General features: G+C 40.6%; 68 protein-coding genes and 1 pseudogene (1 of these 69 only partly in view). 22 read left to right on the top strand and 47 right to left on the bottom strand.

Annotation, left to right across the window (positions count from 1 at the left end; translation table 11 throughout):
- Positions 1-317: 317 nt before the first annotated feature.
- From rd to H6G08_RS09880, 7 genes are all read right to left on the bottom strand, one after another.
- Positions 318-1,031, bottom strand: coding sequence for a rubredoxin (gene rd, locus H6G08_RS09910; protein ID WP_190541110.1), 714 nt, complete (start codon positions 1,029-1,031; stop codon positions 318-320).
- A 473-nt stretch (positions 1,032-1,504) separates the two neighbouring features.
- Positions 1,505-4,681, bottom strand: coding sequence for an efflux RND transporter permease subunit (locus H6G08_RS09905; protein ID WP_190541107.1), 3,177 nt, complete (start codon positions 4,679-4,681; stop codon positions 1,505-1,507).
- 201 nt (positions 4,682-4,882) lie between these two features.
- Positions 4,883-6,196, bottom strand: a complete 1,314-nt coding sequence (locus H6G08_RS09900; RefSeq protein ID WP_190541103.1) for an efflux RND transporter periplasmic adaptor subunit — start codon at positions 6,194-6,196, stop codon at positions 4,883-4,885.
- 637 nt (positions 6,197-6,833) lie between these two features.
- Entirely contained in the window at positions 6,834-7,070 is a 237-nt protein-coding gene (locus tag H6G08_RS09895; protein WP_190541101.1) for a hypothetical protein, read from the bottom strand.
- Between the two features lie 275 nt (positions 7,071-7,345).
- Positions 7,346-8,062, bottom strand: a complete 717-nt coding sequence (locus tag H6G08_RS09890; protein WP_190541096.1) for a pirin family protein — start codon at positions 8,060-8,062, stop codon at positions 7,346-7,348.
- A 439-nt stretch (positions 8,063-8,501) separates the two neighbouring features.
- Entirely contained in the window at positions 8,502-9,071 is a 570-nt protein-coding gene (gene dps / locus H6G08_RS09885; RefSeq protein WP_190541094.1) for a DNA starvation/stationary phase protection protein Dps, read from the bottom strand.
- A 127-nt stretch (positions 9,072-9,198) separates the two neighbouring features.
- Complete coding sequence (locus H6G08_RS09880; RefSeq protein WP_190541091.1) at positions 9,199-10,251, bottom strand: aldo/keto reductase; 1,053 nt, start codon at positions 10,249-10,251, stop codon at positions 9,199-9,201.
- Positions 10,252-10,264: 13 nt separating this feature from the next.
- Here H6G08_RS09880 and H6G08_RS38100 point away from each other — a divergent pair, with 13 nt between their 5' ends.
- Positions 10,265-10,387 (top strand): hypothetical protein, encoded by a 123-nt coding sequence (locus H6G08_RS38100; RefSeq protein ID WP_277877807.1) that lies wholly within the window; start codon positions 10,265-10,267, stop codon positions 10,385-10,387.
- 93 nt (positions 10,388-10,480) lie between these two features.
- Positions 10,481-10,888 carry a DUF3011 domain-containing protein gene (locus H6G08_RS09875; RefSeq protein WP_190541088.1) on the top strand — a complete coding sequence of 136 codons (408 nt, stop codon included), beginning with the start codon at positions 10,481-10,483 and terminating at the stop codon, positions 10,886-10,888.
- 331 nt (positions 10,889-11,219) lie between these two features.
- Here H6G08_RS09875 and H6G08_RS09870 read toward each other — a convergent pair whose 3' ends face one another.
- From H6G08_RS09870 to H6G08_RS09850, 5 genes are all read right to left on the bottom strand, one after another.
- Positions 11,220-12,803 carry a TrbI/VirB10 family protein gene (locus tag H6G08_RS09870; RefSeq protein WP_190541085.1) on the bottom strand — a complete coding sequence of 528 codons (1,584 nt, stop codon included), beginning with the start codon at positions 12,801-12,803 and terminating at the stop codon, positions 11,220-11,222.
- A 167-nt stretch (positions 12,804-12,970) separates the two neighbouring features.
- On the bottom strand, positions 12,971-15,181 hold the full coding sequence (locus tag H6G08_RS09865) for a tetratricopeptide repeat protein (RefSeq protein WP_190541082.1): 2,211 nt from the start codon (positions 15,179-15,181) through the stop codon (positions 12,971-12,973).
- Positions 15,182-15,690: 509 nt separating this feature from the next.
- Positions 15,691-15,861: a photosystem II assembly protein Psb34 gene (gene psb34 / locus H6G08_RS09860; RefSeq protein ID WP_190541079.1), complete on the bottom strand. Its 171-nt coding sequence runs from the start codon at positions 15,859-15,861 to the stop codon at positions 15,691-15,693.
- Positions 15,862-16,284: 423 nt separating this feature from the next.
- Positions 16,285-18,264, bottom strand: coding sequence for a glycine oxidase ThiO (thiO, locus tag H6G08_RS38095; protein WP_190541076.1), 1,980 nt, complete (start codon positions 18,262-18,264; stop codon positions 16,285-16,287).
- Between the two features lie 118 nt (positions 18,265-18,382).
- Positions 18,383-18,730 carry a hypothetical protein gene (locus H6G08_RS09850; RefSeq protein ID WP_190541073.1) on the bottom strand — a complete coding sequence of 116 codons (348 nt, stop codon included), beginning with the start codon at positions 18,728-18,730 and terminating at the stop codon, positions 18,383-18,385.
- A gap of 545 nt (positions 18,731-19,275) precedes the next feature.
- Here H6G08_RS09850 and cimA point away from each other — a divergent pair.
- Complete coding sequence (gene cimA / locus H6G08_RS09845; RefSeq protein ID WP_190541070.1) at positions 19,276-20,952, top strand: citramalate synthase; 1,677 nt, start codon at positions 19,276-19,278, stop codon at positions 20,950-20,952.
- A gap of 166 nt (positions 20,953-21,118) precedes the next feature.
- On the opposite strand, the gene H6G08_RS09840 is transcribed toward cimA, so the two are convergent.
- Positions 21,119-21,352, bottom strand: a complete 234-nt coding sequence (locus tag H6G08_RS09840; protein WP_096645671.1) for a hypothetical protein — start codon at positions 21,350-21,352, stop codon at positions 21,119-21,121.
- 160 nt (positions 21,353-21,512) lie between these two features.
- Here H6G08_RS09840 and H6G08_RS09835 point away from each other — a divergent pair, with 160 nt between their 5' ends.
- Positions 21,513-23,612: an NAD(P)/FAD-dependent oxidoreductase gene (locus H6G08_RS09835; RefSeq protein ID WP_190541067.1), complete on the top strand. Its 2,100-nt coding sequence runs from the start codon at positions 21,513-21,515 to the stop codon at positions 23,610-23,612.
- 212 nt (positions 23,613-23,824) lie between these two features.
- On the opposite strand, the gene H6G08_RS09830 is transcribed toward H6G08_RS09835, so the two are convergent.
- The 4 genes from H6G08_RS09830 to H6G08_RS09815 all read right to left on the bottom strand — a co-directional run bounded on the left by H6G08_RS09830 (position 23,825) and on the right by H6G08_RS09815 (position 29,428).
- The gene (locus tag H6G08_RS09830; protein ID WP_190541064.1) at positions 23,825-25,363 is read right to left on the bottom strand and encodes a hypothetical protein; all 1,539 of its coding nucleotides are present in this window, start codon (positions 25,361-25,363) and stop codon (positions 23,825-23,827) included.
- A 531-nt stretch (positions 25,364-25,894) separates the two neighbouring features.
- On the bottom strand, positions 25,895-27,388 hold the full coding sequence (locus H6G08_RS09825) for a TolB family protein (protein WP_190541060.1): 1,494 nt from the start codon (positions 27,386-27,388) through the stop codon (positions 25,895-25,897).
- 74 nt (positions 27,389-27,462) lie between these two features.
- Positions 27,463-28,233, bottom strand: coding sequence for a TIGR03943 family putative permease subunit (locus tag H6G08_RS09820; protein WP_190541057.1), 771 nt, complete (start codon positions 28,231-28,233; stop codon positions 27,463-27,465).
- A 139-nt stretch (positions 28,234-28,372) separates the two neighbouring features.
- On the bottom strand, positions 28,373-29,428 hold the full coding sequence (locus H6G08_RS09815) for a permease (RefSeq protein WP_190541054.1): 1,056 nt from the start codon (positions 29,426-29,428) through the stop codon (positions 28,373-28,375).
- A gap of 506 nt (positions 29,429-29,934) precedes the next feature.
- Here H6G08_RS09815 and H6G08_RS09810 point away from each other — a divergent pair.
- Positions 29,935-31,296: a sensor histidine kinase gene (locus H6G08_RS09810; RefSeq protein ID WP_190541052.1), complete on the top strand. Its 1,362-nt coding sequence runs from the start codon at positions 29,935-29,937 to the stop codon at positions 31,294-31,296.
- Between the two features lie 66 nt (positions 31,297-31,362).
- On the opposite strand, the gene H6G08_RS38510 is transcribed toward H6G08_RS09810, so the two are convergent.
- The 3 genes from H6G08_RS38510 to H6G08_RS09795 form a co-directional block, all read right to left on the bottom strand.
- Positions 31,363-32,853: a DUF2808 domain-containing protein gene (locus tag H6G08_RS38510; RefSeq protein WP_313941701.1), complete on the bottom strand. Its 1,491-nt coding sequence runs from the start codon at positions 32,851-32,853 to the stop codon at positions 31,363-31,365.
- 218 nt (positions 32,854-33,071) lie between these two features.
- On the bottom strand, positions 33,072-34,571 hold the full coding sequence (locus H6G08_RS09800) for a polysaccharide deacetylase family protein (protein ID WP_190541124.1): 1,500 nt from the start codon (positions 34,569-34,571) through the stop codon (positions 33,072-33,074).
- Positions 34,572-34,891: 320 nt separating this feature from the next.
- Complete coding sequence (locus H6G08_RS09795; RefSeq protein ID WP_190541049.1) at positions 34,892-35,776, bottom strand: SDR family NAD(P)-dependent oxidoreductase; 885 nt, start codon at positions 35,774-35,776, stop codon at positions 34,892-34,894.
- A 557-nt stretch (positions 35,777-36,333) separates the two neighbouring features.
- On the opposite strand from H6G08_RS09795, the gene H6G08_RS09790 reads away from it, so the two are divergent.
- Positions 36,334-36,909 carry a hypothetical protein gene (locus H6G08_RS09790; RefSeq protein ID WP_190541046.1) on the top strand — a complete coding sequence of 192 codons (576 nt, stop codon included), beginning with the start codon at positions 36,334-36,336 and terminating at the stop codon, positions 36,907-36,909.
- 14 nt (positions 36,910-36,923) lie between these two features.
- On the opposite strand, the gene H6G08_RS09785 is transcribed toward H6G08_RS09790, so the two are convergent.
- The 4 genes and pseudogenes from H6G08_RS09785 to H6G08_RS09770 form a co-directional block, all read right to left on the bottom strand.
- Positions 36,924-37,208 (bottom strand): type II toxin-antitoxin system RelE/ParE family toxin, encoded by a 285-nt coding sequence (locus tag H6G08_RS09785; protein WP_190541043.1) that lies wholly within the window; start codon positions 37,206-37,208, stop codon positions 36,924-36,926.
- Positions 37,205-37,429 carry a hypothetical protein gene (locus H6G08_RS09780; RefSeq protein WP_190541040.1) on the bottom strand — a complete coding sequence of 75 codons (225 nt, stop codon included), beginning with the start codon at positions 37,427-37,429 and terminating at the stop codon, positions 37,205-37,207. The genes H6G08_RS09785 and H6G08_RS09780 overlap by 4 nt, the downstream gene beginning before the upstream one ends.
- Positions 37,430-38,136: 707 nt before the next feature.
- Positions 38,137-39,810: an alpha/beta hydrolase gene (locus H6G08_RS09775; protein WP_190541037.1), complete on the bottom strand. Its 1,674-nt coding sequence runs from the start codon at positions 39,808-39,810 to the stop codon at positions 38,137-38,139.
- Between the two features lie 152 nt (positions 39,811-39,962).
- A pseudogene (locus H6G08_RS09770) lies at positions 39,963-41,234 on the bottom strand (RNA-guided endonuclease InsQ/TnpB family protein).
- 1,140 nt (positions 41,235-42,374) lie between these two features.
- Between H6G08_RS09770 and H6G08_RS09765 the strand changes: the two are divergent.
- On the top strand, positions 42,375-46,685 hold the full coding sequence (locus H6G08_RS09765; protein WP_190541034.1) for a PAS domain-containing protein: 4,311 nt from the start codon (positions 42,375-42,377) through the stop codon (positions 46,683-46,685).
- Between the two features lie 440 nt (positions 46,686-47,125).
- Here H6G08_RS09765 and H6G08_RS09760 read toward each other — a convergent pair whose 3' ends face one another.
- The 3 genes from H6G08_RS09760 to H6G08_RS09750 all read right to left on the bottom strand — a co-directional run bounded on the left by H6G08_RS09760 (position 47,126) and on the right by H6G08_RS09750 (position 49,563).
- Entirely contained in the window at positions 47,126-47,734 is a 609-nt protein-coding gene (locus H6G08_RS09760; RefSeq protein ID WP_190541032.1) for a hypothetical protein, read from the bottom strand.
- A gap of 42 nt (positions 47,735-47,776) precedes the next feature.
- The gene (locus tag H6G08_RS09755; RefSeq protein ID WP_190541029.1) at positions 47,777-48,829 is read right to left on the bottom strand and encodes a glucokinase; all 1,053 of its coding nucleotides are present in this window, start codon (positions 48,827-48,829) and stop codon (positions 47,777-47,779) included.
- Positions 48,830-48,915: 86 nt separating this feature from the next.
- Positions 48,916-49,563, bottom strand: coding sequence for a histidine phosphatase family protein (locus H6G08_RS09750; protein WP_190541026.1), 648 nt, complete (start codon positions 49,561-49,563; stop codon positions 48,916-48,918).
- Positions 49,564-50,067: 504 nt separating this feature from the next.
- Here H6G08_RS09750 and aqpZ point away from each other — a divergent pair.
- Positions 50,068-50,826 (top strand): aquaporin Z, encoded by a 759-nt coding sequence (aqpZ, locus tag H6G08_RS09745; RefSeq protein ID WP_190541121.1) that lies wholly within the window; start codon positions 50,068-50,070, stop codon positions 50,824-50,826.
- Positions 50,827-51,056: 230 nt separating this feature from the next.
- Here aqpZ and H6G08_RS09740 read toward each other — a convergent pair whose 3' ends face one another.
- The 11 genes from H6G08_RS09740 to H6G08_RS09690 all read right to left on the bottom strand — a co-directional run bounded on the left by H6G08_RS09740 (position 51,057) and on the right by H6G08_RS09690 (position 61,122).
- Positions 51,057-51,488, bottom strand: coding sequence for a DUF2262 domain-containing protein (locus H6G08_RS09740; protein ID WP_190541023.1), 432 nt, complete (start codon positions 51,486-51,488; stop codon positions 51,057-51,059).
- Positions 51,489-51,594: 106 nt separating this feature from the next.
- Positions 51,595-52,158: a Uma2 family endonuclease gene (locus H6G08_RS09735; protein ID WP_190541020.1), complete on the bottom strand. Its 564-nt coding sequence runs from the start codon at positions 52,156-52,158 to the stop codon at positions 51,595-51,597.
- A 31-nt stretch (positions 52,159-52,189) separates the two neighbouring features.
- Positions 52,190-52,939 carry an ABC transporter ATP-binding protein gene (locus tag H6G08_RS09730; RefSeq protein ID WP_190541017.1) on the bottom strand — a complete coding sequence of 250 codons (750 nt, stop codon included), beginning with the start codon at positions 52,937-52,939 and terminating at the stop codon, positions 52,190-52,192.
- A 15-nt stretch (positions 52,940-52,954) separates the two neighbouring features.
- Positions 52,955-53,728, bottom strand: a complete 774-nt coding sequence (locus tag H6G08_RS09725; protein ID WP_190541014.1) for an ABC transporter ATP-binding protein — start codon at positions 53,726-53,728, stop codon at positions 52,955-52,957.
- Positions 53,729-53,903: 175 nt separating this feature from the next.
- A complete protein-coding gene (locus H6G08_RS09720) occupies positions 53,904-54,833 on the bottom strand; it encodes a branched-chain amino acid ABC transporter permease (RefSeq protein WP_190541012.1) in 930 nt (309 codons plus the stop codon).
- Positions 54,834-55,142: 309 nt separating this feature from the next.
- Complete coding sequence (locus H6G08_RS09715; protein ID WP_190541009.1) at positions 55,143-55,745, bottom strand: Uma2 family endonuclease; 603 nt, start codon at positions 55,743-55,745, stop codon at positions 55,143-55,145.
- Between the two features lie 7 nt (positions 55,746-55,752).
- Positions 55,753-56,703, bottom strand: coding sequence for a branched-chain amino acid ABC transporter permease (locus H6G08_RS09710; protein WP_190541006.1), 951 nt, complete (start codon positions 56,701-56,703; stop codon positions 55,753-55,755).
- A gap of 124 nt (positions 56,704-56,827) precedes the next feature.
- On the bottom strand, positions 56,828-58,072 hold the full coding sequence (locus H6G08_RS09705; protein ID WP_190541001.1) for an ABC transporter substrate-binding protein: 1,245 nt from the start codon (positions 58,070-58,072) through the stop codon (positions 56,828-56,830).
- Positions 58,073-58,218: 146 nt separating this feature from the next.
- Positions 58,219-59,202: a glycosyltransferase family 2 protein gene (locus tag H6G08_RS09700; RefSeq protein ID WP_190540998.1), complete on the bottom strand. Its 984-nt coding sequence runs from the start codon at positions 59,200-59,202 to the stop codon at positions 58,219-58,221.
- A 7-nt stretch (positions 59,203-59,209) separates the two neighbouring features.
- A complete protein-coding gene (locus H6G08_RS09695) occupies positions 59,210-59,872 on the bottom strand; it encodes a TVP38/TMEM64 family protein (protein WP_190540995.1) in 663 nt (220 codons plus the stop codon).
- Positions 59,873-59,949: 77 nt separating this feature from the next.
- Complete coding sequence (locus H6G08_RS09690; protein ID WP_190540992.1) at positions 59,950-61,122, bottom strand: slr1591 family oxidoreductase; 1,173 nt, start codon at positions 61,120-61,122, stop codon at positions 59,950-59,952.
- A 206-nt stretch (positions 61,123-61,328) separates the two neighbouring features.
- Between H6G08_RS09690 and H6G08_RS38090 the strand changes: the two genes are divergently transcribed.
- From H6G08_RS38090 to H6G08_RS09675, 3 genes are all read left to right on the top strand, one after another.
- Complete coding sequence (locus H6G08_RS38090) at positions 61,329-62,090, top strand: pentapeptide repeat-containing protein (protein ID WP_190540988.1); 762 nt, start codon at positions 61,329-61,331, stop codon at positions 62,088-62,090.
- 168 nt (positions 62,091-62,258) lie between these two features.
- Positions 62,259-63,728 carry a pentapeptide repeat-containing protein gene (locus tag H6G08_RS09680; protein WP_190540985.1) on the top strand — a complete coding sequence of 490 codons (1,470 nt, stop codon included), beginning with the start codon at positions 62,259-62,261 and terminating at the stop codon, positions 63,726-63,728.
- 710 nt (positions 63,729-64,438) lie between these two features.
- Complete coding sequence (locus tag H6G08_RS09675; protein ID WP_190540983.1) at positions 64,439-65,803, top strand: pentapeptide repeat-containing protein; 1,365 nt, start codon at positions 64,439-64,441, stop codon at positions 65,801-65,803.
- A 367-nt stretch (positions 65,804-66,170) separates the two neighbouring features.
- On the opposite strand, the gene H6G08_RS37405 is transcribed toward H6G08_RS09675, so the two are convergent.
- Complete coding sequence (locus tag H6G08_RS37405; RefSeq protein ID WP_190540981.1) at positions 66,171-67,058, bottom strand: WGxxGxxG-CTERM domain-containing protein; 888 nt, start codon at positions 67,056-67,058, stop codon at positions 66,171-66,173.
- 829 nt (positions 67,059-67,887) lie between these two features.
- Here H6G08_RS37405 and H6G08_RS09665 point away from each other — a divergent pair.
- From H6G08_RS09665 to H6G08_RS09655, 3 genes are all read left to right on the top strand, one after another.
- Positions 67,888-68,469, top strand: coding sequence for a hypothetical protein (locus tag H6G08_RS09665; protein WP_190540978.1), 582 nt, complete (start codon positions 67,888-67,890; stop codon positions 68,467-68,469).
- Between the two features lie 524 nt (positions 68,470-68,993).
- On the top strand, positions 68,994-70,001 hold the full coding sequence (locus H6G08_RS09660; RefSeq protein ID WP_190540975.1) for a zinc-dependent alcohol dehydrogenase family protein: 1,008 nt from the start codon (positions 68,994-68,996) through the stop codon (positions 69,999-70,001).
- Between the two features lie 105 nt (positions 70,002-70,106).
- Positions 70,107-72,263 (top strand): pentapeptide repeat-containing protein, encoded by a 2,157-nt coding sequence (locus H6G08_RS09655; protein WP_190540972.1) that lies wholly within the window; start codon positions 70,107-70,109, stop codon positions 72,261-72,263.
- A gap of 236 nt (positions 72,264-72,499) precedes the next feature.
- On the opposite strand, the gene ilvN is transcribed toward H6G08_RS09655, so the two are convergent.
- Positions 72,500-73,021, bottom strand: a complete 522-nt coding sequence (gene ilvN / locus H6G08_RS09650; RefSeq protein ID WP_096645640.1) for an acetolactate synthase small subunit — start codon at positions 73,019-73,021, stop codon at positions 72,500-72,502.
- A 276-nt stretch (positions 73,022-73,297) separates the two neighbouring features.
- Here ilvN and H6G08_RS09645 point away from each other — a divergent pair, with 276 nt between their 5' ends.
- On the top strand, positions 73,298-73,684 hold the full coding sequence (locus tag H6G08_RS09645) for a BON domain-containing protein (protein ID WP_190540967.1): 387 nt from the start codon (positions 73,298-73,300) through the stop codon (positions 73,682-73,684).
- 146 nt (positions 73,685-73,830) lie between these two features.
- Here the strand turns inward: H6G08_RS09645 and H6G08_RS09640 are convergent, their stop codons facing one another.
- Complete coding sequence (locus H6G08_RS09640) at positions 73,831-74,784, bottom strand: alpha/beta fold hydrolase (protein WP_190540964.1); 954 nt, start codon at positions 74,782-74,784, stop codon at positions 73,831-73,833.
- 629 nt (positions 74,785-75,413) lie between these two features.
- On the opposite strand from H6G08_RS09640, the gene infC reads away from it, so the two are divergent.
- Positions 75,414-75,947, top strand: a complete 534-nt coding sequence (gene infC / locus H6G08_RS09635) for a translation initiation factor IF-3 (protein WP_096645637.1) — start codon at positions 75,414-75,416, stop codon at positions 75,945-75,947.
- Positions 75,948-76,270: 323 nt separating this feature from the next.
- Positions 76,271-79,282 (top strand): MFS transporter, encoded by a 3,012-nt coding sequence (locus tag H6G08_RS09630; RefSeq protein WP_190540961.1) that lies wholly within the window; start codon positions 76,271-76,273, stop codon positions 79,280-79,282.
- Between the two features lie 264 nt (positions 79,283-79,546).
- Here H6G08_RS09630 and H6G08_RS09625 read toward each other — a convergent pair whose 3' ends face one another.
- Complete coding sequence (locus H6G08_RS09625; protein WP_390625594.1) at positions 79,547-80,548, bottom strand: TIGR00271 membrane domain-containing protein; 1,002 nt, start codon at positions 80,546-80,548, stop codon at positions 79,547-79,549.
- A gap of 126 nt (positions 80,549-80,674) precedes the next feature.
- Here H6G08_RS09625 and H6G08_RS09620 point away from each other — a divergent pair, with 126 nt between their 5' ends.
- Positions 80,675-82,234: a cation:proton antiporter gene (locus tag H6G08_RS09620; RefSeq protein ID WP_190540955.1), complete on the top strand. Its 1,560-nt coding sequence runs from the start codon at positions 80,675-80,677 to the stop codon at positions 82,232-82,234.
- A gap of 153 nt (positions 82,235-82,387) precedes the next feature.
- On the opposite strand, the gene dxr is transcribed toward H6G08_RS09620, so the two are convergent.
- Both dxr and H6G08_RS09610 read right to left on the bottom strand, forming a co-directional pair.
- Positions 82,388-83,584 carry a 1-deoxy-D-xylulose-5-phosphate reductoisomerase gene (dxr, locus tag H6G08_RS09615; protein ID WP_190540951.1) on the bottom strand — a complete coding sequence of 399 codons (1,197 nt, stop codon included), beginning with the start codon at positions 83,582-83,584 and terminating at the stop codon, positions 82,388-82,390.
- Between the two features lie 169 nt (positions 83,585-83,753).
- Positions 83,754-85,244 carry a glycosyltransferase family protein gene (locus tag H6G08_RS09610; RefSeq protein ID WP_190540946.1) on the bottom strand — a complete coding sequence of 497 codons (1,491 nt, stop codon included), beginning with the start codon at positions 85,242-85,244 and terminating at the stop codon, positions 83,754-83,756.
- Positions 85,245-85,590: 346 nt separating this feature from the next.
- On the opposite strand from H6G08_RS09610, the gene H6G08_RS09605 reads away from it, so the two are divergent.
- The 3 genes from H6G08_RS09605 (at position 85,591) to H6G08_RS09595 (ending at position 89,835) form a co-directional block, all read left to right on the top strand.
- Complete coding sequence (locus H6G08_RS09605) at positions 85,591-87,144, top strand: hypothetical protein (RefSeq protein ID WP_190540943.1); 1,554 nt, start codon at positions 85,591-85,593, stop codon at positions 87,142-87,144.
- A gap of 104 nt (positions 87,145-87,248) precedes the next feature.
- Positions 87,249-88,514, top strand: a complete 1,266-nt coding sequence (locus H6G08_RS09600; RefSeq protein WP_190540940.1) for a putative hexosyltransferase — start codon at positions 87,249-87,251, stop codon at positions 88,512-88,514.
- A 55-nt stretch (positions 88,515-88,569) separates the two neighbouring features.
- Positions 88,570-89,835, top strand: a complete 1,266-nt coding sequence (locus H6G08_RS09595) for a putative hexosyltransferase (protein ID WP_190540939.1) — start codon at positions 88,570-88,572, stop codon at positions 89,833-89,835.
- A gap of 2 nt (positions 89,836-89,837) precedes the next feature.
- On the opposite strand, the gene H6G08_RS09590 is transcribed toward H6G08_RS09595, so the two are convergent.
- A complete protein-coding gene (locus tag H6G08_RS09590) occupies positions 89,838-91,379 on the bottom strand; it encodes an ArnT family glycosyltransferase (protein ID WP_190540936.1) in 1,542 nt (513 codons plus the stop codon).
- A gap of 2 nt (positions 91,380-91,381) precedes the next feature.
- Positions 91,382-93,817, bottom strand: coding sequence for a glycosyltransferase family protein (locus tag H6G08_RS09585; RefSeq protein WP_190540933.1), 2,436 nt, complete (start codon positions 93,815-93,817; stop codon positions 91,382-91,384).
- Between the two features lie 1,466 nt (positions 93,818-95,283).
- Between H6G08_RS09585 and H6G08_RS09580 the strand changes: the two genes are divergently transcribed.
- On the top strand, positions 95,284-96,192 hold the full coding sequence (locus H6G08_RS09580; RefSeq protein WP_190540930.1) for a polysaccharide deacetylase family protein: 909 nt from the start codon (positions 95,284-95,286) through the stop codon (positions 96,190-96,192).
- Between the two features lie 364 nt (positions 96,193-96,556).
- On the opposite strand, the gene H6G08_RS09575 is transcribed toward H6G08_RS09580, so the two are convergent.
- Positions 96,557-100,979, bottom strand: the 3' portion of a protein-coding gene (locus H6G08_RS09575; protein ID WP_190540927.1) for a glutamate synthase-related protein. Its footprint extends 332 nt past the window's final position; only the last 4,423 of its 4,755 coding nucleotides appear in the window; the start codon falls outside the window, past its right edge; it ends in the stop codon at positions 96,557-96,559.

Below are 100,979 nucleotides of genomic sequence, written 5' to 3'. Positions count from 1 at the left end.
CCCCATTGTTCAACTGCCCAAGTTTGGAGGTCTGTGAAATTTTCTAATTTCATACTCTGACTCTAATACACCCCATTTCCACTTTAAAAGATGTTGGTAATGACAAGCCCTTATAGGGTGAGGGCGTTTTTGCACATTTGGGATGCTCCCCAATTTTCTGCCAAATTGAAAATTAAGACAGCCAGATTTAACCAGGATTTTTAAGTTTGCATCTGTTGCTGAGTTTGGGAGAATTGGTAATAAATAATAAGGGCACAACAAATAAAGTTGTGCCCTTACAAAGTGTCACATTCAATGGCTAACTGCTATGTTAAATTTTATGCAGCAACTTTTTCTTCTAGCGGTTTAAAGGTTTTCTTGGTAGCGCCACAAATAGGACAACGCCAGTCATCAGGAATGTCTTCAAATGCTGTACCAGGAGCAATACCAGAATCAGGATCGCCAGTTACAGGATCGTAAATCATGCTGCATTGTCTGCAAATCCATTTACGAGTTTTTGGATCTTCTCCAGCTACTCTAGTAGCAGCTTGTCCGCCATTTAAAACTTCTAAAGCTTCAGCGTAGCGATCGGCGTGATAATTTTCGATGAATTTTAACAATCCAAAGCGATGTGCTGCTTCGCGGAATGTATTAGCATGTTCGCTAGATTCTTGCGCTTGTTTAGTAAATTCTGCTGCGGCTGGATTGTCGCGATCGCGTTCGGCTGCGGCGGCAAACTCTGGATACATGGTAGTGTATTCATAAGTTTCACCTTCAATTGCTAATGATAAGCAACGAGAAACAATTGCCCGCTTTTGTTCGTCTGTTAAAGCATCTGGATCAGTGACTACAAGTTCTGGATGCAACAAAACAAAATGTGCGAAAGCATGAGCAGTTTCTTGTTCTGCTGTTTCTTTGAATAGTTTTGCTAAGTCTTTAAACCCAAGCTTATTTGCTACGTCTGCAAAAAACAGATACTTTCTGTTCGCCATCGATTCACCACCGAAAGCAGCTTCTAAGTTTTGAAGAGTAGTAAAGTTTGACAAATCCATAATTTCGGGATGTTGGGAAAATGATATTTACTGAGTGAAAACAGCAGCCAAAAGAAATGAATGCGCATGTTTCTATAAAACTAGAAACGTTTTATACAACATTTTCTAGCCCATATTTGCTCACCCATTATATTAGCGGTCTCTTGGACATTATAGGACTGAAAGATTTTTCAGCTTCCAAATTATATCTTTGATTTATGAGATTGGGCATTGGGTATTGGGCATGGGGCATTGGGCATTGGGCATTGGGTATGAGTAATTAGTTATTTTTATCCTATAGGACTAGTGAAATATTAATCGCTAGTTGCCTATTGAGTAAATTTTCCTAGTTAAAATGTTAGGTACTAATTATTCTTCATTTTCAAATCGGGCAATTCCGCGATTGACAGGAATATTTTATTTCATAGCCAGGACTAAAGCCCTGGCTACGATAACACAGCTAATTTACCTACAGTAATCTAGCAAGGTTAAATTTAGTGGTGGGTTGAGTGGTGAACTTTGCCATCATGGGTAGGTTCTGGTAGTTGTGGTTGCTGAGGATGGCGACGAAAGCGATCGCGAATTTTGCCAATTACAATATATAAGATGGGTACGACAAACAAGCTCAATAAAGTTGAAACGATCGTTCCACCAGCCACTGCTGTACCTAAAGACCTTCTACTAGCTGCACCGGCTCCTTCGGGATTGACTAAGGGCCAAATACCCAAAATAAAAGATAGAGATGTCATCAAAATCGGTCGTAACCGTTCTTGAGATGCTTGGATAGCGGCTTTTGCTAGTGGTATACCTTCCTCTCGCAGTTGGTTAGCAAACTCTACAATCAAAATGGCGTTTTTACTCGCCAAACCAATCAACATGACTAACCCAACTTGACAAAAGACATCGTTGGGTAAACCCCGCATTGATTGGGCTAACAATGCACCCAAAATAGCCAAGGGTACTGAAAGCATAATAATCAAGGGGTCAACGTAATTCTCATACTGAGCAGCCAGTACCAAAAACACAAACACCAATCCCAAGATAAAAATTAGGGGTGCTAAACCACCAGATTGTTGTTCTTCGGCGGTGATTCCCGACCATTCATAGCCCATTGTCGCCGGGAGAACTTGCTTGGCTACTTGCTCCATTGCTTGGGTTGCTTGTCCCGAACTGTAACCAGGTGCAGCGCCACCATTAATTTCAATGGAACGAAACAAGTTAAAGTGATTGATCGTTTGTGCGCCAATGGTTGATCTAACTTTGACTAAATTACTGAGAGCAATCATTTGATTATTCTCAGAACGAACGTATAACTTACCAATATCTTCAGGATTCGAGCGAAATTGCGCTTCTGCTTGGACATATACGCGATAAGTCCGTTGCAGTAAGTTAAAGTCGTTGACATAGCGCGAGCCTAAATAACTTTGCAAGGTATTAAAGATATCATCTACGTTAACTTGCAGAGCTTTGGCTTTGTTACGGTCTACTTCAATGAGCATTTGCGGCGTATTGGCGTTAAATGTGCTGAATACGGCTTGTAGTCCTGGTGTTTGATTACCGCGCTCGAGTAATTGACCCATGACTTGCAAAAGATTGTTTAAACCACTGTTACCGGCTCTATCTTGGAGCTGAAATTGAAAACCGCCAAAACTACCTAAACCCTGAATGGATGGGGGATTTACAGGAAAAATTCTGGCTTCGGGAATAGCGGAGACGATTCCGGCTAATTTACCAATGATGGCTTGTGCTGATTGTCCTGGTTCGTGGCGTTCTTGCCAAGGTTTGAGGGTGGTGAAAATTGCGCCGCTATTAGCTGAGTTTCCACTGAAACCAAAACCACCGATCGCAAAAGTACCTGTAACTTCTGGTATTTTCAAAATTTCTGTTTCTACCTGAGCCATGACTTTGCTGGTGTAGTTCAGGGAAACCCCTTCTGGCCCTTGAATAATGGTGATGAAATAGCCTTGATCGTCGTCGGGGATAAAGGCTGTGGGTACGCGGGTGTACAGCCAAGCTGTCACACCTAAAGACAAGACAAATAACAGAACCACGATCGCTTTTAGCCGATTCAGACGATGGAGCGATCGCTCATAACCTCGGCGCGTCCAATCAATAAAGCGGTTAATCCAGCCAAAAACCCGCCCCAACCACCCGCGCGGTCTTTGTCCGCGACGTAGCAGCAAGGCGGAAAGAGAAGGCGTGAGCGTCAGCGCCAAAAAGGTAGAAATCACCATCGAAAAGGCGATGGTGAGGGCGAATTGTTTATATATTTGTCCTGTAGAGCCAGGGAAAAAGGCGACAGGGATAAATACAGCCATCAATACCAGCGATGTGGCAATTACAGCGCCAAATAACTCGCGCATCGACTCAGATGCAGCCTGACGCGGCGGTAAACCTTCATCCTCAATTAAGCGCGAGATATTCTCTACCACAATAATGGCATCATCCACCACCAACCCTGTTGCTAGAGTCAACCCAAACATCGTTAAGGTATTGATGGAGAAGCCAAAAACCTTGATAAAGGCGAATGTACCCACCAAGGTTAGAGGTATGACAATGACCGGAATTAAGGTAGTCCGCCAATCTTGCAAGAAGAGGAAAATTACCAAGACGACAAGAGCGATCGCTTCTATCAGAGTCTTCACTACTTCCGCTAAAGAGGCTTCGACAAACAATGTCGTATCAAAGGCGATTTGATATTTCATCCCTGGCGGGAAGCTTTGCGCCAAGCGTACCATTTCGGCTTTTACCGCCTGTGCAACTTCCAGCGCATTACTTCCGGGAGTCCCAAATATCCCCACACCTACACCTTCATTCCCGCGAAATCGCAGAAAGGAGTTATAGTTTTCTGCCCCCAGTTCCGCCCTACCTACATCTTTGAGCTTGACCAGCGTACCATCTGTACCAGTCTTGATGGTTATATCAGCAAATTCGCTTGCTTCCGTTAATCTGCCGACAGCTTGCAAGTCTATTTGATACATTTGGTCGGGTAAAGTTGGCTGTTGCCCAATTTGCCCCGCACCCACCTGTAAATTTTGTTCGTTGAGTGCGTCAATTACATCTTGGGCGGTGAGGTTGCGACTAGCTAGACGGTTCGGATCGAGCCACAACCGCATTGCATAGCGACGTTCGCCAAAAATTTGCGCCTCACCGACACCTTTAATTCTTTTGAGGGCATCTACGATGTAAAGGTCAGTGTAATTACTTAAAAAAACGTTGTCGTATTCTTTGTTATCGGAGTAAAACCCGATCGCCAAGAGAATATTATTTGATTGTTTACTCACCGTGACGCCAGTTTGCTGCACCGCTTCTGGTAACAGAGGTTCAGCCAAAGAAACCCGATTTTGCACATCAACTGCGGCAATATCTTTGTTGCGTGCTGGGTCAAATGTGACTGTAATTGTACTAGTGCCATTGTTGCTACTGCTTGAGGTCATATACTTCAAGCCCTCAACACCGTTGATTTGGCGTTCTAATACCGTCGTGACGGTATTTTCGACAACTTCAGCACTAGCGCCAACATAATTCGCCGTGACAGTAATTTGCGTCGGGCTAATTTCTGGGTACTGGGCGGTGGGCAGCGTGGGGATGCTGATGGCTCCTACCAAGAGGATGATAATGGCACAGACGCTGGTAAATACTGGTCGCCTGATAAAAAAGTCAACAAACATGTAAATGGTTGCTTAAGTTATGGGTATGGGCATGGGGCATGGGGCATGGGGCATGGGTGCAGGGGGCAGAGGAAGCAGAGGGAGAAGCAATAACAAATTACACATGACATTGGCTATTGGGTATCTATCCCCTTTCTTTGCTTTTCATACTTTTCCTAATCTCCTCAATGCCCAATGCCCAATGCCCAATGCCCAATGCCCTTATTCCGGAGTAACTGGCACGCCATCTCGCAGATTTAACAACCCGGAGACGATGATTTTTTCTTCTGGCTGCAATCCTTCGATAACTTGGTAATTATTACCTTGGATATTGCCTAATTTCACCCGTTTTTGTCGCGCGACTAATTGCGGTGTACCTTGTGGAGAATTTTCTGTTTGGGCTACATAGGCAAATGTTTCCCCGGCTACCCGCGATACGGCTGTTGTCGGAATTAATACTCCCGGTTTACGATTCCAAATCACTCTAGCTCGCACTAATTGGTCTGCCCGGAGTTTACCTTGAGGGTTACTTAATAATGTTTTGATTTGGATTGATTGAGTATTGTTACCAACACTAGGAGAAATAAAGAATACTCTACTTGTGCCTAAAAGTTGCCCTTGAGCATCCATCACTTCTACTGGTAAGCCTTTACGCAGTCGGCTTCCCTGTTCTAGAGGTACAGAGATGTTCACTTCTAAAGGTTGGTTTTGCGTGATGGTAGCTAGTTGTGTAGAAGTATTAACGAAATCACCTACTTTTACGGGAATGTCGCCAACTGTACCAGCAAAAGGTGCGGCAATTTTGTAGTATTGAAGCTCAACTACTTGTTGCTTGGTATTGGCTTGGGCTTGCTGTAAGGCTTTTTCGGCTTGGGAGATGGTTGCTTGCTGTGCTTGAATGCGGGAATCTATAGCAGCGAGTTGAGATTTAGCGATCGCTAATCGGTTAGCATACTGATCTTTAGTTTGCCGCGAGACTGCACCTTGAGTGGCTAGACTCGTATAGCGATCGTAATCTTGCTGGTTCAATTGCACATCTGCAACATTAGATAAGCGATCGGCTTGTAGAGATTTCAGCGTTGCTAAAGCATTTTGTAGTTGTGCTTTAGCTGCTTCAGCGCCAGCATTTAACCCGCTAACAGTAGCTTGTTGCTGTCTGGGATCTACTTGAATAATTGGCGTTCCTTCAGAAACATTGTCTCCCGATCGCACAAATATTTGCGTTACTTGTCCTTCAATTCTCGGTTGTAGCCTTACCGAACGCCGAGATTCTAGGTTAGCGATAAAATCAGAACTTTCCTCAATTGTGCCTGCTTCTACTGGTGCTAACTTAACTCTTACCCCAATGGGAGCACTAGCGGGTACAGATGCTTGCTGTTGAGGAGCTACTAAACGCCAAACCAAAGCCGTACCACCACCTAGCAATAATAGTGCAGCTAACAATAGCCGAAGCCACCGCCGTTGTTGTGGGGGTGGCTCAAACGATGATTCTGGAAGATGTTCTTCAAAATCAGTTTGATGTTCAGGGGATGTCATGGTATTCAGGCAACCTATGAGAAATTTAACTACAAATGAGTTAGAACAATGAAATTCAATCTCAATTAATCTACTGATTTAGCATGAGTTTTTTGGAAAAGTTATATAGTACCCCACCTTAAATATACTGCTTTTATAACTTACGGTAATCTACCGAAAGGTGAGCGCTCAAATCCAGTTTATATATTATGGTAATGCTGCTGAGTGGAAAAATTTAGCTAACAGGCGATCGCTTTTGGGTTATTGGTAGTAAAAAATGTAATTTTTACTGCCGTTAATCTACTGGAATCATTTTATTTTTTACATTTATTACTTTAATTCTCAAATTAAAAAATCCCTGAATATTCAGAGATTTAAGCAGAAATAAGCGAATCAATTTATTTGCACTATTTGCTGTGTGTGTATATCTAATAACATTTATTGATATGCGAGACAACACACCCGCCCACGCGACTGGCTCTCCTACGTATTAATTCAAAAATCAAATATGAATTATGTATAAAATAGGATACAGAACTGCTAAAAATCAAAAAATTCCTTTATATACTGTGGTATACGCCTATTTAGTGTATTTTTGCAGACTGTAATTACAATAATCGGCTACGTTTAATTAATATAGTTTTTTGGACAGAGACAATTACTCCAGCGCTCTGGAAATGGAAGTTAAACGATTGTGCTGTCTTAACCAAGCTGCACACACTTCTTTTGTCAGCTTAATTTCTTCCTCCGTTAACAGTTCATCTGGCTTTTTCTCAGCTAAAATCTGCGCGACTTTAGCCGCTTGGTGATAGTCTACTCCCGATTTAACGAGTTCTGTATGCCAGAATAATTGCTCGTTTTGTAAAAATTTATGTTTATTTTGAGAATAATTCATTTTTATGGTATTTAGAGTTTAGCATCCATCTCTAATGTCTAAAACTTATCCACTAATTACTTCTTACCCCAGACAGAGAAAATAATTAAATTTAGCTTTCTCTAATTTTCTTTAATAAAAGTCTCATATCTTCAAGCAAGTTAATTTTGATGCAAATACTACAAACAATATTTTTGACAAATTTACTAAAAAATAGCTCTGTGAGCTATCACAGAGCTATTTTCAGTAATTAGATTTTATTTGGCTAAAAAGCGTTCAATATGCCAAAATTTAGATTATCCCAAATCAAACAGCAAAATTTCGCCACTAGCATTACTGCTAATTTCTAGTGTTTCTTCACCACTGACTTGTACGCCATCACCTGCTTTGAGTTCTTTACCGTTAACCGTAGCGACACCTTGGGCTACATGTAACCAAGCATAGCGATCGCGTTGGACTTCAAAAGTTACAACATCACCTTTTTCCAGAACTGATGCGTATAAATCCAAATCTTGGTAAACTTTCACCGCACCATCACGCGCATCTTTAGCCGCAATTAAGCGGAGTTGTCCCCGCTTTTCTTCAGCAGGAAAGTTTTTTTGCTCATATCTGGGTTTTAATCCTAGTTCATTGGGTAGCATCCAGATTTGCAGAAAATGCACCGACTCAGTTTGCGAATGATTATATTCACTGTGGGTAATACCAGTACCAGCACTCATGATCTGTGCGTCACCGGGACGAATTACCGAACCCGTACCCAGGCTATCTTTATGTTCTAGCGCTCCAGATAAGACATAAGTGAGGATTTCCATATCACGATGTCCGTGAGTACCAAACCCAGCACCAGGAATCACGGTATCATCGTTGATTACCCGCAGGGAGCGAAAACCCATGTAGTTAGGATCGTAAAAATTACCGAAAGAGAAAGTGTGGTAACTATCGAGCCAACTAATTTTAGTATGACCGCGAGATCTGCCATCATGAACTACAAGAGTTTTGGTATTTTGAGACATAAATCTACCTCGTTTTTAGTTGATTTCCTGAATCGACAAATCTAGTATCTTCAATGCTAAATAGTGATTGTCTCTGGCTTTGACTGCAAGAGAGGTGGAATTAAATATCCAATTTATTTGGCTTCATCATCACAAATTTTGCACAAATAAAATTGCCAATACCCTTGCTTTGGCAAATTGTTCAATCTAGATTTAGGTAATTTGAAACCTGTTGGTGAACTATATAAATAGTAAGGTATATAAATCCAAAATGAAAAGTACGCACTTAAAAGTGGCGTACTTACCAAAAAGTTACTACTCGTCCTTAGAGACTTCCAAGTAGAAAAATATTTCCGAATGATTGTTGACTGTTGACTGTTGACTGTTGACTGTTGACTGTTGACTGTTGACTGTTGACTGTTGACTGTTAACTGTTAACCGTCAACAGTCAAGGACATAATTACTTCACGCTTGCGGGCTGTTTATTGGTTTTAGCACCAGCAGCGCCATTTTGTCCGGTGATTTCTGCTACTTGCAGATGGGCTTCTAAGAACCAGAGACGTTTATCAATGGTGCGGGATACTTCAGTATACAGGTCAGCAGTGTCAGCGTCACCTAAATCATCGGTTTTGGCGATCGCTTGGCGCAGATGTTTCGCATAAGGTGCAAAGCGATCTGCTAAAGCTGTCACGTGGTCTTTGCCATCTAAAATATCAAAGGGATATTCTGGGAGAATCGAATTACTAGCAGCAGCGCGCGCTGTCCCCAAGGCGTAACCACCTAAAGCGGTGATGCGTTCTGCAAACATATCGATATATTCTTCCAGTTCGCCAGCAATTTCATCAAACAACTCGTGCAGCTGATAAAAGTCAGTCCCTTTTACGTTCCAATGGGCTTGTTTGGCTTGAGTTTTTAAATCTAAGGTAGCTGCTAAAGTTTGGTTGAGAAGTACCACAAGTTGCGATCGCACTTCAGCAGGAATATCAATGCGGGTGGGATAAAGACGGGATGCAAGTTTATTGTCGCTCATTTGTCGTATCTGCTTGGCTTTTCAGAACAAGTCTACAAATATTGCTTTAGTCTGGGGAACTTCCTCTAGATAGAGTGAATTCCGGCATCCATCAGTTATTATCTTCCTAATGAGCAATTTAGCTCACTCATACTCTATGGTTATCTAAGATACTAAATGTGCCGCCAAATAAGCGATCACGAATGACATCATTTTGCAAGAAGTCGTGAGGAAATCCGAGTTCAATTTGACTGACTTGATTGAGGCGTTGCAGATGTTCTGGTGATAAGGTGACATCTAAAGCCTCTAAGTTATCTTGAAACTGACTTAGCTTGCGCGCGCCAATAATCGGGATGATAACGCCACTTTGGGCGCGTAACCAAGCGATGGCAACTTGAGAAGGGGTACGCCCGATTTCTGTGGCTACTTGAGTGACTAATTCTGCGATCGCTAAACTGCGTTCGGAAATATTCCCAGTTGCAGGATTGGCTAATCGTCCTGCTTCTTCTCCTGGCTGAGGTGGCTTGTTATACTTACCTGTAAGCACACCACCGCCTAAAGGTGACCAAGGAGTCACAGCTAAATCTAAAGCTTTCGCCATTGGTAATAAATCCCGTTCTGGCGTGCGCTGAATTAAACTATATTCAACTTGCAAAGCGACAAATGGCGTCCAACCTTGATATTGGGCGATAGTATTAGCTTGAGAAATAATCCAAGCTGGTGCATCAGAAATACCTACATAGAGTACCTTTCCTTGACGCACGACATCATCAAGCGATCGCATCACTTCTTCTACTGGTGTAGTAAAGTCCCAAGCGTGCAACCAAAATAAATCAATATAGTCAGTATTCAGTCGTTTTAAACTGCCTTCTAAAGATTGAATGAGATTTTTTCGATGGTTACCACTACCATTGGGATCATTTCTATTATCGTTCATCCGCAAAGGAAAGGAATATTTAGTCGCGACAACAAAACGTTCCCGATCCTTAGCAATTAATTCACCAACAATTTTCTCGCTGGTACCATCTGTATAACCGTTTGCAGTGTCGATGAAATTACCGCCAGCTTCCACAAAGTTATCAAAAATTTGCCGACTTTCATCTTTAGAAGCACCCCAACCCCAATCTTCACCAAAGGTCATTGTTCCTAAGCAGAGTTCCGAGACTCTTAACCCACTTTTACCTAAAAGTTTGTATCTCATTACAACTTTCTCAATGACTGAATTTGAGTTTAGCAGCGATATGTTGCATTTTGCTGAATATTTATCACAAAATCTGGCTTTTACGGGATTAATTTCTGTTGTAGGAAATGCAAGTCCATCGCTAGTCAACATCTAGCAAAAGTCTGACCTTTAGATAGATTTTTCATGCAAAAATTTCCGTTAAAATAATATTTACCTATAAATAATTTGCAAACAGTAAACGTTTAATATGGTTACCCGGTGTCCACTAATAGCTGTTAGCTTCATAGCTGCTGGTATTACTATTGGTACAATTTTGGGCGTTCCTACTCCAGCTTCAGCGCAGCAAGTAATTACTTGTGAAAGCTATAATAATCGGGGTAATAGTTGTGCCATACCGACAAGAGGTAGAGTTAGGCTGATTAGGCAGTTATCTGATGCGAGTTGTCGAGATAATTGGGGCTATAACAGAAATCGTATTTGGGTGAGAAATGGCTGTCGCGCTCAATTTGTTGTAGGCGATCGCAGAATGAACCGATTTAATAGATCCAACCGATACGATAGATACGACAGATACGACAGATACGATCGAGATGACAGATTCAACAGAAATGACAGATACGATCGAAATGATAGATACGATAGATACGATAGATAGAGACTGATTGGCGCATCAAAAAATGTGTGCTAGGCAAATAATAAATATGACCGAATTTTAGATTTTAGATTTTAAATTTTGGATTGAAGATTCAAAATTTAAAGAATCGCGCACGGGTTCTGAGCAAGCGAATTAATTCGTGGAATAAATCCACCCATCCAAAATCCACAATTTTTAATTAAAGCCCCTGCATTTATAAGCCACTGCGGTGGACGGGTTTCCCGGATTAAAGCAAGTGGCGTGCATGGAGTTAATCTAAAATCCAAAATCCAAAATCCAAAATTGATTGACGAAGGTGTCCTAATTAAGGGATGCCTTTTTTAAGAAAAAATCACAATTGTATAGATTGATTAACATAAATTTCCACTGCTGTACCGGCTGGGAGAAACCAAACGTTAGTGCGTTGAGACATTTGAGCAATTGCTTGTTGATTGCGTTGGGCAATTTGCGGTACAACAGTGTTCATGCCCCCTTCAAAAATTCCCGCCAAAATGTTACGATCGGGATTAGTACTATTAACAATAGTCGTAGAACCAGTAGTAGTCACAACTTGCGCATCAGTCCGATTCATTAACTCTGCTGCTTTACCAAGTCCACCTAAAACAAACAGTCCAATATCCATACCAGCAATAGAAGATCCTCTATTAGGAAATTGGTTAGCGATTAGGGGTTTACCTTGAGGCGCGCGGATGGTTAATGCATTTTGCTGTACAGTTCTTTCTGTAAGTTTTCCTTGAACTGGTACAATTAGTTTTAAAACTTCTAATTTGACTAAACCTTGCTCGGATAAAGAACTCATTTGCGTTAAGATTTCCGTATTTGCTGGAATAGCGATCGCGCCATCTATCGCTTTTAATGGTTCTTGTAACCGCACTACAAAGATATTTGCGTTGTCTTTCTCAGCAGAATCAGAAGTTTCGCCAAATACAGCTGTCGCTAACACAGCTTTAGCATTACTCCCTACAGCTAAAGTTTGGGGATTTTGGCTGATTCCTTGACTAATTCTCGGTGCTTGCTGCTTGGGTGTTGCTTCCGGTTCGGGGTTTGTTGCTTGTTGTTCCTCGCGATCGCTGTTAGGTTGTGGTTGATCTGTTGTATTGTCATAATTGCGATCGCTATTACCCACCTCTCCATAGCTACCTAACTTTGCTAAATTTTGCCAAATTTGCCAAGGATTAGGCGGTGATGATGGAATCACAGGGACTAATGGTTGAGGTTGTGGGTTAGGAATAATTGGTGGCGATGGTGGTAAAGTTGAAGCAGTTGAAGCTACGGGTACAGAGGGAGATTTCACAATCCGTTCCACTGTGACTGTGCGAGGTACGTAAACTGTTGATGTTGGTATGGGTGTTTGTCTGACAGAATTATCCCCTCGTGGAGTCTGGGGAACCCGTGACTCAGCAGACGCTATCTGTTTTCCATTTCTGAGTTGCTGTTGTGCTAATTTCACCGCTTCAGCTTGTTCAGTCAAGGCTAATTTTGTTTTCAGCGTCTCGACTTTTTCCTCTAACTCTGCTTCTTTTGATTGTTGTGTATTTGGCGATGGAGTTTGTTGAACTGCAATTTGCTTATTTCTGGGTTGTTGCTCGTTACTGCTCATAATCTGCGTTAAAAACCCACCAGTAAATACAACTAAAATAAAAGTAGCCGTACCTACCAAACCTAACTTAGCAAAGGGATTTGTTGATAATGGCTGTTCTGTTTTCTCTGCTATTGGTTCAGGTGGCGATGGCTCTTTATTAGCTGATTCTTCTACAACTTCCCCATCATCAGATAAAGGTTCTTCCGCAAACCCGACTAATTTTGCTATTCGTAATTCCCAATCTTCCGCATCTACTGCTAACGGATAGTTATCTGCTTGACTATCAAGCGAATTTTGTGGAGAAGCACCAGAAGAAATTGAATTTTGAGACATAGATTGCAGCAGCAGGATTATTTATAATTACTTGCTTTATTGAGAAGTTTTTATATGTATTAAATTTTTAAATAATGACATAAAAATAATGATTTATTTTTAATATATGGGTAAGACATGGTTAAGATAAGATAATTTTTACCTCACAAAGCCACAAAATTTGGTTTTTACAACTTCGGTAAAATTTCCGGTAACATTTGCGCCGGCACTTTCGATAAAGCTAAATTTTGTCCTTGGATTCCTAACTCGCTATGGAAAGCGCGGACTGTTTTTACCACATAAGAAAACGTGGTTTGATAAGCCTCTGGTTGTTTGCTCAATCCATTTAAAGCTTGCAAATGATTATTTAATGCAGCTTCTAAATGTTGAGTACGCTGTGTTTTATCACCATTAAAATATTGATCTGTAGCAATTTGATAATGAGCTAAACCTAAATTATTATGAGTAGCTAACACATCAAAACTTAAAGCAGCCGGATTCAGTGAATGTGCTAAAGCTAAAGCTTCATCATAAGCAGCAATGCACAATCGTAGATAATTATATTTGTCTTCTTTCGGCGTTTGTGAAAGATTAGCTAAATGCCAATAAGCCGTACCTAAATTATTTTGGGTTGCAGCACAGCCGCTAGGAACAGTTGCCGCTGTACGATATTTGAGCGCATCACAGTAAACATCTATCGCCATCCGCAGATTGTGCGCTGGTTGCTCGTATTGTGCCAGATTCCAATAGGCAGTACCGATGTTATTTTGAATCATGCCATACTTGAGCGGTTCATCTTGAGGGTTGTAGTGAGCCAGTGCAAGGTTATAAGATGCGATCGCTTTTTTTAAATTCACCACAGGTTGATTGTATTGTCCCAAATGCCAATAAGCCGTACCCAAATTATTCTGACAAGCCGCATACTTTAACGGTTCCATCGCCACTGTACGATAGCGCAACGCTTCGTTATAAGCTATTACTGCTTGTTGCCAACAATCTGGTGGATGAGCAAATCTCGCTAAATCTCCATAAGCTGTACCTAAATTATTTTGTACCCGCGCATAAGTTTCTGGGTGAGTTTGTGGTGAGATTAGCTTTAACGCTAACTTATAAAATTCAATTCCCTGTTCTATATAAGTTTGTCCCTCTTCTGGTGCCGATGGAGTACGATATAACATCCAATAAAGCGTACCCAAATCATTTAAGATATCTGGTAACTGAGGTGAAGTATCATCAAAAGTAATTGACTCTTGGTAAGCAATAATAGCTACCATCAAATTTTCCGCAGTTACCTGTCCTTGTTCGATCCGCAGACGATAAAAATTGCCTAATTTATGATAGGCAGCACCTAGCGCTTCTCCCGGAGCATTTTCTGCGTGTAATCGCTCAATCTCCGCGAGCATTTGCTGTGCTTGGGAAATCTCCTCATCATCCGCAAGAATCTTTGTATTAATTGTTGTTAATACTAATTCAGATAATTGTTTACTAATATGAGATAAAGATGGCAGCGATTCCAAATAATTTTCGCTATTATTTGCCGAATGTAATTCCGGATTTACCTCAACTTTCAGGAGTTCTGTTGGTAAAGCAACTTCTTCTTGTAACTCTTGGTGATTGACTGGTTCATCAGCAGGAAAATCAAAATTTTCTGCCAAATCGAGTTCGCTATCCTTTGCAGCTTCTAGTTCTGCTGGGATAGGTACTTCTTCTAAAATCGATGGTTGAAAATCATCAAAATCTAAATTTCTCGAACTTGCAAACCGTTCTGAATAGTCTGGATGTTGTACTGTAGGTGTGGGATCTCCAGCAAAATAAAACACACCAGTACGGCTATGCCAAAACTGTGGCGCTGACTGCTGAATCGCCGACAACCAAGGACGCGGTACCCATAAAAGTATACTCGCTTCTAAAAAGCCGCTGGTTTTTTCGCTAGATAAATATTCCTCAATGACGCGCAGATGGTGTAAAAACATCCGTTGAATAGCTACTGACTGTCTAGTGAGTAGTTCTACACCCACAATTTGAAATGCAGGTACGGGTAAAGGTCTACCAGGTGTATCTTTTGATGCTCCAATAGTTGGCGGTGGATAATTCGCCAGCCATTGATTGATTTGAGCTATCAGATTAGGATCGCTGAGATTTAAACGTAAAGTGGCGAGGCGTGGATAGGCAGCTGTACTACTTTCTAGGCTATCATCAGGCTGATATAAAACTTGCCCCACAGGATAAGCCAAGGTAGAATGCAACCGCGCTGCTATTTGATTTCTTAAGTGTAAATCATCACAAACTGCGATAAATATTTGTCTTCTTAAATTCAGACTCAAAGCAAGTTTTAATCGGTGATATACTTGCCGATTCCAAGCAAAATTATCTGTGTGTGCAGTATCGTTCACGCTCATAGCGGCTAAAAAGCCAATACACAGTTTACATTTTCTTTAAGGGTACATCTAAGTACTCAACCACTAGCTAGAAAATGGGCATGGGGCATAGGGCATGGGAAAGACAGATTTTCTTGTTTAGTTATGGGATTTTCCCATGACGGGCTAGCTTGAGAATAGGGACTAGGGGTGAGGGATGAGGGCTTTTTGGATTTATTTGGGGGTTTTTCCGGTGATTGAGCTAGAAAAACAGGTGTTCCAGAAACAGGACATGATATTTTTCGCTTTTTGCTTTACCTACTTCAAGTTTATATTTTTTTTATATTTTTTACATAAAGTGAGCTGAGGATTCGCTACGTACTAATTAAATCCGCTATAAGTTGAGTATTTTCCGTAAGCATAAAGCTAGATTGCTGTTTCTTTTGAATATTCTTGGCAGTAAATTGCAAAAAATTAGGTTCCTCATGGGTGAAGAACCTCAAATCAGAGAAAAGATTAAATTTTATTAAAATTCTTTGCGTTCAACTAAGTCACGAAACAGAGAAGGCGACAAAAATTAGACCACCAACCAAGACTGTAGCGACTACTCCTAGAACAACGTAGGTTCGCTTTTGCCCTGCATTTGGAGGTTCTGCTGCATAAATCTTGGGTTCGCGAGCAAAATTATTGAGAAGACCGCCTTCTTCATTTGTATACGGCATGAACTAATTCCTTGTTGTTATCTTTTGTTTAATTGTTGCATAAACTTTATAGTGACTATTCACAAAAAGTAAACAATTGTTACTTTCGGTATAGTCAATAGTCAATAGTCAATAGTCAATGGTCAATGGTCAATAGTCAATGGTCAATAGTCAATAGACTTCTTACAAAAGTCTTGATTCTTTCCTTCTTCTTTACAACGGCAGTTGCTTCAAGTCGGGAAACCTGCCCAACGCACTGCCTCGTCTTTGCGCCTACCCTGCGGGAAGCCGCTTCGCGTCTATGCGTGAGACAAAAAAATATTTATGCAAGAGGTCTAATGGTCAATGGTCAATGGTCAATGGTCAACACTTCGACAGGCTCAGTGCGCCGCAGTCAACAGTCAACAGTCAACAGTCAACAGTCAACTGACAACTGACAACTGACTAACTACTAATTGTCCCTGTGAGTGGGGAACTAGCACTAGCGTAGTCTTTAATTGGCATTCTCCCTGCGAGGTAGGCGAGACGACCGGCAACGGCGGCTAGATTCATGGCGCGTGCCATTGCAGCTGGATTTTTTGCCAAAGCGATCGCACTATTAATTAATAAAGCATCTGCACCTAGTTCCATTGCTTGAGCTGCTTCTGATGGCGCACCAATCCCCGCATCGACTACGACGGGAATTTGGGAATTTTCAATGATAATTTGGATATTCGCTGTAGTCTTCAAGCCTTGTCCTGAGCCGATGGGCGATGCTAAGGGCATCACTGTGGCGCAGCCGGCTTCTTCTAAGCGCTTGGCTAACATCGGGTCAGCGTTGATATAGGGCAATACAGCAAAGCCTTCTTTAACTAATTGTTCTGCGGCTTGCAATGTGCCTATGGGATCTGGTAATAAATATTTAGGATCGGGGATAACTTCTAATTTGACGAAATTATTATCTTCCTGTCCCAAAAGTTTCGCCATTTCTCGCCCTAACCGCGCTACCCGAATCGCGTCTTCTGCGGTTTGACAGCCTGCTGTATTGGGTAACATCCAAATTTTCTGCCAGTCGAGTGCTTCGGCTAAACCTTCATGTCCAGCCGCTTTGGTTTGCACTCGACGCACGGCGACGGTAACAATTTGACATTCACTGGCGATAATACTTTGCTGCATTTCTGCAATGCTGCGATATTTACCAGTTCCAGTCATTAGGCGAGAACGAAAGGTTTTACCTGCAATGATTAATGGTGAGTCTTCAGTGGTGATGACATTGCGATCTAAGTTATCTAAAGTCGCAACAGAACGATGTCCGTTGGTGAAATTCGCAGAGTGAGTAAACATGGGGGTAGATTGCGGCAGGAAGCGCGAATAATGGAAGTGAGATAATAAAGGATCTGATTTTTCTTGGGTAATTAAATCAGCAATGATGGCGGCGGTGATGGGTGCTAGCAAAATCCCATTGCGATAATGTCCCACCGCTAAAGTTAAATTTGCACAGGGACTAGTTCCCAAAATTGGTAATTCATCAGGTGTACCGGGACGAAATCCCCACCAAAATTCCTCAATTGGGTAATCTTGTAATTGGGGATAAAGGCGGGTAGCTTGTTGAAGTAACGTTTGTATCCCGGCTGGTGTGTTATTTGGGGTAAAACCAACATCTTCTTTTGTTGCACCAATAATAATTGTGCGATCGCGTCTGGGTACTATATAGGTATTCTCCCCATATAAAATCCGCTTCAGGGGCAATTCTGGTAAAGATTCCGGTACGCGCAGCCGCAACATTTGCCCCTTGACAGGACGCACGGGAAATGGTAGTAATTCATTTGACCAAGCACCAGTGGCTAAGACATAATGGCTAGCGCGAAAAACCCCAGCGCTAGTTTGTACGCCTAATACTTTACCTTGCTGTTGTAAAAAGGCTTCAACGCTAACGCCGTTTTTAATTTCTACGCCAACGGACTCAGCCACCGTCCACAATACCCTTGCTAAGGCGCGATTATCTACTTGTCCATTTTCGGGATACCACCAGCCACCAACTACTTCAGCTGCTAATCCTGGCTGATATTGCTGGATTGCGGTTTTATCTAACCAATAAGCAGGTGATTCCCGCGCTGATGGTGACAAAAGGGTATTTTGCTGCTCGTGCTGTTGATAAACAGGTGCTAAGATGCCACAAGGCCAATAAAGTGTGGGTAAACCAGCAAGTTCTTCGAGTTTGTGCGTCCATTCGGGATATAAAGCAAGCGATCGCCAGCATAAAGCATACATTGCCTCATCTGTCAAATTTTCCGCATCTGGTGCCAACATCCCAGCCGCCGCATGGGTAGCGGCGGCGTTAAAATCACGGCAAAGCACGGTGACATTTGCCCCGCGCAGTTTGAGTTCTACGGCGATCGCTAAACCAATCGCGCCGCCGCCAATAATTAAAATGTCACTAGTCATTAGTCATTAGTCATACATTATTAGCCATTTATCATTAGTACATAACTAACAACTCACAACTAATAACCGATCACTCATAACTTATAACTCATAACTCGCAACCATTGACGAGCAAACTCTACCACAAGGCGCGAATGGGTTGTGAAGTTGAATTTTCTTCAGTAGATTGACTATCTGTAGATTGAGTATCTGTAGTGGTGGTATCGGTATTTTCGGTATCTGTGGTGGAATCGCCAGTAGAATTGTTATTTTGCGCTACATTGCTTCTATTTTCGCTAGTAGAATCGTTATTTCTGCCCGCTTCTGTGCTATTAACGTTAATATTAGCTGGGAGGACTTTTGAGGTTTTGCTATTTGTTGGGACGCTGGCGCTTTGTCCCCCCATGGGAAAGTTAATCCCTAGTAACGTACCTAGCAATATAGCCAAGCCTCCAGCCATCAGAATTAGCGGTGTCCATCTACCCATGTTGCTTTGCTCCTTGTGAAGTTGGTGTTTTTGTGTTGATTTGCGAATTTGGTGAAATCCAGCAAATTTTTTATTTCATACTATAGCTGTTGACAGTTGACTGTTGACAGTTGACAGACTTAAAAACCTTTTAGTATCAGGGTTTTATCTTAGGTTGATGTCCTAATCTATCTGGCTACAGCTATTATTGTTTGTCTAAAACCTCGATTGGTTTGTCAGACGAGATGCAGGTCTGCTGTAGGACAATAAGCAGAAGCGATCGCAGAAAAAACTTCGCCTTCTACCTTAACTGCTCAGTTACTACATCTGCCAACAGAGTGATAGTTTATTACCTTAACACCGCCATTGTAGAGGTCAATACCATTTTGCACCAAAGTTTCGCGGAAGTAGGCTGTCTAATGGACAATATTTCGCCTGGGTTGTTGAGTAATCTAACTGCTGTGGCGATCGCATACAATCTCAGTTGCTATTTAAAGCTAGTTGTGTGGACATTTGGGAATTAGTAAACTGGCTTTTTGTTGTATATTGGCACATTGCCTAAAAATATGACTACAAATTCTTCACCTCAACTTTGGCTCTATGACACTACGCTACGGGATGGTACTCAACGTGAAGGACTATCGGTGTCCATAGAAGATAAGTTACGCATCGCCAGAAGACTAGATCAATTAGGGGTTCCCTTTATTGAAGGGGGTTGGCCTGGTGCCAATCCCAAGGATGTACAATTTTTCTGGCAATTACAGGAAGATCCGCTTAAAAATTCCGAAATTGTCGCTTTTTGTTCTACCCGTCGCCCTCATACCAATGCTGCATCAGAGCCGATGCTGCAAGCAATTCTGGCGGCGGGTACGCGCTGGGTGACGGTATTTGGTAAATCCTGGGATTTACATGTCACCACAGGGCTAAAAACGACCTTAGAAGAGAATTTGGCGATGATCCGCGATACCATTGAGTACCTTGGTAGCCAAGGGCGGCGGGTAATCTACGATGCAGAACATTGGTTTGACGGTTACAAGCATAATCCCGATTATGCATTAAAGACATTAGAAACCGCGATCGCCTCTGGTGCAGAATGGTTAGTTCTTTGTGATACCAATGGCGGAACTTTACCCCATGAAGTTACAGAAATTGTCCAAGCAGTCAATCATCATTCGTCATTGGTTGCTGACAAAGCCCAGATGAAAATTCCCCAAATTGGGATTCACACCCATAATGACTCCGATTTAGCCGTGGCGAATGCCTTAGCTGCTGTCATGGCTGGGGCGAGGATGGTACAAGGTACAATCAACGGTTATGGCGAACGTTGTGGCAATGCGAATCTTTGTTCTTTGATTCCTAATTTACAATTAAAGTTAGGTTATAGCTGTATCGGTGAAGACGAGCTAGCCCAACTTACAGAAGCCAGTCGCTTTGTCAGCGAAGTCGTCAACCTCGCCCCTGATGAACATGCGCCCTTTGTGGGGATTTCAGCATTTGCACACAAAGGTGGGATTCATGTCTCCGCAGTCGAACGCAATCCCCTGACTTACGAACACATTCAGCCAGAACAAGTAGGAAACCGTCGCCGCATCGTCATTTCCGAACAATCTGGAATTAGTAATGTCTTAGCTAAAGCCCGGACTTTGGGTATTGAATTAGATCAGCGTCAACCCGAAGCTAGACAAATTCTCCAAAAAATGAAAGATTTGGAGAGTGAAGGCTATCAATTTGAAGCCGCAGAAGCGAGTTTTGCCCTGTTGATGTATGAAGCCTTGGGAAAACGCCAGAAATTCTTTGAAATTAAAGGCTTTCAAGTACATTGCGATTTAATCGCCGGCAAAGAAACCACAAATTCTTTAGCGACAATTAAAGTATCTGTAAATGGGGAAAATATTTTAGAAGCTGCAGAAGGTATAGGGCCCGTAGCAGCGTTAGACGCAGCTTTACGCAAGGCTTTAGTCAAGTTTTATCCCCAAATAGCAGAGTTTGAACTCACAGATTATAAAGTCCGCATTCTTAACGGCAACACCGGCACAACCGCCAAGACGCGAGCTTTGGTACAATCAGGTAATGGACATCAACGCTGGACTACCTTAGGCGTTTCCACAAATATTTTGGAAGCTTCCTATCAAGCGGTAGTTGCAGGGTTGGAGTATGGTTTGCTGCTGTACTCGCAACCAAAAGCTTTGTTTATCTCTAGTGAAAAGTTAAAATCTCAGAACACAACGGTTTCTGAATCCTAATATTTGCTGTCTTAAAAAAGATTTTAGCTGCCCAGAATTATTTCTATTAACAGCAGCGTAATTGCCAATCTCAATCAAGCATCATTTTACTTCCCACACCAAATAAATCCGATTGGCAATTTGGGGAAACACGAAATATAGCTACTTATTTTTACTCGCACTGCTGTTATGAGAAACTATCCCAGGCTTGAGCAACCAATTTACTCAGCCAGCGACGCTGCTGTTGATCCAGCATGTGGTCGTCAGCTAGCACCTGGGCGGTTAATTCTTCCAAGGATTGACCTTGAGCGCGGACAATTTTAATGACTCCAGCGATCGCAGATGCAACCAATTCTTCATCAACAGGTCTTTGTTGCAGGGCAACAATATCTTGAGGGCTGTCTGGGATGGGATAATTCATGGCGTGGGTTTACAGAAATTCAGAATGAACAATAAGTTTGATAAATTATTAAACTTTCTTCACCAAATCTTTATGTAACTGATAGGGCGGAGTTTAGCGTATTTCATACCTTCTTGAAATCTGTCTTAGTGAGTAGATTTAACGGAGATGTCAGAAAACAATGAAAGAATTACTTTATTTAGAAGTTCCGACCTCAGAGACACAATCTGTTTGCAGTTGGCTACAAGCAGATTTTCAACCGGGGATTGGTGAAAAAATAATCACTCCTGACGGATTTCGCCTCAGAGTAACTGCTGAAACTACAAAAGCTGAGGTCGCTATTTCCGAAAATTTACCGAGAGAACTTTCCATATTTGTTTGGTCAGTGCAGCGTACTACCTATGTAAAAGTGTTCCGTTGGGGAAATCAGCCCTTTCCCCAAGAAGGACAAATTTTACAACGCCTGACTACGGATATCAGAAACAGCTTTCCTTATAAATATCCTGAACCCCCAGCTATTGATTTATCCCAACAATCAATATTTGCGGCTTTAGCACCCTATTACCCCCAAACGGTAAAGTATTTCCAGAAAATGCCCAATGGGGAATACGATTTAACCAGGGCTTATTGGTGGGAGCAACGATGGCGCGAGGGTGTACGCAATCCTCAAAAACCCCGTCAAGTTGTTTTTTCCCACAACAGGGAAGATAAATCCCCCTCATCCCCCACCTACGACATAATCTATATAGGTGGCGCATTAGGAGCCATTCATGCCGCAGTGATGGCGAAATTAGGCTATAAGGTTCTACTGATTGAGCGAATGCCTTTCGGCCGGATGAACCGGGAATGGAATATTTCTCGTGATGAACTGCAAAGCTTAATTAATCTCGGTTTGGTAACCAGTAGCGAGCTAGAAACCGTAATTGCACGGGAATATAAGGACGGGTTCAATAAATTTTTCGATGCCAACAATCCGGTGAAATTGCGATCGCCTGTTTTACATACTCCCACAGTGCTAAATATCGCCCTTGACTCCGATAGATGGCTGCAAATGTGCGGGCAAAAGCTCCGTGCCGCAGGTGGCGAAATCTGGGATGAAACAGAGTTTTTGGGCGCAGATATTTATATATCACAAGTTGAATTGAATGTCAAGCATTTACCCAGTCAAACACAGAAGCGAGTCACCGGGAGGTTGCTAGTAGATGCGATGGGTACAGCTTCCCCGATTGCTTGGCAATTAAATGGCGGTCGCGCCTTTGATAGCGTCTGTCCAACAGTAGGGGCGGTAATAGACAAGGGATTTGCCCCCCAAGTTTGGGATTCCCAGTATGGCGACGTGCTTTATAGCCACGGCGATATTTCGCGTGGAAGGCAACTAATTTGGGAATTATTCCCCGGAATTGGCGAAGAATTAACAATTTATTTGTTTCATTACCACGAAGTCAATCCCCAAAATCCCGGTTCCTTGTTAGAGATGTACGAGGACTTTTTCACGATTTTGCCGGAATATCGGCGCTGTGATGTAGATAAATTGGTGTGGAAAAAACCCACCTTTGGCTATATTCCCGGACATTTTAGTGTTAGCAGTAGCGATCGCACCGTAGCTTTTGATAGATTAATTGCGATCGGTGATGCCGCATCCCTACAGTCACCCTTGGTATTTACTGGCTTTGGTTCTTTGGTACGCAACCTAGAACGCCTCACCAAACTTTTAGATATCGCCCTCAAGCATAATCTCTTAAGTTTCCGCCACCTCAACCAAATTCGCGCCTACCAAAGTAATGTATCTATCACCTGGCTATTTTCCAAAGGAATGATGGTACCCACAGGTAAATTTTTACCACCCCAAAGAATCAACGCCATGTTGAATACCTTCTTTGGGCTATTAGCCGACGAACCCCTAGAAGTCGCCGATAATTTCATTAAAGACCGTTGCGACTGGTTCACCTTTAATCGCCTCGCCATTAAAGCCGCAAGGAAAAACCCAGCCTTATTATTGTGGATTTGGGAACTAGCAGGGCCTAAAGATTTACTCAGATGGGTAAGTAATTATCTTAACTTTGGTCGTTATGCCCTAGTGAGTGCATTGCTAAATGGCTGGTTTGAGCATTTTCTCAATCAAATAGAACCTTGGCTAGAACCCCGCTATCCCGCATTGTGGTTAAGACTATTAGCCATTAACTACGCTATCATCACAGGCAAACCGCGATCGCCCAATCAAGTAACCAACACCAACCCACAAGAAACAATGCAAAACTCAGAAGCGCAAATTTTGAATTAGAGACGCGATAACCCTTGTCTGTACAATTGTCAGTTGTCAGTTGTCAGTTGTCAGTTGTTAGTTGTCGGTTGTCAGTTGTCAGAAAATTCTCAGTGATGAACCAATGACTATTGACTATTGACTATTGACTATTGACTATTGACTATTGACTATTGACTATTGACTATTGACTATTGACTATTGACTATTGACTATTGACTATTGACTATTGACTACTGACTCTTCTGCTGCCGAAAATTTGGTAACTCTACAGACGCTAAAGACTTACGCCCCTTTGGTGGTCGTTTGGGATAAACTACTGGTGAAGGTGATTTATCGTCGATAGTAGAGTTACCAGATACTTCTGTTGCTATATCTGACAAAGACAAGTTCACTTGATTCACTTGGGCAATGTCTGACCAATAGTCTTCATTGTCTGCTGGCTCGCTTGTTTGTGCAATCGCCGCAGTCGGAGATACTGGTAAATTATTAGCTGATGCCGAAGCATTATTTACTACCCAACTAATAGGCGTATTGCTGTCTGGTAAGGTTTCTGCTGGCTCATCATCAGTAATAGTAGTGGCAGAAGTATCCCAAATAGATACATCAGCTTGATTGCTATCTAAATCTTTGTCTATCTTCTGTGTCGCAGATGACGCTGCTGGTTTGGCGTTAAAGAACATTTGCATGAGATGATCGATTTGCTCATCAATGTTCGCAGTTCCCATATTTGAAACGGCTTCTGGTGTAGCCGTAGCATCGTCAATTATGGGGGATGAATTTAAAGCATTATCTGATGTTGCTGATTTTAGCTGTTCTTTTTTGTCTGACCAATCCCAAGGGGAAGATGGAGTAGCAGGAGTTGAAGCTGATTCTTTCCAAGAACTATCTAAATTATCAGTTAAAGCATCTGATTCTGCTGACCAAGGCTTAATTGGCTGTGCATTGGGAAACAAAGACCGAGCTTTTTTAGCAAATCTGGATTGCTTGGTGTTTTTCTCCCGCTTAGGTGTTGCAGCATCATCTAAAGAATCATCACCAGGAACAGGATTCTCTAAACACTTTTCTAGAGCTGCTTTGAATTGTAGAGTCTGGCGTTGTTGCCGCATCAGCCTGGTACGCAATTCGCGACAGGAATTTTCTGATTGTAATAGCTGCTGAGATTGTTCGCTGTAGTTAGTTTGCAGCAGGGAACATTCCCGTTCTAATTGGGCGAGACGTTGTTGACTAATTTGTAGCTGTGCTTTATAGGTTTCAATGCAAAGTTCTTGGCGCTGAACATTTTGCGCAGCAGTTTCTAATTCTTGGAATAAGGATTTGATTTGTTCTTGGGCGGCGGTGAGTTCCTGAGTTTGTTGGTTGAGCATGGACTCAGTGACGCTAGCTCGTCTTTTCTGCCACTGTATCACCTTATCCGACTCAGATAATTCCTTTTGCAGCTTTTCTATTTCCTCGTACAAACCATCATTAGCAGCACGCAATTCTGAATTCAATGTCAACAGTTTCTGAAATTCAGAATCTATTAATACTTGTTTGTCTAAATCCGGTTCAGCTACCCAGTCCGGCTTGGTTGCATCTTCAGGGACATCCGGGACTTGAATTTCGGGCTGTTCGTCTTTTGCTGGCTGAAGAAGTGGTAATTGTCGAATTACCACATTCTCATGGGGGACAACAGAATAAAACGGACAACTCGCCTGCTCCACTTGTGGCGAATTAGCAGAATTTAAGGATTCAACAAAAGCCCCATTATTTGAGGGTTCAGCTTCATTCATCACTCTTGACCCACCTGCTTAAGAATGTTCAGCAGTGCTGGCGTTAGCATTGCTTATCGACAGTGTCCGAATCGGGTTTGACGCAAGTTGCTTGGGGAAACCTGACAAGCCCCTGGTTTGAGCCGTGGGGAGAGTCACTCTATAAACCAAGGGTAGCCCTCCTCCAGGATGAGTAGTTAATCATTGATTAAGTATTCCCCATTTTGCATCTATAACTGATGACGTTATAACATTATGAAGTTATTCTCCGCCAATATGCGGATCAGGGCGTAATCTATTGTAGATGCGGGTTACAGGCGCGTTCCTGCTTGATTTTAATTAACTAGTTTTTGGTAGTAAGTTATCAGCGAAAACTCATCACAAGGGAAGCGTTAGCACTGTATCTAATTTAGCAAACACCCTACCCTCAGACGCAAGTGGTAGGACAAATGTTATGGGGCATGGGGCATTGGGCAAAAGTCAAATACAATTCTTAATTTTGAATTTTGAATTTTGAATTTTGAATTGATTGTCTCCCTTGTCCTTGTTGCCTCACGGTAACCAATATGGGGCAAATCCATCTAGGGGTAGCTTCTCTGGCTTAATTTGGGCTGTAGTGGTGTCGGCGATGGGTAGTAGGGGCATTAACCATAAACTGCTAGTACTAATCTCTGCTCCATCGTCAGTTTTTAAGGCGTTGGTGGATGGTGCATTGAGTGGCTGGGCTACTACTTGGTCAAATAATAAGCCTAAACCATCTGGCGATAGGCTCATTTGGACATTTCGCTGTTCCACGGGTAATAGTAGCAATGGTTTCTGTTTTGCTGTCTTCAAATCGATGGCGACTAAATAAGGCTGTTCTATGTATTCTTCTTTAGAGACTAATTGTGTTAACAAGCAGTAAAGAGTAGGTGAAGCTGGATCAAATTGACAGTTAAGAATTGAACCTGTGGTTTTTAATAAGGGTTTTTGAACGCCTTGGTTGGTGACTAAAAATAAATCACGGGTGTAATCTGTATTAAATTTGACCATTGCGGCTTGGGAGCCATCTTTGGAGAAAGCTTGAACTAAACCAAACTGTGGCAGAAAATCTAAAGGTCTATTACTATCTCCTTCTAGAGAGACAATTGCGGCTCCTTGTCCTTGGGCAATTGCCACGGCTTTACTGTCTGGTGTAATCATAAAGTCTCCCCCTGGCTGGCTTTTGAGGGGTTTAGCGGTGGGTTTTTCGTCAGATTTATTGCTAGTTGATGGCATTACCCACAAACCAAATTCGCCCGGATTGGATCTTTTGCCACGCTGAATAACTATGGTTTGACCATCTGGGGATAAGTCAAATTTGAGGTTTTGATATTCTTTACTATCTAAAATGCGGTTAACTTTACCTGCTGTTTGTGGCTTTGTTTCGGGGTTGTTAGAAATACCTGTACTAACTGTGTATAACTCAGCAGAAAGTAAGTCTGGATTTTTATTAGTGCGAGCCGAAAAAACTATTTTATCACCATCGGGAAATGGCTCAAAATCCATGATAATTAAATCTTTGGGAGTCAGTACTTTTTTTTGTTCTTGGGTTAAGTTATAGAGAATTAATTGTCCTCTTTCTTCGGGATTTACGCCTATATAAACAATGGCGCGATCGCGTGTCTTGAAGTTTCCCCTAAACGGCTGAATTCCGCTATTTATACCTTGTTTTTGCGAAAATTTATCTTGGGCTGTGTCTAATTGGACTTTATAATTTGTACCGTAGGGGGCTGGTGTCAAAAGAGTATATACCATCCGCCTTCCAGCCCAACTAATTTTTCCTGCTAGGGGTGGATCGATTTTCAAGTTATCCTCGACGCTTTTCGGTTCCATTGGGCGGCTAAAAGTCAAAGAAAAAGATAAATCTTCTGAGCCTATTTGCTGATTTTCCCAGGTAAAGCTGCGGACTCGCGGTTTGACGCCATCACCTTGCCAGATGAGTAAACCTATTAGTAAACTCAGAACTAGCATAAAGGCGATCGCTACTCGATCTAGTGGTTGAATAAATGATTTGGAATTGGTCATTTGTTAGTTGTCAAGAGTCAATGGTCAATGGTCAATGGTCAAGAGTCAATAGACTTTGGACTTTGGACTCTTGACTAATAGTCATAAGGATTTTTAGGCTGGGGAATCTTTTTCAATGAACTAGCAGCGATGGTAAGTTGGCGTTTTCCCGAAAGTGTTTCTGTGATCATTTGTCCTTCGATTTCTAGCCAGGTATCTGCTGCATAGCGTTCTTGTTCTGCTTGGAGTTTGACGGGTAAACCTACGGGATAGGCATCCGCAGCACAACAACTTAAAACGAATCTGGCTAAGAAAATATATTCTTTGCCTAACTCTGGCGGCTGAATCACAAATCCTTGTACCTTGACTTTTTGTCCTGTATATGAATCTGGTTCGGGATAAACATTCAGGGTGCGTACCCAGTCTACAAGCGATCGCTCTTCTGGGCGCACTGTTGTGCGAAAAGCTTGGGGTTTGAGGCGCGAACTTCCCAAGGAATCAATGGTGACACCACGCTGGAGTGCTTTATCACTGGCGAAAACTTGCGGTGTAATGATGAAACCTAAAATCGCTGCAATTAATAACAAAGTCGCACCCCAACCAGGGGGAAATACATTAATATGCATGGGGTTGCTAACATCATCTTGACGCCGCCGTCGCAACACTTCTTGAGCCTTAAAAAAACCGATAAATAGCAAGCCAATAGCGCCAGCAATTGCTAATCCAAAATAATCGGGGTGAATTAACAAATTCAGCTTACCTGTAACCCAATATTTTAAGATTAAAATTCCCCAAGCTGTAATTGCTAAGATATCCAGCCAAGGTGCAAAGCGATTGCTAAGTTTAGATTTAGATTTAGATTTCATGGGTAAATAGTCAATGCTCAAAAATCAATGGTCAATGGTCAAAAGTCAATGGTCAAAAGTCAATTGTCAAGGCTCATTTATCATTGGGCTATTAACTATGGACTATGGACTATGGACTATGGACTTTTGACTAATTGATTTACATGACATGCAAATTCAAAAACAAGGTGAATAAGAAAGTTAATAATGCTGCTAGGGCGAATAAATAAAATAAAGCTTTGGCTTTGAAAATAGATAACATCAAACCTACGCCTTTGATGTCAATCATGGGGCCAAAAACGAGGAAAGCTAATAAGGAACCACTGGTAAAAGTAGAAGCAAAAGATAGGGCGAAAAAGGAATCAACTGTTGAACAAATTGATACTACTGCTGCTAATACCAGCATGGCAACAATTGAGCTAATGGGGCCTGCACCTAGACTTAAGATTAATTCTCTGGGTGCTAGTACTTGAATAGCTGCAGCGATCGCACTTCCTAAAACCATGACTGCGCCTAATTCCCGTAATTCCTGCACAATGTTATCTACTACTAACCGCAGTTTATCGGGGAGGGGTTTTTGGCTGGGAGATGATGGAGTAGTTGAGGAGATTAAATTATTATCAATTCTGGTTGCTCCCCCGGATCTACCTCCGAGAATATAAGTTCCAGATTTCAATAAACCAGAATTTGGGGTGTTTTGTTGTGTTGGCGAACGTCGCCCCCGGCGTGTAGTTTCTGGCGGTGCTGGTGGATTAAACTTGAGGTAACGGGCGAGCGCTGGTTGAACAATTGGACTCAAATCTTTTTGAAAGCTGAAAATAAAACCGACAGTTGTAGCGATCGCTAAAGAAAAGACTACGCGCAATACTACTATTTCTGGCTGATCGCGAAACGCTGTCCATGTTGACCAAATTACAATTGGGTTAATTGTTGGTGCTGCTAGCAAAAAACCAATTGCTACTGGTGTGGGTACTCCTTGCATTAGTAATCGCCGCGCTACCGGCACATTACCGCACTCACACACCGGAAACAAAAAGCCGATTGTGCTACCTACCAAAGCTCCCAGTAGTGGATTTCTGGGCATTTTTTCTACCAGTTTGCGCTCATCTACAAAAAACAGCAGCACGCTGGAGAATAACACTCCCAGAAGCAGAAAAGGTATCGCCTCGACTAGCAGACTTAGAAATAGCGTAAAACCATTGTTCAGTTGATTCATGTGTGTCGCAGTCAAAAGCGGTTTGGAGTTTTTAAGTTATGCCTAGTCATTTTATCGGAATGGGGATCAAATGCAGATAAGGACAATTTAAGCTCATTTTGACCAAAACTAGATATGGGATTTATATTAGCGCTTTCACCCAAAAAAACCATAGCTACTCAAATATAGTTATGTTTACTTGGGTAGATTTACTGACTAGTATGATTGTTAAGAATATCTAGCTTCATAAATGGTTCCAATTATCTAGGTAAGCACCTACTGTACTATAAAGAATCAGATTTGGTTCATATTTTTAAACATTTGAGAATAGGACTAGCCACTGATGCCGCAGAATGTTGGTTTTTGGCAACTTTTACCACTAAATCTTGTGATTGAGTAAAGATTTAACACATTAGTTTATGTAGCGCTAATTGTCGATAGCTCAAGCTAGCTATTGAACTAAGATGAGCAGGGGCTAGAATGATAGTTTACTCATTTGCTAGTTTTTATACAATTTCGAGTTTCCCGTGTCACAAGATTCCAGTTCCCAAATATCACCACCAGTTTTATCTCAGGGTAGCGATCGCGATCTCGGTTTAGATTCTACTCTCGAAGAACTGTCAATGTATGACTTTCAAGTGGAAATTAGCTGTACAGCTATGGAAGTGGCGCGGATTTTTGAGAAATATCCTTTACTCCCTGGTGCAATTTTACGAGAACAGGGAAAATACATCGGGATGATTTCACGGCGACGGTTGCTAGAATTTTGGATTCGTCCCTATGGAAAGGAGTTGTTTTTCCACGAACCATTGAGTATGCTCTATAGCTATGCCAAAACATCGATTTTGCAACTACCGCAGACAACGCCAATTTTAACAGCAATGCAACTGACCTTGAGGCGATCGCCTGAACTTGTGGCTGAACCTGTGGTGGTAGAAACTGCACCTGATAGTTATAAGTTATTAGATATTTCCGAATTAAATCTTGTATCTTGGCAAATTCGCGGGATCGAAACGCAAGTGCGCTATGAACGCAGCCAAACTCAAATGATCCAAAATGATAAAATGGCAAGTTTAGGACGGTTAGTTGATGGCGTCGCCCATGAAATTTTAGATCCTGTAAGTTTTATTTGGGGTAACTTAACTTATGTCTCTAACTACAGTCAAGATTTACTCAAACTCATAGCAGCTTACGACCAAGAATGTTCGCCAAATTCCAATTATATTACTTATCTCAAAGAAGAAATTGAATTTGATTTTTTAGCAGAAGATTTATCCAAATCATTAGCTAGTATCCGCACGGGAGCAGAAAGATTAAAAAAACTCGTCACTAGTTTGCAAAATTTCTGTCATATTGACGAAGTTTACCCCAAGCCAGGGGATTTACACGCCTGTTTAGATAGTATTGTTTTATTAATTAATAGCCGCATTCAAGGTGAGATTGAGATAATTAAAAACTATGGTCACCTACCTCCAGTTTATTGCTTTATGGGGCAACTTAGCCAAGTTTTGATGAATTTGTTTACTGAATCTATTGATAATTTATTAAACGAAATTGTCCGCAATCAGTTACAACCGGACAACAATAGTAATCAGCATAAGCCGCGCATAGAAATTACTACAAAAATTATTTCTCAAGCCGCAACTAAGTCAGAAGCGCCTGATTCGCGCTGGGTTTCGATTTGTATTGCTGATAATGGCCCTGGTATGTCTTCGCAATTACAAAAGCAAATTATTGAATCATTTTCAATGGAAAAAAGAGCCGATAAAGCCACTAGTTTAGCTGTCAGCTATCGGATTATTACAGCTAAACATGGTGGTAAATTAAATTTGCGATCGCAACTAGGCAAAGGTACAGAATTTGAAATATTATTACCTTTACTTTCATAAATCTCTTAAATAAATTATTACCCTAAATTCATGACAAATGACAAATGACCAATGACAAATGACAAACTATATAGGATAAATATGTAATCTCCCATAACCGAGAAACTGCCCGTGAGATTTTTCGCCTTGAGGAAATGCTGTCACTCCGAACATATAAACCCCGCTAACTTGAGGATTTTGTACGGGTTTTAAAGCTACAGTAATATTTTTACCAGGTGCTATTGGGGGATTAAAAATAAGCGTTACAGTTTGCGTTTTTCGATCGCTGCTAATATCTTTTAAGGCAAACTTTTGTCCTTCTTGGGAATATGTACCTTCATAAGCAAAACTCTTATCTAAGTTAAAGCGAACTGAATCTACACCTTGCTTTTGTTGGATCGTAATTTTTTCCAATGGCTCACCAGCATTATCCGGTAAGTTAATTGTAAAGTAATAAACTGCGGCTGATTCGTTAATGCGATTGTAGGTAGTTGTAGTTCTTACTAAACTAGGTGGTTTGGTAAAATAGCTAATTTTTTGAGAATTAATTGGTGATTGAGAATTAATTGGTGATGGAGTTGGTATCGTTTTAGTAACTGGTGGTGTCTCGGAAGGAACTGGTGAAGGTTGAGTAACTGTAGTAGCGACGTTATTATTAGGATTACTATTATCAGCTTTAATATTAAAAGCAAAGTTCCCAATCAGCGAAGAAGATTCCCAAGGTGTTTGTTTACCTTTAGTTTCTTTTACCACATCTGCGCGGACTTGCTTAAACATTTGCTCCACATCTAAATTAGGTGTTTTAATGTGTTGTAACAAAGCTGTAGTATAAGGACTATTGCTACCTCTGCCATCTAAAGCAACTTTACCCGGTGATGTTGCATAAGCAATTAAAGTACCTTTAACACTTTGGGTTGGTGCGGCTAAACCTCCTTGAACAGAACGCCATTTTCTGCCAAAGGGATTATTACGACAAGCATCTAAAATAATAATATTTACATCATTAGCGGCATCTTCCATAATATTAAGAACTTTGCCCAAAGGTAAAGTTTCATATCGCACATCTTGTTCTCGTTCTAAACGCGCATCTATAGGAATTAAATAATTTTCGCCATCTACTTGTGTTCCATGTCCCGCAAAATAAAATAGTCCTGTTCCGCCCTGACGCAACTTGCGATTAAAATCTTCAATAGACTGTTCCATTTGTCGCAAATCTGCATCCTTTAACAGGGTGACATCAAATCCTAACTGCTTCAGTGAATTAGCGATCGCAGTTGCATCATTGATAGGGTTACTTAATTCCGTCGCTAATTTATAATTAGAATTACCGATAACCAATGCTGTACGATATTGGCGTTGAATATTAGAATCTTTTTGTGCAATTAAATTTTCCTGCTTGTAATTCAGCAGTAAATGTTGATTAATATTTGTTAAATTACTTGTAATTTTTGGTATCTTAACTGCTGTTGCAGTAGCTAACGCAGAAATATTAAGATATTTTTCGCCTATGTGAATGCCAACTAATGGTAATAGTAGTACCGTTATTCCTAAACCAGTCAGCCACCTTTGCCTGAACATAATGTTATTTCTTTCTGAAGATTAAAAGTAAATTTGGTGATTTTACCCTTAATCATACCAATATACCTTTAGCAAAAATCCTAAACTCCTCAAAAACTCTGCGTACCTACCCTGCGGGAACGCCTAACGGCGAATGCGTTAACCTTAGCGTACCTTTGCGTTTAACAAAAGTATAAATCATCAGCGCAAGTCAACCCCACCCCTACAGTTAGGAACATTTACAATTTATCTAACAAAATTTCACCACGACGATAAATTTCTTTGGCGTAATCAGTCCAAGTACCCTGTCCCCAATAACGAAAACAACTAGTTTGTAAGAGAAGATTATCTAATAGTAACTGGCGATAATTATCTTGTTGAGTTAAAGATGGTGCAGTTGTAGAATCAACTAATAACGTATCGACTTTATCGTGAAATAAACTACTTAATTCATACATAGGAGACAAAACATTTTCATAACCCTTAATCCAACTAATATGATTAGTCCATGAAGCTCCATCCATGTGGAAATTAGGATTAGTTTGTTTTAATTCAAAAATGGCATTTTCAACGCCTTCAGGTTGGATATTATCTGATGCGACTCGCTCCCAAATATAATGTTGTCCGACTGGCTGACAAGCTGTATATTCTTCTGGTTTACAGCCAGACGCTTCAATTAATTCTAAATATTCTGTACCACAAAATCCTACGACACCTGTTTTACCTCCGCCATGATTTACCATATCCCCCCAAGCTTGTTTAAAAGCACTGGGAAATTCATTCATCATGACGCCGCCATTTTCACCATCGCCGATTTGGCTGACAATTGGCGGTACTAATACATCTCCTAATTGTTGTTTATTTAGAGTTTTGGCTTCATAATAAGGTTGCATCTGACCGACTAATTTAGTATCTGAACCTTGAGTTTTAATTAAGGCAGTAATACTAATAGTTTCGCCTTGAGAATTACGCGCAATTAAACGATGTGGTAAATGTTTATAACTTAGCGGTTGTCCGTTAATAGTTTCTACAGAATGTTCTTGAACTAATAGCCATTTATAGCCACATTCTTTCAGTGCTTTGACAAATGCAAATAAAGTATCGGGATGATTTGGTAGGTGCATTTCTGGGGGAGAAAAGCCTTTGACTCGCGCTAATGCTTCCCAACCAAAAATTGCAGCGAAGTGTTGCTGCCATGCCAAAATTTGTAATTTAATATCTGCTATGGGTGTGGATGGAATTACAGCATGACTCCACATTGTCCCCAACCACTCTACATAAGGTTGATAGGTGGGATCGCAAGTGATGCGTTTGAGATTATTGATAATATCATTGCGTCCCATTTGTCTGAGTCCCCAAAACAGATTGCCAGAGTAATCCAACATGACGCGGGGATTGCAACCTTGATGGACGAGTTCGGGGATAAAATCGCCCATACGGCTGTAACAATAGGCAAAAGGTGCGGCGTTGTGGTTATCGCCTTCACCTTGATGTTCAAACATATATTGCAGATTGCTGATTAGTCCGCCATCATAGCCAGCAGGGATGGTTGGCTGGTGCATGTGTAAGGCGATCGCAAATCCGGACTGAATATTATCTAAACTCAGGTTGGTTTTTGGTAAAAATACGGGTGAGTTGTGGTTGACTACGGAAAGAACCTCTGTTTCCCAACCAGAAATATTGGGGAGTCCATCGATGATTTCGGGGATAATGGGGAGATTATCGGGTAATTTCAGCATTTCTGGTGGCTCCGCAATGAGGTTGGTTTGATTATTTAACCGCCAAGACGCCAAGAGCGCCAAGAGGAGAAAATATGTTTTCCTCTGCGTTCTCTGCGTTCTCTGCGGTTGAAAAATAATTGATTGAACCGCAGAGGCGCAGAGTACACAGAGAGAAGAGAGATATTTTGGGCACAACATAGGCTAATGCGGATCTGAATTGCATATTAATAAGGGTTGTTGACTGTCAACGGTCAACGGTCAACGGTCAACGGTCAACAGCCTTGACGATAGATTGTGCAACTTAAAAGCAGAATAGCTTTGTTGTGCCCCTACTTATGTTACTTGCGGGCGGAGACGAAAGATACCATGTTTCGGGATATGAGTAATTCTCTGGTAATTAGGCTGAGTTTTTGCGCGATCGCACTCAGGATATTTTGCGGCTGTTTGGGTTTGAAGGCTGGCGGTGTTGCGATTTGTAAAATTGGTTCTAGTAACCAAGGTGTCAGGCGTTGACACCATACAGCGAGATGACTTTGCCATCCTACCAAAATTTCTGGTGAGTCTCTCTGCAAGCCTGCGACAAAGGTTTGGGCGACTTCTTGGGGTGTCATGGGGATTACCCAGCGAAATAACTGAAAGCCGCGCACCATGTCTGTATCGGTGAGGGAAGGTAATAATGCTTGCACTTGAATGTTGTAAGGTGCTAGTTCTTGGCGCAAGGCTTGAGTAAATCCTAAAATGGCGAATTTGGTGGCGGAATAAGTCGCCATTGTGGGTGCAGCAATTTTCCCCATCAAGCTGGAGACGTTGACAATTGTTCCTTGTCTGTGGTTCGCCATGCGTCGCGCTACCAGGCTGGTGAGGTTGTACATCCCTAATAAATTGAGGGAGATTTCTTCTTGAACTTGAGGAAGTTTCGATTGGAGAAATGGAGTTTGGTAAGCGACTCCGGCACAATTAATTAGTAGATGAATTGCCCCGCAATCGCGCCATAGTTGAGCTACAGCGATATTTACTTCAATCGCTTGGGTTAAATCGATGGGTACGATGGTGGTTGCTGCGCCGATAGCTTCGATTTCTTCGGCGACTGCGGCTAATTTTTGGCGATCGCGTGCCAATAGTATCACGCGCTTGATACCTTGTTGGGCTAATTCGAGTGCGATCGCCCGCCCAATTCCACGGGAAGCCCCGGTAATCAGGGCTACCTTACCTTGAATCTTCATGAGTTTTTACCTCCAAAATCTTTAGTCTTACCGCGTTCTCGCATCCGGAGGGTAAGACGATTTAGTTATGTTTATTGACATCAAAACTTTGATAGGAGAAATTTCTGAGTTAATCTACAAATCCCTTATAGTCAGCCTCCCAACTGCAGAAATCTCTCTCTTGGTGTTTGACAATTACGACTTTGCACAATTGGCTGCATGGATATAGCTCATAGGTTTTTTAATCTCCTTAATCCAAGCATTAACCAGAACGCTGTCATACACACGTTAACAATTTCATCAAGTTATGGCAACATTTATTAATAAGCATTTCTTAATACTTGTTTACAAATAGTATATATATAGGCGAAATTTTGGGGATAAGTTTTTATTAATACTGGGTAAATAATATAAAAATTTCCTGACAATCAGTAGAAACTGCTGGCATTAATACTAGAAAATCAGCGATTTAGCTAAATTTGTTACAATTTGCGCGATCGCTTAAATATTAACCGTACATCAATTTTTGGAAACATTCCATTAGCGATTGTCGTCAGCAAATTCACTAAATTTCAGTGATGAATACTCCTAGCCATGCGATTCTCAATCTGGTAGTTTTCAGCCAAAACATCCGCAATCAAGCAAGCCACGCGATTTTCATCGGTGCCATCTTGCCTGATGTGCCAATATTTTTGTTCTACTTCTTGATGAAGTTTGTCTATCGTTTACCGTCACAGCAAATTTGGTCAGAAGTTTACTATCAGCCGTTTTGGCAAAATATTATTAGTACTTTTCACTCGATCCCTTTAGCATTAATCGGGGTAATAATTGCCCATTTTTTAAATTGGCAAGTTGTAGAAATGGGGTTTATCAGTATGGTATTGCACTCAATTTTAGATTTACCAGTGCATCATGATGACGCCCATCGGCACTTTTTTCCGTTGAGCGATTATCGTTTTATTAGCCCCATTTCCTACTGGGATCGCCGACATTACGGGGGGATCGTCGCTTTCGTAGAGATTTGTTTAGTATTAATCGCCAGTATTTATCTATTTCCTAATATGCGATCGCACTTCAGTAAAGGTCTATTATTAGCTGTGAATTTATTTTACTGGGGTGCGTATTTTCAGTTTTATCTAGGAATCCATAAATAGGAGGGTAAATAGATTTAGTAGACTTCATCATGGGTACCTACATCAACTAAGACAATTGCCTCTTCTTCCATATCCTCAAACTTTTGAAAATAAAAGACAATCCGAAAGTCATATTCCACAGCGCAAGACCAGAGATCTTTCAGTTCGCCTTGCAGCTTGTGGGTTTTGAGGCTAGGGGAAAATGGATCAATCTCAAGCAGACTTAGAGTTGTGAAAACTTTGGCTTGAAGTTGAGGACGATTTTTACAACGGCGTTTCAGGGCACGGCGAAAACTTTCATCGAAAATTAACGCCCTCATTCCTCATCCCCAAATACACTAGCCATCAGTTCAGTGGCGGTACTTCTCTGAGCAGTGCCATTACTGACGGCTTCCATTGTTACCTTAGCGTTCTGAGCAATTTCTTGGCGGCGTTTAGCAATGCGGCGTTTGTAAATCAAGTCAAATAATATATCTTGCTCGTCTTCAGAGAGAGCTTCCACAGACTCAATAATTGCTTGCAAAGTAGGGAGTTGAGACATAGATAAATAACATAGTCTAAATGTCATTATAAAGAATAGCTTTCAACTTCCTTGTTATCTACGGACGGATACTTTGATGAACTAAACCAAGTGTGTGCAAAGCCGCCCAATTGCCTTGGGAACCCGCAACTTGTCCCCCTTGTCTTCCTGTTCCCCAATTTCACGGCTATGGACTCGGCATAGACTTCGGTGCTGGTGCAGTTGGTTGGGGATCTAAGCCATGCCATTGAGTGCTTGTTTTAACTACTGGTGCTGCTATCAAACTTACAAATGCTGATGTCAAACTAAATTTGGTCTAAACCAAACTTACAAATGCTCCAGTCATTTCAACAAATGCTGATGTCAAATTAAGTTTGGTTTAATTAAACTTATGAATGCTCCAGTCATTTAAACAAATGCTGATGTCAAATTAAGTTTGCTTTAACTAAACTTATGAATGCTCCAGTCATTTAAACAAATGCTGATGTCAAATTAAGTTTGCTTTAACTAAACTTATGAATGCTCCGGTCATTTAAACAAATGCTGATGTCAAATTAAGTTTGGTTTAAACCAAACTTATTTTCGGTCATCAGTCATGGATGGCGTTTATACCATTTCACGAAAATCTTGATACAAATCCAATGGTTTTTAATTCTTTCCCCCTGCCCCCTGCCCCCTGCTCCCTGCCCCCTGCAATCTATTTGTATCAAACTTAAAGTGAAACGGTATTAGGGCTTGGGTGCTGGTGTGGTTGGTTGGGGATCTAAGCCGTTGAGTGCTTGTTTTAACTGTTCTGGGGTTAAAGATTGTATAAGGCTGAGATTAAGTGGACTTTGACTAATATATTGAGCATAAGCTGGCTGCAAGTAGGTGCGGGATTCGCTGCGGTTTAAAAGATGGGTTTCTAGGAAAGCTAGGCTTAAAGCTTTGATATAAGAATAAGCTGGCGCACGATTTGGCCCTAGTAACGCCTCTGGTACGGGTAAGACATTATTATTAGCTGTAGGTTCGGCGATCGCGCTAAAATGTGTAGCGTTTTCAATAACGACTAAGTATTTATTGGGATTAGGTAACCAAGTAAAGGGATAAATCTGTTCTGCTATGGGTGGGGCAAAGATATCTTCGCTACCAGCTACTAGCATGGTTGGGACTTTAATTTGACTGACGCCTGCTTCGCCTAAGACGGAACTATCAATTGGATTAATCGCCATTACAGCTTTAATGCGATCGTCTTGCAGGGGATAATTGGCGACAGGTAACTCAAAAGCGCGACATTGCAAAAATACTGATACATTCAAGGTGCGATTAGGATTGCAATCTTCGCGCAGTTTATCAAAGTTAATTTTACCTCCAGCTAAAGCCATGACAGTATAACCGCCGAAGGAATGACCAATTGCGCCGATTTGCTGGAAGTTGATTTTACCTCGAAGATTGGGATTGGTTTTATCTAATTGCTGGAGTTGATCGAGTACGAATTTAACATCTAAAGGTCGGTTAAGAAATTCTTGGGCTTCTGGTGGCCCTGCTAAACCGGCAAAGTATAACTGAAAGCGTTCGGCGTTACTACCAGGATGTTCTAAGACAGCAACGGCAAATCCATGAGATGCTAAATGTTCAGCTAAATATATAAAAGCATAACGATCGGAAGCAACACCATGAGAAATTACAACCAAGGGAAAGGGCGGTTGAATATTTCCTGTAGCAGCTGCTGATGCTTGGGGTAAATAAATATCTACTGGGAGAGTGCGATTGCGGGAATTATCGTTAAGTTTGAGGTTGGTGATTTGAAAGGGTAAATTCCCAGGCGATCGCAAATCTGGCTGTTGGGCAAAGTCAACTGTGGCATTATTAGTTTGGGCGATCGTTTGTTGTTTGATCAAGGCCACAATTTGATCCTTAGCTCTACCCAACTCTACCAAGCTATTAACTACCTGTAATCCCTCAGAAAAATTCAACCGCAAACTGTCGCTAGGGTATTTACGCAACAAATTGACCACATTTAACCCTTCTGGTGAAGCAGCAGAGAGAATTAAAGCTGCACGAATCGCATAAAAACCATTTTGGCGAGAGTCGGTAAGTAGTAATTCTCCTAAACGCCGCACCACCGCCTCACCTAAAGGTGAGTAGGTAAACTGAGACACTAAAACTGGACTGATATCAAATTTTTGTTGCAGTAGTTGTCTTAATTGTGCCAGTTGTTCGGGAGTAGCACGGCTGGCATAAAATGCTAATTCACTATTGATTTTGCCTTCTTTAGCAAATTTTTCCAAAGATTCAGCCGATAAAGAAAATTCTCCAAAAGGAGGGTAAAAAAAACTAATGCGTTCAGCGCCTAATCCTGGTGTTGCTGTCAAAATTGTTGATAATATACCTAAACTGAGGTATTTTAGGAATTTTTTCATCAGTAAAACCCGCTATTTAACCCTTCCACACAAATTTGGACGGTGAGGAAAACGGGGCGGGATGTTTACCGCTTTCCTATTGGCTTATCTAGATATATCAAAGGAGCTATTTCTGCACATATCTCTCATAGGATATTTGACACTCCACCGCCCTATAAGGGCGGGGATTCTACATTCAACGACTCGCCATTAGACGACAGGTTTACACCAATCGCCCAAGAGGAGCCACTGCGTTGGACGGGTTCCCCGGCTTAAAGCAAGTGGCGTGGCAAATCTCCTGTAGCGTAAGTTCCCGTGTGCCCCACGGTACTGAGTCCTAATCTCAAAATGTTGATTGCTGCATTGATGTCCCTGTCTTCGGTATATCCGCAATGAAGACAAACATGAGTCCTGGTGGACAGAGATTTTTTCACCTTCTTGCCACAATTAGAGCAGTTCTGGCTTGTATTGTGGGGTGGCACGGCAACAGTCACCTTCCCATATTTGTGACCAAAATACTCTAACCAACTGCGGAAAGTGTACCAACCAGCATCAGAAATTGATTTAGCTAGATGTCGATTTTTTACCAGCCCTTTGACATTTAAATCTTCATAGACTACCAAATCGTTAGATTGGATGACGGAGTATGCCAGTCTCTTGCAATACTCTTTTCGTTGCCTACTTACCCTTAAATGTTTCCGGGCATATCTATTTCTAGCTTTGTGGTAATTGTTTGATTGCCTTGCGCGCGCTTTTTTCTTCTGCTGACTGAACTTTTTAGACTTCTTACGATTGGCTCGGTTTAGCTGTTTCTCCGATTTACGGTAGAACTGGGGTGATGGTTCTACATTACCTTTATTGTCGGCAATGAAATACTTTAACCCCAAGTCAATACCAACTACCTGATTGGTTGGTTGACTTTCTATCCTGACATCGATATCAATTGCGAATTGGGCATAATACCCATCTGCACGACGCACTAACCGCACACGCTTAATTTGCTTGATGTCATAGTAATTAAGGTCATAGGTTCCTTTTAGCTTGAGGGTTCCAATACCTTTCTTGTCTGAAAAGGTTATGGCTTTCCTGGTATCAGAAAGCTTCCATCCAGTTGACTTGTACTCAACCGAACGGCAGTTTTTCTTAAACTTCGGAAAACCCTTTTTACCCTTAACCTTCTTCTTACAGTTATCGTAAAATCGAGCTATTGCACTCCAAGAACGTTCAGCCGCAGATTGTCTAGCCATCGAGTTTAATTCATCAGCAATCATGAACTCAGCAGCTAATACAGCACAGTATTTATTGAGGTCATATCTTCCTACTTTTTCGTTATCCATCCAATAGCGCAAGCATTTGTTTTGGATGAATTGTGATGTGCGGATAGCCTCATCTATTGCTTGATATTGCTTGTCTTTACCTTTGACTTTAAACTCGTAAACAATCATGGGTATCGACCAATTAACCACATCTTTATGTTAACACAAAATACATAAATACGTCCCAGAAGTACGGGGTTTTAAACCCATTTTTTCGATAACACTCGGAAATGATTTCCGCTACAAAATATACTCAATTTCTTAACGAAGTTAGGTATGCCAGCTTCGTAATTTTGGTTATTTAAATATTGTGATTGTTCAGCGTGCAGCTAGGATTAATTCTGCCTATATAAACCCGATTTTCGTCGCCTACAGATTTTTTTCAGCAGACCACAGAGGCTCATACTATTTCTGGAAATGCCTTTGCTATGTATTGCCCACCCTACATATACTTTTAATAGTTACTTTTGGCTGCGGCAAATATTACTTTAAACCATATCTATTTTGAGAACCATAGTTTTTCATGGGTAGTGGGAGCATCTTGCTCCCTGCTGGTAGTAGGGGGCTTTCCGTCCCGCTCCAGGTTTCAACATGGACGAAGTTTATATATTGCAAACAATATTTAAATTGGTATAAATTCGGCAATTTTTTCGGCGTCGAGCAAATCATTCTTTGTTAAACAGGTAGGAATGTTGCACAAAAAATTTAAAATTCCTTATATCCTGAGAGAGATTTGATCGCCCATAGCATCTGCTATAGAATCCAAAGCAATAGGTAATTAAAAACAAATGTATTCTAAATTGAACTGTAAAACTCAAAAAGTAGCTCTAAAATTTAAGGAATTGCCAACTAGCAAGCTGATTCGGGAAATGTGGCATTTGATCAAGCACGATGGCGGGATCAAGAACAGATATCATCCGCAATCAATACTGCTCGGTTAAGCTCAAAAACCTTAACCCGCGTATGTTGGGGAGCCACTGCGTTGGACGGGTTTCCCGGCTTGTTCGCCGGAGGCGTTCCCGCAGGGTAGCAAGTGGCGTTTGAGGAACGAAACCCAACATTTGGTTAGCTCTGTTGGGTTTCGCAGAGCCTCAACCCAACCTACAATTTTCCTTAACCGAGCAGTATTGCATCCGCAATGACATGCTAATCATCAAGCTATTTGGCAGAATTAGGGGAGCTATAAAAAATAACTAAATTACTCTGCCGCAAAACCGGGAAAGCAATGGCGACAATTTTTGATCAACTATGGGATTTAGGTGAATAAGTATGTCAACTCATCGGACTGTGATGGTAATTGTTGATGCAGAGGAAAGCGATCGCGATTATGAGCATCAACTACAGCAAGATGGGAGTTTTGCATACAGAATTATTCAAGAGAAATATAGCCATCAAATTGATCTACTGTTGCGATCGCCATCTGTTGACGCCATTGTTTTAGCTCTTTCCTCACCCGATTCTGAAAGTTGTGCGGCGATTCAACAATTGCAAGCCCAAATGGGCAATTGCTGTCCGCCGATTGTGGTGATTGATCGTGACGATGCAGATATCGCAGTGCGGGCTTTAAAACATGGGGCGGTGGATTATTTAGTCAAAGAAAGAATGACGCCGGAAGATTTACGCCAAGCAGTGAGAAATGCGATCGCCATAGACTTAACCCAGCAAAAACAGGCTGAGGCGGTAATTCAACAATTAAATCGGGATTTGGCAAATCGAGTGGTGGAACTGCAAACCCTGTTCGAGATTATACCTATAGGAATTGCGATCGCCACCGATCCTGACTGTTTGCAAATGCACAGTAATGCTTATCTGCGCCAATTACTTGGCGTTGAACCTAGTAGGAACGTCTCAAAAAGCTCACCACCACAGGAACAACCTTCCTACCGCACTTTCCGCGATGGAAAGGAAGTACCAGCAGCAGAGTTACCAATGCAAATAGCCGCCAGATTGGGTGTAGATGTGCGTGATGCTGAATTTGAGATTCTGCTAGCTGATGGTACAGTCTGCCAGATATTAGCTTATGCAACTCCCTTGCGCGATGAACAGCAGCAAATCCGGGGTTGTATTGGTGCTTTTGTCGATATTACCGAACGTCACCAAACCGCAGCCGCACTCAAAACCAGCCAACAACGCTATCAAGAATTGGCGGAAGCTATGCCGCAAATGGTGTGGACAGCCGATGCTAGCGGAGCAGTGAATTACTGGAATCAACGCTGGTATGATTACACTGGCTTGAGTCCAGCCGAGTCAATGGGAGTGGCGGGGGTTGATCAAGTTCATCCCCAAGAACGCGATCGCACTTTGGAAAAGTGGAGTCAGTCAGTAGCCAACGGCCAGCCCTTTGAAATTGAATATCGCATTCGCCGGGTTGATGGGGTGTATCATTGGTTCATCTGTCGCGGCATTCCCACAAAAGACAGCCAAGGTCAAATTACAGGTTGGATTGGTACAATTACTGATATTGACCATCAAAAGCAGTTAGAAAAACAACTGCTCAATGAGATTGCAAATCACGAGCGGAGCGAAGCTATCCTTCAAGCATTTATTGCCGCTTCTCCGACAGTTTTAGTTTTATTTGATCGGGAGTTACGCTTCCTTTATGGTAACGAAGCCCTAGCGAAAATCAATGGCTTACCCTTAAGCGAGCATATAGGAAAAACTTTATGGGATATTGTGCCGCAAATGGCACCTGATTTTGCTCCCTTACTGTTCAATGTAATGGAAACTCAACAGCCAGTCCTGAATCTGGAGTTCAGGGGTGAGGTCAGACCCGGTGTATTTAGGCATACCATCGCCAATCACTATCCTGTGTGTTTACCCAGTGGAGAAGCGATCGGGGTAGGGGTAGCGGTGATGGATATCACCAATCTCACCTTGGCTCAACAGGAACTAGCAGAAAGCGAAGCTCGCTTCCGCACTTTAGCAGATAACATTTCTCAGTTTGCTTGGATGGCAGACGAAACGGGAGCGATTTTTTGGTACAACAAACGCTGGTATGACTATACAGGTACAACCCCCCAAGAAATGCTTGGTTGGGGTTGGCAAAAAGTGCATCACCCACAACATAAGGAACGGGTAGTTAAAAAATTCCGTCATTCAATGGAAACAGGGGAAAGCTGGGAAGATACCTTTCTTTTACGCAGCCAAAATGGAGAGTATCGCTGGTTTCTCTCCCGTGCGATTCCCGTCCTTGATGAACAGGGTAAAGTTTTGCGCTGGTTTGGTACCAATACTGACATTACCGATTTACGAGAAACTGAAATTGCTCTGAAACAAACTACAGAAAGACTCAATCTGGCTTTAAAAAGTACGCCCATTACCTTGTTTAACCAAGATCTCAACCTCCGCTATACCTGGATTTACAACCCCTCATTTGATTTTGCTGTGGCGGAAGTTATTGGTAAACAAGATCAAGATTTACTCTCGCCAGAAACAGCTGCTTACCTTACCCAGCTAAAGCAGCAGGTGCTAGATACAGGTGTAAGTTTACGGCAAGAAGTCAAGCTAATAAAAGATCGGCAAACTGCTTACCACGATTTAACCATCGACCCCATCCGCGATGCTCAAAATAATATTGTGGGTATTACCTGTGCGGCTGTGGATATTACCGATCGCAAACATGCCGAACTCGCCCTGCAAGAAGTTCACATTCAACTAGAAGCCGCTTTAGCAGCAGGGTTAATTTACACTTGGCGTTGGCATATCCCCGATAATCGCGTCATCACCGATCGCAGTTCTGCCCATCTATTTGGCGTCGATCCAGAAAGTGCGGCGGCTGGCTTACCAATTGAGCAATTTATCAACGCCATTCATCCAGAAGATTTACCGCTAGTCAGCGCCGCCATCAAACGCGCCATCGCCTATCGAGAAGATTATGTAGTTGAATACCGCATCATCAACGCCGAGCAACAAGAACGCTGGGTAATTGCTAGGGGAAGGGTAGAATATGACGCCAACGGTAAAGCGATCGCCTTTCCTGGTGTCTTGGCTGATATTACCGATCGCAAACAATCAGAAGCCGCCCTGCGTCAAAGCGAAGATCGTCTGCGCATGGCGATTGAATCTGCCCAATTAGGTACTTGGGATTTGAACATCAGCACTAATCAACTAATTTGGGATGTCGGCTGTAAAGCTATGTTTGGTTTACCACCAGAAGCCGAAACCAGCTTAGAAGTATTTTTTGCTGGGCTGCATCCCGACGATCGCGATCGCTTAGAACAAATAGTCCAAGCTGCCTTTAACCCAGCCACTGGTGGTCAATATGATGTGGAATATCGGACAATCGGGATTAATGATGGCATTGAACGTTGGATCAGAGCCAAAGGGCAAACCTATTTTGATGCCGCAGGTCATCCCTTACGTTTCATTGGTACGGTATTAGATATTACCGAGCAAAAATGCGCCGAAGCCCAACGAGAGAAGCTACTACAACAAGAACAAGCCGCCAGAGAAGCCGCCGAACGTGCCAACCGCATCAAAGATGAATTTCTCGCCGTACTTTCCCATGAATTGCGATCGCCCCTCAACCCGATTCTCGGCTGGACAAAGTTATTGCAATCGCGGAAGTTAGATGAAAGCAAAACTGTTGAAGCCTTAGCGACAATTGAACGCAACGTTAAATTACAAACCCAGCTAATTGACGATTTGCTCGATGTTGCCAAAATTCTCCGTGGCAAACTCAGCCTAAATCTCACATCGGTGAATTTATCTTTTATTATTACGGCTGCCATCGATACAGTAAAGACAGCAGCCATAGCTAAATCTATTACAATTCATCCGGTATTACCGAATATTGGGCAAGTACCAGGAGATGCTGCCCGCTTACAACAAATTATTTGGAATTTGCTGTCTAATGCGATTAAATTCACCCCTAATGGTGGGCGTGTAGATATTAAACTGCAAAAAGTAAGCGATCGCGCAGAAATTATTGTTAAAGATACAGGTAAAGGCATCAGCCCGGATTTTCTACCCCATCTGTTTGAATCCTTCCGCCAGGAAGATGCTTCCATCACTCGCAAATATGGCGGATTAGGACTAGGATTAGCTATAGTCCGGCAGTTAGTAGAAGCACATGGTGGAGCGATCGCGGCTGATAGTCCAGGTATCGGCTTAGGCGCGACTTTCACAGTCCAGTTACCCCTACTCAATTTAGTCCCAGAAATTCAGCCAACAGAGGATTTTTTCGCCCAAAAACTCGATTTATCAGGAATTCGCATCTTGGCAGTCGATGATGACACCGATGCCCGTGAGTTTTTAACAGTATTACTTACCCAACATGGTGCAGAAGTTGTCACAGTTACCACTGCGGCGGAAGTTCTAGCAACCCTAGAGTTTTTCCCAGCAGATATCTTAATTAGTGATATTGGGATGCCGGAAGTTGATGGTTATACCTTAATTCAACAAATTCGCGCCTTACCACCCAAAAAAGGCGGACAAATTCCCGCGATCGCACTTACTGCCTATGCCAGAGTTGACGATTACCAACGCGCCTTAAACAGTGGTTATCACAGACACCTCACCAAGCCATTAGATCCAGAAAAATTAGTTCAAGCGGTTATCGCACTAACAAAAAATAAGTAATACCAATTCAAAATTCAAAATTCAAAATTCAAAATTAAGAATCCAGACAGAACAAAGCGTTGAGGTTGTGTATCTATCGCATTCTTTTTTCAAATTGGTATAAGTTGGTGTAATTATACCTTTAAAACTTACGCACAAACTACGGAAGAATCGAACCGCAAAGACACGAAGGACACGAAGAAATAAGAGTTTCAAAGGTATTTTGCGTAAGTCCTGACCTTTTCTCTAAAATCTGGCTACACATTAATCTCCGCGTCTCGTTGTCTCCGCGTCCCCCGTCATTATCTGTTGCTTCCTTTTGGAGAATTGGTATTAGAGATTAGTGGCGGAGGCTGTCATTAGTCATTAGTCATTTGTATCCTTTATCTTCCCATGCCCAATGCCCCATGCCCCATGCCCAGCCTCAGCCTTGAACTTGCATTCAAAGCTGAGAACTGAATTCAAGCTTTTAAAACCAAATTGAAGGAATTTAAATAGCCATTGATGGTTTTCACTAAAGATGGGCGTTGTTTTTTGGTAGTTACAGCCATTACTTGATACAACCGCCCTTGAGCAAAATACATTCTGTTTTTGGTGAATTTCCCCCCAGCGTCTACATACTCAATTTCTTTACCTGGATGACCATTAGTACTCTGAATATCTCGCTGACTAATTAAATTACTTTTCGTAGTCTTTAAGGCGATATCTCTAGCGTTATTCAGTACCGTTTGGGGGTTCGCCATTTGACCATAACTGTAAGGAAAATCATTGTAAGCCACTACATAAGCTACTTCCTGTTTTTGTGGTTGGGCAATAAATAATTCGACATTGATTTCCCCCATGTAGGTTTTTTGGGTTTGGGTATTCCTTTTAGGGGTTCCTGGCATTAAAACACTAAAACGTCCATCGGGGCCAGTAAACAACTTCCATTTGGGCTGGACTGGTTGATTAACTTTGGTTTTAGCCGGAGTTGAAGTAACTTTTGGTTTAGGTTGAACTGCTTCTACCAATAAAGATCCGCCACATACAAGTGTGGCAGCAAGTAAGGGCAATAAAAGTTTAATTGTCATAGATTTTGCTTTTGATGATGCTAATATCACCGATGCTAGCTGTTATAACCTAGCAGCATACAAAGCAGCACCAATTAGCCCTACTTGTTGGTTGAGGATAATATACACCGGTATTTCTTCGAGGAGGGAACGCATTCTACCTTTTTGGGTGAAGTTTAACAGAAAACTACCCTCTTGGATTAACGGCAAGATTTTGGGAGCAATACCACCAGCAACATATAATCCGCCATAAGGTAGGAGTTTAATCGCTAAATTTCCCGCTTCTGCACCATAAAGTTCGACAAATAGCTGCATGGTTTGTTGAGAAAGGCGATCGCGTCCTTGAAGTGCAGCTGTGCCAATAATTGCATTGGGATCGACGCTTTTCTCTAATTTTCCTGCCTCTTGTTCCCACACTCTGACAATATTGGCGATATCTGGTGATTCCGTCGCAATTTTTTGATCCCGCAAAAACTGGTAAATAGAGATAATACCTTGACCAGACACAACTCTTTCTACAGAAACGCGCTGGATATCATGTTTATCTAGCAGGTATTTCATCAACCGAAACTCTAACTCGGTACGCGGTGCAAAATCTGCATGTCCACCCTCAGAAGGAAAGACTTGATAATGTTGTCCTTGCTTAATTAAAAAGCCTTGTCCTAAGCCAGTTCCCGCACCAATAATCGCAATCGGTGCTTCCGATTTGGGTTTTCCTGCTTGTAAAGTCAGCAGATGTTTGTTGTTTAAACCAAAAATACCGTGACCAATCGCTGTAAAGTCATTGATCAGGGAAACAGAACCAATCCCTAATTCTTGCTGTAGACGTTCGCTATCTAAATACCAAGCCAAATTGGTCAACTTAGCAGTATTCTTCACCACTGGCCCCGCGATCGCAAAGCAAGCTTTTTCTGGTGTTGCGGCTTTGGCTTTAGTTAAAAACTGCTGGACTATCGGTACTAAATCAGGAAAGTCTTGACTGTGAAAACTTTCCTCATAAATATTGCGTAACAGATGGGAGTCTGAGGTTTCATTGATTCCCGGTGAGTCTGTGGTTTCCGTTAACCGCAGAATAGTTTTTGTACCGCCGATGTCTCCCGCTAGTAGTAATGTCATAAAACTTATCAGTAATAGAGTGAATTCTCAGTCCATAGCAATATCTAGATTAGCGGAAGCCAAGATTCAAAATCTCTATCAGAGATTTAAACAAATCGAACTACTTCCTCTACCTCCACTAGATGAGAAGTATCTCCCTTAAGTTCTAGTAACCATTCTGAGTCTTGCAGCACCACTTTGACTAAAGAACATAAAGAAGCCTTCACTTCCGTTTTTGCAACTTCTCCGGCTAATCCCATCGCCGCACCCAGTACAGAAGCGCCATGTGCTACTAACAGGATATTCTCCGGGTAGAATTCTGTAGCCAGACATCTAGCTGTTTGTCCCGAACGTCCTCTGACTTGTTCATGTGTTTCTGGATATTTGGCAGCAATGCGCGCGGTATAACTGATATCAATTCTGGGAAATAATTCTGCTAACGCTGATGTGGAAAGCCTTTCTGGTTCTTCTGTCATCCAAGCAGGATTTAACCATTCACTTAACCCAGTTTCTAGCTTAATCGGTAAATCTAGGGCTTGAGCCACTGCATTAGCCGTTTGCACGGTGCGGAGAAAGGGAGAGGCAAAAATATGACTGATTTTTTCTGTTTTGAGGCGATTAGCTAGCTGCTTGGCTTGAATGAAACCATCCTCTGATAAAGGTGGATCGTAGCGGCGTTCAGCAGTGAGAAACCAATCGGGGTTGACAAAGTCAAGGCGGTTGGCGTGTCTGGCGATCCAGATAATTTGACTCATGGTTTTAATTGTTCAGGGGAATACAATTCGCTACAGTAATAGACACCCAAAAACTGGGCTACAAATCCAAATATATTATAAATATTGTAATGTTTTGTTAAATAATTCTTGTGAGAGTAGGGCATCTAAGATTATTTCTCATGTTGAGAAACTTGGTAAGTCAGTAATAAAAATTCCTTGTGTATCAAGCAATATTAATCATTTCAAGGGTATTTTATTGCTCATGGGAGTGCAAATTAATTTAACAATTTAGATTATTAAGAAATATTGATAAATTAACTCTAGCTAGCTAATTTAATCCAAAAAATCTCCTTATATGTAGGGTTAGCAATTCTCACCTTACATATGTTTCTAAATATTGAGAAACTAGCTAGTAAATAAATAGCAGTATACAAATTGATATCAATAATATAAACAATTGTATAAAATTAAAAAAAAATTAAAGATTAAAAATCTGGAAAGATGACAGCGTAAATTGAAACTGAGGAGAGTATGGATAAAAAAATGATACCCCTGTTTACCCGTTGTCTTGCGGAATTTCTCGGAACATTGGTGCTAGTTCTTGGTGGATGCGGAAGTGCTGTTTTTGCAGCAGCATTTCCTGATGCTAAAGCCAATGAATTGGGAATTGGTTTTTTAGGTGTGTCTCTAGCATTTGGACTGACAGTTTTGATTATGGCCTATGCGATTGGTCATATTTCTGGTTGTCATCTTAACCCGGCTGTATCATTTGGTTTGTGGGCAGGAAGACGGTTTCCCGGCTCCGAATTACTGCCATATATTATTTCTCAAGTATTAGGCGCAATTTTCGCCGCAGGGTTAATTTATTTAATCGCCAGTGGTAAACCAGGCTTTACACTTTCTGGCTCGAATCCATTAGCAACAAATGGTTTTGCAGAACATTCTCCCGGTGGTTATTCAATATTTGCTTGCTTCATCACAGAAGTTGTACTCACCTTCATCTTTTTAATAGTAATTTTAGGTTCAACTGATGGCCGTGCGCCTAAAGGATTTGCACCGATTGCTATTGGTTTAGCGCTAACTTTGATTCATTTAGTCAGTATTCCCATCACTAATACATCAGTAAATCCTGCGCGTACTACTGGCCCTGCACTGTTTGCTGGGGTAGAAATGTTTCGCCAAGTTTGGATGTTTTGGATTGCGCCTATTTTAGGTGCAATCTTAGCTGGATCTTTCTATTCACGAGTATTAGGTGAATCAGGCGAACCTGTTGTAGGCGAAGCAGAATTGCAGTTGAAATAGCAATTTTCAAACACAATATTATTTATAATGCCCACCAAAGATATAAAATGGTGGGCATTGCCTATTTATAGCTGTTGACTGTTGACTGTTGACTGTTGACTGTTGACTGTTGACTGTTGACAGACTTAAAAGCCTTTGATTGTCAGGGTTTTATTTTAGCTTGATGTCCTAATCTATCTAGCTAAATCTATATATGTTAAAAAATTTTTTATTTTACATGTTTAGCAGTATTAACCTGCAATATCTGCATCCTCAAAAATTCCATCACAATCAATCGAGACAACAATTACATGTCCGCCAAATAAACCGCCATCCTCATAATACAAGGTAGCGCTACCATCAGAATTTAAATGGACTGCTTCGAGTTTGATCAAATTCATGAAAGTTGGACAGTCAATCTCATCATCATTATTCCAGCTTTTATTGTACAGGTCGATAAGCTGGTTAGCTGTACAACGCCGAAGGTTGACTTCTTGTTGTTTAATTCGGGTGAAAGAATGACAAGTAAGTTCGCTAACAGATGGTATTTCTATATTCTCACTATCAACGCTCAAACTAATAATATTCCCTGGAGTAATTTCAATTTTACCCTTCCACCAATCAAAATCATTATGCCAAGTTAATTCACCTAGAATTTGATTTTTAATTACTTTTTTAGTCATGATTAAGCTGCGTATGTTTGATTGAGTCACAAAACCCAACATTTGGGGGGTTTGTTGGCTTTACACACGGTAAGCCCAACCTACAATTGTCTAGTTTTGCATTAGCTTATAATTTTAACCATGCAAATAATTGTCCTACAGTTAATTGCAGGTTACTCACTAAATCGGGAACTGGTAAAATTTCCTGTTCTGCTTGTAAAAGTTCTGGTTGTTGTTTTGGTGGATAAACTATAACAGATTTTTCATCTGGGTCAATCAGCCAACCTAAGCTAGTACCATACTTTAGACAATGTAAAATATTTCCGGTGACTTTAGTCTGACTTTGTTCAGGTGAGAGGATTTCAATTGTCCAATCTGGATAAGTTTCAAAAACATTCGTCACATCGCCATTTGCATCTACAGGAATTCTTTCCCAAGCAAACACCGCGACATCAGGGACAATTGAACGTCCGCCAAAGGTACAACGCAATTCTGGAAAGGCTAGGGCAATTTTTTGAGTTTCAGCTAAAGCATTAATAGTACTAAATAACTGACATCTAAGCCTACTATGTTTTCCTTGTGGCATAGGTTTTTGAATAATATGCCCATTGATATATTCACTAGCTGGCTTAGTTTCCGGCAGTTTTAAAAATTCTTCTAAAGTTAGAGGTTTGGTTGGTAACTGTACCATATATCCCACCCTATTTCTTCATTTAATTCAGTTATCCCAAATAAGCTTTTTTCACTCGCTCATCGGTAATTAATTCCGATGCTGCACCTGTTAAAGTAATAGCACCAGCTTCTAAAACATATCCTCGATCAGCAATTTGTAAAGCTAAATTTGCGTTTTGTTCGACTAATAAAATTGTTACGCCGGTAGCGCGGAGATTTTCAATAATAGTAAAGATTTCCCGGACGATCGCGGGTGCTAAACCTAAGCTAGGTTCGTCTAAAAGTAGGAGTTGGGGTTTACTCATTAAAGCACGCGCGATCGCTAACATTTGTTGTTCCCCACCACTGAGGGTTCCGGCTAGTTGATGGCGTCTTTGAGCTAACCGGGGAAATAGCTGATATTGCTGTTCTAAATCTGCTTTAATTTGTTCTCGATCGTTACGAATATAAGCGCCTAATAATAAATTATCTAAAACTGTTTGTCTGGCTAATACTCTCCTTCCTTCAGGAGAATGGGCGATACCTAGTTTTACTACTTCGTAAGCTGGACGGCGCGTGATATTCTTACCACTATAAAAAATCGCCCCGCTTTTGGGATAAACTATTTTCGAGATAGCGCGGAGTGTGGTAGTTTTACCAGCACCGTTAGCACCAATTAAAGTGACTACTTCACCTTTTTTAATAATTAAATTAATTTTTTTTAAGGCTTGAATACCGCCATAATTTACATCTAGGTCTTGAACATCTAAAATCGTAAAATCTTCTTTACTAATTAAATCTTGGCGTTCATCGGCGTTCATCGGCGGTTTAATTCCTCATCCACTTCCCAAATAAGCTGCGATTACGGCTGGATCGTCTCTGACAACAGCAGGTTTACCCAAAGCAATTAATTGTCCAAAATCCAAAACAGCAATGCGATCGCATAATCCCATAACTAAGGGTACATGATGCTCAATCAAGATAATCGTTAAGTTAAAGCGTTCCCTAAGACTGCGGATAAAATCGCTGAGTTGCTGTTTTTCGCTGGGGTTCATCCCTGCTGCGGGTTCATCGAGGAGCAAAATTTGCGGTTCTAAGGCTAAGGCGCGGGCGATTTCTAAGCGACGCTGATCGCCGTAAGCAAAGTTCTTGGCTTTTTCTTGAGTGCGATCGCTCAATCCCACCATCTCTAATAAATCTAAAGCTTTTTTGCGACTTTTAGATTCTTCACTAGGCGCTGGTGGCAATCCTAGAACTCCTGTAATCATACCACTATTAGTATGCAAATGCCCGCCAATAATCACATTTTCTAAAGCTGATAATTCACCGAATAAGCGAATGTTTTGAAAAGTGCGGGCAATTCCTAAAGCTGCAATTTTATGGGGACGTAATTGGGATATATCTTGACCTTGATAAATTAATTGTCCCTCAGAAGGGGGAATTAAAGCAGTAATTAAATTAAATAATGTGGTTTTTCCTGCACCATTAGGGCCGATTAATCCAAAAATTTCATGTTTTTGGACTGCGAAAGAGACATTATTTACAGCCACTAAACCACCAAAGCGGCGTGTTAATGATTTTGCTTCTAAGACAATAGAATTGTTATCCATATTTCTAGGGGCTAGGGGCTAGTGACTAGGAAATGTAGCAATCCTAAATCATTTGTGAAATTTGCTAACTCTCAGCTTCTTCTCTGAACCTTGGCGTACTTGGCGTCTTGGCGGTTCATCAAAAAAAATATTTTCACAACTCAGATAGGATTGCTATAGTAATTCAAATATTAAATTAGGATCTACTTTTAATTTTGCGCTGCTTAAAAATATCTGGTGTGACTAATCCTTGAGGGAAAAAGATGGTTCCGATAACAATTAGCACGCCAAAAATAATTAATCTCCCATCTCGTAAAAATTGCGCTAACCACAAAGGTAATCCGCCTGTATCGGCTAGACTGCGCAAGATTTCGGGTAAAGCTGTAAATACCATTCCGCCCACAACTGAACCTAAAAACGTTCTCGAACCGCCAATTAAGACAAAAGTTAAGTAGATAATACTCGCATCAAATGTCCCTTGGCGAGCATTCCAGGTATTGAGAAAATGGGCGCTAATTGCACCAACTACCCCTGCAAGAATAGCCCCTAATGTAAAAGCTAAAACTTTATAGTATGTGGGGTTAATTCCCATTGCACCGGCGGCTAGTTCATCTTCTCGAATTGCAGTAAATGCTCTGCCTACGCGAATGCGTTCTAGACGATAAAATAACACCATTGAAATGATGAGTAATGGTAAAGCAATCCATAAATATTCGATTTGGTTTTGGAAGGGTTGGGGAATACCAAAAATCCCCACAGCACCGCCTGTAATTTCTAAATTGAGGGAGATAACGCGCAAAACTTCGACAAAAGCAATAGTTGCGATCGCTAAATAAATTCCCCGCAATCTTAAAGCGGGAATTCCTACAGCAATACCCAATAATCCAGAAATTATACCAGCAATTATCATCTCGATTAACAACAGCCAAATCGAAAATGAACTACTATCAGATTTAAAGACTGTTGTTGATAAAATTGCGGCAATATAACCACCTAGAGCATAAAATCCGGGGCTTGCTAAAGATAGTTGTCCTGTCATTAATGGTAAGTAAAGGGATAGCCCCAATAAAGCCCCTAATACCATAGAGACTATTAGCGAACCGTAAGTAGAAATAAATTCAGTCATTAGTCAATAGTCAATAGTCAATAGTCATTTGTTATTTTTCCTCCTTGTCCCCCTTCCCTTCCCTTATCTTCCTTGTCCTCCTTATCCTCCTTGTCTCCCCTTAATTCCCTTATCTAATTATCATAGGATTTACACACACTCTACGAATTCTTCTCCCAAGGGGAGACGCTGCGCGTTGGCGGAAGCCTCTCGCAGAGAAGGCGTTCTTGGCGTCTTGGCGGTTCAATAAATTAAGGTTTTTGATGATTTTGCGTAAGTCCTGCCGCATTGCGAATGCATTATTATCATAATTCCTAATAAATCTTAGGCTTAAGCTGTTAATATTTGCTCTGCTGTTAATGTTAATTCTGGAAAAGTTGGCGATATGATTCGTTCAGCACCTCGAAATTGATGGCGTTGATATCTTCCATTACTGTCTAATACAAAAACAAATACAGTCGGAACTTTGGGATTACCTAAATATTCTCTTAACCCTATTGCTAAATAATCGACGATCCAATATTCTTTGATGCCTAAACGTTGATATTCGTCTAATTTATCAATATAGTCATCTTCCCAATTAGTTGATGTCACTTCTACAGCTAATTGAATCGATTCTTCCAGTGCAGAGTAAGCAGTACGATTTGAGCGCCATATATCCTTATCTATGACACTGACATCAGGCTTGCGTCCTTGTTCTACGCCTTCAGCAGTGATTGTTTTAATTACTGCTGTGTTATTAACGACATAATTCAGATTAAAACGTTTAATTTCATCCTTGAAAGAGTCAGCCATAAAATCAGCGACATCATCATGATTTCTCGTAGCTCGTACTTCAACAATTTCTCCATTCACTAATTCATAAAAACCTTCCTCTGGGCACTGTTCAAGAAACTGATAAAAAGTTAATTTCTGTTTAGTAAATGTTGTCATACAGTCTCTAAACCTTCTGAATAAACCTGCGTCCTAGTAAACCTTGGGGTCTAACTAATAGCATGACAAATAAAATGGCAAATGCTACGGCGTCTTTGTAACCGGAGTATTCGCCGGGGACGAATGCTTCGACTAAGCCAATGAGTAAACCGCCTAATACCGCACCGGGAATACTTCCTAAACCGCCTAAGACGATGACTGCTAACCCTCTTAAACCAAAGGCGATACCAAAATAAGGCCCGGCGATACTGACGCTAGAAGCAACTAAAGTACCGGCTAATCCGGCTAAGAAACTGCTGATGAAAAATGTCAGGACGATAAAGCCATCGGTGTTAATTCCTAATAAACTGGCGGTGGTTGCGTCTTCGGCGATCGCTTGCATGGCTTTACCATATTTAGTACCGTTAATAAAATAGGTAAGAATTGCCACAAATACCACAGAAACCGCAAAAATCACGATTTGCACGCTGCGTATAGGAATCGGGCTTTCAGGAGTACCAAAGTTTATTGAGGGTGGTAAATTCCCGTAAGCATTAGAAGGAAAGGTATAACTTTCTGCACCAACTAGATATTGGATCAGGTTAACGATAACTACCGCTACGCCCAAGCTAGAAACTACAGTTAATAAAGGATCTGATCCTTTACGGCGTAGGGGTTGAAAAGCGATGCGTTCCATTGCTATCCCCACCAATCCCGCCAAGCAGCTACCTAAAAATAAGGCGATCGCAAATGGTAATTTTATCGGTAGAGTGGCATTAGCTAGCAAACCATTGAAGCCAAAACTACCACCCATGAGTGCATAAGTAAAATATGCACCCAGAGTAAATACTGCTCCATGCGCTAAATTAATGATGCCTAAAATGGAGTACACCAGAGTGTATCCTAAGGCGAAAATTGCATAAACGCTACCAATAGATAGCCCGTTTAAAAATTGTTGCAAAAATAAGGTAAATGTCATTTGTCATTTGTCATTTGTCATTTGTCATTTGTCATTTGTCAATAGAGACGCGATTCATCGCGTCTGTACAATTTTCATTTGTCCTCCTTGTCCCCCTTCCCTTCCCTTATCTCCCTAATCTACGTCATTTTAAAAATGTAAATTTACCTTGGCTACCATCTTTATCCATTTTGATTTGCGCTACATAAAAATCTTTTTGGATGACTTCACCAACGGGGGTAAAAGCAATTTCACCTAAGGGTGTATTATATTTCCCTGCTAGTATCTGTTTATTTAATTCATTGCGCAATTGTGGTAGAGCTAAGGTATTAACTTTAGTTTTTTTATCTAATGCTTGGAGTGCTTCGACATAAACTTGAACTGCTGTAAAAGCTTGGGCTGTAAATTGTGGCGGTTCTTTTTTAAATTGTTCGCTATAGGTTTTACGAAATGTTGAATTAATCTCACCAGGATGTTCTGGACTGTAAGCTTGGGCAATTAATACACCATCGCATAATGCTTTACATACTGGGAAAATGTTGGAAGTATTCAGCCCGTTACCACCGACAATTAAACCTTTATAACCGAGTTCTCGTAATTGTCTGACTAAGTTACCACCATCAGCAGCTAAACCGGAAATAATCACTAAATCTGCTTTCAGGTTAATTGCATTGGTAGCTTGGGTTTGAAAATCTGTATCGCTAGTTTGGAACTTTTGAACTGTGACTAATTCCAAATTCTGATCCTTCACAGTTTTCTGAAAGATGTCGGTTTCTGATTTACTATAAGAATCATTTTGGGCAAAGAAAACCGCCACTCTTTTAATGTTAGGATTGAGCTTGAGTGCAGCTTTGACAGAATTAGGCGCAACTACAGAACTAGGTGCAGAAATTCGCGCTATGTAATCGCCAATTTCGGGAATTTTATCTGCGGTATTAGACGCTGCTAATACAGGTACTTTAGCACGATCAGCTACAGGGTCTGCACTAAAAGCTTGTTGTGATAAAGTCGGCCCCACAATCCCGACGACTTTATCTTTATTAATTAAGGTTTGAAAAGCGTTAATTGCACCATTTTCATCACCGCTAGTGTCTTGAAACACTAGTTTAATTGGCGTACCATTAATACCACCTTTATCGTTGAAATACTTCTCGGCAATTTTTGCGCCAGCTACTTGTTCTTGCCCTAGTAATGCTACGTTACTAGTTTGTGCAAAGGCAATACCAATGGGAATTACGCCTGATGTATTTGTTGTTGATTGATTGTTAGTTGTAGTCTGAGTTGGTGTAGAAGTTCCTCCATTATTAGCACTGTTACCACCATTACAGGCTGTTAGCAGCAAACTTAAGGTAATACAAAATGTAGTTGTCAGCGCAGCAGAGTTTTTCATGGATGAGCAACGATATATTTTGGGAATCATCTTTATTTGACCACATAAGGATCAAGATTCCAAGTAGTTATATGCTCTTAAATTTTGATTAACAAAATGGGGCGATTTTCTCATCATCGCGGGGAAATTTGCTGTGCTGGTTACAACTATTTCTCGTCTACCATACTCATGGATTTTTGGCGTTCGGCATAATCCTCATAAAAACCGGCTACTTCTGCTAGGGTATAAAGCGGACGTTGTTTTACTTCTTCATAAATCCGCCCAATATATTCACCCAAAATTCCAATACTAAATAGTTGTACGCCACCAATAAAGAAAATAGCCATCAAAATAATAGCCATTCCCGTGAGGGAAGAATGGGGCTGAACAAGTCGCCAGTATAACACCATTACACACATGAATAGTGAAAGTAGGGCGGCGAAAAATCCCATATAAGTAGAAAGTTGTAAGGGAACTTTAGAAAAGGAAACTAATCCATTAATTGCCAATGCTAAAGATTTGCGAAATGTATATTTCACTTCACCGGCAAAGCGCGGATCGCGTTCAAATTTAATTGCTATTTGATTAAAACCCACCCAAGCCCGCAATCCGCGAATATAACGATTGCGTTCTGGCATAGCATTAAGAACATCGACAACTTGACGATCTAATAAACAAAAATCCCCTGTGTCTGTGGGGATATCAACATCTGCCAGATTTTTGAGAATGCGGTAAAAAGCATAGGCGGTGAAACGTTTAAACCACCCTTCTTGACGGCGTTGGATGCGTTGGGCGTAGACAATTTTATATCCTTGTCGCCATTTTTCTACCATGTCGGGAATTAATTCGGGCGGATCTTGTAAATCGGCATCTAAAATGACAATTACTTTGCCGCGAACAAAATTTAGCCCAGCCGTCACAGCAATTTGATGTCCAAAATTTCGCGCCAAACTTAAGTAAACCACGCGCGGATCTTTTTGATGTAATTCTCGCATCATTTGTAAAGAGCGATCGCGGCTACCATCATTCACTAAACATAACTCTACCTCGCCATCCATGCGATTCATGACTTGGGAAATGCGGCGATACATTTCTTGGATGGTTTCTTCTTCGTTATAAATCGGGACGATAAAAGAATATTTAGGTAGCATGATTTACTTAACGTTTGCGATGAAAGGGAAAACGGCGACGACGACGATACCAAGTAGAGCCAGCCACTAGCATTCCTAGTAAGGCTAAAGCGCCCACAAGTGGCATAACTTCGCCGGTACGGATTGCTTTTAAGCCAGAACTACCCAGTAAAACAAATGGTAATACTGACGGTACAGTCCCTAAAATAGTGCCGATGAGGTAATCTTTAAAGCTGACTGATGATAACCCAGCTGCGAAGTTAACCAAACCGTAGGGCATTATCGGTAATAAACGAATGGCAAACATATAATAGACTCCGCCTTGCCTAATTTCAGCGTCAATCGCTTGCCAACGCCCTGCTAGTCTTTTGGCTACCGCATTATATCCAATTGTCCGGGCAAAAATAAAAGCAGCGATCGCGGCGACAATTGCCCCTGTACTTGTCCAACATGTCCCCAGCCAAGGGCCGAAAATCGCACCCCCGGTTAAATTCAGGGCGGTGGAAGGTAATACTAAAATGGTGGCGACGACATAGATAATTACATAAGTTACAGGTGCCCAAATACCAGAGTTTTTCAACCAAGATTTAATTAAATCCGGACTAATTCCCCCTAAACAATAGGCTGTGAGTGCAGTCGCTACCACACAAATAATAAATAATAAGATAAAACTAGTTTTAAAATTAAACATTAATCAATTAATCCTAATAATTTATCTTTCATAGTTCAGTTACCTTTTATTCATCAGGGTTTTGAGTTCCCCAATTCTTAATTAAAGCGTTCCATAAAACGACGATCTAGCCAATCTTTCCAATACCACAATAATTTATTGGGTGGTAACGTGAATGCACCTCTTGTGGCGATCGCACTTTTATCTCCTGTACCAATTAAACTTAGGTATTGTTTCTGCGGTACATAGGCTTTGAGAGGTTTACCTAACAAATACCGTCGCAAATTCTCATACAAAGGCTTACCTTGTCTGACAGCAAATACCCCAGCTTTAGGACGGGGATGATCGATCATTGTGGCAATATCACCAGCCGCGAACACATCAGGGTGAGACAGAGATTGTAAAGTATCTCCTACTAAAATAAAGCCTTGGTCATCAGTTCTTAGTCCTGTAGATTTTAACCAATCAGGTGCAGCAGCTTGGGTTACCCAAAAAATTTTGTCACAATCTACGGTTAATCCCGACTCACATTTAACTTGTAATGTCTGTTGATTTCCTGTCTGTGCAAGGGGTGTAACTTGAGTCACAGTTTCGCCTAAATAAAGTTTTATACCCCGTTGGGTGAGAATTTGCTGTACTAGACGCTGGACTGAATAATGATGCTTGGACATTAATTGGCGATCGCGCTGGAATAAATGAACCTCTAGCATCGCTGATGGTGATAAAATGCGCTTTAACTGTGCTTCCATCGACAGCGCCAATTCTACACCACCTGCACCACCACCTGCGATCGCTATTCTTAGCGGTTTTTGCGGATTTGCTTCTACAGTTTTCAATAATTGATACCAGTGTTTAAGTAGTTCGGAAACAGGTTTAGCGGGAACAACACATTCTGCTGCATCGGATACAGATATTTTTGCGGGAGTACTGCCAATATCAACAGACAGTACATCAAAATCTACAGCAGGATGATTCGCACAAATTACTTTTTTATTTTGCAAATCTAGATTAATCGCTCGGTCAACATAAAACTGTGCTTGTGCAAATTGAGTTAATCGTTGTAAATCAATATGACATTCATCATGGTTGTAAAAACCAGCAATGTGTCCCGGAAGCATCCCCGAATAAGGAGTATCTGAATTTGGACTAATTAAAGTTAAACCCACTCCAGCTAAAGGTTTCATCCCTAACATCCTCAGCACAATTGCATGGGAATGGCCCCCTCCTACTAAGACCAAATTTTTCGATTTCGCTGATTTTTCTGGCGGCATCTGATGATTTTCCCTAATTCTGTTACATTATCTATTGTGAATAGATAAATCCCTGAAACAATTAATTTCTCTGGCTAATATATATTACTGATTATTTCTAAATCTAAGTTAGCAAGATTACTTATATGTCCTAGTGATATACTTACAGATAAAGTGTATGACTTTTTTGGTGACAAATATCTAAATTATTAAAATTAACTAGATGTATGTTAAAAGTAATTATAGATGCTTATAATACGGTAAGAAACAATAATAAGAGAAATATATCTTTATTAGACAAAATCTATCAAGCGCTATTTGCTAATAAAAATAAATTAGAAAATATTAATCAATATTCTTATATCCAAAGTTTAAACCAAGCAATTGAACAACTAGAACGCCAAAATAGAGAAATTAATCTAGCTGTCTTTGATGATTTAGCCACAATGGCGCAAGCCGATCCAAAATTACATAGAAAAATTATGGCAGCGCTAACAAATTTTATTCGCAATAATGCCGCCCAAGAGACTCATATCCAAATACAAGACAACCCATTATCAACAATTCGTGCTGATATTCAAGCAGCTTTATCAGTGCTAGCTAACAGAAATACTCAACAAGATAGAGAAATTGAACTACTAGATTTAAGCCACATAGATATTAGGGGTGCTAAACTCTCCGGAGCTAATTTTGAAATGACAAACCTTTATCAAACTAATCTTTCTGGCGCAGATTTATGTAGTGCTAATTTGCATGGAGCCATTCTAACTGCGGCGAATCTTTCCGGCGCAAATCTCGCTGGTGCTAACCTCAAAGAAGCAATTTTAAGTGCGGCGAATCTCTCCGGCGCAAACCTTTCTGGAGCCAATTTAAATCAAGCAAACCTATATTTAGCAAAGTTAGATGGGGTAATTCTTAAAGATACTATCCTCAATGGAGCTAACTTGAGAGAGGCAAAATTTTCTGATGTTGATATCTCAAGCAAATAGTAAAATTGAAACTCGCACAAGGGCGGGGAAACCCCGCCCCTACTGACTAATGACATGGAAAGCAAAAAACTCAACCTTGGGGGATATATGCAAATGGCTTGCAATATGCTATACTGTTTACCCTCCGAATATAAGTAATAATCCTGAGTAACGAGGAATATTTGGGCAATGTCTGCTAACAAGACAGGCTTACTGTTAAATTGGTTGATAGCGATCGCAGTGATATTTGTGCTGTTATTGACTGTGATTTTCTTTACATTGTCAAATATTCGGCAATTATCAATTCCACAACAAATACAATATGGAATTCAAGCCTTAGGAACCTTAGCAATGATTTTTTTAGGCTTGGCATTGTTGGTGAATGCATATTATGGAGCCAAGCGTGCCCAAGCTTTAGAAAAAAGTGCGATCGCGGCTGAAAAAAACATCGAACTAGCAATTCAAAATGCTAAACTCTCCCAAGAGCGGTTAACAGCCGAACGCTTTATGACAGCTATTGCCCAGCTAGGGCATGAGAAAAGTGAAACCCGTACAGGAGCAATTTATGCTCTGGAAAGAGTCGCCCAGGAATTTCCTAGAGAACATTGGACAATTATAGAAATTCTCACTGCTTTTGTGCGCGAAAATGCACCTATCCATCACCACGAACTCATGCGTGAGGAAAACGTTGCACCTCTAGATTTTGATAAGTACAAAAAAGACAATCATCGCACACCACAAATTGAAGTAAATACCCCATACGAATTACCCAAAATCCGCACCGATATTCAAGTAGCCTTGACAGTCATTGGTAGGCGTAATTATTTGGAAGATAGAGAAAACCAAAAAATCAACTTACGCAATACAGATATTAGACAAGCCGACTTACAAGGAGCTAACTTAGAAAATTTTGATTTACGGGGGTGTGACTTATCTGGTGCAGATTTGCGCGGTGCGGTTTTAGTTGGTGCGGATATGGCTGGAGCTAAACTTTTTGGCGCAATTTTGTATGAAGCTAATTTACTTAAAGCTAATTTACGGGGAGCAAATCTGGCTTGGGCTAACTTAAATCGCGCTAATTTGTCTAGTGCTAACCTGCGGGGTGCTAACCTCACAAGCGCAAGTCTGCGTGCAGCTAACTTGCAAGGAGCCAACCTGTATAAAGCGAATTTACAACAAGCTACCTTAAAAGTTGCCAATCTCTCCGCCGCCAAGTTATTTCTAGCTAACTTGCAAGGTGCAAAGTTGGGTAAAGCTAACTTACAGCTAACAGGGTTAATTGGCGCAAACCTCCAAGGCGCTAACTTAAATGGAGCCAATCTTCAAGGCGCTAACTTAAATGCAGCAAAACTGCAACAAACAGAAATTTACTTTGCTAACCTTTCCGAAGCTAGCTTGGCTGAGGCTGACTTACATCAAGCCAACCTGATAGGCGCTAACCTTTCTCAAGCCGTTCTCTATGAAGCTAATCTCCACGGCGCAAATTTGATGGGTGCTAACCTCTTCGAGACAAACTTTTGTGATGTCAAATTAGCCGGAGCGATTTTGACAGGGGTGAAGAATTTAGAATTACAACAAATTACAACAGCTTTAGGCGATCGCACAACTCGCCTACCGGATGATGTAGAAGCGCCTACACATTGGCGGCAATCTAGTTAAAGTCAAAATAAATAATTTATGCCAAGTTTTTGGCATATTTTTGCTGTTATTGGCTATTTTAGCGATCGCACTTGTTGCTGCATCGCAAAATTTATGCTGATTTTGTAATTCGCAGTTTATTGTTGCATAATTCATAACTGTAGACCTGATGACGAGCTAAATTTACAGATTTCATGAATGCGATCGCACAACTAAGTCTACAGAGGATATGCAAATTTTATCCCATATATGGTATTTATGAATCAATACGGTTCAGTTAGCATCAAAAACCTGAAAAGATGTAGGTTGGGTTGAGGAACGAAACCCAACAAAGCCCCTTTAATGTTGGGTTTCGCTATCGCTCTACCCAACCTACTAGCGCGGCAAGCTTAATTTGTTGGGTTGAATAATCAGAGACTATATTTATTATTGGTAGATTTTCTAGATTGTTTGAACCCAACTTTTTAACCTTGTCACGCTACTACAATTATTCTTAACTGAACCGTATTGATTTATGAATAATCTGAATCGGCAAACCCTCAATAATAGCTTCTGAAAATTTGTAGGGTTTTTGATTGCGCCTAATTACAGTAATTATTATGGTGCTAAGTAAATCCATAGAGATTTTTAGGCGAACAAATTTATTGATTAATTAAGTCAGTGTATTTACTGTACTAAAAGGGATCAACAAATAATAGTATGGATAAGCCAAATTACATAAAAATTCAGCAATGAAGACTCCTGATACGTCTTTATTCAATATAGATAGACTTAATACTTGGTATATATATACTCCTGCTATATTATTTCTGGGCATATCTTTAATTATTAGCGCTTTGGCGATTTTTCCGGCATTTTCCATCACTCAAGAAATTGCCATATTTCTGCAAATAATCACTTTAATTTCTCTGGTGGCTTGGGGCATAGTACTTAGCATTCATACGTACTATACCTCAAAACTTTCTTTAGCAATCGGTCAGACTGTATTATCAAAAACCTTTTCCGAAATTATGGAGCGTAAGCAAATCATCAACAGCCAGGTAATTTCTCCACCAGTAAATCCAGAAGAATTAATTGCCAAACGATTTTCAGAAGCGATCGCACATTTAGGTAGCAGTCAAATAGAAACACGTTTTGCTGCAATTTATGTTTTAGAAAGAATTGCCAGAGATTGTCCAAAATATCATTGGACAATTATGGAAATCCTCGCTGCTTTTATCCGCGAAAATTCCCCGATAAATGCTGATATTGAAGAAAATTTAGCGAAAAAAATCCCTACAGATATTCAAACAGCCTTGACTGTCATTGGCAGACGCAATACATTAAACGATTTGGCAAATCATAAATTAGATTTACGCGATATTGATATCAGTGGCGCTGATTTAATGGACGCTAACTTAGGTGGAGCCATATTAATTGGAGCCAATTTACAATGGGTAAATTTGATTGGAGCCAATCTATCAAGCGCCAACTTAGCAGACGCCAATCTTTGTGGAGCAGTTCTTTACGAAGCTAACTTGAGAAAAGCAACACTCACAGAAGCAAATTTACAAGAAGCAGTTTTGCGAAAAGTGAATTTATCTAAGGCTGTAATGTGCGAAGCGGATTTGCAAGGCGCAATGTTGTATGATGCTGACTTGCAAGATGCGATACTTGAAAATGCTAATTTAGAAGCAGCTATTCTTTGCGATACTAACCTAGAAGGAGCAAATTTAGAAGGAAGTAACCTTTTTGGCGCAAATTTGATTGGGAGTAACTTGCAAGGCGCAAAAATGATTGGTGCCAATTTAGAAGGTGTATTGTTCAGTACAGCTAATCTACAACAAGCTAACCTCTATGAGGCTAACTTAGAACAAGCCAATTTCTATGAAGCCAATCTAGAGCAAACAATCCTCACTGGTACGAACTTAAATCAGGCTATTCTCCAGAAAGCGAGAGTTTTTGGCGCAGATATGACAAGATGTGAAAATTTAGAATCACAACAGCTAGAGTTAGCTTTTGGCGATCGCACTACTCTTTTACCAGAAAACCTAACAATACCTGAAAATTGGTGTCCTAATATAGCTGATATTTCGCTTTTTGAAACTGAAACTTAATCAAAAAGCCTAATTCTTTAGCTGCATCATCAATTAATCCCACGTTTACCTTGCAGGTAAGGCGTGGGATTAATTTTGATAGGTAAATCGGTAATTGCACCAAACTATGTACTTTACGTAAATAGGGAGCATCCCAAATGTGCAAAAACGCCCTCACCCTATAAGGGTGGGGCTAGAAATACGAAGCCTGCCTTCGCAGGCTAAAAGTTTGATAGCCTGCGAAGGCAGGCTTTGTTGGTATAGCAATACCCTTCTAGGGTATTGCGTCAAAATTGGGATGCTCCCCGTAAATAGGCTTGAACCCCTTACGAATTACCAATGACAAATGACAAATGACTAATGACTAATGACTAATGACTAATGACACTTAATATCTTGTGCCTGAACCCGTGACTTGATTAGGATCTTGATAAGCGCGAGGAGTTTTGCGATTACGCGCTAAACCCGCTAAACCTGCCAAACCTAGCAATCCTAACCAACCCCAATCATTACCGCGATCGCTTCTGACATCACTGGTTCCTCGCAACGAAGGGTTACCTGTAGTCGTACCTGTCGAGTCAGTACCTGTAGTGCCTGTACCACTAGTACCCGTACCTGTCGAGTCAGTACCTGTAGTGCCTGTACCACTAGTACCTGTGCCTGTACCACCAAAATCTGTAGTACCTGTACCTGTAGTACCTGTGCCTGTACCACCAAAATCTGTAGTACCTGTACCTGTAGAACCTGTACCCGTAGTACCACCAGTACCTGTAGAACCTGTACCTGTGCTACCACTACCGCCAATACCTGTAGAACCTGTGCCACTAGTGCCCGTACCAGTTGTACCGCCACTGCCTGTACCTGTAGTACCAGTTCCGCCGAAATCTGTAGTACCTGTACCTGTAGTGCCTGTACCTGTTGTACCACTACTACCAGTACCTGTAGTACCAGTACCAGTTGTACCAGTGCCAGTAGTGCCTGTACCTGTAGTGCCTGTACCTGTTGTACCACTACCACCAGTGCCTGTAGTGCCTGTACCTGTAGTTCCTGTGCCACTAGTACCAGTGCCAGTTGTACCAGTGCCAGTAGTGCCTGTGCCAGTAGTGCCTGTACCACTAGTACCCGTAGTGCCTGTACCACCAGTACTGCCACCAGAGGAACCACTACCACCAGAAGAACCGGATTGAGCAGAAACTGATATAGATAAGGGTACAGCAACAAAACTGAGAGCAAAGATACCAGCCAAAACAAATTTGGATAAATTCAAAGGCCTCATGATTATTTTTCCTTATAGGCTCTAGATTTTTGTGGTTAATAGATTGCCAACAACGCCGTTAACGACTCAATCTGTTACTAAACTCAGTCTTGGTAAGCACCACACATTAATACCTTGCCCGATTGTGGCAAAAGTCGAAAAACATGGAAATATATGGGATTAAGAAAAAGCCTCAGCAGTTTTCAGGCATATTTAAACAACATGAAGATTCTCGCTAGATTCATAATTATCTTCATCTTCTGAAAAATTTGTGTTTTGAGTATGAGCTTGGCGAATGCTGATTGCATCAGCTTTATAGATACAGATAGATACAGTAATTCTTTACCCTCGTAAAAACCCCCACGACGGTTTGCTATACGTCGAGGTAACTTTGACTAAGAATAACTTTTGCTTTTTTGATAAACGTCTACCATAGGATTAAAACTCTTTCTATCCAAAGTATTAGCCTGTCATCAATACCAGATTTTCTTACCGTTAGATATATCTTTTCTGCCGCATCTTGAATATTTATCAGTGATAGGAGTACAGTTGTTCATATAACTGTTTACATTGCTTGAAACTTATATATAAAGTAATTAATTGCCATTGATGAAATTTGTTGTTGTTAGTTTTGATTGTTATAAATAAAATTAAGCTGTAAATCAATCTCTAATAAAGGTTTTCCCAATATATGAATTTATCTTATTCCAAATAATTTAAAAACTTATTAAATTACATCTTATTACAGATATAGAAAACAGAAATTAAGTTATATATTTTTAGTTATTGCGGTTAAAATTGCTCTTTTAAAACACTCACCTTTAAGATTTGAGAATTTTCATATACCAGTATGACCATAGTTCCTAGCAATCATCTACCTCAAACTGTTATATCTCCAGAGAACTTAGCCCATCAGCGTCTTGCTGCTCAAAGAATGCAAGATGTTAACCTTTTATTACAAAATTTAGCTAATAGTGAAGAAGCAACTATTAAGCTGATTATTGATTGTTTATATGATATTGGCTCAGTTAACTTAATTAACCGCAGGTTGCGCTTTCGTCCTTTAAACCGGACAATCAAATTAATTGCCAGAGTGTCTAAACCTGTATTCAGAGTAATTGCATGGCATTGGTTCCAAAAAAATTGTCCGCAGTTAATTACTGACTGGCTAGAAACAAAAATTGCTTTTGAAGATCCCACAAATTTACCGCAAGAAATCGCTGTAGAAACTTCACCAGCTAACCCATATTCTCAGCTAGAAGTAGAGCGCATGAACCGAGAAATCAACTATTTACGTCAGCAAGTGAGATGGCTAGCTGGGTTTTGTATTGTGGCGCTGTCTGCGTTAGGCGTTACAGTCACTGCACTTACCCGCAATCCAGATGCACCATTGCAAAGTACACAGCAAATTCAATCACAGATCCATCCTTAAAGCCAATACGGTTCAGTTAGCGTCAAAAAACTGATTTGGCGTAGGTTGGGTTGAGGAACGAAACCCAACATTTTCGGCGCTTTGTTGGGTTTCACTTCGTTCAACCCAACCTACATTTATCCATAACTGAACCGTATTGTCCTTAAAGCGATCGCTCTTTGTGTTTACGCGCGATCGTCCTTCATGCTGATAAGCTAAAGTGGCAAATGATTGTGCATCTAGCTTCAGCCTTCACCAACCTCACCCTTGAAGGGTGAGGATTGTCTAAACCAATTTAGGCAACGCAAGAGGTGAATACCGCATTGAGACACAGGTTGGTACGCACTTCCAGATACTTCCCTAGTCTGGACTATCTGCAAGCCTAATTGGTTAGGTGCTGTTAGACAGGACATCTTATCTGTGTTGCGGGAAGGGACTTAAACGGGTTTTGCTGGTTTCCTGGGCTTATCGCCATTTAAAAACCAGTCCCCGTAAGGGGCTTGTAAAGCCGTCCTTATAGGACGGGGTTTCTACCCATTTTTCTGATGAAAGCAGTCTTAATGACAGCAGCCGGAAGCCCTGACGTGCTGCAAATACAACAAGTGACAAACCCTGCTGTTCCTGTCGGAGATACTGAACTTTTAATACGCTTGGTAGCAGCTGGTATAAATCCTATCGATACAAAACTGCGTCAACGCGGTACATTCTACCCCGAACAAATGCCCGCCATTCTCGGATGTGATGGTGCAGGTGTTGTAGAAGCCGTTGGTGCTGGGGTACAGCGCTTTCGCCCAGGCGATGCAGTCTATTTTTGCTATGGCGGTTTAGGCGGACATCAAGGTAATTATGCGGAATATACTATTGTTGATGAGCTATTTGTAGCACATAAACCTGCTTCCGTATCTTTTGCAGAAGCCGCAGCCGCACCTTTAGTACTCATCACCGCTTGGGAAGCTTTATATGAAAGGGGACGTTTAGAACCCAAAGAAAACGTATTAATTCACGCTGGTGCTGGTGGCGTCGGCCATGTCGCCATTCAATTAGCTAAACTCAAAGGTGCGAATGTCGCCACTACTGTCAGTTCTCAAGAGAAAGCGAACTTTGTCAAACAATTAGGTGCTGACGAAGTAATATTTTATCAACAAACTGACTTTGTACAAGCCGCTTTAGATTGGACTGGTGGCGAAGGTGTAGACTTAGCCTTTGATACTATTGGCGGCGAAACCTTTCACAAAACCTTCCCCGCAGTGCGTGTATATGGCGATATTGTGACAATCTTAGAACCAGATGCCAATACTGTGTGGAAAGCAGCGAGAATGCGTAACCTCCGCATCGGTTTGGAACTGATGTTAACACCGATGTTACAAGGAATGGTGGAAGGATTGCAGCATCACGCCGAAATTCTCCAACAATGCGCAACTTGGATTGATGAAGGTAAGCTAAAAATTCATGTCAGTCACAAATTTCCTTTAGCAGAAGCAGCAAAAGCTCATCAATTACTTGAAAGTGGTTCTATCACAGGTAAAATTGTTCTGCTGATTGGCGATGAATGATTGAAAAACAGTTTGAGTAAGTTATTTGGGAAACGCAAAGGTACGCAAAGGTTATACGCAAAGGTACGCAAAGTATTTTCTCTGCGATCCTCTGCGCTTTTTCCTATGTTTCTTTGCGTTTTATTAATTATTCTATTTTTATTTCCTCTACCAGCTTTTGCAGTTCAAACTTCAATTCAGCGTACACCTTTAACTATGGAGTTATTACAAGAACGGTTAAAGACACCAATACTCCGCGAAGGTAATTTAACCGTAGATTTACGGCAGATGGTGATTGATTTACGTCCAGAAAATGCCAGCTTCCGTGATAATTTTTACCAATTGCTGCGGAAAGAATTACAAAAAAACCGTGCCAATTCTTTAGGTTTAGATCTGAGTTATTCTCTGATTCAGGGGGATTTTCTGGGGAGCGATTTAGGTTTAAGGACTCCCCTTTATGCTCAAGAGATAGCGCCAATTTTTACCCCAACTGAAAAAGAACAATTGGAAAGTTTACGCCTAGTTTGTTTGCAATCTCTCGCTGTTGGTTTACCTAATTCTAAAGATTGCCGTTCGCTTTTAGAGACGCAAGCAGCAGCTAGTGAAATTACAGTATTTCGAGGTTCTTTAACGCTAATACAAACTCGGTTTAATGGTGAAGTTTGGTTTCCTAATATCTTCTTTTTACAATCTGTAGATGCTCAAGGTGCAATTTTTACTCAGCATACACACTGGAATGAAACTCGATTCAGTCGTGATGTCAGCTTTAATGGTGCGATTTTTCGACATTTAAGTAATTTTCAGGAAAGTATTTTTTTTAATAAAGCTAGTTTTAAGCAAGTTCAATTTCAAGAAACTGCTGAATTTCAACATAGTGTATTTTTAGGTGCTGCAAATTTTAAGCTGGCAAATTTTAAACAATTGGCGAAATTTAATGCTGTGCAATGGTTGGGAAGTACGGATTTGTCTGATGTGCATTTTTTCGGACAAGCACAGTTTACTAAAGCAAATTTTGATGGGTTTCTTTTATTAACAGATGCGACATTCGATCAAGCGGTGATTTTTCGCGAAGCCCAATTCGATCAATCGGTGAGTTTGCAAGGTGCTAGTATTCTCAACTTGGCAGATTTTAGCGATGCAAATTTTGCTCAAGATGCTTTTTTAACTGTGGCTGGTTTGAGTTTTAACTCGAATCAAGCCAAGATTTTAGGTAATTCTGGTGAAATTGGTAAGAGATTTTGCGTCCCGACTTTGCAAGGAAATCAGAATGTATTACGTAATTTAGGACAAAATTTCCGTCAGCAACAGCAAATTGCTGATGCTAATCAACTGGAGTATACAAAACAGCGATTGCGACTGCGGGAGTTAAGCCATCGTTTGCTGTCTACAAATATTAATAAGGCTCCTTTAGCTAGTTTAAAGCGATTAGGTTTTACTGCCAAGCAAGCAGAAGCGATCGCTCAACGCCGTCAAGTTAAATTATTTCGTAACAGCAGTGAATTACTGACTTTAGGAGACATTGATTTAGATACCTATAACCAAGTACGCGATCGCTTGATTGTCAGCGAACCTCTATCATTAGGTAGCTGGTTACTCCTAGCTTGGAGTTGGTTAGCGTTAACTTTACTACTGCTACTGAGTGGCTATGGTACAAATATTTGGCTCGCTTTTGGCGTTGGTGGTGTTGCGATCGCCTTTTTTGGCTTAATATTTTGGCTTGTGGATCGCTATCGTCGTCTGCGTCCTACACCAATTATCCCTACATATTACGAAACTATTTCTATATTAGTAAGTTTTACCAGCTTAGAATTTTTCAGCTTATTAGCCATTTTTCGCAGTGCAGAACAACCTTGGCTAACTCTAGGATGTCTGTTAACGATTATTGTCCCCGTACCAGTAATATTACTAATGCGACTGTATCAACAAGGGCGATATCACGACTTATTAGAGGTTTCTTACTTCACAGAAGATGGTACCTTTCGCCAGCTACGATTACTAATTGGACGCTTACCTGTCATTCCCCGAAATCCCACATTCCGCGATCGCTATATGCATCTTTTATGGGATCGGCGCTGGAACTGGCTGAACTATTATGACTTTAGCTTGAATAACTTAGTACGGTTAGGCTTTAACGATATTCGGATGCGAGATGAGCATTTACCGAGCATAATTGCTACACTTGGTTGGTATCAGTGGAGCTTGGGTTTACTGTATATCACCTTAGTACTGTGGACGCTTTCCCGTACCATCCCCGGATTAAACTTGCTGATTTATCTCAAGTGAAATGGTATCACATGGCAAAAATAGCAGGATAAATCTGGTTCTTGGCAGAAAATAACTGATAAAGCTTGGCTAAACCCTAAAAAAGAAAAAATTCAGTTAAAGGTAGGCAAACCCACCTCTAACCGAAATCAAAGCATTTTGTAACCAAATACCAAATTCAATATGACACATGGTTTTGACGTAGATATTACAAACTCATGACAAGATTGCGTCTATCGCCAATCTGTTTAATGATGCTAACTCACCTTTGCTTCCAAAGATTTCAGCAATTCAGTATTCACACCCGATTCACGGGTTAGAGAAATTTTACCAGTGCGGGCTATTTCCCTCAGCCCAAACTTCTGTAGCACCTGCACAATCGCCACCAACTTCCCAGGATCGCCCACTACCTCCAGCGTCAGCGAATCTTCCGCCACATCTACCACTCGCGCCCGAAAAATCTGAGATAATTCGATCACTTCTGAGCGGTTGCTGCTAGTAGCATTCACCTTGACAAGCATCAATTCTCGTTCAACGCAGGGAGTTTCTGTAATATCCTGCACCTTCAGGACATTGACCAGCTTGTATAATTGTTTGGTCAGCTGTTCAATCACGCGATCGTCACCAGGTACCACCATCGTGATTCGGGAAACGCCTCCCTGTTCAGCCGGGCCAACAGCAAGGCTTTCTATATTAAAACCGCGACGGGCAAATAAACTCGAAATGCGGGACAGAACACCCGCCTCATCTTCTACCAGAACTGAAAGGGTATGTTTCATGTTTGCCAACACAGGCTCAGGCTTCATTTGACTAATAAAAACATTAGCTAATGCTTGCCCTACAAGTACTGCCTACTAAATTTCTAAATAAATATGATCTCTAATTTTAAACTTAAGACAGCACTGATTAAACTTTTAGCTTGAGTTTAAATTGCCCACAAATCATCCTGCAAGCATAAACTCCTAACAATACATATCTTTTTACTGGCAGATGTCAACAGTCGCTAAGAATTTTATCCTCAGATTGTAAGCAATTCTGATAGGAGACAAGATTTTATGGGTTGGCTCAAAAGATTATTTGGATTAGAAAAACCACAAAACGCAGAAGTAAACCCTACTCCCCAAGCTGTACCACAAGGTTCTAATGCAACCTTTGCACCAGAAACTACTGCTGGTTCTACTACTACCCAATCTATTCCCCCAGAACGTTTAGGATTAAACGGAGAATACGATCAAAGTGGTTTAGCCAAGCGAGTAGCGCTAGCTTTTGATCAAGATGCTCAACTGGATGATATTAATACCCTGTGGGTTGCTCAAACAGGAGGAACTGTAGTACTCAAAGGTAAAGTACCTAGCCAAGAAATTCTCACTCGCATGGTTTCTGTCGCCCGTTCAGTTAATGGTGCTACAGGTGTGGAAACCAACCAAGTAACCATAGGCTAGTACCGCTATGGGGAAGTCAAAAGTCAAAAGTCAAAAGTCAAAAGCTTAATAAATCAAGGCTTGTGACTGTTTCAAATGGTAGCTTTATTTAGGCCTTGTTGTACTATGGGCTTGATATCAAAACTCAAGTTCTAACTAAAGCAGAATTACTGATTAGGCAAAGTCACAAGCTTTTCACTAGCTTCAAGACATTGATTAATCCAATTTAAAATAGCCTGGTTTACTTCCTCTGGACTTTCATCATGGGGGCAATGACCCACATTTTCTAAGTTGAGTACTTGCAATTTCTCATTGTATTGCGCAAATTGATTAGCAAGTATTGGCGGCACAAATCGGTCTTTTTGTCCCCAAATCAAAAGCATGGGAATTGTTAAATTTGGCAACATAGTCTTGACACTAGGGCTAAAGTTCACACCCATAGCCGCTCTAAATAAGGCGCTAAAAGCACGAGCAGAACCTCTATCTTGTGGCGGCCCGGCTAAAATATCTATTAATTCATCGGTAATCGCTTCTGGATTAGCATAGGCAAGACTAGCCCAACGGCGTAATACACTGGGTTGACGCACAAAATTAAACACAGGTTTTAGCACCATTGGGGAAGCGACGATCTTTTTAATGGTGGTGATAATTGGCATTAAAATCGGTCGCATTGCAGCCGGAATTGCTTCTTGCTCTAATGTAGGGTCAGGCAAGCTCATCATAACTATACCTTGCACCATATCCGGATGAGTGGCGGCAGCAGCTAAAGATATGAGCGAACCATTAGAATTACCAATTAATATGACTGGTTGACGAATAAAAGCTTTCCAAAAGTCATATACCTGTTCTACCCACAATTCTACGCTGTAGTTCGCTGCGGCTTTTTCTGACGCACCAAAACCCAGCATATCTAGAGCATAGACTGTGTGGTGTTCTGCCAATACTTCTAAATTGTGTCGCCAATGACCAATAGAAGCACCAAAGCCATGCAACAAAATTAAAGGTACAGTCTTTTGTTGATTTTGGGCAGAGCGGATATAAGTATAGCGGGTTTGCCAACCTCGCCAAATCCAGTCTCTCTGATTACCAACCCTCTGTTGCCAGTTTATCCCAACTGTCACACCTGCCTCCCGTTTTTGAATTTGGAAATCCTCTTCCTTTCCATCTTAAAAGCCAATACGGTCTACCACTTCTTCTAAGATATAAGGTTGGGCTTACCTTGTGTAAACCCAACAAACCCCTGGAAATGTTGGGTTTCGCAGAGCCTCAACCCAACCTACGCAGATGGATAAGGGAAGAGGGACAAGGAGGACAAGGGAAGGGAGACTAATAACCAATGACTATTGACTATTGACTATTGACCAATGACCAATGACTAATGACCAATGTTAATTTTTGTATAAAATATTACATTTTATTGGTAACCAGGTATTTTATCTGTAATATTGCTATTCTGGAAATATAGTTGTAAAACTAAATGTCAATTAGTTGTTAACTGATTGATACAATACTTAATGCTTGTCTAGGTTGTGTAATTTAGATTAACAATTTTCGAGAAATTCTCTCAGACTGAGTAGAATGACAAATACAGACTAAATCACAACCACCTTATGGATTAGTTAAGCTATAACTGTAAGGCTCATTTTTAAGTCCTCAGCTATTTTAGTACTTTATCCTGAGGCAAATCAATCAAAAACTCAGCCAATCAAAACCAAGCCAAATTCTTAACAAAGAGCTCCCACGAATCATAATGCCTGTGATTGAGAAAAAACGAACTCGCGATCTGCCCCAAATTAACGAACGTATTCGCTTCCCGAAAATTCGTGTTATTGACACTGATGGTGCTCAATTGGGAATTATGCCCCCGCACGAAGCACTTCAGCTAGCTGAAGAAAAAGAGTTAGATTTAGTGCTGCTAAGTGATAAAGCCGATCCGCCAGTTTGCCGGATTATGGACTACGGGAAATACAAGTTTGAACAAGAGAAGAAGGCGCGGGAAGCCCGGAAGAAGCAGCACACAGCTGATGTCAAGGAAGTGAAGATGCGCTACAAAATAGAAGAACACGACTATAATGTGCGCGTCAAACAAGCAGAACGCTTTCTCAAGGATGGGGATAAAGTTAAGGCTACTGTGATGTTCCGGGGTCGGGAAATTCAGCACAGTGACTTAGCAGAAGATTTACTCAAGCGAATGGCGACTGATTTAGAGCCATTTGGCGAGGTGCAACAAGCACCGAAAAAAGAAGGAAGGAACATGATGATGCTGATTTCTCCGAAAAAGTAATGTTCCTTATTCGCTGCCAGAATTGTAAACCTTAATTGAAGACTTAAAGCCGATATCCAAGTCGGCGGAATTTCTGAAAACATGATAGTCCTGAACGCTGAGAGGGAAAAATAATACTCAGTTGTTCAGGACTTTTGCCATTTCTAGGTAAGTTCTGTGACAATCCCTTTTATTTAGGGGCTAGGGGACAAGGGAAGGGGGACAAAATCAATTCAAAATTCAAAATTCACGCATTCAGAAATATTTTTGACTTTTGACTTTTGACTTTTGACTTTTTATGCCCAATGCCCAATGCACAGTACAAATACCAGAAAAAAAGCTGAATGGAACTAAAACATACCTGGTTAACTGCAAATAAAGGCATTCCGTCTCGGCTGCTACATTGGTTGAATCTTCGGCCTGAGGAGACTGAACGGACATGGCTAATGTTTGTTTTTTATACAATCGTATCTGTAGGATTACGATGGGCGGAAGACAGTACAGTAGCGTTATTTTTAGATGAATATGGTGCTAATCCTTTACCTTTGGTGTATATGGCTAGTGCCGCCCTGGGTTTTGGATTGGTTTTTTTATACTCCGGGTTACAAAAGATTTTTCCCTTGCGCTGGGTAATTGTGGCGATCGCACCTTGTATGGTGACGCCATTACTCATATTAGTATTCTTGCATTCGGGAATACAAATTTCTTACTGGACAATTATTCTTGTCTTTTTAATGCGGCTGTGGGTAGACGCACTGTATGTAGTCAACGATCTGAATACTTCAATCGTAGCTAATCAATTATTTAATATTCGTGAGATTAAGCGCACCTATCCACTGGTGAGTAGCGGTTTATTAGTAGCTGATGTAATCAGTGGCTTTAGTTTACCTTGGCTATTAGCATTCGCCAAGCTGAATAAAGTCATTATTATTGCTTGTGTATTGATTATTTTTGGTACAGGCATTCTCTTTTACCTCAGTCATCACTATCGCGAAGCCTTTCCCGATGCGCCACAAAAGCTCAATTTTCAAGAAGCAACCGCTAGACACCGCCGTCTAGAAGTACCACTCAGACGTTATATCTGGCTGCTATTTGGCTTTGTTGGTCTTTTGCAAGTGATTGGCTTGCTGATAGACTTTCAATATCTGCGCGAGTTGAAATCTAATTTTGGTGAAAAAGACTTAGCTAGCTTTTTGGGATTATTTGGCGGTATCGTCGGACTGTGTGAGTTAATGACACAGTGGTTTATTTCTAGCCGCCTCATTGAACGCTTAGGTGTATTTTTTGCCGCCGCACTGTTACCAATTACTGTAGGTTGTTTAATTCCCGCCGGAATCACCTTTTTCAATGTGATTACTGGTGTGGAATTACCCAACTTTTTCTGGGGGTTAGTAATTCTCAAATTCTGCGATGAACTTTTGCGCTACACCTTTATTATGAGTAGCGGCCCGGCACTTTACCAACCAATTCCCGAAAGAATTCGCAATCGCACACAAATATTATCGGGGGGAACGGCAGAAGCGATCGCTACAGGTTTTGCCGGAGTAGTAATTTTTGTGACTTTAATCTTTTGCGATCGCTATGTCCCAGAAGATTTAAAAAAATGGGTGTTTATTCTGGAAACAGTAATCGTAGCTGCGATTTGTTTAAAAGTAGTGATGTTACTGCGATCGCGCTATGTAGACTTACTCGTGTTCAGTGCAGACAGAGGCGAACTCAGTGCTGCAAATGTGGGTTTACGAGTATTTCAACAAGGAGTAGTTAAGGCTTTAGGCGAAAAGGGGAGTTTAGCAGATAAACGTTCTTGTATTGAACTTTTAGCCCAAATTGATTTGCATGGTGCGGTAGAAGTTTTAGCACCCTTACTAGTAAAATTACCGCCGGACTTACAATGCCAAAGCTTAGAAGTTATGCTCATGGCTGAGGCGCAACCGATTTATTTACCCTATGTTCGTCCTTTATTAGAACAGTCTGAAGATAATGTGACACCAGAGGTGTTTGCTTTGGCTTTGCGCTACGTTTGGCTAGCCGAACCACATCCCAATTTAAGCTTATTAGAAGAGTATCTCCACCCCCGACAACATTCACTGATCCGCGCCACCGCAGCCGCCTTACTCCTACGTCAAGGAACGCCAATGCAAAAAGTTGCGGCGACTAAAGCTATGCGGCGAATGCTGACTCACAAAAACGAACGAGAACGGGTGAATGGAGTTAAAGCTTTAAGAGAAGCCGTTTATTTACAAGCCTTACGAGTTCATATCCCCCATTTATTGCAAGATGAGTCTTTACGAGTACGTTGTGCTGTCTTGGACATGATCGCAGCTACTAAGTTAGAAGAATATTATTCGGCACTCTTAGGGGCACTTTACTATAAATCCACCCGTAACACAGCAATGCGTGCTTTAGTACAGCTAGAAAATGAAGCCATAGAAATGCTGTTGGATCTAGCTACCAATATTTACAAACCTGAACTAGTACGTGTATATGCTTGGCGTACCATTGCCCAAATAGGTACTTCGGAAGCTGTGGATTGTTTATGGCAAAACTTAGAACAATCTTGGGGTTCTAGCAGAATTCATATTCTGCGCAGCTTATTAAAAATACATAAACAACCAGAAATTAAAAGCTTAGAGGATAAATTTTATGAAAGTAGAGTAGAAAATTTAATTAAGGAGGAACTCAAATTTTTAGGCAGTATTTATGCAGCTTACATCGACTTTACATTACTGCAAACTATTACTAACCAGCAAGCAAAAGAAGTTTTTGAGTTACTGCAACGCGCACTTCTAGAGTTAGAAATAGATGTAAAAGAAAGATTATTACTGTTACTGAAGTTATTGTATTCTCCAGACAAGATGCAAGCAGCAGCCTTTAATATTCGCTCTGATTCAAGTATCGACTTAGCGCGAGGTTTGGAAATTCTCGATCACACGGTGAATCTTTCCTGTAAATCTTTGTTGCTGAATATTTTAGATCGGCGCTCCTATGAAGAAAAACTTTATCTGTTGACAGCCTCAGGATTAGTTGAATATCAACAATTATCAATTAGCGATCGCCTGCGACAGTTATTGATGATCTCGAATTTTCTCTCTGATTGGTGTTTAGCTTGCTGTTTTCATTTTGCCAAAGTCAGCCAAATTCGCTTGACAATCCCAGAAATTATGATTGCTTTGCGCCATCCCACAGGTTTTGTCAGAGAAGCCGCGATCGCATATCTGAGTGTAGTATCACACCGTTTTATCATCAAACTCCTACCTCAACTGCAAAAAGATAAACACCCCCTTGTGGCGGCTCAAGTTAAAAAGTTGATGGCACAATATCAACAGCAGAATTACAGAATTGAGCAGGAAGTTTAGAGAATGGGCATGGGGCATTGGGCAATAAAGCAAACAAATGAATCAATTCAAAATTCAAAATTCAAAATTCAAAATTAAAGACAGCCACCCACAAGGGGGAGCCAGTCTCGTGGGCGGGTGTCCCGACTTGAGAGAACTGGCGTTGGGGTTTCTACCAACAAGCGCGAAACAAGGATTTTTTCGCCCACTAGGGGCGAGGTTTTAAACCTAACTTTTTCCAATAAAAATTGTACAAACGCGATTAATCGCGTCTCTGACCATTGATTATTGACTATTAGAGCGAACTTCTTCTACTTGACCGACTTCAAATATGAGGGTGAAGGGCTGACCCATTTCTCGCTCAATGAAATTTTCTAATAACTGCACTTGTCGGGGTGTGACTGGTTCTTGGGCGCGGACAATTAAACGGACTTCTGGCGGATTGGCTAGCCAGTTGGTATTACTGTTGATTAAGCGTAAGCGTTGAAAGGTGACGGTTCGATTTAATAATGCTCGGCGTAAGCTCATTTCTAATTCTCCTTGTCGCACCAGTCGAGCAAAGCTGACACCTAAAGGAATGAGCAAAACTGCAGTTAAAGCTAATGTCCACAGTAGGGGGCGGCGTGCCCGTGATAAAGATGTGTATCCTGCGACTAAGAATGTCAGCATACAGGATAGGGTAATGCCGAGTAAGTTAGTTAAATAAAGCAGAGTCGCCCCGATACTTAATGACCAGTTTCCTTGTGCCAAGCCTAAACCAATCACACAGATGGGAGGCATGAGCGCTACTGCGATCGCAGTTCCTGCCACACTACCAGAAATTTTTGGCTGAATTTTTGCGTAGCCACTAATACCACCAGCTACGACGGCAATACCTAAATCTAATAGGGTAGGTTCGGAACGGGCTAGCACTTCACTACCGTAGCTGGGTATAGCAACGAGTAGACCTAGCGTATAAGCCATGACTACGGCTATAAATGTTCCTACTACTACAGCAATCACACCTTTGCGAAAGAGAATCACATTACCTTCCAAAGCACCAAAGGCTAATCCCCGAATAGGTAACATCAGAGGTGCAATAATCATGGCACCGATAATTACGGCAGTACTGTTAGACAATAAACCAAAAGTGGCGATCGCGCAGGAACCCACAATTAAAGTTATATAGGATGGGTCTAAGGTCGATTCCGCCAGCAAATCTGTTTGTATTTGTTGGAGTTGCTCTGGTTGAGAACCTCGGCGACGGAAATTTTTAAAGCGGTCTCGAATGTTATTACCCAAGACCATCCTCCTTGATTTGTGAATTTTGACTAAATTTTGACCTATTGATTATTTAAAATCCCATATTTGGCTGATGTCATCTAGAAATAGTCAGATGCAGAGTAAGTAAAAGACATTACCAGGATTCTCTTTATGATGCTTGAACCAGCAATTGCGGAACAAGTCATTGCGGCTAATATAAAGCAATTTCTCTTAGTACTTTCAGTCTCTTTAGGGGTAGCAACCTTACCACAAATATTTAGTTGGTTTCGCCATATTCCTTATACTTTACTCCTCGTAATTGTTGGATTAGGTTTGGCATTTGTGGATATCCACTTAGTCAATCTATCTCCAGAATTAATTCTGTTAATTTTTTTACCACCTTTGTTATTTGAAGCCGCATGGAATTTAAAATGGTTGGACTTGAAGCGAGATTTCCTACCAATTTGCTTATATGCAGTTTTGGGAGTAGTTATTTCTATCGTCGGGGTAGCAATAGGTCTAAATCAATTTGCTGGACTATCATTAACTACGGCTTTGCTTATTGGCGCAAGTTTATCAGCTACCGATCCGGTTTCTGTAACTGCTTTATTTCGAGAATTAGGTGTGAGTAGCCGACTTGTGACTTTGATGGAAGGTGAAAGCTTATTTAATGATGGCATGGCAGTAGTTGCCTTTGGTGTTTTAGTCGCCTTACCTTTAGGAAATGCTCAATTAGGATTCCAGGCAATTTTGCTGCAATTATTTACAGTTGTTGGTATTGGTGTAGCGGTAGGAGGTTTAATTGGGTTTGGCATTTCCTACCTCACCCAACGCTTTGATTTACCAATGGTAGAACAATCTCTGACGTTGGTTTCCGCTTACGCTACTTACTTAATTACAGAAGATTTGGGTGGTTCGGGAGTAATTGGAGTTGTTACCACAGGCTTGATTTTAGGTAACTTTGGTTCTCGAATTGGGATGAATCCCCGCACCCGCATTATAGTTTCTGAATTTTGGGAATTTTTAGCTTTTTTTGTCAACTCAATCGTCTTTTTGTTGATTGGCGACCAAATTCACTTTACAGGTTTAGCAGAAAATTTACATATCATTGCTATCACAGTGGCAGCGATGATTTTTATGCGTTTCATTGCGATTTATCTACTTAGTAATTTAAGTACTAAGTTAACTAATTCAGAAATTTGTTTACCTGACCAAACTATTTTGTGGTGGGGTGGATTGCGCGGTTCGGTTTCTATTGCCTTAGCGTTAAGCGTACCGACAATATTACCAGAACGGGAAACAATCATTGCTACAGTATTTGGTGTGGTTTTATTTACTTTGTTAGTTCAAGGATTAACGATTAAACCTTTGCTGCAAAAGTTGAATCTTTTAGGCGATGCTCCTTTACGCGATCGCTATTTAGAATTGACTGCTCGTCATGTAGCTTTAGAGCGAGTGCTACAACACTTAAATACAGATAGCCGTCCTGGTATCAATCTCGAATTTTACCGTTATCAAGAGGCACTAATTAAAGGTGAAATTGGAAATTTACAAATAGAAATAGACAAGTTACAAAAAGAGTATCCAAATCTGCAAGACTTTACATTAGAACAGTTCCGCGAAGAACTTTTTGCGATTGAGGCAGACACATATGCAGAATTTGTCAAATCTGGTCGATTAAGTAAAGACCTTGCGCCGATGCTTCAGGAAGTTTTGCAAAAAGGTCAATAGTTAATAGTCATTGGTCATTTGTCATTTGTCATTTGTCATTTGTTAGAGATGCGATAACCCTTATCCTCCTTGTCCCCATTGTCCCCCTTCCCTTGTCCTCCTTGTCCTTAAATTAAAACCCAACAAAAGCCAATATTTGTTGGGTTTATTCATCTATCTCAAGGAAATTACTTTGGCAGAACTGGCGAGATTTTCAGTTGCTGTTAAAACTTCTTGTCTTGCCCATTTATCGGCTGTCAAAATGTCATCTAAAGAGGGATTTTGTAAATTATCATTTTGATGGCGATCGCACACCCATTCAATACAACGGGGTATATCTAAAAAGCGAATTTTTTCTTCTAAAAATAAAGCCACTGCTTGCTCATTGGCAGCATTTAATACAGCAGGCATGGAACCGCCAGCGCGACCGGCTGCATAAGCTAGTTGCATACAAGGATACTTTTTATGGTCTGGTTCGCGGAAGGTTAAATTACCAGCTTTAACTAAATCTAAGCGTTCCCAGTCGGTGTAAATGCGATCGGGCCAAGATAAAGCATACAATAAAGGTAAGCGCATATCCGGCCAGCCGAGTTGGGCTAAAACTGAAGTATCTTGCAGTTCAATTAAGGAATGAATAATGCTTTGGGGATGGATAACAATCTCAATTTGGTCATAATCCATACCAAAGAGAAAATGCGCTTCAATTACTTCCAAACCCTTATTCATTAAAGTTGCAGAATCTACAGTAATTTTACGCCCCATTGACCAATTAGGATGTTTCAGCGCATCTGCAACTGTGACTTCTGCTAATCTTTCTACTTCCCAATCTCGAAACGCACCGCCAGAAGCAGTTAACAAAATCTTTCTTAATCCGCCTTTAGGAACGCCTTGAAGACATTGAAAAATTGCGGAATGTTCGGAATCGGCTGGTAATAATTTAACGCCATGTTTTTCTACTAAAGGTAAAACTACAGGCCCCCCAGCAATGAGAGTTTCTTTATTTGCTAAAGCAATATCTTTACCAGCTTCAATAGCAGCGATAGTGGGGAGTAATCCCGCACAACCAACGATTCCAGTAACAACAGTTTCCGCTTCACCATAACGCGCAACTTCAATCACTCCCGCTTCACCAGCCAGAAGAATTGGTTGGGGATCGAGGTCTTTGATTGCTTCTTGCAGCGCTGACAATTTATCTTCTACACATATAGCTGCTATCTGCGGTCTAAATTGCCGAATTTGAGCAGCTAACATTTCTACATTGCTTCCTGCTGCTAATCCAACAATCCGAAATTGATCCGGGTACTGAGAGACAATATCTAAAGTCTGAGTACCAATAGAGCCGGTGGAACCAACAAGAGTAATCGCTTTCACAATTGTTTAATATTTATAGACAACTCTCACTATAAATTGCTGAGGTATCCTTCAACAAAGCAAATTTGAGAAACTAGCGATCGCATTTCTCTATCTTCCTTGTCCCCCTTGTCCTCCCTGTCTCCCTTGTCCTTTTTGTTCCCATATCAAATAGGATTAGGTTGATTCCCTATCCTCCAGTTTGTTGAATCACTTGGTTAATGCGATCGCTTCTGACTGGCTGACAATCACCTTCTCGCTGATAAATACAAGTATTTCCCCAACAATGCTGCGATGAATAGCCTGGTTGCTGAATGGGGATGTTAGCAACCAGATAATTAAAGTTTTGTTTCTGCGTCTCAAATTCCTTATTGTTGTCCATCAAAAACATTGGCACATCTTGATGTAGGTAAGTATAGCCGCCAGATAATGCCCAATGAATACCCCAAAGACCGACACCACAAACTGTTTTTTCCTGACTTAATTTTTGTAAAGCTTGCAAATTACCAGATTCTGCATTCCAGTGCGTCCATCCCCGATTATTCCACAGCATTTGCCAGCTTAATTCTGTATAAAGGTTAAATCTGCCAGCCAATACCGCAGAAGTAGAAGCCCAAAGTATCAAGCATAACGATACTGCTACGAATTTTGCCTGATGCGATCGCCATTTTAACAGCCAGAATTTGACTACCTGTGAGGTTCCTAAGCCAGCTAACATCAAGATTAAGGGCAAGGCGGTATAAATAAAACGGTATTCTTTATGTGCTGGGAGACTGTGAATTAAGATAACTGCGATCGCTAACCATGCCAAAATGGGACTCTGAAAACTACCGATAATTGCTAAAAGTGCGATCGGCACAATAAAAAAAGACCAGCTTTTCAACATGAATACGAAATATTCATACCAAGGAGAAACCCCATAAATATGACTTCTGTTTTCAATAATATTAATCCAAAAATGTTTCCAAAAAGATTGAAAAGGGTAAGACCAAGTAAAAGCATCAACCAGCCCAAAAATCAGTAAAGGGCCGATAATACCAGCCATCATAGTAATAGTTCTTTCTTGCCAATCTTTGTGCCAACAAATATATAACAATGCAACAGCTACAGCCGTTATTAATTGAATTCGTAAACCTAAAGCGCACCCACACAAACAACCTGCTAAAAATAGGCGAGTTCGAGGCTGAAACCACTTTCCATGAACGCCAAGGTAAACGCCTGGGAGAAAAAGATGAGTGGCTACTACCTCATTAAAAGCCTTGGGTGCAAAGTAGACAAATTCATACCAAACGCTGCAAATACCCGCCGTGATGACAGCTGTTAATAAACCCCCTGTGCGATATCCCCAAAGAAAAGCAACAACTATCGTCGTTAAAGACAGCAGAGACAAAAAAATATTTACGCCAGTCACATAACCTGTAGAACCATCTCCCAGCCAAGCAGTCAGGCGCATAATCGCTGCTAACAGGGCAGGAAAAATCCACGATCTGATACCATCTCTAAATTCCCAGGTAATTATCCCATGACCAAAAGCGAGGCGGTGGGCGGGTTCCTGAGTCTGGAATATTTCATCCGCCCAAAAAATATTGGGAAAAGCCAACGCGCAGCCAACGCGCAGCAGTAAGGCAAGTAAAATCAGAATGCTACATAAGAGCGTGTTTAACTTCAATTTGCTATTCATTTGCTGCTGTATACAAAAATGTTATCCTGCTTGCGTCACGCTGAATTGAGACCAAATCATGAATTGGGCGATCGCTCTAGATTAATCTCAATTAATGGTCTAGTTTATGGTATTGTGCCTTTGAGCATCTTTCCCTAAGACGCGATCGCCTTTTATAATTGTGCCTGCTTATCAGTATTAAAATCGCCAAAATTTTTGAGAACAACTGGCAAATTTATAGCCATGCTATTTTCACATTATTTACCCCCATTTTCTCACAATTAAAATTGTGTGCGATAGTGATTTACTATCTTCAAAATTAAATTTTTAATTTTCTGTAAATTAAATTAAGCAATTTACCTATACTATGAATGTTTTTCTGAACAAGATTACTCAAAATTCTCATTCATTTAGCAATACTGTTACTATTTTTTTCTTTTTAATCGGCTTACCAGCAATATTAAATCATGCTATGTGGCGTGATGAATTAAACGTTTGGCTGATTGTCAGAGATAGCCAATCATTATCCGAACTCTTTTATAACATTCATTATGAAGGACATCCCTTTGTTTGGTATATATGTTTAGCTATTTTAAAGCAAATTATAAATAATCCTATAATTATGCAAATTTTTCATCTATGTTTAGCCACCACATCAGTTTATTTATTTACTCGTTATTCCCCATTCAGTTACTTACAAAAAGTCTTATATTGTTTAGGATATTTTCCATTGTATGAGTATTTACTAATTAGTAGAAACTACGCGATCGGATTATTATTTTGTCTTTTATTCTGCACCCTCTATGCTAGCCGTAAGCAGACATATCTGAAACTGTCCATTGTTTTATTCTTCCTAGCCAACTCCAACGCTTATTGTTTAGTATTATCCATTGTACTAACTACAACTCTGGTATTAGACTATATTCTGCAAAAACCTTTAAATCAAATCATTTTAGCCAAAAAAATTGATATAGTTTTCAGTTTTTTAATTGCTTGTTCCGGAATTATCCTTTCCTTAATCCAACTGATTCCTCCTCAAGATAGTAAATTGGCGGGGGGTTTATCAGGTTTTGTCTTGAATTTTAACTTTAACCACTTAATCAAAACTCTAATTCGAGTTTGGAATAGTTATATCATTATTTTAGTTCCTGGAGAATCTCAACAAATAAGCCTCATTGTATTTTCTCTAATTTCATTAGCTTTTATTGGTTTCTTCGCTGTCTTATTTATTAGAAAACCAATTATTTTCTTTCTTTACACATTTGGAACTATTGCCATACTTGCTTTTACCTACGTAAAATTTCTGGGAGCGCCTCGTCATTATGGACATTTATACACTTTGTTGATTGTCTGTCTATGGCTGAGTAAATATTACTCTAAATCATCTTTATTTCTGCAAGTTTTTCGTCCTCATCTCAGAACTTATATCATCAAAGCTATCAAATGGACAAAGCCTTATCATCCTCTAGTAATAATGTTTATGTTATACGCACAAATGCTAGGAGGAATATTCACATTTAGCCGCGATATAATTCTTCCTTTTTCTGCAAGTCGAGAAACAGCAACTTATCTCAAAGCAGAGTACAAAGATAAATTAAAGGATGTATTTATTATCGGTAGTCCTGATTATACAATGTCCCCAATTGCTGGTTATATCAATCGCAAAATTTATTATCCTGAAATTCAACGATTAGGTAGCTTCGTTTTATTTACCACCCAACGCCAAGAAGTCGATCATGCAGCAATCCTTAACCAATTAAGCCAAATAATTAAAACCCAATCGGAACCAATATTGTTAATTTTAAATAAGCAATTAGAAGCTAATAATTCTCAATTAAAAATTACTCCAGTCAAGGAGTTTACAAGAGCTTTTAATTCTGATGAACGATATCACTTATATTCAGTTTCCCAGACATCATAAATTTTCAGAATAAATCAATGCGATCTCTGTCGTATGAGCAATGTCTACCAAAATCTCGCTATGGTGGATCATGCTCAACTCACTAATCAGTTTATTGCAATAATATGCATACAATTAAAAATATTATTAATTATAATTTCTACTTTCCCTTAGCAATGTGGCTGTCTAGTAGACTTATCATTGCCATTGCGATGTTATTAATTGCTCCATTACTACCAACTCCATCAACTGGGGTTCCAGCAACTTTTAGCTGGGATGTTTTCGCTGCTTGGGATAGCACTTGGTATGAGAAAATAGTGACTTATGGTTATGATTTTTCTCCAGAAGTTAAAGAAATTCATACAGTTGCATTTTTCCCTTTATTTCCATTATTAAGTCGTCTTTTAATGAACATCGGCTTGCCTTTTAAAGTAGCAAGTACATTGGTGAATAACTTAGCTTTTTTAGCTGCATTAACAATAGTTTATTTTTGGAGCGAGGAGCTTTATGGTAAAACCACAGCGCGATGGATAACAGCTACTTTAGCATGGTGTCCTTATTCCCTATATGGAACTGTAATTTACGCTGAAGGCTTATTTTTACTATGTACCACATCTGCCTTAAGAGCTTTTCATAAAAAGCAATATATTTGGACAGCATTTTGGGGACTATTATCTACAGCAACGCGAGTACCTGGAGTTGCACTGATACCAGCTTTTCTATTTATCTCTTGGAAAGAGAATAGAGGAATCAAAGCCTATCTTGCCAGTTTAACTACTGGCTTAGGTATATTTTTTTATAGCTTATATTGCCAATTTAAATTCGGTGATGCTTTGGCTTTTATTCATGCACAAAAAGCATGGCGCGGTGATGCAAAAGGTTTTGCTTGGGAGGGTTGGTGGAGAATGTTGATGCAAATTACAGTCGGGTTTACTAATTGGAAATCTGGCTATATTCAAGATATTTGGCATCCCTTATTTTTTCTCGTTATTCTGATAAGTAGCTTATTATTATGGCGTTTTCGTTTGCGTCTGGGTAAAAAACAATTCCGTTATGGAATCTATTTATTATGTTTACTGATGTGGTTATTAACAGGTGATGAATTATTTATTCTCACAATGGTTTTTGGTGGTATTTATTTACTATGGATTTCACGGGATGAAATTCCTTTAGTTACCCTCATCTATGGATTTGCTTCATTAGCCTTAATTTTAAATACTGGGATTACAGCTTCTGCTGAACGCTACGCTTACGGTATTATATCTCTGTCAATGGCATTCGGTTTATTACTAGCTCGTTATCCTCGTTGGGGATACCCACTGATGTATTTCTTTGCTATTTTGTTAGCACATTTCTCTGTGCGATTTGCCCGTAATCTTTGGGTTGCTTAAATTTATAATTAAATAAAGCTAATAAATGAGTTAAATACTCTATAAATCTGACAGTATGAACCAAATTAAAAATATTATTCAACATCCTAAATTATTATTGTTTCCTATAACAATCTGGCTAGCTACGAGGCTAATAATAGCCATTGCTATGTTAGTAATTGTCCCATTATCTTCAAATTCATCACCTGAAGTTGATATTAAATTTGGTTGGGATGTTTTCTTTGCTTGGGATAGCCAATTTTACAAAACAATTGCCACTTCTGGTTATGAATATTCCCTGGAAAAAAAGCAATATTATACTGCATTTTTTCCATTGTTTCCCTTGCTATGCCGTGCAGTTATGAGCATGGGTTTAACTTTTGAAATTGCTGGAACTTTAGTAAATAACTTGGCATTTTCACTAACCTTGACTATACTTTACTTTTGGATAAAAGAGCGTTACGGTAAAAGTACATCAAGGTGGTCAATAGCTGTTTTAGCTTGGTGTCCTTATTCCATTTTCGGAACTGTAATTTATACAGAAGGGCTATTTTTATTATGCAGCACAGCTGCTTTAATAGCTTTTGATAAAAAACAACATATCTGGGCAGGTTTTTGGGGAGCGTTATCAACAGCAGTTAGATTACCGGGAATTGCACTCATACCTGCTTTTCTGTTTGTGAGTTGGAAAGAACGTCGGGGAATAACAGCTTATATTGCCAGTTTGGCTGTTGGGCTAGGTGTAGTTTTTTACAGTCTTTATTGTCAAATTCAATTTGGTGATGCTTTGGCTTTCATTCACGCACAGAAAGGATGGCGTGATTCAGCCGGTTTTGCTTGGCAAGGGTGGCTAAAGATGCTAATGGAAATTACGATAGGAAAAGCTAATACCAGATATGCTTATATTCAAGATCCCTGGCATCCAATAATACTTTTAATCATTCTGGTTATTGCTTATTTATTATGGCACTTCCGTGTTTATTTGGGTTCTATTAAATTCCACTATGGGTTATGTATTTTATGGTTATTGCTTTGGATATTAGTAGGGGATGAATTAGTTAAAAGCGTACTAATTTTTGGTGGTGTTTATTTGTTGTGGTTTTCACGAGCTAAAATTCCTTTAGTTACAGTTATTTATGGGTTTTGTTCCTACGCCTTAATTTTTAACACTGGAATCACCGCTTCTGCTGAACGCTATACTTACGCGATTGTATCACTAGCGATCGCATTCGGTTTATTACTAGCTCGTTATCCGCGATGGGGATACACAATTTTAGGCTTTTTCGCCATTCTGTTAGTCACTTTTTCTCTCCGCTTTGCCCAAAATCAGTGGATAGCATGAGGCTAGTTAATTAATGGCGAAACTAGAGTAAAGTTTTCAGATTTACCAAGTATTCTACTCTTAGATAAATTTATCTTCTGCAAAGTTAGATCGTCTAACAATAAATAAGATTTTTTCTCTACCATTTGTTGCAAAACTTGCACATTCGCAGCAGTCACTTGACAATCGCTATAAAAATCTAAGCTGGGGCGACTATAAGCAAAAGAAGTATAAATTTGTGTTCCGGCTGGTACATTAGCTCTAATTAATGCACCTACTGGCTTAACTGGAAAAGCTTCGTTTAACTCCCAAACCCAAGATTTTGAACTCACAAACAGCGCTAAAACTAAATACATTCCAGACAATAAAACTGGAATAAAGTAACGGTTACGCTGTTGAATTAGCCACGCAGTTACACCCATGCTAATTGCCAAAACAATACTCATAACAATTAATGTTGGCTGGGGTTCAGCAATTATAAAGTAGACGCAGCCTCCCAAGCCGACAACCGAGAGAAATGCAAAGAATACAGTTAAAAATTTACCTTTAAATTTAGCTTGCTGTTGCCAAATATTGCTTAATTTCGCTCCAATTGCTAAAGCTAAAAAGGGGTATATAGGCATTACATACCAAGGTAGTTTAGTTCGCATCACAGAAATAATGCCTAAATAAACAATTGTACCAATGAGAATTAAACTACCCCAAGCAGTCTGACGTTTTTGCCAACTTAAATATAAACCTCCGGGTAAGAATAATAGCCAGGGAAAGCCATATTTAATTATTTCAATTAAATAGTACCAAACAGGGCCAGTATTACCTTCTACAGCTTGTCCTAGTCTATCTAAAGCTTGGGCTTGAAAATGCACTTTTAAGAAGAAATCGCCGTAATGTTGCCATTGGAGATAATACCACGCGATCGCAGGTGCATTTCCTAATAACATTCCCAGCCATAAATAGGGGGTTTTAAATAAACTAAATTGCCTATTTACTATAATAAATAATCCCGCAATTCCTCCTAAAACTAAAACTAATAATCCTTTGGTGAGAGTAATTAATCCTAAACAGAAACCTATTCCTAAAGCATACTTTTGATTATGACGCGCCTTTAATAGACAAAATAATAATAGAAGAAAAAACGAAATCGTCATTCCATCTAACATTGCTAATCTGCCATGACGCACCACTGGCAACATTGTCAGATATACTAAAGCTGCAAATAAAGCTGGTAGGCTTTGTAGAAACACCAAACGCCCTACTAAGTAAAGTAAAGGTACTCCCAAAGCTGTTAATACAGCCCCAGGAAAGCGAGTAGTAAATTCTTGTACTCCGCCAATGTGGTAGCACAGTGCAATTAACCACTGCATTAAGGGTGGTTTTAATAAAAATGGTTCTCCATGAAGTGTGTTATACAACCAATTACCATTGCGGTAAATTTCTCTAGCGACGATTGCATAAGTACCTTCATCCCAATCTCTTAAGGGTAGATTACCTAAAAATATCAGCCACAAAACTAGAGAAGCCACTAGCAAGCTGATTAACCATTCTTTATCTGTGAATGGGCGCATATTTAAAAATGAATTATTGGTAAAAATCTCATAATATTTGTTACTGTTTTTAAAGTTTTTAGTTCCGGAATATTGGGGTTTAATTTTTCTGCGATCGCTAATTTGGGTTCTGCTTGTCTCGGTTGAAAATCGTATAAATAAACAAAAGCTAAATACAGCCACACATAGGGATTTTTTGCATCATATTTAGTTAATTCTGTCAAATTTGCGATTAATTCTGGAACTTGGCGCTGTAAAAGTTCTGCCAACACTAGAGTATAGCGCCAATTGCGGTTACTTGGTTCGGTTTGCAGTCGATAATTAGCGGCTAATTCAATTTGTTTTAAATAATCTTGCGTAGGATCGTATTGATTGAAGTTATCTATCTGCACAAAGATATTATCTAACTTGCCCTGTTGTAATTCTAATGCTAATTGTGACATCTGAGAAACTAAATCTAAAGCTGGTGCTTTGTCTATTTTTCCTTTATTTGTGACATTTACAATAGTTGGCGGAATATTTAAAGGTGTCACTTTACCAGTTCTTCTATCTAAATACTCAGCAGAAAGTTGATATTCTCCCAATGCTAATCCTTGAGGAATGAATGTAGAGATATTCTCAGTTACCTGAAAACTTCCTTGGGGATGACATTTAACACCACAATATAAATTACCCAAGCCAATAGCGCGATCGTGATACCAAGATGATTTATCATGCTGCCATTTTAAGAGTAATAAGCCATTTTGCAAATCATCCCAGTCACCAGTTATTTGATAACTAACTGGGTTACTTTGTCCGACTAATAAATGATTATTACTGATTACTGGCTGTAAATTAATTCCCGAATTACCATTATTTAATTTCTCAACGACTACATCAGGATTCACTCTTTTATATAATCTTAATTTATCTCCACTAGGTAATACCCAATCAGCCTGTAATTTTAAATTTGGATCGGATTCTACTAAAGCTTTAAATTTGCGTTTCGTTTCTCCCCGTTCTCCTGCTTCATCTGGTTCATTATCTTTAGTTACATACCAAGGAAAGTATTTTAAATCTTGTTCTACTTGGGATAATTTCATCGTCACTTTTCTACCATAGACGCGAAAATCGGCTAAGGTACCAAAATAATCTAAAGTAAATTCATTAACTTGGGATGTAGATACAGGAATTACCCCTAAAGTTGATCTGAGATATGGATTAGTTTGATTAATTTTATCGATTAACTGCGCTAGAGGATATTTTTTACCCTCATCACTGGGTAAATGTTTTCCTCCCCATGCTTGAATTATCGGTAAAGGAAATAAATTATTAAGTAAAATTATCCCACTTAACCCAATCGCTATCAATCTAACTTTATCAAAATTTTTGTTATCTATTAAATTAAACCAGTAAGCTAAAATTAAGGCAATTATCGGAAATAAAGGTAAAATAAATCGCACATCTTTATTTGTCCCCAGAGAACAAATAATATAGCTACTGAATAAGTAAATGATTAACCAATTTATACCTGATGTAATTCTTTGCTCTCTAACTTCCTGATGCGCAAATTTATAGTTAATTACATAAACCAATAAAATCCCCATACTCACAAATAATATTGGAAACCCAACAGTTTCCGGTAACATTTGCGGATAAACTAACCAACCAGCAATCGTAGTCACTGGTGGATCTCCCTCATTTTTACCAACATTATTCGCATTGATTGCAGAGGTAATAATCGTTAACCAATTTAAACTATACCAAGAGCCACAAATTAACCAAGCTGTAATTAAAGATAACCCAGTTTGCAGCAGCTTAATATATTTACGCTGGCGAATAAAGCTGATTAATATCAAAACAGCAGGAATTAAAATAAAAATAAACCCTGTCGGTTTTGCTAGCATGATTAACCCAATACCCAATCCCAAAGCTAGGGTTAATAGCCAAGATTTAAAACCACGAGCATAATCTTGCCAAATCGTTAAGATAGTGAAAGTAAGGGTAACAATTGCCGTTAAACCATAATCTAATAAATAATCCGTCCGCATAATTCCCAAAATGGGGAATAATAGGCAAAATAAACTTGCGGTGATACCTATCTTTGAACTTTTAAATAAATAATTAGCTAAATGATAGACTGAAATTATAATTACAGCGCTATATATTAAATTAACTAAACTCGCTTGATCGTAACCTTTACCAAATAAGAAAAAAAACGGTACTGTACAAATATAGACAAAAGGAGCGCGATAACTTGGCGTGAGCTTCCACAGAGATAGCCACCAATCACCTGAGAAAATGTGGATATTCTGAAAAATTCTATAATGATGTAATGCTGTGGTTAAATGGGCGCTTTGATCGTAAGATGGAATGGATTCATCTAGCAAAAACCATAATCTATCTATAATTAATCCGATAAACCATATTAAAAATAGTATTAAATAATCTTTTTTAAACCGAGTAATTGAATAATTCATAGTTTATTTATATCAGTTAAGTTTAAACCCTAAAAAGATGATATTTTATGATTGCAACTGACAATATCATATTGGAGTGTAGATGAATTCTCTGAATGTTATTCCTAGAGTTAATCTTATTATGCAGCTTGCCTAGTTGATGCAGTTGACTAAAAGTTGCTCTCTATAGTAGTCCTAAATCATTGGTAAGATTTACAAACTCTCAGTTTTTCCTCTTACCCTTGGCGTACTTGGCGTAATTGGCGGTTCAATAAGAAAATATTTTCACAACTCAGATAAGATTGCCATATATGTCAGCATAATACTGAGTGCTGTATTAGACTTTTCACATTTGGCGATCGCTATTTTTATTCAAATGTAGAAGCTTCAACTACAGCAGTTGCGTCAGTCAGCTACCCATTGTCAATCAACGAAACGCTGACACCGTCTAGCTATTTGAACTTTGCGAAATTAACAGATGTACTAGTCAAGAGTGTAATCCTCTATTTTTCAGTTGCCATAGAATTTATATTGATTTTTATCAAAACATGCTATAATATCAGCCAAATTTAAAATTAAATCTCAGTAAATATGCGGTTAAAAAAGTATTGTATTTATTAAAATAAATGCTGACTAATGAATATTGTTTATGGTAATAAATAATTTAGTTTGATTTGGGTAGCTCTAATAATTGTTTGCTATTGGCACCAACTAAATCATGGCTTAATAATTTAAGTAGTGTTAAGGTATTATTTCCACCCTGAGAAATCAAATACCAATGACATTTTGGTTGGTCAAACACTAAAGAGTATCTAAATTAACTACTCAATTAGCTTGATCGATGGGAAACTATATCTTAGTCAATATAGTCTCTCTACTCTATGGAAGATAAGGTTAATCGTTTACTAGTTGAAAATTTAACTTTTTCTTAAAAAAGAAAAATCAACTGTCAACAGTACAATATACCTAGTCGTCTAACAAAACTGAATAATTAGTACAATGCTTTTGCTTAGATATTTCTAAACAAGCTAATTAGTTAGCTGATAGATTTGCCAAAACTTAGGGAATTAATCAGCCTAAGTTCAGTATAGGTCAATGGTTTCCTAATTTATCAAATAATAAGCAAGAGGTCTCGGACAATTTAGTTCTGTTACTAACATAATTTGCATAAGTTGCAGTAAATTACCTAGTTTTACTGTTGACTAATTGTGCTGACTAATTATGATGAATGCAAGTTCAAAGCCTTAGGTATTTATGAGTTGACATAATTACCTAATATCGTGTATGTATCGGTTTTCTGGAAACTAGAGAACCTGGATTTCATTGTAATTTTTTACATATATGACTAATCACGAAATTTCTGTTAATCTTGATTAAAAATTTCAAGAATAGCAGTAATTATTACTGTATCTAATTGTGTAAAAAGATATCTGGTAACGTACTGCCATGTACGTGTTTGATGGTTTGACCCTTGAAGGAGCTATGAAGTGGAAAATCATAAGTCGTTTTTTTGGCCGCAAGGACTATTAATTGCGCTGGTTGCTTTAGTCAGTAGTTTTAGTCTGGGCTTGATGTTGCTTGTTAAACCGAATACCTCAGAAGCACAGAGTCAGCAGAGTATAAATGAAATCGCTACATCTGCTAAAGCTGGGACTCAGGCGCGAATTGAAGGTTTAAGAAGCACGATGCTGACAAGTTGGCAAAAACAAGCTTCAGCTAAAGGTTTTGCTTATGCTGTACCACAAAGTTTTCTCGGTGCAACCATTGAATCAGCGAAACTCAGTCCAGATAAGAAAGTGATTGCGCTGACTTTTGATGATGGCCCTTGGCCGGAAAGCACTGCACAAGTACTAGATATCTTAAAAAAGAATGATATCAAGGGGACATTTTTTGTCGTTGGACAGAACGTCAAAAATTTTCCCGATTTAACAAAGCGAGTAGTAGCTGAGGGTCACACGATCGCCAACCATACTTGGCATCACTGGTATCATCACATGAATCCCCAAACTGCGGCTTATGAAATTGAGAATACCACTAGCTTAATTTATCAACTGACAGGGGTGAAAACTAACTTATTTCGCCCACCAGGAGGCAATATGCGCAATGGTGTAGCGGCTTACGCCAGAAATAGCAAATACGCTATTATCATGTGGTCTTCTGACTCTAAAGATTATTCGCGCCCCTCTGTGCCAAACTTAGTCAATAATGTCTTTAGAACCGCTAAACCTGGTGGAATTGTACTCTTACATGATGGCGGTGGTAATCGTTCCCAAACCGTAGCAGCTTTACCAACTATAATTGAAAACTTCCGCAAAGAAGGCTACAGCTTTGTCACTGTTCCAGAACTCTTAGAAATGCAAGAGAAAGAACAAAAAATAGCAGCAAATAAAAAGTGATTGCTCAGAGACGCGATGAATCGCGTCTGTACAATTGTCATTTGTCATTGGTTACAATCTCTTGACCTTATTTAGCTAATTACAACTTTCATTAATTCTCTGCGTACCTCTGCTCTTCCCTTTGCGCCTCTTTGCGTTTAAATTTCAAACCTCAATTAGCCATTGAGTTACTATTTGATTTTGAAATCATGATCTTAGGGTGAAAACAATCTGTAGTTAATTCTGCAAACCAAATAAAACCCTAGAGATTTCTCACAAATCTGCATAAATCCAAAATAAAAAATCAAGGGACACAGATAAATTTAATTACCTGTGTCCCTTTTTAATGTAGCCAGAAACTTAGTCCTGACTACAAACTCAATCCTTAAACTGCACTCAATTGTTTAATTTGGGGATTAGCTTCCGGGCCATCAGCCTCAGAAGGTGGTACTAATTGCCAGAATTTAGGTAAGTATTCTTGCCAATTTTGGAGAATTAATTTCGCTTTAGGCGAACCAGTGCGATCGCAATGTGTTTGAATTAAGTCTTTGAGTTGTTTCTCACCTGCTTCGGTGCTAACTCGTTGAATCTTGACAATATCCTTGTTCACTAATTCAGGGAAAGAACCATCTTCATCTAAGAAGTAAGCTAATCCACCTGTCATCCCCGCAGCAACGTTGCGTCCAACTTTACCGAGGACGATAATTACACCACCTGTCATGTATTCGCAGCAGTGATCGCCAGCGCCTTCAATCACGGCGACACCTTTGGAGTTACGCACAGCAAACCGTTCTCCCGCTAAACCGTTGGCGAATAATACGCCACCAGTAGCACCATAGAGACAGGTATTGCCAACGATGACGTTTTGTGCTGGGTCATAGCTAGCATTAGCTGGGGGTTTGATGATGATTTCACCACCATGCATTCCTTTACCTACATAGTCGTTGGCTTCGCCTTCGAGACGGAGAATCATACCGGGTAGGTTGAAAGCGCCAAAACTTTGACCCACACTACCTTGGAAGTTGAGATGAATTTGTCCTGCGAAGCCGCTATCACCGTATTTAGAAGCGATCGCGCCGGATAATCTCGCACCCACGGTTCTATCGGTGTTGACGATTTTCACGGTTTTGGAGATGGTCGATTGATGACAAATCGCCGCTAAAATGTCTGGATCTGCGAGTAATTCATCATCGATCACTGCACCGTTGCTGTGAACTTCTTCATGCACCAACCAGCTACGATTTTCTTTAGTATCTGGTAACTGAAGCAAGCAGTTGAGATTGATTGATTCGGTTTTGGTGAGTTTGATGTCTTCGCGCATTTTCAATAAGTCTGCGCGTCCAACTACTTCTGATAGGGAACGATAGCCTAGCTTCGCCAATAGACTGCGTACTTCTTCGGCGATAAAGTAGAAGAAATTCACAACATGTTCTGGCATACCGGAGAAGCGCTTGCGGAGTTCTTCTTTTTGGGAAGCGACACCCACAGGACAGTTATTTGTATGGCAGATCCGCGCCATAATACAGCCTTCCGCAATCATGGCGATGGAACCGAAACCAAATTCTTCGCCGCCCATCAAGGCACCAATGAGGACATCCCAACCACTCTTGATACCGCCATCAACACGCAGAATTACGCGATCGCGCAAACTGTTCTCCATGAGTACGCGATGGACTTCGCTTAATCCGAGTTCCCACGGTGAACCAGCGTGTTTAATCGAACTCAGAGGTGAAGCACCTGTACCGCCATCATGACCGGAAATTTGGATGATATCGGCGTTCGCTTTCGCTACACCTGCGGCGATGGTACCAATACCAATTTCTGCGACTAACTTCACAGATACCTGTGCTTTGGGGTTAATTTGATGCAGGTCAAAAATTAACTGGGCCAGGTCTTCAATGGAGTAAATATCATGGTGCGGTGGTGGGGAAATCAAGGTAACACCAGGCTTGGAACGCCGCAACATGGCGATATAAGGACTTACCTTTGGCCCTGGTAATTGTCCGCCTTCCCCTGGTTTTGCACCTTGAGCAATTTTAATTTCAATTTGCTGGGCGCTGGCTAGGTAACCGGGTGTCACACCAAAGCGTCCGGATGCAACTTGTTTAATCGCACTGGAAGCTGTGTCACCATTCCTTAATCCCTTGAGGTGGGGAAGGGTGGGCGAATGACCGGATTCATCCACATCATCCAAGACGTTATAACGGACTGGATCTTCGCCACCTTCGCCGGAGTTGGATTTACCACCGATGCGATTCATGGCGATCGCTAAAGTTTCGTGGGCTTCTCTAGACAACGCACCTAAAGACATTCCCCCAGTACAGAAGCGTTTGACAATATCGCTAACTGACTCGACTTCTTCTAAAGGAATGGATTGGCGATCGCTTTGGAAGTCTAACAAGTCGCGTAAGGCGGTAACTGGGCGATTTTGCAGGTGTTTTTTATAAACTTCGTAATGGTCGTATTGCTTCCCATCTACAGCTTTATGCAATGCTTTGGCTAGTTCGGGGCTGTTCATGTGGTATTCGCCGCCACGACGATACTGCACAAAGCCTAAGTTTTCTAACTTCTTGGTTGTCAGTTCGGGGAAAGCTTTGTGGTGGAAGGAGAGAATTTCCTGCGCCAATTCACTAACACTCAAACCACCAATGCGGGAAGCTGTACCTTTGAATCCGAGTGCTAATAAATCGCCACCAATCCCGATGGCTTCAAAGATTTGGGCTGCTTGATAGCTGGAAAGTAGAGAAATTCCCATTTTCGAGAGAATTTTCAGCAATCCAGATTCTACAGCTTTGCGATAATTGGCGATCGCTTGTTCTAAGGTAATCGTCGCAATTTGACCTCTGGTCATAAACTGCTGTGTCTTCTGATCTGACCACCAATCGCGGACAGTATCTAAAGCCATGTAAGGACAAACAGCACCAGCACCATAGCCAATCAAACAACCAAAGTGATGAGTACTCCAACATTGGGCTGTATCGACAATCAGCGAGGCTTTCATCCGCAAGCCTTGACTAATTAAGTGATGGTGGACTGCGCCAACTGCTAACAGTGGGGGAATATAGCTGTATTCTGTGCCTAAAGAAGAGCGATCGCTCAATATCAAAATCTTGGCACCCGCCCGCACTGATTCTGCCGCTTTGGCTTGTAATGACTCTACGGCTGCTTTTAAGCCTTCTGGCCCGGAAGCAATTTCAAATAATGTAGATAATTCTGCAGTTGCAAAGCCGGAAAGTTTAATCGCCGCTAATTCTTTTTCTGTCAGTACAGGCGAATCGAGTTTGATTCTTTTTGCATATTCTGGCTTGATTTCTAATAAGTTACCCCGTTCGCCTAGTTCCACCTTGAGAGACATAACTAGCTTTTCTCTTAAGGGGTCAATCGCCGGGTTAGTTACCTGCGCAAAGCGCTGTTTGAAATAGTCATACAGCAAGTGAGGTTTTTCTGACAACACCGCCAGAGGAATATCATCACCCATACAGAAGGTGGGTTCTGAACCTTGCATCGCCATTGGCTGAATCACCATTTCTACATCTTCTGTGGTGTAACCAAAGGCTACTTGATGTTGTAGCAAGGTTTGTCTATCTATTGTCTTTTCTGGGGTGATGTGTCCGTTGTTATTAGCAACATGCCCATTGCCATTGCTGCTAGCTACGCCATTACCATTGCCATTACTGGTTGCATAATGCCCCTTCGGGTTCGCAGTCGCCTGCGGAGGGAAACCCTCCCGCAGCGCTGTCTCACCGTTTACCAATGTCTTCAGGTCTTGACGGTGCTGTTGCAACCATTCCCCATAGGGGTGCTGCTTCGCAATCCGTTGTTTAATTTCCCAATTTTTTAGCACTTCGTTGGTAGTTAAATCCACGGCGATCATTTGCCCCGGGCCGAGTCTACCTTTTTCTACGATATTTGCTTCTGGGAGATCTACTACACCAGCTTCAGAAGCCACAACGATGTAATCATCTTTGGTGATGACGTAACGTGCAGGTCTTAAACCGTTACGATCTAAGGTTGCGCCTACTTTTTGCCCATCACTAAATACTAATAATGCCGGGCCATCCCACGCTTCTTGCAAACCACTGTAATATTCGTAAAAATCGGTAATCTCTGGATAATCTTGCAAAGAAGGCTGATTTTGATAAGCTTCGGGAACTAGCATCATCAAGCCTTCTAAGGGGCTGCGTCCCGATCGCACTAAGAGTTCGAGGACGTTATCTAATGTAGCTGAGTCGCTATTGTCAATATGAACTAAGGGCTTGAATTCTTCAATGCGATCGCCCCAGACTGGATGGGCTAAAGTCGCTTCCCTCGCCATCATCCAGTTAATATTGCCTAACAAAGTGTTGATTTCGCCATTATGACCCAACAACCGCATGGGTTGAGCTAAAGGCCACTTGGGCATGGTATTGGTGCTAAAGCGGCGGTGATAAACAGCAAAAGCACTTTTATAAGCCGGATTTTTTAAATCTAGATAAAACTCTCCCAATACCGCCGAACGCACCATCCCTTTATAAACAATTGTGCGACTCGACAAGGAGCAGATATAAAAGTCTTCAGAAATACTTTTAGCTACTTTAAAAATCCGCCGTCTGGTGATATATAGCGCCCTTTCTAGTTCTTCACCGCTTGTCGCCCCAGCTAAAAAGACTTGTTCAATTTGCGGTTGATTTTCTTTCGCTTGTATCCCCAATGTCTCTGGCTGTACGGGGACTACTCGCCATCCCAGCACAGTAAATTTTTCTTCAGCCGCAATTTTTTCCACCATTACCCGCGATTTTTGCGCGGCTTCGGGGTCTTGCGGTAAGAAA

The organism is Calothrix anomala FACHB-343, assembly GCF_014696435.1.
Classification (GTDB): domain Bacteria; phylum Cyanobacteriota; class Cyanobacteriia; order Cyanobacteriales; family Nostocaceae; genus Aulosira; species Aulosira anomala_A.
Note: the sequence above shows the minus strand (reverse complement) of the source record. Positions and strands in the feature narration are given on the sequence as shown.

Bases quoted from the DNA above. Each gene is read 5' to 3' on its own strand.
- H6G08_RS09610 (WP_190540946.1), bottom strand. From the start codon at position 85,244: ATGAATAGCAAATTGAAGTTAAACACGCTCTTATGTAGCATTCTGATT.
- H6G08_RS09865 (WP_190541082.1), bottom strand. From the start codon at position 15,181: ATGAGCGTGAACGATACTGCACACACAGATAATTTTGCTTGGAATCGG.
- H6G08_RS09620 (WP_190540955.1), top strand. From the start codon at position 80,675: ATGATGCTTGAACCAGCAATTGCGGAACAAGTCATTGCGGCTAATATA.
- H6G08_RS09720 (WP_190541012.1), bottom strand. From the start codon at position 54,833: ATGACTGAATTTATTTCTACTTACGGTTCGCTAATAGTCTCTATGGTA.
- H6G08_RS09825 (WP_190541060.1), bottom strand. From the start codon at position 27,388: ATGACCAATTCCAAATCATTTATTCAACCACTAGATCGAGTAGCGATC.
- H6G08_RS09835 (WP_190541067.1), top strand. From the start codon at position 21,513: ATGAAAGAATTACTTTATTTAGAAGTTCCGACCTCAGAGACACAATCT.
- H6G08_RS09815 (WP_190541054.1), bottom strand. From the start codon at position 29,428: ATGAATCAACTGAACAATGGTTTTACGCTATTTCTAAGTCTGCTAGTC.
- H6G08_RS09725 (WP_190541014.1), bottom strand. From the start codon at position 53,728: ATGGATAACAATTCTATTGTCTTAGAAGCAAAATCATTAACACGCCGC.
- H6G08_RS09590 (WP_190540936.1), bottom strand. From the start codon at position 91,379: ATGCGCCCATTCACAGATAAAGAATGGTTAATCAGCTTGCTAGTGGCT.
- H6G08_RS09655 (WP_190540972.1), top strand. From the start codon at position 70,107: ATGTTTCTTTGCGTTTTATTAATTATTCTATTTTTATTTCCTCTACCA.
- H6G08_RS09900 (WP_190541103.1), bottom strand. From the start codon at position 6,196: ATGACATCCCCTGAACATCAAACTGATTTTGAAGAACATCTTCCAGAA.
- H6G08_RS09820 (WP_190541057.1), bottom strand. From the start codon at position 28,233: ATGAAATCTAAATCTAAATCTAAACTTAGCAATCGCTTTGCACCTTGG.
- H6G08_RS09660 (WP_190540975.1), top strand. From the start codon at position 68,994: ATGAAAGCAGTCTTAATGACAGCAGCCGGAAGCCCTGACGTGCTGCAA.
- H6G08_RS09680 (WP_190540985.1), top strand. From the start codon at position 62,259: ATGTCTGCTAACAAGACAGGCTTACTGTTAAATTGGTTGATAGCGATC.
- H6G08_RS09880 (WP_190541091.1), bottom strand. From the start codon at position 10,251: ATGAGATACAAACTTTTAGGTAAAAGTGGGTTAAGAGTCTCGGAACTC.
- H6G08_RS09730 (WP_190541017.1), bottom strand. From the start codon at position 52,939: ATGAACGCCGATGAACGCCAAGATTTAATTAGTAAAGAAGATTTTACG.
- H6G08_RS38100 (WP_277877807.1), top strand. From the start codon at position 10,265: ATGACTGAATTTGAGTTTAGCAGCGATATGTTGCATTTTGCTGAATAT.
- H6G08_RS09875 (WP_190541088.1), top strand. From the start codon at position 10,481: ATGGTTACCCGGTGTCCACTAATAGCTGTTAGCTTCATAGCTGCTGGT.
- H6G08_RS09850 (WP_190541073.1), bottom strand. From the start codon at position 18,730: ATGGGTAGATGGACACCGCTAATTCTGATGGCTGGAGGCTTGGCTATA.
- H6G08_RS09755 (WP_190541029.1), bottom strand. From the start codon at position 48,829: ATGACATTACTACTAGCGGGAGACATCGGCGGTACAAAAACTATTCTG.
- H6G08_RS09890 (WP_190541096.1), bottom strand. From the start codon at position 8,062: ATGTCTCAAAATACCAAAACTCTTGTAGTTCATGATGGCAGATCTCGC.
- H6G08_RS09760 (WP_190541032.1), bottom strand. From the start codon at position 47,734: ATGACAATTAAACTTTTATTGCCCTTACTTGCTGCCACACTTGTATGT.
- aqpZ (WP_190541121.1), top strand. From the start codon at position 50,068: ATGATACCCCTGTTTACCCGTTGTCTTGCGGAATTTCTCGGAACATTG.
- H6G08_RS37405 (WP_190540981.1), bottom strand. From the start codon at position 67,058: ATGAGGCCTTTGAATTTATCCAAATTTGTTTTGGCTGGTATCTTTGCT.
- cimA (WP_190541070.1), top strand. From the start codon at position 19,276: ATGACTACAAATTCTTCACCTCAACTTTGGCTCTATGACACTACGCTA.
- H6G08_RS09905 (WP_190541107.1), bottom strand. From the start codon at position 4,681: ATGTTTGTTGACTTTTTTATCAGGCGACCAGTATTTACCAGCGTCTGT.
- H6G08_RS09675 (WP_190540983.1), top strand. From the start codon at position 64,439: ATGAAGACTCCTGATACGTCTTTATTCAATATAGATAGACTTAATACT.
- H6G08_RS38510 (WP_313941701.1), bottom strand. From the start codon at position 32,853: ATGTTCAGGCAAAGGTGGCTGACTGGTTTAGGAATAACGGTACTACTA.
- ilvN (WP_096645640.1), bottom strand. From the start codon at position 73,021: ATGAAACATACCCTTTCAGTTCTGGTAGAAGATGAGGCGGGTGTTCTG.
- H6G08_RS09740 (WP_190541023.1), bottom strand. From the start codon at position 51,488: ATGACTAAAAAAGTAATTAAAAATCAAATTCTAGGTGAATTAACTTGG.
- H6G08_RS09600 (WP_190540940.1), top strand. From the start codon at position 87,249: ATGCATACAATTAAAAATATTATTAATTATAATTTCTACTTTCCCTTA.
- H6G08_RS09715 (WP_190541009.1), bottom strand. From the start codon at position 55,745: ATGACAACATTTACTAAACAGAAATTAACTTTTTATCAGTTTCTTGAA.
- H6G08_RS09750 (WP_190541026.1), bottom strand. From the start codon at position 49,563: ATGAGTCAAATTATCTGGATCGCCAGACACGCCAACCGCCTTGACTTT.
- H6G08_RS09585 (WP_190540933.1), bottom strand. From the start codon at position 93,817: ATGAATTATTCAATTACTCGGTTTAAAAAAGATTATTTAATACTATTT.
- H6G08_RS09690 (WP_190540992.1), bottom strand. From the start codon at position 61,122: ATGCCGCCAGAAAAATCAGCGAAATCGAAAAATTTGGTCTTAGTAGGA.
- thiO (WP_190541076.1), bottom strand. From the start codon at position 18,264: ATGACTAGTGACATTTTAATTATTGGCGGCGGCGCGATTGGTTTAGCG.
- H6G08_RS09780 (WP_190541040.1), bottom strand. From the start codon at position 37,429: ATGTCTCAACTCCCTACTTTGCAAGCAATTATTGAGTCTGTGGAAGCT.
- H6G08_RS09710 (WP_190541006.1), bottom strand. From the start codon at position 56,703: ATGACATTTACCTTATTTTTGCAACAATTTTTAAACGGGCTATCTATT.
- H6G08_RS09895 (WP_190541101.1), bottom strand. From the start codon at position 7,070: ATGAATTATTCTCAAAATAAACATAAATTTTTACAAAACGAGCAATTA.
- H6G08_RS09870 (WP_190541085.1), bottom strand. From the start codon at position 12,803: ATGTCTCAAAATTCAATTTCTTCTGGTGCTTCTCCACAAAATTCGCTT.
- H6G08_RS09705 (WP_190541001.1), bottom strand. From the start codon at position 58,072: ATGAAAAACTCTGCTGCGCTGACAACTACATTTTGTATTACCTTAAGT.
- H6G08_RS09605 (WP_190540943.1), top strand. From the start codon at position 85,591: ATGAATGTTTTTCTGAACAAGATTACTCAAAATTCTCATTCATTTAGC.
- H6G08_RS09695 (WP_190540995.1), bottom strand. From the start codon at position 59,872: ATGTTTAATTTTAAAACTAGTTTTATCTTATTATTTATTATTTGTGTG.
- H6G08_RS09830 (WP_190541064.1), bottom strand. From the start codon at position 25,363: ATGAATGAAGCTGAACCCTCAAATAATGGGGCTTTTGTTGAATCCTTA.
- H6G08_RS09800 (WP_190541124.1), bottom strand. From the start codon at position 34,571: ATGCTGAAATTACCCGATAATCTCCCCATTATCCCCGAAATCATCGAT.
- dps (WP_190541094.1), bottom strand. From the start codon at position 9,071: ATGAGCGACAATAAACTTGCATCCCGTCTTTATCCCACCCGCATTGAT.
- infC (WP_096645637.1), top strand. From the start codon at position 75,414: ATGCCTGTGATTGAGAAAAAACGAACTCGCGATCTGCCCCAAATTAAC.
- H6G08_RS09625 (WP_390625594.1), bottom strand. From the start codon at position 80,548: ATGGTCTTGGGTAATAACATTCGAGACCGCTTTAAAAATTTCCGTCGC.
- rd (WP_190541110.1), bottom strand. From the start codon at position 1,031: ATGGATTTGTCAAACTTTACTACTCTTCAAAACTTAGAAGCTGCTTTC.
- H6G08_RS09595 (WP_190540939.1), top strand. From the start codon at position 88,570: ATGAACCAAATTAAAAATATTATTCAACATCCTAAATTATTATTGTTT.
- H6G08_RS09840 (WP_096645671.1), bottom strand. From the start codon at position 21,352: ATGAATTATCCCATCCCAGACAGCCCTCAAGATATTGTTGCCCTGCAA.
- H6G08_RS09735 (WP_190541020.1), bottom strand. From the start codon at position 52,158: ATGGTACAGTTACCAACCAAACCTCTAACTTTAGAAGAATTTTTAAAA.
- H6G08_RS38090 (WP_190540988.1), top strand. From the start codon at position 61,329: ATGTTAAAAGTAATTATAGATGCTTATAATACGGTAAGAAACAATAAT.
- H6G08_RS09775 (WP_190541037.1), bottom strand. From the start codon at position 39,810: ATGAAAAAATTCCTAAAATACCTCAGTTTAGGTATATTATCAACAATT.
- H6G08_RS09645 (WP_190540967.1), top strand. From the start codon at position 73,298: ATGGGTTGGCTCAAAAGATTATTTGGATTAGAAAAACCACAAAACGCA.
- H6G08_RS09630 (WP_190540961.1), top strand. From the start codon at position 76,271: ATGGAACTAAAACATACCTGGTTAACTGCAAATAAAGGCATTCCGTCT.
- H6G08_RS09790 (WP_190541046.1), top strand. From the start codon at position 36,334: ATGAATACTCCTAGCCATGCGATTCTCAATCTGGTAGTTTTCAGCCAA.
- H6G08_RS09785 (WP_190541043.1), bottom strand. From the start codon at position 37,208: ATGAGGGCGTTAATTTTCGATGAAAGTTTTCGCCGTGCCCTGAAACGC.
- H6G08_RS09795 (WP_190541049.1), bottom strand. From the start codon at position 35,776: ATGAAGATTCAAGGTAAGGTAGCCCTGATTACCGGGGCTTCCCGTGGA.
- H6G08_RS09765 (WP_190541034.1), top strand. From the start codon at position 42,375: ATGTCAACTCATCGGACTGTGATGGTAATTGTTGATGCAGAGGAAAGC.
- H6G08_RS09700 (WP_190540998.1), bottom strand. From the start codon at position 59,202: ATGCTACCTAAATATTCTTTTATCGTCCCGATTTATAACGAAGAAGAA.
- psb34 (WP_190541079.1), bottom strand. From the start codon at position 15,861: ATGCCGTATACAAATGAAGAAGGCGGTCTTCTCAATAATTTTGCTCGC.
- H6G08_RS09665 (WP_190540978.1), top strand. From the start codon at position 67,888: ATGACCATAGTTCCTAGCAATCATCTACCTCAAACTGTTATATCTCCA.